The 87656-nt window shown below is 59.5% G+C and carries 82 protein-coding genes and 1 pseudogene (1 of these 83 cut by a window edge); 48 read left to right on the top strand and 35 right to left on the bottom strand.

Annotation, left to right across the window (positions count from 1 at the left end; translation table 11 throughout):
* Positions 1-153 precede the first annotated feature (153 nt).
* On the top strand, positions 154-843 hold the full coding sequence (locus FUU19_RS01280; protein ID WP_033636503.1) for a FadR/GntR family transcriptional regulator: 690 nt from the start codon (positions 154-156) through the stop codon (positions 841-843).
* A gap of 67 nt (positions 844-910) precedes the next feature.
* Complete coding sequence (mdtD, locus tag FUU19_RS01275) at positions 911-2326, top strand: multidrug transporter subunit MdtD (protein ID WP_025160302.1); 1416 nt, start codon at positions 911-913, stop codon at positions 2324-2326.
* On the opposite strand, the gene rbsR is transcribed toward mdtD, so the two are convergent.
* From rbsR to kup, 7 genes are all read right to left on the bottom strand, one after another.
* Positions 2323-3324 (bottom strand): ribose operon transcriptional repressor RbsR, encoded by a 1002-nt coding sequence (rbsR, locus tag FUU19_RS01270; protein ID WP_230489530.1) that lies wholly within the window; start codon positions 3322-3324, stop codon positions 2323-2325. The genes mdtD and rbsR overlap by 4 nt on opposite strands.
* A 4-nt stretch (positions 3325-3328) precedes the next feature.
* Positions 3329-4255, bottom strand: coding sequence for a ribokinase (gene rbsK / locus FUU19_RS01265; protein ID WP_230489529.1), 927 nt, complete (start codon positions 4253-4255; stop codon positions 3329-3331).
* 61 nt (positions 4256-4316) lie between these two features.
* Positions 4317-5204, bottom strand: coding sequence for a ribose ABC transporter substrate-binding protein RbsB (rbsB, locus tag FUU19_RS01260; protein ID WP_025160300.1), 888 nt, complete (start codon positions 5202-5204; stop codon positions 4317-4319).
* A gap of 23 nt (positions 5205-5227) precedes the next feature.
* A complete protein-coding gene (rbsC, locus tag FUU19_RS01255) occupies positions 5228-6196 on the bottom strand; it encodes a ribose ABC transporter permease (protein WP_019455467.1) in 969 nt (322 codons plus the stop codon).
* A 6-nt stretch (positions 6197-6202) separates the two neighbouring features.
* Positions 6203-7708 carry a ribose ABC transporter ATP-binding protein RbsA gene (gene rbsA, locus FUU19_RS01250; protein WP_197834005.1) on the bottom strand — a complete coding sequence of 502 codons (1506 nt, stop codon included), beginning with the start codon at positions 7706-7708 and terminating at the stop codon, positions 6203-6205.
* A gap of 7 nt (positions 7709-7715) precedes the next feature.
* Entirely contained in the window at positions 7716-8135 is a 420-nt protein-coding gene (gene rbsD / locus FUU19_RS01245) for a D-ribose pyranase (protein WP_230489528.1), read from the bottom strand.
* 171 nt (positions 8136-8306) lie between these two features.
* Positions 8307-10175 carry a low affinity potassium transporter Kup gene (gene kup / locus FUU19_RS01240; RefSeq protein WP_049207096.1) on the bottom strand — a complete coding sequence of 623 codons (1869 nt, stop codon included), beginning with the start codon at positions 10173-10175 and terminating at the stop codon, positions 8307-8309.
* A 283-nt stretch (positions 10176-10458) separates the two neighbouring features.
* On the opposite strand from kup, the gene ravA reads away from it, so the two are divergent.
* The gene (gene ravA, locus FUU19_RS01235; protein ID WP_230507057.1) at positions 10459-11970 is read left to right on the top strand and encodes an ATPase RavA; all 1512 of its coding nucleotides are present in this window, start codon (positions 10459-10461) and stop codon (positions 11968-11970) included.
* 2 nt (positions 11971-11972) lie between these two features.
* Entirely contained in the window at positions 11973-13436 is a 1464-nt protein-coding gene (viaA, locus tag FUU19_RS01230; protein ID WP_230489527.1) for an ATPase RavA stimulator ViaA, read from the top strand.
* Between the two features lie 4 nt (positions 13437-13440).
* Here viaA and asnA read toward each other — a convergent pair whose 3' ends face one another.
* The gene (asnA, locus tag FUU19_RS01225; protein ID WP_025304735.1) at positions 13441-14433 is read right to left on the bottom strand and encodes an aspartate--ammonia ligase; all 993 of its coding nucleotides are present in this window, start codon (positions 14431-14433) and stop codon (positions 13441-13443) included.
* 155 nt (positions 14434-14588) lie between these two features.
* On the opposite strand from asnA, the gene asnC reads away from it, so the two are divergent.
* From asnC to FUU19_RS01110, 23 genes are all read left to right on the top strand, one after another.
* The gene (gene asnC / locus FUU19_RS01220; protein WP_004933786.1) at positions 14589-15050 is read left to right on the top strand and encodes a transcriptional regulator AsnC; all 462 of its coding nucleotides are present in this window, start codon (positions 14589-14591) and stop codon (positions 15048-15050) included.
* 100 nt (positions 15051-15150) lie between these two features.
* Entirely contained in the window at positions 15151-15591 is a 441-nt protein-coding gene (gene mioC / locus FUU19_RS01215; protein ID WP_025304736.1) for an FMN-binding protein MioC, read from the top strand.
* A 380-nt stretch (positions 15592-15971) separates the two neighbouring features.
* Positions 15972-17861: a tRNA uridine-5-carboxymethylaminomethyl(34) synthesis enzyme MnmG gene (gene mnmG / locus FUU19_RS01210; RefSeq protein WP_060434926.1), complete on the top strand. Its 1890-nt coding sequence runs from the start codon at positions 15972-15974 to the stop codon at positions 17859-17861.
* A gap of 138 nt (positions 17862-17999) precedes the next feature.
* Positions 18000-18620, top strand: coding sequence for a 16S rRNA (guanine(527)-N(7))-methyltransferase RsmG (rsmG, locus tag FUU19_RS01205; RefSeq protein WP_015379471.1), 621 nt, complete (start codon positions 18000-18002; stop codon positions 18618-18620).
* Between the two features lie 640 nt (positions 18621-19260).
* Positions 19261-19644, top strand: a complete 384-nt coding sequence (gene atpI, locus FUU19_RS01200; RefSeq protein WP_025304739.1) for a F0F1 ATP synthase subunit I — start codon at positions 19261-19263, stop codon at positions 19642-19644.
* A 22-nt stretch (positions 19645-19666) separates the two neighbouring features.
* A complete protein-coding gene (atpB, locus tag FUU19_RS01195; RefSeq protein WP_025304740.1) occupies positions 19667-20443 on the top strand; it encodes a F0F1 ATP synthase subunit A in 777 nt (258 codons plus the stop codon).
* Positions 20444-20492: 49 nt separating this feature from the next.
* The gene (atpE, locus tag FUU19_RS01190; RefSeq protein WP_004093904.1) at positions 20493-20732 is read left to right on the top strand and encodes a F0F1 ATP synthase subunit C; all 240 of its coding nucleotides are present in this window, start codon (positions 20493-20495) and stop codon (positions 20730-20732) included.
* A 57-nt stretch (positions 20733-20789) separates the two neighbouring features.
* The gene (gene atpF, locus FUU19_RS01185) at positions 20790-21260 is read left to right on the top strand and encodes a F0F1 ATP synthase subunit B (RefSeq protein ID WP_004933804.1); all 471 of its coding nucleotides are present in this window, start codon (positions 20790-20792) and stop codon (positions 21258-21260) included.
* Positions 21261-21274: 14 nt separating this feature from the next.
* Positions 21275-21808: a F0F1 ATP synthase subunit delta gene (gene atpH / locus FUU19_RS01180; protein ID WP_073532584.1), complete on the top strand. Its 534-nt coding sequence runs from the start codon at positions 21275-21277 to the stop codon at positions 21806-21808.
* A 12-nt stretch (positions 21809-21820) separates the two neighbouring features.
* Positions 21821-23362 (top strand): F0F1 ATP synthase subunit alpha, encoded by a 1542-nt coding sequence (atpA, locus tag FUU19_RS01175; protein WP_099816900.1) that lies wholly within the window; start codon positions 21821-21823, stop codon positions 23360-23362.
* A 59-nt stretch (positions 23363-23421) separates the two neighbouring features.
* Positions 23422-24285, top strand: a complete 864-nt coding sequence (gene atpG, locus FUU19_RS01170; RefSeq protein ID WP_004933811.1) for a F0F1 ATP synthase subunit gamma — start codon at positions 23422-23424, stop codon at positions 24283-24285.
* Positions 24286-24317: 32 nt separating this feature from the next.
* Positions 24318-25700 (top strand): F0F1 ATP synthase subunit beta, encoded by a 1383-nt coding sequence (gene atpD / locus FUU19_RS01165; RefSeq protein ID WP_004933813.1) that lies wholly within the window; start codon positions 24318-24320, stop codon positions 25698-25700.
* Between the two features lie 20 nt (positions 25701-25720).
* Entirely contained in the window at positions 25721-26140 is a 420-nt protein-coding gene (locus FUU19_RS01160; protein ID WP_004933814.1) for a F0F1 ATP synthase subunit epsilon, read from the top strand.
* Positions 26141-26430: 290 nt separating this feature from the next.
* On the top strand, positions 26431-27804 hold the full coding sequence (glmU, locus tag FUU19_RS01155) for a bifunctional UDP-N-acetylglucosamine diphosphorylase/glucosamine-1-phosphate N-acetyltransferase GlmU (RefSeq protein WP_141971862.1): 1374 nt from the start codon (positions 26431-26433) through the stop codon (positions 27802-27804).
* A 151-nt stretch (positions 27805-27955) separates the two neighbouring features.
* Positions 27956-29785 (top strand): glutamine--fructose-6-phosphate transaminase (isomerizing), encoded by a 1830-nt coding sequence (glmS, locus tag FUU19_RS01150; RefSeq protein WP_060424377.1) that lies wholly within the window; start codon positions 27956-27958, stop codon positions 29783-29785.
* 336 nt (positions 29786-30121) lie between these two features.
* Positions 30122-31162 carry a phosphate ABC transporter substrate-binding protein PstS gene (gene pstS / locus FUU19_RS01145; RefSeq protein WP_038876034.1) on the top strand — a complete coding sequence of 347 codons (1041 nt, stop codon included), beginning with the start codon at positions 30122-30124 and terminating at the stop codon, positions 31160-31162.
* 90 nt (positions 31163-31252) lie between these two features.
* Complete coding sequence (gene pstC / locus FUU19_RS01140; protein ID WP_141971860.1) at positions 31253-32209, top strand: phosphate ABC transporter permease PstC; 957 nt, start codon at positions 31253-31255, stop codon at positions 32207-32209.
* 1 nt (position 32210) lies between these two features.
* Complete coding sequence (gene pstA / locus FUU19_RS01135) at positions 32211-33101, top strand: phosphate ABC transporter permease PstA (protein ID WP_230507056.1); 891 nt, start codon at positions 32211-32213, stop codon at positions 33099-33101.
* Positions 33102-33155: 54 nt separating this feature from the next.
* Entirely contained in the window at positions 33156-33926 is a 771-nt protein-coding gene (gene pstB, locus FUU19_RS01130; protein WP_016929614.1) for a phosphate ABC transporter ATP-binding protein PstB, read from the top strand.
* An 11-nt stretch (positions 33927-33937) separates the two neighbouring features.
* Positions 33938-34672 (top strand): phosphate signaling complex protein PhoU, encoded by a 735-nt coding sequence (gene phoU / locus FUU19_RS01125; protein WP_060441267.1) that lies wholly within the window; start codon positions 33938-33940, stop codon positions 34670-34672.
* Positions 34673-34840: 168 nt separating this feature from the next.
* Positions 34841-35680 (top strand): ABC transporter substrate-binding protein, encoded by an 840-nt coding sequence (locus FUU19_RS01120; protein ID WP_063989180.1) that lies wholly within the window; start codon positions 34841-34843, stop codon positions 35678-35680.
* Positions 35681-35761: 81 nt separating this feature from the next.
* Positions 35762-36475, top strand: a complete 714-nt coding sequence (locus FUU19_RS01115) for an amino acid ABC transporter permease (protein ID WP_025304748.1) — start codon at positions 35762-35764, stop codon at positions 36473-36475.
* Position 36476: 1 nt separating this feature from the next.
* Complete coding sequence (locus FUU19_RS01110; protein ID WP_004933841.1) at positions 36477-37217, top strand: amino acid ABC transporter permease; 741 nt, start codon at positions 36477-36479, stop codon at positions 37215-37217.
* Here the strand turns inward: FUU19_RS01110 and yieH are convergent.
* Positions 37214-37882: a 6-phosphogluconate phosphatase gene (gene yieH, locus FUU19_RS01105; protein WP_141971856.1), complete on the bottom strand. Its 669-nt coding sequence runs from the start codon at positions 37880-37882 to the stop codon at positions 37214-37216. The two genes, FUU19_RS01110 and yieH, sit on opposite strands and share 4 nt — an antisense overlap.
* A 46-nt stretch (positions 37883-37928) precedes the next feature.
* On the bottom strand, positions 37929-38333 hold the full coding sequence (locus tag FUU19_RS01100; protein WP_197834001.1) for an NUDIX hydrolase: 405 nt from the start codon (positions 38331-38333) through the stop codon (positions 37929-37931).
* Positions 38334-38566: 233 nt separating this feature from the next.
* Here FUU19_RS01100 and FUU19_RS01095 point away from each other — a divergent pair, with 233 nt between their 5' ends.
* Positions 38567-39904 carry an NCS2 family permease gene (locus FUU19_RS01095; RefSeq protein WP_197834000.1) on the top strand — a complete coding sequence of 446 codons (1338 nt, stop codon included), beginning with the start codon at positions 38567-38569 and terminating at the stop codon, positions 39902-39904.
* A 35-nt stretch (positions 39905-39939) separates the two neighbouring features.
* On the opposite strand, the gene FUU19_RS01090 is transcribed toward FUU19_RS01095, so the two are convergent.
* The 9 genes and pseudogenes from FUU19_RS01090 to rpmH all read right to left on the bottom strand — a co-directional run bounded on the left by FUU19_RS01090 (position 39940) and on the right by rpmH (position 47881).
* Complete coding sequence (locus FUU19_RS01090; protein WP_038876022.1) at positions 39940-40992, bottom strand: alpha/beta hydrolase; 1053 nt, start codon at positions 40990-40992, stop codon at positions 39940-39942.
* Positions 40993-41069: 77 nt separating this feature from the next.
* A pseudogene (locus FUU19_RS01085) lies at positions 41070-41634 on the bottom strand (NADPH-dependent FMN reductase).
* Positions 41635-41795: 161 nt separating this feature from the next.
* A complete protein-coding gene (locus FUU19_RS01080; protein ID WP_197833999.1) occupies positions 41796-42521 on the bottom strand; it encodes a 4'-phosphopantetheinyl transferase family protein in 726 nt (241 codons plus the stop codon).
* Positions 42522-42616: 95 nt separating this feature from the next.
* On the bottom strand, positions 42617-43930 hold the full coding sequence (locus FUU19_RS01075; protein ID WP_230489526.1) for a lysine N(6)-hydroxylase/L-ornithine N(5)-oxygenase family protein: 1314 nt from the start codon (positions 43928-43930) through the stop codon (positions 42617-42619).
* Positions 43931-44041: 111 nt separating this feature from the next.
* Positions 44042-45406: a tRNA uridine-5-carboxymethylaminomethyl(34) synthesis GTPase MnmE gene (mnmE, locus tag FUU19_RS01070; protein ID WP_230489525.1), complete on the bottom strand. Its 1365-nt coding sequence runs from the start codon at positions 45404-45406 to the stop codon at positions 44042-44044.
* Between the two features lie 96 nt (positions 45407-45502).
* Positions 45503-47140: a membrane protein insertase YidC gene (yidC, locus tag FUU19_RS01065; protein ID WP_141971844.1), complete on the bottom strand. Its 1638-nt coding sequence runs from the start codon at positions 47138-47140 to the stop codon at positions 45503-45505.
* Between the two features lie 2 nt (positions 47141-47142).
* Positions 47143-47400, bottom strand: a complete 258-nt coding sequence (yidD, locus tag FUU19_RS01060; RefSeq protein WP_004933881.1) for a membrane protein insertion efficiency factor YidD — start codon at positions 47398-47400, stop codon at positions 47143-47145.
* Positions 47364-47723, bottom strand: coding sequence for a ribonuclease P protein component (rnpA, locus tag FUU19_RS01055; RefSeq protein WP_004933883.1), 360 nt, complete (start codon positions 47721-47723; stop codon positions 47364-47366). Before rnpA ends, yidD begins: the two co-directional genes overlap by 37 nt.
* 17 nt (positions 47724-47740) lie before the next feature.
* Complete coding sequence (gene rpmH, locus FUU19_RS01050) at positions 47741-47881, bottom strand: 50S ribosomal protein L34 (protein WP_000831330.1); 141 nt, start codon at positions 47879-47881, stop codon at positions 47741-47743.
* 682 nt (positions 47882-48563) lie between these two features.
* On the opposite strand from rpmH, the gene dnaA reads away from it, so the two are divergent.
* The 5 genes from dnaA (at position 48564) to yidA (ending at position 55683) form a co-directional block, all read left to right on the top strand.
* A complete protein-coding gene (gene dnaA / locus FUU19_RS01045) occupies positions 48564-49958 on the top strand; it encodes a chromosomal replication initiator protein DnaA (RefSeq protein ID WP_004933889.1) in 1395 nt (464 codons plus the stop codon).
* Positions 49959-49962: 4 nt separating this feature from the next.
* Positions 49963-51063: a DNA polymerase III subunit beta gene (dnaN, locus tag FUU19_RS01040; protein ID WP_064290625.1), complete on the top strand. Its 1101-nt coding sequence runs from the start codon at positions 49963-49965 to the stop codon at positions 51061-51063.
* A 161-nt stretch (positions 51064-51224) separates the two neighbouring features.
* Positions 51225-52310 carry a DNA replication/repair protein RecF gene (gene recF, locus FUU19_RS01035; protein WP_004933895.1) on the top strand — a complete coding sequence of 362 codons (1086 nt, stop codon included), beginning with the start codon at positions 51225-51227 and terminating at the stop codon, positions 52308-52310.
* Between the two features lie 18 nt (positions 52311-52328).
* Positions 52329-54743 carry a DNA topoisomerase (ATP-hydrolyzing) subunit B gene (gyrB, locus tag FUU19_RS01030; RefSeq protein WP_202670202.1) on the top strand — a complete coding sequence of 805 codons (2415 nt, stop codon included), beginning with the start codon at positions 52329-52331 and terminating at the stop codon, positions 54741-54743.
* Positions 54744-54867: 124 nt separating this feature from the next.
* Positions 54868-55683 carry a sugar-phosphatase gene (yidA, locus tag FUU19_RS01025; protein ID WP_151265356.1) on the top strand — a complete coding sequence of 272 codons (816 nt, stop codon included), beginning with the start codon at positions 54868-54870 and terminating at the stop codon, positions 55681-55683.
* A gap of 25 nt (positions 55684-55708) precedes the next feature.
* On the opposite strand, the gene FUU19_RS01020 is transcribed toward yidA, so the two are convergent.
* Both FUU19_RS01020 and FUU19_RS01015 read right to left on the bottom strand, forming a co-directional pair.
* Positions 55709-56650, bottom strand: coding sequence for an ornithine cyclodeaminase family protein (locus FUU19_RS01020; protein WP_197833991.1), 942 nt, complete (start codon positions 56648-56650; stop codon positions 55709-55711).
* Positions 56637-57605, bottom strand: coding sequence for a threonine/serine dehydratase (locus FUU19_RS01015; RefSeq protein ID WP_230489524.1), 969 nt, complete (start codon positions 57603-57605; stop codon positions 56637-56639). Before FUU19_RS01015 ends, FUU19_RS01020 begins: the two co-directional genes overlap by 14 nt.
* A 36-nt stretch (positions 57606-57641) precedes the next feature.
* On the opposite strand from FUU19_RS01015, the gene FUU19_RS01010 reads away from it, so the two are divergent.
* Positions 57642-57917, top strand: a complete 276-nt coding sequence (locus FUU19_RS01010) for a hypothetical protein (protein ID WP_141971836.1) — start codon at positions 57642-57644, stop codon at positions 57915-57917.
* A 176-nt stretch (positions 57918-58093) separates the two neighbouring features.
* A complete protein-coding gene (locus tag FUU19_RS01005) occupies positions 58094-59374 on the top strand; it encodes a YidR family protein (RefSeq protein WP_141971834.1) in 1281 nt (426 codons plus the stop codon).
* A gap of 29 nt (positions 59375-59403) precedes the next feature.
* Here FUU19_RS01005 and FUU19_RS01000 read toward each other — a convergent pair whose 3' ends face one another.
* The gene (locus tag FUU19_RS01000) at positions 59404-59751 is read right to left on the bottom strand and encodes a YceK/YidQ family lipoprotein (RefSeq protein WP_197811665.1); all 348 of its coding nucleotides are present in this window, start codon (positions 59749-59751) and stop codon (positions 59404-59406) included.
* Between the two features lie 309 nt (positions 59752-60060).
* On the opposite strand from FUU19_RS01000, the gene ibpA reads away from it, so the two are divergent.
* The 3 genes from ibpA (at position 60061) to FUU19_RS00985 (ending at position 62829) form a co-directional block, all read left to right on the top strand.
* Positions 60061-60474: a small heat shock chaperone IbpA gene (ibpA, locus tag FUU19_RS00995; protein ID WP_004933919.1), complete on the top strand. Its 414-nt coding sequence runs from the start codon at positions 60061-60063 to the stop codon at positions 60472-60474.
* A 100-nt stretch (positions 60475-60574) separates the two neighbouring features.
* Entirely contained in the window at positions 60575-61003 is a 429-nt protein-coding gene (gene ibpB, locus FUU19_RS00990; protein WP_004933922.1) for a small heat shock chaperone IbpB, read from the top strand.
* Positions 61004-61170: 167 nt separating this feature from the next.
* Positions 61171-62829: a putative transporter gene (locus tag FUU19_RS00985; RefSeq protein ID WP_049295020.1), complete on the top strand. Its 1659-nt coding sequence runs from the start codon at positions 61171-61173 to the stop codon at positions 62827-62829.
* Positions 62830-62839: 10 nt separating this feature from the next.
* Here FUU19_RS00985 and FUU19_RS00980 read toward each other — a convergent pair whose 3' ends face one another.
* From FUU19_RS00980 to FUU19_RS00965, 4 genes are all read right to left on the bottom strand, one after another.
* Complete coding sequence (locus FUU19_RS00980; protein WP_033636540.1) at positions 62840-63220, bottom strand: type II toxin-antitoxin system VapC family toxin; 381 nt, start codon at positions 63218-63220, stop codon at positions 62840-62842.
* A complete protein-coding gene (locus tag FUU19_RS00975) occupies positions 63220-63441 on the bottom strand; it encodes a ribbon-helix-helix domain-containing protein (RefSeq protein ID WP_230489523.1) in 222 nt (73 codons plus the stop codon). Before FUU19_RS00975 ends, FUU19_RS00980 begins: the two co-directional genes overlap by 1 nt.
* A gap of 76 nt (positions 63442-63517) precedes the next feature.
* Entirely contained in the window at positions 63518-64768 is a 1251-nt protein-coding gene (locus FUU19_RS00970) for a valine--pyruvate transaminase (protein WP_004933935.1), read from the bottom strand.
* A gap of 135 nt (positions 64769-64903) precedes the next feature.
* Entirely contained in the window at positions 64904-66967 is a 2064-nt protein-coding gene (locus FUU19_RS00965) for an alpha-amylase (protein ID WP_230489522.1), read from the bottom strand.
* Positions 66968-67162: 195 nt separating this feature from the next.
* Between FUU19_RS00965 and FUU19_RS00960 the strand changes: the two genes are divergently transcribed.
* A complete protein-coding gene (locus tag FUU19_RS00960; protein ID WP_162837931.1) occupies positions 67163-67315 on the top strand; it encodes a hypothetical protein in 153 nt (50 codons plus the stop codon).
* A gap of 1 nt (position 67316) precedes the next feature.
* Here FUU19_RS00960 and ghrB read toward each other — a convergent pair whose 3' ends face one another.
* From ghrB to FUU19_RS00920, 8 genes are all read right to left on the bottom strand, one after another.
* Positions 67317-68294, bottom strand: coding sequence for a glyoxylate/hydroxypyruvate reductase GhrB (gene ghrB / locus FUU19_RS00955; protein ID WP_141971828.1), 978 nt, complete (start codon positions 68292-68294; stop codon positions 67317-67319).
* A 73-nt stretch (positions 68295-68367) separates the two neighbouring features.
* Positions 68368-69636 (bottom strand): MFS transporter, encoded by a 1269-nt coding sequence (locus FUU19_RS00950; protein WP_004933942.1) that lies wholly within the window; start codon positions 69634-69636, stop codon positions 68368-68370.
* Positions 69637-69775: 139 nt separating this feature from the next.
* Positions 69776-70741, bottom strand: coding sequence for a sugar kinase (locus tag FUU19_RS00945; RefSeq protein ID WP_230489537.1), 966 nt, complete (start codon positions 70739-70741; stop codon positions 69776-69778).
* A 7-nt stretch (positions 70742-70748) separates the two neighbouring features.
* Entirely contained in the window at positions 70749-71501 is a 753-nt protein-coding gene (locus tag FUU19_RS00940) for a sugar phosphate isomerase/epimerase family protein (protein ID WP_230489521.1), read from the bottom strand.
* 166 nt (positions 71502-71667) lie between these two features.
* Positions 71668-72702 carry a LacI family DNA-binding transcriptional regulator gene (locus FUU19_RS00935; RefSeq protein ID WP_016929584.1) on the bottom strand — a complete coding sequence of 345 codons (1035 nt, stop codon included), beginning with the start codon at positions 72700-72702 and terminating at the stop codon, positions 71668-71670.
* A 124-nt stretch (positions 72703-72826) separates the two neighbouring features.
* Positions 72827-73489: an OmpA family lipoprotein gene (locus FUU19_RS00930; RefSeq protein ID WP_141971823.1), complete on the bottom strand. Its 663-nt coding sequence runs from the start codon at positions 73487-73489 to the stop codon at positions 72827-72829.
* 248 nt (positions 73490-73737) lie between these two features.
* Complete coding sequence (locus FUU19_RS00925; RefSeq protein ID WP_141973061.1) at positions 73738-74190, bottom strand: N-acetyltransferase; 453 nt, start codon at positions 74188-74190, stop codon at positions 73738-73740.
* Complete coding sequence (locus FUU19_RS00920) at positions 74187-74753, bottom strand: DNA-3-methyladenine glycosylase I (RefSeq protein ID WP_230489520.1); 567 nt, start codon at positions 74751-74753, stop codon at positions 74187-74189. The genes FUU19_RS00925 and FUU19_RS00920 overlap by 4 nt, the downstream gene beginning before the upstream one ends.
* Positions 74754-74949: 196 nt before the next feature.
* On the opposite strand from FUU19_RS00920, the gene FUU19_RS00915 reads away from it, so the two are divergent.
* The 8 genes from FUU19_RS00915 to FUU19_RS00880 all read left to right on the top strand — a co-directional run bounded on the left by FUU19_RS00915 (position 74950) and on the right by FUU19_RS00880 (position 86044).
* Positions 74950-76938, top strand: coding sequence for an autotransporter outer membrane beta-barrel domain-containing protein (locus FUU19_RS00915; RefSeq protein ID WP_230489519.1), 1989 nt, complete (start codon positions 74950-74952; stop codon positions 76936-76938).
* A 332-nt stretch (positions 76939-77270) separates the two neighbouring features.
* Positions 77271-77450: a hypothetical protein gene (locus FUU19_RS00910; protein ID WP_230489518.1), complete on the top strand. Its 180-nt coding sequence runs from the start codon at positions 77271-77273 to the stop codon at positions 77448-77450.
* Positions 77451-77684: 234 nt separating this feature from the next.
* Positions 77685-78602, top strand: coding sequence for a glycine--tRNA ligase subunit alpha (glyQ, locus tag FUU19_RS00905; protein WP_043140757.1), 918 nt, complete (start codon positions 77685-77687; stop codon positions 78600-78602).
* Positions 78603-78611: 9 nt separating this feature from the next.
* On the top strand, positions 78612-80681 hold the full coding sequence (gene glyS / locus FUU19_RS00900; RefSeq protein WP_230489517.1) for a glycine--tRNA ligase subunit beta: 2070 nt from the start codon (positions 78612-78614) through the stop codon (positions 80679-80681).
* A gap of 333 nt (positions 80682-81014) precedes the next feature.
* A complete protein-coding gene (locus FUU19_RS00895; protein ID WP_025304780.1) occupies positions 81015-81734 on the top strand; it encodes a DUF3053 domain-containing protein in 720 nt (239 codons plus the stop codon).
* Between the two features lie 540 nt (positions 81735-82274).
* Positions 82275-84194, top strand: a complete 1920-nt coding sequence (locus FUU19_RS00890; protein ID WP_202670210.1) for a PTS mannitol transporter subunit IICBA — start codon at positions 82275-82277, stop codon at positions 84192-84194.
* Between the two features lie 58 nt (positions 84195-84252).
* The gene (locus FUU19_RS00885; RefSeq protein ID WP_230489516.1) at positions 84253-85398 is read left to right on the top strand and encodes a mannitol-1-phosphate 5-dehydrogenase; all 1146 of its coding nucleotides are present in this window, start codon (positions 84253-84255) and stop codon (positions 85396-85398) included.
* Positions 85399-85492: 94 nt separating this feature from the next.
* Positions 85493-86044, top strand: a complete 552-nt coding sequence (locus tag FUU19_RS00880) for an MltR family transcriptional regulator (RefSeq protein WP_016929575.1) — start codon at positions 85493-85495, stop codon at positions 86042-86044.
* On the opposite strand, the gene FUU19_RS00875 is transcribed toward FUU19_RS00880, so the two are convergent.
* Positions 86041-86649, bottom strand: coding sequence for a LysE family translocator (locus FUU19_RS00875; RefSeq protein WP_038875972.1), 609 nt, complete (start codon positions 86647-86649; stop codon positions 86041-86043). The two genes, FUU19_RS00880 and FUU19_RS00875, sit on opposite strands and share 4 nt — an antisense overlap.
* Before the next feature lie 142 nt (positions 86650-86791).
* On the opposite strand from FUU19_RS00875, the gene FUU19_RS00870 reads away from it, so the two are divergent.
* A protein-coding gene (locus FUU19_RS00870; RefSeq protein ID WP_049204677.1) for an aminotransferase-like domain-containing protein crosses the window boundary here: on the top strand, positions 86792-87656 show its 5' portion. Its footprint extends 602 nt past the window's final position; only the first 865 of its 1467 coding nucleotides appear in the window; it begins with the start codon at positions 86792-86794; its stop codon lies beyond the right edge, outside the window.

The following is an 87656-nucleotide window of genomic DNA, read 5'->3' as shown; positions in this document are numbered from 1 at the left end:
CCCCTAAATGCAAAAAACTTTTCAAGCGCGTTTTTTTTCAACAAAAGGGCGAAAAAGCGACGAATTTATGTCACTTTTTCCAGCAAACAGCCATAAAAGCTGGCGATCGCTGGAGTAAAATAGAAGTAACGATGTCAGTAAGGATCCGCAGCCATGCCGCTAAATGCACAACAACAGGCCGCCCAACGCAATCTTTCTTATCTGCTTGCAGAGAAACTCGGCCAACAAATTCTGGCGGGCGATTATCAGGCCGGTAGCATCCTGCCCGGTGAAATGGAACTGGGCGAGCAATTCGGCGTCAGCCGCACCGCAGTACGCGAAGCGGTAAAGATGTTAGCCGCCAAAGGCATGTTGCTACCGCGCCCGCGCATCGGCACCCGCGTGATGCCGCAGAGCCAATGGAATTTCCTCGATCAGGATTTACTGACCTGGTGGATGACGCGGGAAAACTTCGATCAGGTGATGCAACACTTCCTTATCTTGCGCACCTCGCTGGAGCCACAGGCCTGTGCGTTGGCAGCAAACCACGCCAGCCCACAGCAAACCAAGCTGCTGGCGGAGCTGATGGCGGAAATGCGCGCGCTGCATACCCAGTTTGACCGCGAGCGCTGGATCCAGGTCGATACCCAATTCCACCAGCTCATCTATGAGGCCAGCGGCAACCCGTTCCTGACCTCGTTCGCCAACCTGTTCAGTTCGGTGTACCAAAGCTACTTCCGCGCCATCACCGGTAATGAAGTGATCAAGCTGCGCCATCATCAGGCTATCGTCGATGCGATACTCGCCGGGGACAGCGCCGGCGCGCTCGTCGCCTGCCAGGTGCTGCTGAAAGAGAAAGACTAGACACGCTCCCCGCTTATATATAGAAGAAAGAGACGAGGGACAGACGACCATTTAACCAGGACCGACCATGACCCAATCCGCGCGCAGTATGGCAGGACTACCGTGGATCGCCGCAATGGCGTTCTTTATGCAGGCGCTGGACGCCACTATCCTCAACACCGCGCTGCCGGCGATCGCCCAAAGCCTGGGGCGTTCGCCATTGGCGATGCAATCGGCCGTCATCAGCTATACGCTGACGGTGGCGATGCTGATCCCGGTCAGCGGCTGGCTGGCGGACCGCTTCGGCACCCGGCGCGTGTTCATCTTCGCCGTCACGCTATTCACCCTCGGCTCACTGCTGTGCGCCCTCTCCCCCACGCTGAGCGCGCTGGTCGCCTCTCGCGTGCTGCAGGGCATCGGCGGCGCGATGATGATGCCGGTCGCGCGGTTGGCGCTACTGCGCGCCTACCCGCGCAGCGAACTGCTGCCGGTGCTGAACTTCGTCACCATGCCCGGTCTGGTCGGGCCGATTCTGGGGCCGCTGCTGGGCGGGTGGCTGGTCACCTACGCCACCTGGCACTGGATTTTCCTGATCAATATCCCTATCGGCCTGCTCGGCATCTTCTATGCGCGCAAATACATGCCGGACTTCACTACGCCCAAACGCCGCTTCGATTTTCTTGGCTTCATGCTGTTCGGCCTGAGCCTGGTGCTGATCTCCACCGGGCTGGAGCTGTTTGGCGAGCGGGTACTGGCAAGCTACGTTTCGCTGGGCATTCTGCTCAGCGGCTTTGTGATGCTGTTCGGCTACATCGCGCACGCCCGCCGTCACCCTCAGCCGCTGATCGGTCTCGACCTGTTCAAAACCCGTACCTTCTCGGTCGGTATCGCCGGCAACGTCGCCTCGAGGCTAGGCACCGGCTGCGTGCCGTTTTTAATGCCGCTCATGCTGCAGGTGGGATTCGGCTATACGGCGATCGTCGCCGGTTGCATGATGGCGCCAACCGCCATCGGCTCGCTGATGGCGAAATCCACCGTCACTCAGGTGCTGCGCTGGTTCGGCTACCGTAAAACGCTGGTCGGCATCACCGTTATCATCGGGGTGCTGATCGCCCAGTTCGCCCTGCAAAGCCCGGGCATGCCGCTGTGGCTGATGATCCTGCCGCTGTTCGTGCTGGGCATGGCGATGTCCACTCAGTTCACCGCCATGAACACCATCAGCCTGGCGGATTTGAACGACGCCAACGCCAGCGCCGGCAACAGCGTCCTGGCGGTCACCCAGCAGCTGTCCATCAGCTTCGGCGTGGCAATCAGCGCAGCGGTGCTGCGTTTTTACGAATCCCTGTCGTTAGGCACCATGATCGACCACTTCCATTACACCTTTATCACCATGGGGATCGTCACCGTGGCGTCGGCGCTGGTATTTATGTTGCTGAGAAGGAAAGATGGCCGCAATTTGATCAGCGGCCAGGAAAGCAAGAAAGAAGCGAAGGCGGCGAGTTAACGGTGGCCCACCGAGGCGCGTTCCACCAGCTCGGGCGTCAGCACCAGCACCTGGGGCGCGCGCTCCGGGTTCTGCAGGCGGTTGATCAGCGCATCGATCGCCAGTTCGCCCAGCGAATCCTTCGGCTGATGAATGGTGCTCAGCGGCGGCGCCAGATAACGCGCCAACTCAATGTCATCGTAGCCCATCACCGCCATATCCTGCGGTACGGAAAGCCCGGCCTGATACAGCGACTGATAAACGCCTACCGCCACCGCGTCGTTGCCGGCAAATACCGCATGCGGCGGCTCGTCCAGCGCCAGCAGTTGGCGCATGGCGTTCACCCCGCCCTCAAACTCAAAATCGCAATGCACTTCATACCCTGGCGAAACCGGCAATCCGGCGCGACGCATCGCGTTGCGATAGCCTTCCAGTCGGTGACGAGCGGTGGTTTTATCCTGCGGGCCAGCGATGCAGGCAATCTTGCGGTAGCCGCGGGCGATCAGATGATCGGTCGCCATCTCGCCGCCCAGCAGCGAGTTATCCTGAATAATGTCGTTGGCGCCCTCGAACGGCGCCCAGTCCATCATCACGATCGGCAATGACGGGTAGCGGCTCAGGGCATCTTGCGATGGCCGGTGGTTTTCGGTGCACATCAACAGCAAACCGTCGACGCGCTTTTGCAGCAGCGTCTCCATGCTGCGGTTCATGCGCGCGGCGTCTTCTTCGGTGTTGCACAGGATCAGGCTGTAGCCGCGTTCATAGCAGCTGCGCTCTACGCCGCGCACTACTTCGGCATAAAACGGGTTGTTGCTGGCGGTCACCAGCATGCCGATAGTGCGCGTCTGATTGAGCTTCAGGCTGCGCGCCAGCGCAGAAGGCGCATAGTTCAGCTGTTCCACGGCCGCCATGACCTTGTCGCGCACACTGTCGCTGACAAAGCGATTGTTGTTGACCACATGCGAAACGGTAGAGGTTGAAACGCCCGCCAGGCGGGCGACATCTTTCATGGTGGCCAAAGGATCACCCCTGCTGCTGCAAGAAGGCGTCGATCTCTTCACGCCACGGCACCGAAGGCTGCGCGCCGGGGCGGGTCACGGCGATCGCCGCCGCCGCATGGGCGAAACGCACCGCGTCGGCCATAACCTTGCCTTCCAACAGGGCGGTCACCAGCGCGCCGTTAAAGGTATCGCCGGCGGCGATGGTATCCACCGCTTGCACCTTGAAACCAGGCACCAGTTTGCCGTTGCCGTTTTCGCTCAGCCACACGCCGCGGCTACCAAGGGTGATGATCACCGTCGCGATGCCCTTGTCGTGCAGCGCCTGCGACGCACGCGCCGCATCGGCGTCGTTGTCCACGGCGATGCCGGTCAGGCGCTGGGCTTCGGTTTCATTCGGGGTGATCATATCGATCATGCCCAGCAGCTCGTCAGGTAGCTCGCGCGCCGGAGCCGGGTTGAGGATCACCTGCGTGTGATGTTGCTTCGCCAGGCGGGCGGCGGCAATCACCGTCTCCAGCGGCGACTCCAGCTGCATCAGCAGGGCATCGGCGTCGATCACTTTTTGTTGGTAGCGCGTCAGGTAATCCGGCGTCACCGCGGCGTTGGCGCCGGCATCGATGCCGATCACGTTCTCGCCTTCGGCGTTGACGAAGATCAGCGCCACGCCGGTGGTGCTGTCGGCGATGGCTTCAATCGGCTGGGTATCAATGCGATCGCTCGCCAGCTGCCGGCGGACACGTTCGCCGATATCGTCGGCACCCACGCAGGCGATAAAGGCGATCTTCGCCCCGCTGCGCCCGGCCGCCACCGCCTGATTCGCGCCCTTGCCGCCAAACGCCACCTTATACTGTTTCCCGATCACCGTTTCGCCCGGGTGGGGGAACTGTTCAATATTGAGGATATGGTCGGCATTGATGCTGCCAAGAACCACCAGCTTACCTGTTTCCATCGCATTGATTCCTGAATTGCGCGCCATCGTAAACGCCCCGTTCCGATGGCGCTGGTATGACTTACTGAGTGACCAGTTTCAAATCGACCGGGATGGTCGCCGGCACTTTTTCGCCTTTCAGCACTTTATCGGCGGTTTCCACGCCGATCACGCCGATCTGATCGGGACGCTGCGCCACGGTCGCCGCCAGCTTGCCGCCTTCGACCGCTTTCACGCCGTCGGCGGTGCCGTCGAAGCCTACCACGATCACGTCGGTTTTACCGGCGGTTTGCAGCGCGCGCAGCGCACCCAGCGCCATTTCATCGTTCTGGGCGAACACCGCCTGCACATCCGGGTGCGCGGTCAGCAGGTTCTGCATTACGTTCAGGCCCTTGGTGCGATCGAAATCGGCCGGCTGGCTGGCCAACAGTTTGAATTTATTCTGATCCAGCGACTGCTTGAAGCCTTCACCGCGTTCACGCGCGGCAGAGGTGCCGGCGATGCCTTCCAGCTGAATCACCTTGGCATCGGCGCCCACTTTCTTGGCGATGAAATCACCGGCCATTTTGCCGCCCACGCGGTTGTCCGAAGCGATGTGGCTCACCACGTCACCCTTGCTCGCCACGCGGTCCAGCGTGATGACCGGGATCTTAGCCTGGTTGGCCATCTTGATGGCGTTACCCACCGCGTCGGAGTCGGTCGGGTTGATCAGCAGCAGCTTAGGCGCGCGCACCATCAGATCCTGCACGTTGGCCAGCTCTTTCGCCGGGTTGTTCTGGGAATCCAGCACCACCAGGTTGTAGCCCAGCTTGTTGGCCTCTTGCTGCGCGCCGTCCTTCATCGAGACGAAGAACGGGTTGTTGAGGGTGGACACCACCAGCGCGATGGTGTCTTTAGCCATGGCATTGGCGCTCAGGGTGGCGCTCAGCGCGATGGCGGAGGCTAAGGTTGCCAGTTTTTTCATTTTCATCATCGTGATTCCTGTAGGGGAGGTTACTTGTTGCTTTTGTTATCTACCAGAACCGCCAGCAGTATCACCACTGCCTTCACGATCATTTGGTAGTAGGAAGAAACACCCAGTAAATTCAGGCCGTTGTTCAGGAAGCCGAGGATCAGCGCCCCGATCAGCGTGCCGACGATGCGGCCCTTGCCGCCGGCCAGGCTGGTGCCGCCCAGCACCACGGCGGCGATGGCGTCCAGCTCATAGCCGGTGCCGGCGGTCGGCTGCGCCGACGACAGGCGCGCCACTTCGATCACCCCGGCCAGCGCCGCCAGCAGGCCGCACAGCGAGTAGACGATAATCTTCACTTTATCGACGCTGATGCCGGACAGGCGGGTCGCCGCTTCGTTGCCGCCCAGGGCATAAATATAGCGGCCCAGGCGCGTATGGTGCAGCATATACCAGGCGGCGATGAACACGATCGCCATGATCCAGATCGGCGTAGGCACGCCCAGCGGGCGGCCGATACCGAACCAGCCGAAGGTATCGGCCACGTCGGTGAAACCGGTGTTGACCGGGCTGCCGTTGGTGTACACCATGGTGACGCCGCGCAGCAGCAGCATCATCACCAGCGTGGCGATAAAGGCCTGCACTTTGCCTTTGGCGACGATCACCCCAGTGCAGGCGCCAACCGCAGCGCCCAGCGCCAATGCCGCCGCCACCGCCACCAGCGCGTTGACCTCAAAGCCGACGATCGACGCCGCCACCGCGCCGGTCAGCGCCAACAGCGATCCCACCGACAGATCGATGCCGGACGTGAGGATCACCAGCGTCATCCCCACCGCCATGATGGCGTTCACCGAGGTCTGCTGCAGAATATTGAACAGGTTGTTCAGGGTGAAGAAGTTCGGGCTCATGGAAGAGACCACGGCGATCAGCACCAGCAGCGCAATCAACGACTTCTGCTCTAACAGCCACTCTTTACTGAACCAGCGCTTGGCTGCGATAGTCTGGGAACTCATATCTGATTACTCCTGCTTTACGCCGTATTGCTTGCCGACGGCTGCCGCCATCAACGCTTCCTGGGTGGCCTGTTCAATCGGGAACTCGCCGCTGAGATGCCCTTCGTGCATCACCAGAATGCGATCGCTCATGCCCATCACCTCCGGCATTTCCGAAGACACCAGAATGATGCTCAGCCCTTCCTGCTTGAACTGGTTGATTAACTGATAAATCTCTTTTTTGGCGCCGACGTCGACACCGCGCGTCGGCTCATCGAGGATCAGCACTTTCGGCCGGGTCATCAGGCCACGGGCGATCGCCACTTTTTGCTGGTTGCCGCCGGAAAGCAGGCCGATCGGCTGCTCCATCGACGGCGTTTTGATATTGAACAGGCGGATGAAATCCCCCACCGCCTGCCGCTCGTCGGCCTGTTTCAGGCTGCCGTCGGCACGGCTAAAGTAGCGCAGCGCGGTCAGCGACATGTTTTCCTTCACCGACATGCCCAGCACCAGGCCGTCGCGCTTGCGATCTTCCGAGATATAGACGATGCCGTTCGCCAACCCGTCCTGCGGCGAATGGGTGACCACGTCGTGGCCGTCCAGGCTGACGGTGCCGGCCTTGCGCGGGGCGGCGCCGTACAGGATTTTCATCAATTCGGTGCGCCCGGCGCCCATCAGCCCGGCCACGCCGAGGATTTCCCCGCGATACAGCGTAAAGCTGACGTCTTCAACGCCGGGGCCGGAAAGGTGGCTGACGTCCAGCCGCTTTTCCCCGCGCGGCAAATCCAGGCGCGGGTATTGTTCTTCCAGCTTGCGGCCGACCATCATCTCAATCAGCGAATCTTCCTGCAGCTCGCTCACCGGCCGCTCGGCGATAAACTGCCCGTCGCGGAATACGGTCACGTCGTCGCAGATTTCAAAAATCTCTTTCAGGCGGTGCGAGATATACACGATGCCGCGCCCTTCGGCCTTCAGTTCATTGATCACCTTGAACAGCGAGGCGGTTTCAGTGTCGGTCAGCGCATCGGTCGGTTCGTCCATGATGATCACTTTCGATTCGAAGCTCAGCACCTTGGCGATCTCCACCATCTGCTGATCGCCAATCGACAGCTCACCCACCAGCCGGTGGCTGCTGTAACGCAGATTGAGACGCGCCAACAAGCGATCGGCCTCGGCGTACATGCGCTTCCAGTCAATGCGGCCGAAACGGTTGACGAACTCGCGGCCGAGGAAGATGTTTTCCGCAATCGTCAGCTGCGGGATCAGGTTCAGCTCCTGATGGATAATGCCGATGCCCGCTTCCTGCGAATCCTTAGGCCCGTTGAATACCACCTCTTTACCGAGAAAATACTGACTGCCGGCGTCTTTCTGGTAGATGCCGGTCAGCACTTTCATCATGGTGGACTTCCCGGCGCCGTTTTCCCCCACCAGCGCCATCACCTTGCCGGGATAGACGCTGAGGGCGGCGCCGGAAAGCGCCTTCACGCCGGGAAAGGCTTTATCAATCCCTTTCAGTTGCAGTAAAGGTTGCATACGCGCCTCAGAAAGTTACGCCGGCGCACAGGATCACGTTCGCGTAAGGCGAACACTCCCCGCTGCGGATCACCGCCCGGCTGTGCTCGGTTTGCGCTTTAAACGCCTGATGGCTGATATAGCGCACGCTGATGGTGTTACCCTGGCGTTGGCCCAGTGCGGTCAGTTCCGCCAACAGAACCTCGTGGAGCGACGGATTCTGTTTCACGATCTCTTCCGCCAGGAGGGCGCTTTCTACCTGCATCTCTTGCGTGACCGCCGCGAACACCTGCATGAAGGTCGGCACGCCCTGCGTCAGCGCCAGATCGATGCGCTGCGTTTCTGCCGGTATCGGCAGGCCCGCGTCACACAAGGTGAGCTGGTCGGTATGCCCCAGCCGGGCAACCACGGCAGACACGTCGGAATTCAGTAATACGCCTTTTTTCATCTTCTCACTCCGCTAGCGAAACGTTTCGCTCTCTGAGGGAGTTTAAAAAAACGGCAGGGGAAGGCAACCGGGACAATGCAGAAGTGTGATCGCTATCGAAACGTTTCGTTAACGCCCGGACAATGCACAAACAAAAGGGGCTCAGCCATGCTGAGCCCCTTATTCGGCGGGTTAGATCTCGACCTGCGTGCCGAGTTCGATGACCCGGTTCGGCGGGATCTCAAACTGATCCGGCGCGCGCAGCGCGTTGCGGCTAAGGGCGACGAACAGCTTGCCGCGCAGGTAGAGATACCACGGCCGCTTGGTGAGGATCAGCGACTCATGCGACATGAAGAATGACGTCTCCGACATGCGGCACGGCAACCCTTCCAGCCCGCAGCGGTGGAACACCTCCTCGACGTTCGGCGTTTCCCGCCAGCCGTAACTGGCCACCACCCGCCAGAAGGTCGGCGACAGCTGTTCGATGGTCACCCGGCGCACGTTGTGCACGTAAGGCGCATCCTCGGTGCGCAGCGTCAGCAGCACCACGCGTTCATGCAGCACCTTGTTGTGCTTCAGGTTGTGCAGCAGCGCAAAAGGAATGACGTTGGTGGCGCGCGACAGGAACACCGCGGTACCCGGCACCCGCACCGGCGGCGATTTCTCCAGCGAGGCGATCATCGCCTCCAGCGAGTTGCCGTGTTCATGCAGGCGGCGCAGCAAGCGGAAGCGCTCGCTCTTCCAGGTGGTCATAATGACGAACATCACCAGCGCCAAGGTCAGTGGCAACCAGCCGCCGGAGAACAGCTTCAGGGCGTTGGCGGAGAACATCGGCACGTCGATGATCAGCAAGATGGTCACAATGCCGATCGCCAGGAAGCGATTCCAGTGCCAGTTGTTGATCGCCACCGAGGTGACCAGAATGCTGGTCAGCACCATGGTACCGGTGACGGCGATGCCGTACGCCGCCGCCAGGTTGCTGGAGTGTTCGAACCCGATGATCACCAGCACCACCGAGATATACAGCGTCCAGTTGATCACCGGAATATAGATCTGGCCGGATTCCATTTCCGAGGTGTGAATGATGCGCATCGGCGACAGGTAACCCAGACGCACCGCCTGGCGGGTCAGCGAGAAGACGCCGGAAATCACCGCCTGCGAGGCGATAACCGTCGCCAGGGTCGCCAGAATCAGCAGCGGGATCAGCGCCCAGTCGGGCGCCAACAGGAAGAACGGGTTTTTGATCGCCTCAGGGTTTTTCAGCAGCAGCGCGCCCTGGCCGAAGTAGTTGAGCACCAGCGAAGGCAGCACCACGGTGAACCAGGCCAGGCGAATCGGGAACTTGCCGAAGTGCCCCATATCGGCATACAGCGCCTCGACGCCGGTGATGGACAGCACCACCGCCCCCAGCGCGAAGAACGACACCTTCTTATATTCCATGAAGAAGTTGAGCGCCCATTTGGGGTTCAGCGCCTGCAGCACTTCCGGGTTCGAAATGATGCTGCGCGCGCCCAGCACCGCCAATACGATGAACCACAGCAGCATCACCGGGGCGAACAGCTTGCCGACGCTGCCGGTACCGTGTTTTTGGATAACGAACAGCAGCGTCAGCACCAGAATGGAGAGCGGCACGATATAGGCATCGAGCGCAGGCGCGGCAATTTCCAACCCCTCGATCGCCGACATCACCGAGATCGCCGGGGTGATCACCACCTCGCCATAGAAGAAGCTGCCGCCGATCAGGCCCAGTATCACCAGCACCGCGGTGGTGCGCGCCGAGGTGTTGCGCCCGGCCAACGACATCAGCGTCAGAATGCCGCCTTCGCCGGCGTTGTCCGCGCGCATCACGTAGGTGAGATATTTGAGGGAAACGATCACGATCAGCATCCAGAAAATCAGCGACAAGAAGCCGAAAACCACGTCTGGACGAACATCGAAGCCGTAATGGCCGGAAAAACACTCTCTCAGCGTATAGAGAGGGCTGGTGCCGATATCACCGTAGACCACGCCGATGGCCGCCAGGGTTACCGCCGATAAGGACTGCTTATGCTCTGCGCTCATAATTCGTTTCTTTATCAGAACATCCGTTAGCGATGCATCCGCATCAGGCAAAATACGGGCTCAAAGATCCGTCACGCCCACCAGAAAGCCGCACAGTATGCACCATTTATACGGCTTGCCTACCCTTATATCAGAGCCGAAAAATAAACAAAATGTGAACCGGATATCCGGCACAACTGAGAAAAATATTACTAATCAATAAGCTATACCACTAAAAATAATGGTGGTTTATCATCGGATTATCGACCAAGATTGGCTAACTCTCGGACAATGCGACAATTATATGACGCCATCATCCCTTCTGGCAGAACGAATTTCCCGCCTCAGCAGCGCGCTGGAGAGCGGTCTTTATGAACGGCAAGAAGCGATCCGCCTGTGCCTGCTGGCGGCGCTGAGCGGCGAAAGCGTATTCCTGCTCGGCCCGCCCGGCATTGCCAAGAGCCTGATCGCGCGCCGGCTGAAGTTTGCCTTCCGCAACGCCCGCTCCTTTGAATACCTGATGACGCGCTTTTCTACGCCGGAAGAGGTCTTCGGCCCGCTCTCGATTCAGGCGCTGAAAGACGAAGGGCGCTATCAGCGTCTGACCGCCGGCTACCTGCCGGAAGCGGAGATCGTGTTTCTGGACGAAATCTGGAAGGCCGGCCCAGCGATCCTCAACACCCTGCTGACGGCGATCAACGAACGGCGCTTTCGCAACGGCAACAGCGAAGAACCGATCCCGCTGCGCCTGCTGGTCACCGCCTCCAACGAACTGCCCGAAGCGGACAACAGCCTCGAAGCCCTGTATGACCGCATGCTGATCCGCCTGTGGCTGGACAAGGTGCAGGATAAGCAGAATTTCCGCTCGCTGCTGGTCAACCGCCAGAATGAGAGCCAAAACCCGGTGCCGGCGGCGCTGAGCGTCAGCGACGAAGAGTTTCTGCAGTGGCAGCCGCAGATCGACAAGGTAGCGCTGCCGGAAGCCTGCTTTGAGCTGATTTTCTTCCAGCTGCGCCAGCGGCTGGACGCGCTGGAACAGGCGCCGTACGTCTCTGACCGACGCTGGAAAAAGGCCCTGCGCCTGCTGCAGGCCTGCGCCTTCTTCAGCGGGCGCGACGCCATCGCCCCGCTCGACCTGATGCTATTGAAAGACTGCCTGTGGCACGATCTCACCTCGCTGAAGCTGCTGCAACAGCAGATCGATCAGCTGCTGACCGAATCGGCCTATCAGCAGCAGTCGATGCTGATCCAGTTGCAACAGATCCATACCCGCTGGCTGCAGGACCAGCAGCAGCAAAGCGATCGGCAAGCCATCAGCCTGGTGAAAAAAGGCGGCATGTTCAGCCGCAAACCGCAATATGCGCCGGCCACGCCGTTCGCCGGCGGCACTCTCACTCTGCTGCTGCAAAAACCACTGCAGCTGCATGACATTCAGGTCAACCATCTGAGCATCGAGAGCAGCGTGCTGGATAACTGGCTGCAAAAAGGCGGCGACGTGCGCGCCAAGCTGAACGGCATTGGCTTCGCGCAGCCGATCGATTTGGACGTCGATGACCAACTGCACCTGACGGTGCTGGACGTCAGCCGCCAGCCTTCGCTGCTGGCGCTGCCGGGCAAACAGGCCACCGCCACGCCGCAGGCGCTGCTGGATGAAATGGACGCGTTGGCCCAGCGCCTGGCGGAGCAGCGCCGCGCCTTCAGCCAACATCAGCCCTGTCTGTTCACGCCTGCCGCCGGCCTGGCCAAGATCGAAGCCAGTCTGCTGCAGGTGGCGGAACAGGTTAAACAGCAACAGCAGCAAATGCGCGGCCAGTAACCATGCTCAGTCTGGAGACGCTCGATCTGCTGCTGGCGATCACCGAAGGCGAGATGATCGAGGAGATGATCGTCGGCATGCTGGCGGCGCCGCAGCTGTCGGTGTTCTTTAAAAAGTTTCCGGCCCTTCGCCGGGCGCTGGATCGCGATCTGCCACGCTGGAAACTGCAGCTCAAGGAGCGTCTGCAGGAGGCTATGGTGCCGCCGGCGCTGGCGCAGGAGTTTTACCGCTACCAGCAGTGCCAGCTGGAGAACAACACCCAGTTCTATCACAACCTCAATGACACGATGGAGCTTCTGCGTCAGCTGGTCTCGCCGTTTTATGAACAGGCACGCGCGCTGGTGGACGCCGCCGATCTGCCCAACCACCCGCTGGACGACAGCTTCCAAACCCTATTCCTGCAGCGCTGGCGCATCAGCCTGACGCTGCAGGCCACCATGCTGCACCACCAGCTGCTGGAACAAGAGCGCGAGCAGCTGATGGCGGAACTGCAGGAGCGTCTGGCGCTGAGCGGCGCGCTGGAGCCGCTGCTGTCGGAAAACGACACCGCCGCCGGCAGGCTGTGGGACATGAGCAAAGGCCAGCTGCAGCGCGGCGATTACCAACGGCTGGTGGAGTACGGCAACTTTTTGCAGCAGCAGCCGGAGCTGAAAAAGCTGGCACAGCAGCTGGGCCGCAGCTACCAGGCCAAGGCGGTGCAGCAACAAGACGCGCAGCCGGAACCGTTCAGGGTCATGGTGCAGGTGCCGGCCACGCTGCCGGAAGAAGTAAATGGCATTCATCAGAACGACGACATCCTGCGCCTGCTGCCGCCGGAGCTGGCGACGCTGGGGATTGAAGAGCTGGAGTTCGAGTTTTATCGCCGCCTGCTGGAAAAGCGACTGCTGAGCTACCGCCTGCAGGGCGACGTCTGGCAGGAACAGGTTCTGATCCGTCAGGTCACCCACCAGCAGCAGGATCAGCAACCACGCGGGCCGTTTATCGTCTGCGTGGACACCTCAGGATCGATGGGCGGCTTCAACGAACAGTGCGCCAAGGCGTTCTGCCTGGCGCTGCTGCGCATTGCGCTGGCGGACAACCGCCGCTGCTACATCATGCTGTTCGCCAACCAGATCGTGCATTACGAGCTCACCGCCGCCAGCGGCATCGAGCAGGCGGTGCGCTTTCTCGGCCAGCAATTTCGCGGCGGCACCGATCTGGCGGCCTGCCTGAACGCCACCGTCACCAAAATGGCGGAGAGTGGCTGGTTCGACGCCGATGCGGTGATCATTTCCGATTTTATCGCCCAGCGGTTGCCGGAGGAGGTAATAAAGAAGGTGAAACAACAGCAGCAAAGCCACCAGCAGCGTTTCCATGCGGTGGCGATGTCCGCCTACGGCAAACCCGGCATCATGCGCATCTTCGATCATATCTGGCGCTTTGATACCGGGCTGAAAAGCCGTTTAATGCGCCGCTGGCGGCGCTAGGCGGTTAGAGCAGGCCTTCGACCGCCCCACGCACTTCCGGCGACCACACGCCGCACTGCACCTGGCCGATATGCGACAGTTGCAGCAACAGCATCACCAAACGCGACTGGCCGATGCCGCCGCCGATGGTCTGCGGCATATCACCGCGCAACAGCGACTGGTGCCATTCCAGCTTCATGCGTTCTTCATCGCCGGTCAGCGCCAGCTGATGTTTCAGCGCGGCGGCGTCGACGCGGATGCCCATAGAAGACAGCTCGAAAGCGTCCTGCAGCACCGGGTTCCACACCACGATATCGCCGTTCAGGCCCGCCAGGCCATCCGTCGCCGGGGTGGTCCAGTCATCATAATCCGGCGCCCGCACATCGTGCGATTTGCCGTGCGACAGCTTGCCGCCGATGCCGATCAAGAATACCGCGCCCAGCTCTTTGGCAATCGCCCGCTCGCGCCCTTTGGCATCCAGATCCGGGTAGCGCTGCAGCAGGGTTTCGCTGTGCACAAAGTGAATCTGTTCCGGCAGGAACGGAGTCAGGCCATGCTCGCGGCTGACTTCCGCCTCCGTCGCCTTGATGGCGGCGTAAATGCTGCGCACGGTGCTTTTCAGGTAGTCCAGGCTGCGCTCACCGTCGCCCATCACCCGCTCCCAGTCCCACTGATCGACGTACACCGAGTGGATAGGCGTCAGGCGATCTTCATCCGGGCGCAGCGCCTTCATATGGGTGTACAGGCCTTCGCCGGCGCCGAAATCGTAGCTGCCCAGGGTTTTGCGTTTCCATTTCGCCAGCGAATGCACCACTTCGAAGGTGGCGTCAGGCAGGGTTTTGACCTTAACCTGCACCGCTTTCTCACTGCCGGAGAGGTTATCCTGCGTGCCGTCGCCCAAACGGCTGAGGATCGGGGCCTGCACTTCGATCAGGCCGAGCTGTTGCTCCAGCTGGCGGGAGAAGAAGGATTTGACCTGGCTGATTTGTTGTTGTTTTTGGATAAACTGTTTTTTCATTGCCGTATCTCTTGTAAACCTGTCTCTGTTGACATCGATTAAGCAACAAAATGACACGCCAATTCAATATCCATTAATCAATATTGCCTTTTCACTTTTAATCGTTCATTTTTACCCGGACAGAATTCAACAATCGTTAATTAATGGGGGATTAAATGGCGGAAATTTATCAGATCGATAATCTCGATCGCGGCATCCTCAACGCCCTGATGGACAATGCGCGCACACCGTACGCCGAACTGGCGAAAAACTTCGCCGTCAGCCCCGGCACCATCCATGTGCGGGTAGAGAAGATGAAACAGGCCGGGATCATCACCGGCGCGCGCATCGACGTCAGCCCTAAACAGCTGGGTTACGACGTGTGCTGCTTTATCGGCATCATATTAAAGAGCGCCAAGGACTATCCTTCGGCCCTGAAGAAGCTGGAAAGCCTGGAAGAAGTGGTAGAAGCCTATTACACCACCGGCCACTACAGCGTCTTTATTAAGGTAATGTGCCGCTCGATCGACGCGCTGCAACAGGTACTTATCAACAAGATCCAGACCATCGACGAGATCCAGTCTACCGAAACGCTGATCTCGCTGCAGAACCCCATTATGCGCACCATCGTGCCGTAACCCGCCAAATTGCATACCCACATTATCCACAGGTAGATCCCAGCCGATTCACAGCGTACAATGCAGCCACTTTGAGTGAGAAGGTTGGGATCGTTGGTTCATGGCAGACATTACTCTGATCAGTGGCAGTACGCTTGGCAGCGCCGAATACGTGGCTGAACATTTGGCTGAAAAGCTGGAAGACGCGGGTTTCTCTACCGAGATGCTGCACGGCCCTGAACTGGATGAGCTGCCGCTGACCGGCCGCTGGCTGGTGGTCTCTTCCACGCACGGCGCCGGCGAGCTGCCGGATAACCTGCAGCCGCTGTTGGAACAGATCGCCGAACAACAGCCGGATCTTTCCGAGGTGCAGTTCGGCGCCGTCGGTTTGGGCAGTTCGGAATACGACACCTTCTGCGGCGCGATCAAACAGATCGACGATCTGTTGATCGCCAGAGGCGCTAAAAGGATCGGCGATCGTCTCGAGATCGACGTGACCGAGCATGAAATTCCCGAGGATCCGGCCGAGGAATGGGTAAAAACCTGGATTAATTTACTCTAATTCGTCTAAAGATCGCGCGAACCATTGTGGATAACTATGCTTAAAAGCAGGGTAAAAGCCGTAGTTATCCCAATAACAACCGTTGTTCGCTTTTTGTCCTGTGCATAACAAGCCTTTTAGATCCCAGCTTATCTGCGTCGGGATCACCGATCATTCACAGCAAACGATCCTCCTTAATCTGCTGATCTTCATCGTGAATAGTCACTTATCCACAGAGGATCGCGATCCTAATAAGAGATCTAATAAAGAGATCTTTAAATAAAAAAGATCTTCTTTTAATTACCGACGATCCTGACCACTTGGTCGATCGTCTAAACTTGAGTAGAATCCCCCACCCCAGGGCAAATACGATCGTTCGCAATACGGCGAGGTGCAGTTCCATGTTTTATCCAGATCAATTTGACGTCATCATCATCGGTGGTGGCCATGCAGGTACCGAGGCCGCCATGGCCGCGGCGCGCATGGGACGTCAGACTTTATTATTGACACACAATATCGATACGCTGGGACAGATGTCCTGTAATCCGGCGATTGGCGGTATTGGTAAAGGGCATCTGGTTAAGGAAATTGATGCACTCGGCGGCCTGATGGCGACAGCGATCGACCATGCCGGTATCCAGTTTAGGATACTAAACGCCAGCAAAGGCCCTGCCGTTCGCGCCACTCGCGCCCAGGCGGATCGCGTACTGTATCGCCAGGCGATCCGTACCGCGTTGGAGAACCAGCCCAACCTGATGATCTTCCAACAACCCGTTGAGGATCTGATCGTCGAAAACGATCGCGTCGTGGGCGCTGTCACTCAAATGGGTCTGAAATTCCGCGCCAAGGCGGTAGTATTGACCGTAGGCACCTTCCTGGACGGCAAGATCCATATCGGTCTGGAAAATTACAGCGGTGGCCGCGCCGGGGATCCTCCTTCGATCTCGCTGTCACAGCGTTTGCGTGAACTGCCGCTGCGCGTTAACCGCTTGAAAACCGGTACGCCGCCGCGCATCGACGCCCGCACTATCGATTTCAGCGTACTGGCCCCGCAACATGGCGATACGCCGGTACCGGTATTCTCGTTCCTGGGCGATGCCAGCCAGCATCCGGAACAAATGGCGTGCTACATCACCCACACCAATGAAAAAACCCATGACGTGATCCGCAATAACCTCGATCGCAGCCCAATGTATGCCGGGATCATCGAAGGGATCGGCCCACGTTATTGCCCGTCGATCGAAGACAAGGTCATGCGCTTTGCCGATCGCAACGCGCACCAGATCTTCCTCGAGCCGGAAGGCCTGACCAGCAACGAGATTTACCCTAACGGGATTTCCACCAGCCTGCCGTTCGACGTGCAAATGCAGATCGTCCGTTCGATGGAAGGGATGCAGAACGCGCGTATTATTCGCCCTGGTTATGCCATCGAGTACGATTTCTTCGATCCACGCGATCTGAAGCCTACTTTGGAAAGCAAATTCATTCAGGGGCTGTTCTTCGCCGGTCAGATCAACGGCACCACCGGGTATGAAGAAGCCGCTGCGCAGGGCCTGTTGGCCGGTTTGAACGCCGGGCGCTTCGCCGACGAACAAGAAGGCTGGGCGCCACGTCGCGATCAGGCTTACCTGGGCGTGCTGGTAGACGATCTCAGCACCCTCGGCACAAAAGAGCCGTACCGCATGTTTACCTCACGCGCCGAGTATCGTCTGATGCTGCGCGAAGACAACGCCGATCTCCGCCTGACGGAAAAAGGCCGCGAGCTGGGTCTGGTGGACGACGTGCGTTGGGCACGTTACAGCGAGAAGCTGGAGCGAATCGAACGCGAACGCCAGCGCCTGCGCGACATCTGGATGCACCCGCACGCCGAGAACGTCGAACAGGTCAATGCGCTGCTGAAAGCGCCGCTGTCGCGTGAAGCGAACGGCGAAGAACTGCTGCGCCGCCCGGAGATGGATTACGCGCAGTTGACCGGCACCGACGCCTTCGCGCCACCGCTGGACGACGTGCAAGCCGCTGAACAGGTCGAGATCCAGGTCAAATACGAAGGCTACATCGCTCGTCAGCAGGAAGAGATCGAAAAACAGCAGCGCAACGAGAATACCTTGCTGCCGTTGGATCTCGACTACCGTCAGGTTTCGGGACTGTCGAACGAGGTGATCGCCAAGTTGAACGATCACAAACCGAACTCCATCGGCCAGGCTTCGCGCATCTCCGGCATTACGCCGGCGGCGATCTCGATTTTGCTGATCTGGCTGAAAAAGCAGGGACTGCTGCGCCGCAGCGCATAAATCTCGCATTCAGGCGGCCGTTTGTTCATCCCGTAGCCAAACGGCCGCTGACATCACTTGCGCCCTGAATTATCATAGTCGCCTCATTGCGCCAGCTAACCATCCGCTGGTCGTTCAGCGCCTGCCAGAGGATCCGTTGTGCAAAAAAAATTAGACTCGCTGCTTGCGGCGGCAGGCATTGAGCTGCCCGATCAGCAAAAACAACAGCTGCTGGGTTATGTTGGCATGCTGGATAAGTGGAACAAGGCTTATAACCTCACGTCGGTGCGCGACCCGCAGCAAATGCTGGTGCGCCACATCCTCGACAGCATCGTGGTCAATCCGCATCTGCAGGGCTCGCGTTTCATCGATGTCGGCACCGGCCCCGGCTTGCCGGGCATTCCGCTGGCGATCGTGCGCCCGGACGCGCATTTCACGCTGCTCGACAGCCTGGGCAAGCGCGTGCGCTTCCTGCGCCAGGTGCAGCATGAGCTGGGCCTGAACAATATCGAGCCGGTGCAGAGCCGCGTCGAAGCGTTTCCGGCCGAGCCACCGTTCGATGGTGTGATCAGCCGCGCGTTCGCTTCGCTGCAGGATATGCTGTCCTGGTGTCATCATCTGCCGGCGAAAGGGCAGGGGCGTTTTTACGCGTTGAAAGGCGTGCGCCCGGATGAAGAGCTGACGCAGCTGCCGGCTGGCGTAAGCCTGGAGTCCATCGTGCGGTTGCAGGTGCCTGAACTGGAAGGCGAACGCCATCTGGTGATTCTTAAGGCAAACTGAGTTTGCTTTTGATCAAACAAGCGTGAATTAAAAGGCAGTACTCAGCAGAAAGGTAAGCAGGCTAATTAGTTGGTCGCTTTTTTTAGTTAATTTACTTTCTATTAACACAAAAAACGCGGCTAATTAGCGACAATAGAGTAATTGCATTTAGAAATAGTCACGTTAGCAATCATGTGCGAAAGATTGGCGTTTGCTGCTAATGTTAATTGGCTGTTGGAATATTGCCCCGCTGCTTGTCAATAAAAGGTTTTCATCGGGTATACGGATTGTTTTTGAACAGTTAACTGATAATGTTTTGATTTATATAATCTTTTGATCGCTCAAATTGCTAAAGACGGTTTGGTTGACCATCGGCTATAAATCAGGAAGGGACATTACTGTGATCGGCCTCGCGTTTCTAAACGCAACGCTGGAATAATCAGACAATTAAATGCGCCCTATTATTCCGACCGTTTTCTTGTGAAAATAGGCTGGAATAGGGAAATTTAAATAATTGTTCACCTTTTCGCTACTTATCGATTGAATTCGTTGGTATGCCCCGTATAATTTGCTCGTTTTTTGCTGCTTGACTCAGGACAGCAAAAACAGTTGTATACGTCACTCAGCATACCCCCTCTGGGGTACGGAGAGAACAAACGTCATGTCTGTGTCCCTTTACAGCGGGAAAGTCGCACGCAAACTGCTGTTTTTGCAGTTAATGACTTTTGTTCTGATCAGCGTTGCTTTCTGGCTGAAAAGCCCGGAATGGAGCGCTTCGGCGCTGGCAGGCGGTCTCGCCGCCTGGTTGCCGAGTGCAATGTTTATGCTGTTTGCCTTGCGCCATCAGGCGCAAACGCCGGCGCCCGGTAGGGTTGCCTGGTCGTTCGCCATCGGCGAGGGGCTAAAGGTCGTGATCACCATCGTTTTGCTGATCGTGGCGCTGGGGGTGTTCAAGGCGGAGTTTATACCGCTTGGCCTGACCTATTTAGCGGTGTTAGTGGTGCAGATAGTGGCACCGGCCGTGATTAACAGTTACCGAAATTAACTAAATAAAGGGTAGAGGCATCATGTCTGCAGAGGGATACAACAGTCCACAGGAGTATATCGGTCACCACCTGACGCAGCTTCAGGTCGGGACTGGGTTTTGGTCGATTAACCTCGACTCGATGTTTTTCTCCGTCGTCCTCGGGGTTCTGTTCCTAGTTATTTTCCGCAAAGTGGCTAAAAACGCCACCAGCGGCGTGCCGGGTAAACTGCAAACCGCCGTGGAGCTGGTAGTCGGTTTCGTCGACAGCAGCGTGCGCGATATGTACCACGGCAAGAGCAAGGTGATTGCGCCGTTGGCGCTGACCGTGTTCGTCTGGGTGTTCCTGATGAACCTGATGGATCTGATTCCGGTAGACTTCCTGCCGTTCATCGGGGCGCATCTCGGTCTGCCTGCGCTGCGCGTGGTGCCTACCGCCGATGTGAACGTCACGCTGTCTATGGCGCTGGGCGTGTTTATCCTGATTCTGTTCTATAGCATCAAAATGAAAGGCGTTGGCGGGTTCGTTAAAGAGTTGACCATGCAGCCGTTCAACCACCCTGTATTCATTCCTATCAACCTGATTCTTGAAGGTGTCAGCCTGCTGTCCAAACCTGTTTCACTGGGTCTGCGACTGTTCGGCAACATGTATGCGGGTGAGTTGATCTTCATCCTGATTGCCGGCCTGTTGCCGTGGTGGTCACAGTGGGTCCTGAGCTTGCCTTGGGCTATCTTCCACATCCTGATCATTACGCTTCAAGCCTTTATTTTCATGGTTCTGACGATCGTCTATCTGTCGATGGCGTCTGAAGAGCACTGATTTTCTTAAAACACTTGCACTTTTAAACTGAAACAAACTGGAGACTGTCATGGAAAACCTGAGTATGGATCTGCTGTACATGGCTGCCGCTGTGATGATGGGTTTAGCGGCAATCGGTGCTGCGATCGGTATCGGCATCCTGGGTGGTAAATTCTTGGAAGGCGCGGCTCGTCAGCCTGACCTGATTCCTCTGCTGCGTACACAGTTCTTTATCGTTATGGGTCTGGTCGACGCCATCCCGATGATCGCTGTAGGTCTGGGTCTGTACGTGATGTTCGCCGTCGCGTAAGTAGAGCAACCCTCTACGACGTAACCAAACTATTAACTTTTAAAGAGGCATTGTGCTGTGAATCTTAACGCAACAATCCTCGGCCAGGCCATCGCGTTCGTTCTGTTTGTCTGGTTCTGCATGAAGTACGTATGGCCGCCGATCATGGCTGCCATCGAGAAACGTCAGAAAGAAATCGCTGACGGCCTCGCTTCTGCAGAGCGTGCCAAAAAAGATCTGGACTTAGCGCAAGCCAATGCGACCGACCAGCTGAAAACTGCTAAGGCAGAAGCTCAGGTGATCATCGAGCAAGCGAACAAACGCAAAGCTCAGATCATGGATGAAGCGAAAGCCGAAGCCGAGCAGGAACGTAACAAAATCGTGGCGCAGGCTCAGGCTGAGATCGAAGCCGAACGTAAGCGCGCTCGTGAAGAGTTGCGTAAGCAAGTCGCGATGCTGGCAATTGCCGGCGCCGAGAAGATCATCGAACGTTCCGTGGATGAAGCTGCTAACAGCGACATCGTTGATAAACTGGTCGCTGAACTGTAAGGAGGGAGGGGCTGATGTCTGAATTTGTAACTGTAGCTCGCCCCTACGCCAAAGCAGCTTTTGACTTTGCCGTTGAGCACCAAAGCGTAGAGCGCTGGCAGGACATGCTGGCGTTTACGGCTGAAGTCACTCGCAATGAACAGATTTCTGAACTGCTGTCTGGCGCGGTTGCGCCAGAAACGCTGTCCAAGACGTTCATCGCGGTTTGTGGCGATCGGCTCGACGAACATGGCCAGAACTTTATCCGTGTAATGGCCGAAAATGGACGTTTACTGGTTCTTCCTGCCGTGCTGCAGCAGTTCATAGAACTGCGCGCCTCGCTGGAATCCACCGTCGAAGTCGAAGTGCTCTCTGCGAGCGCGCTGAGCGACGAACAGCAGGCGAAAATCGCCGCTGCGATGGAAAAACGTCTGTCACGCAAAGTTAAGCTGAATTGCAAAATTGACAAGTCTGTACTGGCCGGCATCGTTGTTCGCGCCGGCGATATGGTGATTGATGGCAGCGTTCGCGGTCGTCTTGAACGCCTGACAGACGTCTTGCAGTCTTAAGGGGACTGGAGCATGCAACTGAATTCCACCGAAATCAGCGAACTGATCAAGCAGCGCATTGCTCAGTTCAATGTAGTGAGCGAAGCTCACAATGAAGGTACTATCGTTTCCGTCAGCGACGGGATCATCCGCGTACACGGCCTGGCCGAAGTTATGCAGGGCGAAATGATCGCGCTGCCTGGCAACCGTTACGCAATCGCATTGAACCTGGAGCGCGACTCCGTCGGTGCCGTGGTCATGGGTCCGTATTCGGATCTGGCCGAAGGCATGAAGGTTAAATGCACCGGCCGTATCCTGGAAGTTCCAGTCGGTCGTGGTCTGCTGGGCCGCGTAGTTAACACCCTGGGCGCACCAATCGACGGCAAAGGCCCGATTGAAAACGACGGCTTCTCTCCGGTAGAAGCTATCGCGCCAGGCGTTATCGAGCGTCAGTCCGTTGATCAGCCGGTTCAGACTGGCTACAAATCCGTTGATGCCATGATTCCAATCGGCCGTGGCCAGCGTGAGCTGGTGATCGGTGACCGTCAGACCGGTAAAACCGCGCTGGCGATCGATGCGATCATCAACCAACGCGACTCCGGCATCAAATGCGTTTACGTGGCTATCGGCCAGAAAGCGTCCACCATCGCTAACGTGGTGCGCAAACTGGAAGAGCACGGCGCACTGGCCAACACCATCGTGGTGGTGGCGACCGCTTCCGAATCCGCTGCACTGCAATACCTGGCGCCATACGCCGGTTGCGCAATGGGCGAATACTTCCGTGACCGCGGTGAAGATGCGCTGATCGTGTACGATGACCTGTCCAAACAGGCCGTTGCTTACCGCCAGATTTCCCTGCTGCTTCGTCGTCCGCCAGGTCGTGAAGCTTACCCAGGCGACGTATTCTACCTGCACTCCCGCTTGCTGGAGCGTGCAGCGCGCGTTAACGCCGAATACGTTGAAGCCTTCACCAAAGGTGAAGTTAAAGGCCAAACCGGTTCATTGACCGCTCTGCCGATCATTGAAACCCAGGCGGGTGACGTTTCCGCGTTCGTTCCGACCAACGTAATCTCGATTACCGATGGTCAGATCTTCCTGGAATCCAACCTGTTCAACTCCGGTATTCGTCCGGCAGTTAACCCGGGTATCTCCGTATCCCGTGTTGGTGGCGCCGCGCAGACCAAGATCATGAAGAAACTGTCCGGTGGTATCCGTACCGCGCTGGCGCAGTATCGTGAACTGGCTGCGTTCTCCCAGTTCGCCTCCGATCTGGACGACGCGACCCGCAAACAGCTGAGCCACGGTCAGAAAGTGACCGAGCTGCTGAAACAGAAACAGTATGCGCCGATGTCAGTCGCACAACAGTCTCTGGTGCTGTTTGCCGCAGAACGCGGTTACCTGAACGACGTCGAAGTCGCCAAAGTGGTGAGCTTCGAAGCCGCGCTGGTCGCCTATGCGGACCGCGAGCACGCCGAACTGCTGAACCACATCAACCAAACTGGCAACTTCAATGATGAGATCGAGGGCAAGTTGAAAGACATCCTCGAGACCTTCAAGAAAACCCAGTCCTGGTAACGCCGAACGGTCCTGCTGTTGAAAGACAGCAGGCCGTCTGGCACTGAGGAGAAGCAGAGATGGCCGGCGCAAAAGAGATACGTAGTAAGATCGCTAGCGTGCAAAACACGCAAAAGATCACTAAAGCGATGGAAATGGTCGCCGCCTCCAAAATGCGTAAATCGCAGGATCGCATGGCGGCCAGCCGTCCTTATGCAGAGACCATGCGCAAAGTGATTGGTCACCTTGCGTTAGGGAATCTGGAGTACAAGCACCCGTACCTGGATGAGCGTGACGTTAAGCGCGTCGGGTATCTGGTGGTGTCTACTGACCGTGGTCTCTGCGGCGGCTTGAACATCAACCTGTTCAAAAAGCTGCTGGCGGAGATGAAAGCCTGGTCCGAAAAAGGCGTCGAAACCGATTTGGCGCTGATTGGCTCTAAAGCGGCCTCTTTCTTTGGTTCCGTGGGCGGCAACGTGGTTGCCCAGGTGACCGGCATGGGGGACAAACCTTCCCTGTCGGATCTGATCGGGCCGGTGAAAGTGATGCTGCAGGCCTACGACGAAGGTCGTTTGGACAAGCTGTACATTGTCAGCAACAAATTTGTTAATACGATGTCCCAAGAGCCGCAGGTGCTTCAGCTGCTGCCGTTACCGCCAGCCGATGACGAAGAGCTGAAGAAAACGCCTTGGGATTACCTGTATGAACCCGATCCAAAAGTGCTGCTTGATACCTTGCTGCGCCGCTATGTGGAGTCGCAGGTTTATCAGGGCGTCGTGGAAAACCTGGCCAGCGAGCAGGCCGCACGAATGGTCGCGATGAAAGCCGCAACCGATAACGGCGGTAGCCTGATCAAAGAGCTGCAGTTGGTATACAACAAGGCGCGTCAGGCCAGCATCACTCAGGAACTCACCGAGATCGTTTCGGGAGCCTCCGCGGTTTAAGCTAGGTTTACGAATTACGTAGAGGATTCAAGATGGCTACTGGAAAGATTATCCAGGTAATCGGCGCCGTGGTGGACGTCGAGTTCCCTCAGGATGCCGTACCAAAAGTGTACGATGCCCTTGAGGTAGAAAACGGCACCGAAAAACTGGTGTTGGAAGTTCAGCAACAGCTGGGCGGTGGCGTGGTTCGCTGTATCGCAATGGGGACCTCCGACGGTCTGCGTCGCGGTCTGAAAGTGAACAACCTGGACCACCCGATTGAAGTGCCGGTGGGTAAAGCTACCCTGGGCCGTATCATGAACGTATTGGGTCAACCGATCGACATGAAAGGCGACATCGGCGAAGAAGAGCGTTGGGCGATTCACCGCGCGGCGCCAAGCTACGAAGAGCTGTCCAGCTCCCAGGAACTGCTGGAAACCGGTATCAAGGTAATGGACCTGATTTGTCCGTTCGCCAAGGGCGGTAAAGTCGGTCTGTTCGGCGGTGCGGGCGTAGGTAAAACCGTAAACATGATGGAGCTGATCCGTAACATCGCGATCGAGCACTCCGGTTATTCCGTGTTTGCGGGCGTGGGCGAGCGTACTCGTGAGGGTAACGACTTCTACCACGAAATGACCGACTCCAACGTTTTGGACAAAGTATCCCTGGTTTACGGCCAGATGAACGAGCCACCAGGTAACCGTCTGCGCGTTGCGCTGACCGGTCTGACCATGGCGGAGAAATTCCGTGACGAAGGCCGTGACGTTCTGCTGTTCGTTGACAACATCTACCGTTACACCCTGGCCGGTACCGAAGTGTCCGCACTTCTGGGCCGTATGCCATCCGCGGTAGGTTATCAGCCAACGCTGGCGGAAGAGATGGGCGTTCTGCAAGAACGTATCACCTCGACCAAGACCGGTTCCATCACTTCCGTACAGGCCGTTTACGTTCCTGCGGATGACTTGACTGACCCGTCACCAGCCACCACCTTTGCGCACTTGGACGCAACCGTGGTACTGAGCCGTAACATCGCTTCTCTGGGTATCTACCCGGCCGTTGACCCGCTGGATTCCACCAGCCGTCAGCTGGATCCGCTGGTTGTTGGCCAGGAGCACTACGACGTAGCGCGTGGCGTGCAGTCCATTCTGCAACGCTACCAGGAACTGAAAGATATCATCGCGATCCTGGGTATGGACGAGCTGTCTGAAGAAGACAAGCTGGTCGTATCCCGTGCGCGTAAGATCCAACGCTTCCTGTCTCAGCCGTTCTTCGTGGCAGAAGTCTTCACCGGTTCTCCGGGCAAGTTCGTATCGCTGAAAGACACCATCCGTGGTTTCAAAGGCATTATGGACGGCGACTATGACCACCTGCCGGAGCAGGCGTTCTACATGGTTGGCACCATTGAAGAAGCAGTGGAAAAAGCCAAGAAACTGTAACGCCTTGAGAGGAGGGTGATATGGCTATGACTTACCATCTGGATGTAGTCAGCGCGGAAAAACAGATGTTTTCCGGCCTGGTGCAGAAGATCCAGGTGACAGGCAGCGAAGGTGAACTGGGGATCTTCCCTGGCCATGCGCCGCTGCTGACTGCCATCAAGCCTGGCATGGTGCGTATTGTTAAGCAGCACGGTGAAGAAGAGTTCATCTACCTGTCCGGCGGCATCCTTGAGGTGCAGCCGAGCGTGGTTACCGTGCTGGCGGACACTGCTATCCGTGGTACTGACCTCGACGAAGCGAGAGCGTTGGAAGCTAAGCGTAAAGCTGAAGAACATATTCGCAGCTCTCATGGCGATGTCGACTATGCTCAGGCATCCGCTGAACTGGCGAAAGCGATCGCAAAACTGCGCGTTATCGAGCTCACCAGAAAAGCGATGTAATGTTTGGGTGCTTTGCACCCAACTTTAAGAAAGCGGCCTATAGGGTCGCTTTTTTTTTACTTTAAAATAAGCATTTCAGCCCGGCGGGCGGTGTGGTGTATAACCCCTGATATCGGGAAAGAAACGTCGCCGATCGCCGACAGTTTTTTCGCTCCGACGGCGAATTGGCCGCGATAGCGGCAGGCCAAGGCCCACGCGGCCTGCGCCGGGTTCGTGCAGAGAAATATGTAGTAATATCGTCGCTAAACGGTTTTACTTTCGTCTATCAAAATGGAGTTATCAGGTTGCTTATGTCGAACAGCGCAATGAGCGTGGTTATCCTCGCCGCGGGCAAGGGAACACGCATGTATTCCGATCTTCCCAAGGTCTTACATCCGTTGGCCGGCAAGCCGATGGTGCAACACGTCATTGATGCCGCGATGAAACTGGGCGCACAACATGTCCACCTGGTATACGGCCACGGCGGCGAACTGCTGAAAAGCACGTTGACCGAAGGCGCGCTGAACTGGGTGCTGCAGGCCGAGCAATTGGGTACCGGTCATGCAATGCAGCAGGCGGCGCCGCACTTTGCCGACGATGAAGACGTGCTGATGCTGTACGGCGACGTGCCGTTGATCTCCGTGGATACGCTGCAACGCCTGCTGGCGGCCAAGCCGCAGGGCGGCATCGGTCTGCTGACGGTCAAGCTGGACGATCCGAGCGGTTACGGCCGCATCGTGCGCGAGCAGGGCAGCGTGGTGGGCATCGTCGAACACAAGGACGCCAGCGAGGCACAGCGCCAAATCAACGAGATCAATACCGGCATCCTGGTGGCGAACGGGCGCGATCTGAAGCGCTGGCTGGGGATGTTGAATAACGATAACGCACAGGGCGAGTTTTACATCACCGATATCATTGCGTTGGCCCATGCCGACGGCAAGAAAATCGAGGCTGTACATCCGTCGCGCCTGAGCGAAGTGGAAGGCGTGAACAACCGCCTGCAGCTGGCGACCCTGGAGCGCGTATTCCAGTCGGAACAGTCTGAAAAGCTGCTGTTGGCCGGCGTGATGCTGCTGGATCCGGCGCGTTTCGATCTGCGCGGGGAACTTGTTCACGGCCGAGACATCACTATTGATGCGAATGTGATTATCGAAGGTCACGTCAAGCTGGGCGACCGGGTGAAAATCGGCGCTGGCTGCGTGCTGAAAAACTGCGTAATCGGTGATGATTGTGAGATCAGCCCTTACAGCGTGCTGGAAGACAGCGTGCTGGAAGCCGACTGCACCGTGGGGCCGTTCGCCCGCCTGCGCCCAGGCGCGGAGCTGGCGGCAGGGGCTCACGTCGGCAACTTCGTGGAAATGAAAAAGGCGCGTCTGGGCAAAGGCTCCAAGGCCGGTCACCTCAGCTACCTGGGCGATGCCGAAATCGGCGATGACGTGAATATCGGCGCCGGCACCATCACCTGCAACTACGATGGCGCCAACAAGCACAAGACGGTGATCGGCGACGGCGTATTCGTCGGTTCCGATACTCAGCTGGTGGCGCCGGTGTCGGTCGGCAAAGGCTCCACCATCGCCGCCGGCACCACGGTGACGCGCGATATCGCCGAGAACGAACTGGTGCTGAGCCGCGTCAAACAGGTGCACATTCAGGGCTGGCAACGTCCGGTGAAGAAGAAGTCATAGTGTGTTTTGCGTTGGGCTCCGTTCACGAGCCCAATACAAAACATAATAACCCCCACCATCTACAGGCTCGGGGACGCACGGTAAAAACCGGCAAAAATCAGGTCAAGGCATCGAAAACGCCCATGAAGGGCGTTCATTAGGAATACAACTGATGTGTGGAATTGTAGGCGCAGTAGCGCAACGTGATATCGCAGAAATCCTGTTGGAAGGTTTACGCCGTCTCGAGTACCGCGGTTATGACTCCGCCGGTCTGGCAGTGGTCGACGCGCAGGGCAACGTCAGTCGTCTGCGTCGCGTAGGCAAGGTGCAAAAACTGGCCGAAGCGGCGGAGCAGACCGATCTGCACGGCGGTACCGGCATCGCTCACACCCGTTGGGCAACGCACGGTGAACCGACCGAGGCGAACGCGCACCCGCATGTTTCCGACTACATTACCGTGGTGCATAACGGCATCATCGAAAACCACGAACCGCTGCGCGAACTGCTGATCGAACGCGGTTATCGCTTCAGCTCCGAAACCGACACCGAAGTGATCGCGCACCTGGTGCACTGGGAACAGTTGCAGGGCGGTACGCTGCTGGAAGTGGTTCAGCGTGTGATCCCACAGCTGCGCGGCGCTTACGGCACCGTGGTAATGGACAGCCGCGATCCGAGCGTATTGGTCGCTGCGCGCTCCGGCAGCCCGCTGGTTATCGGCCGCGGCGTAGGGGAAAACTTCATCGCTTCCGATCAGCTGGCGCTGCTGCCGGTCACCCGCCGCTTCATCTTCCTGGAAGAAGGCGACGTGGTGGAAGTGACTCGCCGCACCGTCAACATCTTCGACAAGCAGGGCAACGCCATCGAGCGCCCTGAGATCGAATCCCAGGTGCAGTATGACGCCGGCGACAAGGGCGCTTACCGTCACTACATGCAAAAAGAGATCTACGAACAGCCGCTGGCGCTGAAAAATACCCTGGAAGGGCGTTTCAGCCATGGCCAAATCAACCTGAGCGAGCTGGGCCCGCGCGCCGATGAGCTGTTGGCCAAGGTGCAGCACGTGCAGATTATCGCCTGTGGCACTTCTTATCACTCCGGTATGGTGGCGCGTTATTGGTTCGAAGCGCTGGCCGGCGTGCCGTGCGACGTCGAGATCGCGTCCGAGTTCCGTTACCGCAAATCGGCGGTGCGTCCGGGCAGCCTGATCATCACCCTGTCGCAGTCCGGCGAAACCGCCGACACGTTAGCGGCGCTGCGCCTGTCCAAAGAGCTGGGTTATCTCGGTTCGCTGGCCGTTTGTAACGTGGCGGGTTCTTCGCTGGTGCGCGAATCCGATCTGGCGTTGATGACCAAGGCCGGCACGGAAATTGGCGTGGCCTCGACCAAGGCCTTTACCACGCAGCTCACCGTGCTGTTGATGCTGGTGGCGCGCCTGGGCCGCCTGAAAGGCATGGCGGAAAGCGTGGAGCAAGAGATCGTGCACGGCCTGCAGGCGCTGCCGGCGCGTATCGAGCAGATGCTGTCGATGGATAAAGAGATCGAAGCGCTGGCGGAAGGTTTCTCCGATAAACACCATGCGCTGTTCCTCGGCCGCGGCGATCAGTATCCGATCGCCATGGAAGGGGCGCTGAAGCTGAAAGAGATCTCCTATATTCACGCTGAAGCTTATGCGGCGGGGGAGCTGAAACACGGCCCGCTGGCGCTGATCGACGCCGACATGCCGGTGATCGTCGTGGCGCCGAACAACGAACTGCTGGAAAAGCTGAAGTCCAACATTGAAGAAGTGCGCGCGCGCGGCGGCCAGCTGTACGTGTTCGCCGATCAGGATGCCGGCTTCGTCAGCAGCGAAGGCATGACCATCATTCCTCTGCCGCACGTCGAGGAAATCGTCGCGCCGATCTTCTACACCGTGCCGTTGCAGCTGCTGTCTTACCATGTGGCGCTGATCAAAGGCACCGACGTTGACCAGCCGCGCAACCTGGCGAAGTCTGTCACCGTAGAGTAATCTGCCGCAGGTAAACTGCAAAAGCCGGCCTTAGCGCCGGCTTTTTTCATGAGCAACGCGAAAGATGACAGCGGCGCCGATTCAGGGATAAACGTTGTCATATTCAAGCGGATAGGGCGTGGCCAAACGGTTTTTTTATTGCTTGGCAATTGCGCTGTTTTCAATATAACAAATTGATTTTAATATAAATCAATACCCCTAAAATGCACTGTAATATAACTGTCATATTGCGTACATTTTTCTGTCACCAAACTGTCCTATTTTCCCTCCTGCAGCAATACTTACTCTGATTAAAACGACTCGAAGTCGATTTTAAATATCCCATTAGGAGGGATTATGAAACTGATGCGTACCACCGTCGCCAGTATTGTGGCAGCGACCTTCTCCCTGACCGCCGTGTCCGCGTTCGCTGCTGCCAGCCTGACCGGTGCAGGTGCGACATTCCCCGCTCCGGTTTACGCCAAGTGGGCAGATTCTTATCAGAAAGAAACCGGCAACAAAGTTAACTATCAGGGCATCGGCTCCTCTGGCGGCGTGAAGCAAATCGTGGCCAACACCGTTGACTTTGGCGCCTCCGACGCCCCGCTGTCTGACGACAAGCTGGCGGCCGACGGCCTGTTCCAGTTCCCGACCGTGATCGGCGGCGTGGTGCTGGCCGTGAATATCCCGGGCATCAAATCCGGCGAACTGACTCTGGACGGTAAAACCCTGGGCGATATCTACCTGGGCAACGTCAAAAAATGGAACGATCCGGCTATCACCAAGCTGAACCCAGGCGTGAAACTGCCTGACCAGAACATCGCCGTGGTACGCCGCGCCGACGGTTCCGGCACCTCGTTCGTGTTCACCAGCTACCTGTCCAAGGCCAACGCGCAGTGGAAAGAAAAAATTGGCGCCGGTTCTACCGTTAACTGGCCGACCGGTCTGGGCGGCAAAGGCAACGACGGCATCGCCGCCTTCGTTCAGCGTCTGCCTGGCTCTATCGGCTACGTAGAATACGCTTACGCCAAACAGAACAACCTGGCTTACACCAAGCTGGTTTCTGCCGACGGCAAACCGGTCAGCCCGACCGAAGAGAGCTTCAGCAACGCGGCCAAAGGCGTGGATTGGAGCAAGACCTTCGCTCAGGATTTGACAGACCAGAAAGGCGACAACGTGTGGCCAATCACCTCCACCACCTTCATCCTGGTGCACAAAGAGCAGAAAAACCCTGCTCAGGGCGCCGAAGTGCTGAAGTTCTTCGACTGGGCCTACAAAACCGGCGGCAAACAGGCTAACGAGCTGGATTACGCCACCCTGCCGAAAGAAGTGGTTGAGCAGGTGCGCGCGGCCTGGAAAACCAACGTAAAAGACAGTTCAGGTAAAGCGCTGTACTAACAACGCAGGGGCGCGGGTTCGCCGCGCCCCACAAGTTCTTCAGGCTCCGATCTCGGTTGGGGCTGCCAGGGTTCAAACAGAGAGTAATCTATGGCTGAGTACAAGCCGACCATCAAAGCACCGAGCAAAAACGGTGACATCATTTTCAGCGCGCTGGTGAGACTGGCGGCGCTGATTACCCTATTGTTGCTGGGCGGCATCATCGTTTCGCTGATCTTCGCCTCCTGGCCAAGCATGCAGAAATTCGGCTTCGCTTTCCTGTGGACCAAAGAGTGGGACGCGCCGGCGGAGCAGTTCGGCGCGCTGGTGCCGATCTACGGTACCGTGGTCACCTCGCTTATCGCGCTGATCATCGCCGTGCCGGTGAGTTTCGGCATCGCGCTGTTCCTGACCGAACTGGCGCCGAACTGGTTGAAGCGGCCGCTGGGCATCGCCATTGAGCTGCTGGCGGCCATCCCGAGCATCGTCTACGGCATGTGGGGCCTGTTCGTGTTTGCCCCGCTGTTCGCCGAATACTTCCAGACGCCGGTGGGCGACGTGCTGTCGGGCATTCCGATCGTCGGCGAGCTGTTCTCCGGCCCGGCCTTCGGCATCGGCATCCTGGCCGCCGGGGTGATCCTGGCGATCATGATCATTCCTTACATCGCCGCGGTGATGCGCGACGTGTTCGAACAGACCCCGGTAATGATGAAAGAGTCGGCCTACGGCATCGGCTGCACCACCTGGGAAGTCATCTGGCGCATCGTGCTGCCGTTCACCAAAAACGGCGTCATCGGCGGCGTGATGTTGGGCCTGGGTCGCGCGCTGGGGGAAACCATGGCGGTGACCTTTATCATCGGTAACACCTACCAGCTCGACAGCGCTTCGCTGTACATGCCGGGCAACAGCATCACCTCGGCGCTGGCCAACGAATTCGCCGAAGCCGAGTCCGGCGTGCACACCGCCGCGTTGATGGAGCTGGGCCTGATTCTGTTTGTTATCACCTTTATCGTGCTGGCGCTGTCGAAACTGATGATCATGCGTCTGGCCAAGAATGAGGGGCGTTAACATGGCGACGATGGATATGCAAAACGCAGTCGTTCTGGCGGAAAGCCGCCGCAAAATGCAGGCCTGGCGCCGGCAGAAAAATCGCCTCGCGCTGTTCCTGTCGATGGCGACCATGGCGTTCGGGCTGTTCTGGTTGATCTGGATCCTGATCGCTACCGTCACCAAAGGCTTCGACGGCATGGCGATGGCGTTGTTCACCGAGATGACCCCGCCGCCGAATACCGCGGGCGGCGGCCTGGCCAACGCCATCGCCGGCAGCGGCCTGTTGATCCTGTGGGCGACCCTCTTCGGTACGCCGCTGGGCATCATGGCCGGCATCTACCTGGCGGAATACGGCCGTAAATCCTGGCTGGCGGAAGTGATCCGCTTCATCAACGACATTCTGCTGTCCGCACCGTCGATCGTGGTGGGCCTGTTCGTTTACACCATCGTGGTGGCGAAGATGGAACACTTCTCCGGCTGGGCCGGCATCGTGGCGCTGGCGCTGCTGCAGGTGCCGATCGTCATTCGCACCACCGAGAACATGCTGAAACTGGTGCCGGATACGCTGCGCGAGGCCGCTTATGCCCTGGGCACGCCGAAATGGCGCATGATTTCCGCCATCACGCTGAAGGCGTCGGTGTCCGGCATCATCACCGGCGTGCTGCTGGCGATTGCGCGCATCGCGGGGGAAACCGCACCATTGCTGTTCACCTCGCTGTCGAACCAGTTCTGGAGCACCGACCTGATGCAGCCGATCGCCAACCTGCCGGTGACCATCTTCAAATTCGCCATGAGCCCGTTCGCCGAATGGCAACAGCTGGCCTGGGCCGGGGTGCTGTTGATCACCCTGTGCGTACTGTTACTGAATATCCTGGCGCGCGTGGTTTTCGCCAAGAAAAAGCATTCATAAAATTTTGAGCGCCGCTTTGGCGGCGCTGATGAAAAGAGAGAAGTCTTGATGAGTATGGTTACTGACGCTTCCAGCAGCAAAATTCAGGTACGCGATCTGAACTTCTACTATGGCAAATTCCATGCGCTGAAGAACATCACGCTGGATATCGCCAAGAACAAGGTCACCGCGTTTATCGGCCCGTCCGGCTGCGGCAAATCTACCCTGCTGCGCACCTTCAACAAGATGTACCAGCTGTACCCGGAACAGCGCGCGGAAGGCGGCATCCTGCTGGACGGCCAGAACATCCTGACCGACAACTCGGATATCGCACTGCTGCGCGCCAAGGTCGGCATGGTGTTCCAGAAGCCGACGCCGTTCCCGATGTCGATTTACGACAACATCGCCTTCGGCGTTCGCCTGTTTGAAAAGCTGTCGCGCGCCGATATGGACGAGCGCGTGCAGTGGGCGCTGACCAAGGCGGCGCTGTGGAACGAAACCAAGGACAAGCTGCACCAGAGCGGCTACAGCCTCTCCGGTGGCCAGCAGCAGCGTCTGTGCATCGCCCGCGGCATCGCCATTCGTCCGGAAGTGCTGTTGCTGGATGAGCCTTGCTCGGCGCTGGATCCGATCTCCACCGGCAAGATTGAAGAGCTGATCAGCGAGCTGAAGGCCGACTACACCGTGGTGATCGTGACGCACAACATGCAGCAGGCGGCGCGCTGCTCCGACTCTACCGCATTTATGTATCTGGGCGAGCTGATCGAGTTCAGTGATACTGATAACCTGTTCACTGCGCCGCAGAAAAAGCAGACTGAAGACTACATCACTGGCCGTTATGGTTGATAGGAAGCATCATGGATAACCTGAATTTAAACAAACACATTTCCGGCCAGTTCAACGCAGAGCTTGAGCATATCCGCACCCAGGTGCTGACCATGGGCGGGCTGGTGGAGCAGCAGCTGACCGACGCCATCACCGCGATGCACAATCAGGATGGCGAGCTGGCCAAGCGCGTGATCGAAGGCGACGCCAAGGTCAACATGATGGAAGTGGCGATCGACGAAGCCTGCGTGCGCATCATCGCCAAGCGCCAGCCGACCGCCAGCGATCTGCGCCTGGTGATGGCGATCATCAAAACCATTTCCGAGCTGGAGCGCATCGGCGACGTGGCGGATAAAATCTGCCGCACCGCGCTGGAGAAATTCTCGCACCAGCACCAGCCGCTGCTGGTCAGCCTGGAATCGCTGGGGCGCCACACCGTGCAGATGCTGCACGACGTGCTGGACGCCTTCGCGCGCATGGATCTGGACGAAGCGATCCGTATCTACCGTGAAGATAAAAAGGTCGACCAGGAGTATGAAGGCATCGTGCGTCAGCTGATGACCTATATGATGGAAGACTCGCGCACCATTCCGAGCGTGCTGACCGCGTTGTTCTGCGCCCGTTCTATCGAGCGTATCGGCGACCGCTGTCAGAACATCTGCGAATTTATCTTCTATTTCGTCAAAGGACAGGATTTCCGTCATCTGGGCGGCGACGCCCTGGAAAAGCTGCTCTCTCCGGACGGTAAAGACGAAAAAGCCGACTAACCCTTTCCGGGTAATATCCTTCAAAGGCGCGGTTTCCCGCGCCTTTATTCCATCTTAAGTGCGTAAAGATAAAAAGGTTATAAATATAGCTTTTTATATTATTTCCTGACCTATGTGGCGCTTGCTAGCTTATCCGCCAGCAGGACATCAACCACTTAGGAGCTTTCTATGAAACATCGCGCTTTGGCCTTAACGTTGTTAGCCAGTCTGACCGGCCTCGCCGCCGGCGCCGCGCACGCGGACAAACTTGATGATATCAAGCAAGCCGGCGTGGTGCGTATCGCGGTGTTCGACAGCAACCCGCCGTTCGGCTACATCGATCCGCAGAGCAAGAAGCTGGTGGGCTACGATGTGGACGTCGCCGACGCGATCGGCAAAGCGCTGGGGGTGAAAGTGGAGCTGCGCGCCACCAACCCGGCCAACCGCATTCCGCTGCTGGTGTCGAAGAAGGTTGATCTGATTGCCGCCAACTTCACCATTACCGACGAGCGCGCCAAAGAAGTGAACTTCAGCGTGCCGTACTTCGCCACCGGCCAGAAATTTATCGCCCGCAAAGGCGTGCTGAAAACGCCGGAAGACATCAAGAAACTGCGCATCGGCGCGGACAAGGGCACGGTGCAGGAAATCACCCTGCGCGAGCGTTTCCCGACGGCGAAAGTGATCTCCTACGATGACACCCCGCTGGCATTCGTGGCGCTGCGTAACGGCAACGTGCAGGCTATCACTCAGGACGACGCCAAGCTGGTCGGCCTGCTCGGTAATCTGCCGGCGGCGCAGAAGGCGGAGTTTGAAATTTCGCCGTTCAGCCTGACCAAAGAATATCAGGGCGTCGGCATTCCCAAGGGCGAAGATCGCCTGACCGCCGCGGTGAACGAGACGCTGATCACGCTGGAAAAAGACGGCGAAGCGGTTAAGATTTACGATCGCTGGTTCGGGCCGGAAACCCAATCCGCCCAACCGCGCGGCGATTTCAAAATCGCGCCTTTGGATCAGCAACCGAAAGCCTGATTTAACCGCTCGCGGTGAGATCGGTACGGAGGGGCGCAGCTTGCTGCGCCCCTGATGCATTCTGCAAGACAAGGATTGAACATGAACCTGGACTGGCTGCTGGCGCCGCAATACCTGAGCTGGCTGTGGCACGGCTTTCTGCTGACGCTGTGGCTTTCCGCCTGCGCGGGCCTGGCGGCCACGCTGCTGGGCTTTGTGCTGGCGGCGATGCGCGACAGCAGCCTGCGGCCGTTGCGTTGGCTGGCGATGGGGTACAGCTCGCTGTTTCGCAATACGCCGCTGCTGGTGCAGCTGTTCTTCTGGTACTTCGCCGCCGGGCAGATCCTGCCGTCCGCCGCCATGCAGTGGCTGAACAGCTCACATCAGGTCGGCCCGCTTGAGTGGCCGTCGTTCGAGTTTCTCGCCGGTTTCTTCGGCCTGACGCTCTACTCCACCGCCTTTATCGCCGAAGAGATCCGCTCTGGCATTCGCGGCGTCGCCGGCGGGCAGAAATATGCCGCCCAGGCGCTGGGGCTCACCGGTTGGCAGGCGATGCGCTACGTGGTGCTGCCGCAGGCGCTGAAAATCGCGCTGCCGCCGTTGCTGGGCCAATACATGAACGTGATCAAGAACTCGTCGCTGACCATGGCGATCGGCGTGGCCGAACTCTCTTACGCCTCGCGTCAGGTCGAAACCGAAACCCTGCGCACTTTCCAGGCGTTCGGCGTGGCGACGGTACTGTATATCGCCATCATCGCGCTGCTGGAAGGCTGGGGCATGTGGCGCCAACAGCGTAAACCGCTGGGAGGGCATTGAGATGGATTTCAGCGTGATTCACGACAACCTGGGCTACCTGCTGTGGGGCACCTGGCCGGACGGGCCGCTGGGCGGCGCCGCGCTGACGTTGGCGATCAGCCTGATGGCCGGCGTGGCTTCGGCGGTGCTCGGCACCTTACTCGGCGTGGCGCTGGCGATGTCGCGCGGCGTCGCCGCCGGATTGCTGGCGGCGGTGCTGGGCTTTTTCCGCGCCATTCCGGTCATCATGCTGATCTTCTGGACCTATTTCCTTCTGCCGATGGTGTTTGGCGTCGAGATCCCGGAAATCACTACCGTGGTGTGCGCGCTGGCGCTGATCGCCTCGGCCTATTTGGCCCATGCAGTGAAGGCCGGCATTGCCGCGATCGGCCCCGGCCAGTGGCAGGCTGGGCTTTCTCTGGGGCTGACGCGCTGGCAGACGCTGCGCATGATCGTGCTGCCGCAGGCGCTGCGCATGATGGTGCCGTCGTTCATCAACCAGTGGATCTCCCTGATCAAGGACACCTCGCTGGCTTATATCGTCGGCGTTGGCGAACTGACCTTCCTGGCGACCCAGGTCAACAACCGCAGCATGGTCTATCCAATGGAAGTGTTCCTGTTCGTGGCGCTGGTCTACTTCGTGTTCTGCCTGGCGCTCGATCTGCTGGCCAACGCGGTCAACCGCCGCTTCGGCGCGCAAACCCGCGCGCTGAAACGGTCCTGGCGCTGGTGGCGCAACAAGCCGCCGTTGCCGGCCAGTTAATCGGCCGTGAGCCGCCAGCCGCGTTCGCGCCACAGCGCGGGCAGCTGCGCCAGGTCGTCAAACGTCGTCACCAGCGGGTGGTCGATCGGCGGGTTATGCGGGTCGGCGCAGAAGTAAAAGACCGGGATGCCGGCATCGATGCCGGCCTGCGCGCCGGCGGGTGAATCGTCCACCAGGATGCAGCGCGCCACCGGTACCTGCATCTGTTCGGCGGCGTGAAAAACGATCGCCGGATCTGGCTTCCAGCGCTGAATGTCATAGCCGCTGAACAACCGGTCATCAAAATAAGGCAGCATGCCGGTCAGGCCGAGCGAGTGCTGCATCTTGCTGACCGGTCCGTTGGAGACGGTGCAGACAGGCACCGTCACCTGCGCCAGCAGCTCGCGGGCGCCGGCAATCTGTTGCAGTTCGCTGTCGAACAACCGCGCCACTTCCTGCCGATACAGCGGCTCCAGTGTCTCTTTGGCCAGGTCAGTGCCCTGCTCGGCGTTGACCCGATCGATGATCTCGTACAGCTTCACCCCTTTGTATTTCTTGAATACCTCTTCCAGCGACAGATGAATGCCGTAGTGGGCGAACATGTGCACATAGGCTTTGCTGCACAGCACTTCGCTGTCTACCAGCGTGCCATCGCAGTCGAACAAAATGCAGTCAATCTGATTCATGCGGGACAGGTTCCTTCGGGTTAACGCCGCTGAGGCCGCTCAGCGATCACTTGATCAGGTTACGCGCCTTGAGATCGTGCAAAATCAGCGCGGCGACGTGTGAGCAATGCGGCAGATCGCGGCTGTCGCACCACTTCAGCTCGGCGATTTCGGCGGCCGGCTGCAGCTGCCCGGTATAGTCGGCTTGGTAGCAGCGAATGCGCACCTGGGTGCCGTCCTGCTTGCCGTCCGCCGGGCCGGTGAACTCGCCGTAAAATGCGATGGATTTCGGCAGCAGCGCAACGGTCAGCTCTTCGTCGATTTCGCGGCACAGCGCCTGTTCGTCGGTTTCGCCCGCTTCGCGCTTTCCGCCCGGCATATAAAACAGCGTCTTATTGTGTGAGCGCACCAGCGCCACTTTGTCATCTTTCAGCGCGATCAACGCGAGCTTATCGATAAAGGTCGAAGACATGCGGATTCCTGTTTTTAACGGATAGGGACAGAAGGGCGATAGGCCATTTTATCGGCCGTGCCGGCAAACGGCAACGCAGCGGGCGGCAACGGGGGATGAATGTCTGTAAATACAAGCCGTTGACGCGTTTAGCCGTAAAGACGGCGAAAAAAACCTGTGACCGACGTCAAAAGCCCCACTTTTTGTTATAGGATAGCCGGCGACTGTCCATTCCCATTTTCGGAATTCTGATAATGACCAAACCAGTATCTGGCCTTGACGCTGAGCAAGGCTTGCTTGGGCGCGTGTTTAAACTCAAGCAACATGGCACGACGGCGCGTACGGAAACGATTGCCGGTATCACCACCTTCCTCACCATGGTGTATATCGTGTTCGTTAACCCGCAAATTTTGGGCGCGGCGGGCATGGATACCCAGGCGGTATTTGTCACCACCTGTTTGATCGCCGCCTTCGGCAGCATCTTTATGGGCCTGCTGGCGAACCTGCCGGTGGCGCTGGCGCCGGCGATGGGCCTGAACGCCTTCTTCGCCTTCGTGGTGGTCGGCGCGATGGGCATCTCCTGGCAGGTGGGCATGGGCGCCATCTTCTGGGGAGCGGTCGGCCTGCTGCTGCTGACCATTTTCCGTATTCGCTATTGGATGATCGCCAACATTCCGGTCAGCCTGCGGGTCGGCATCACCAGCGGCATCGGCCTGTTCATCGGCATGATGGGGCTGAAAAACGCCGGCATCGTGGTGGCCAACCCGGACACGCTGGTGACCATCGGCAGCCTGACCTCGCACAACGTGCTGCTTGGGGCGCTCGGCTTCTTCATCATCGCCGTGCTCTCTTCGCGCAACTTCCACGCGGCGGTGCTGGTATCTATCGTGGTCACCACCCTGATCGGCTGGATGCTGGACGATGTGAAATACGGCGGCCTGTTCTCCCTGCCGCCGAGTATCACCTCGGTGGTGGGCCAGGTCGACGTGGCCGGCGCGCTGAACATCGGGCTGGCCGGGGTTATCTTCTCGTTTATGCTGGTGAACCTGTTCGACTCTTCCGGCACCCTGATCGGCGTCACCGATAAAGCCGGCCTGACCGACAGCCAGGGCAAGTTCCCGCGTATGAAGCAGGCGTTGTACGTTGACAGCATCAGCTCGGTGGCCGGTTCGCTGGCGGGTACCTCTTCCGTGACCGCTTACATCGAAAGCTCGTCCGGCGTCGCCGTCGGCGGCCGCACCGGTTTGACGGCGGTGGTCACCGGCCTGCTGTTCCTGCTGGTGATCTTCCTGTCGCCGTTGGCGGGTATGGTGCCGGCTTACGCCGCCGCCGGCGCGCTGATCTATGTCGGTGTGCTGATGACCTCCAGCCTGGCGCGGGTGAAGTGGGACGATCTGACCGAAGCGGTACCGGCGTTTGTTACTGCTGTGATGATGCCGTTTAGCTTCTCGATCACCGAAGGTATCGCGCTCGGCTTTATCTCCTACTGCGTGATGAAGCTCGGCACCGGCCGCTGGCGTGAAATCAGCCCGTGCGTGGTGGTGGTGGCGCTGCTGTTCGTGCTGAAAATCGTCTTTGTCGACGGCCATTGACAGCCAAAGGGCCGACGCTTGTCGGCCCTGAAACCCTAGACGCCCGGCGTCGCATCCGGCGCCCGATCCAACACCCACTGTAACGGCCGCCTGAAGCGCGCCTGCCAACTGCCGGCGGCATCCTCGCCCTGGGCGAAGTGCAGCGTCTGCACCTGATTATCCTCCCCGAACAGATTGGCGAAGTGCAATGCCAGCGCCTGCTCGCTGAAGTTCTGCCGATCGTAATACGCCATCACGATTTTCTTTTGTGCCGCCAGCGACTGCTGGGCCGGCTTGATCTCGCCGTTGGGGGCGATCAGGAGCGCGCCGGCGTAAAACTGCGGGTACTTCGCGATCAGGTTGGCGGCGTGCAGTGCGCCCTGGCCGCGGGCGCTGAGGTAAATCCGCTGGGTATTCAGCTTTAGCTGCGGAGCCAGCTGTTGCAGCGTACGCTGAATGGCGGTGTGGGTGCTCTCGTCGCTGTAATTCGACCAGCGGAAGCTGTTTTCCGACAGCATCTGCGTGCCGTTGATCTCGATGTACGCCACGCCCATTTCGCCGAACAGCAGCCGTTCTTCGGGGCTGATGGCGGCGGCTTTGCCGTAGGTATGCAGGAAGATCACCGTTGGCCAGCCTTCGGGCGGCGCTTCGCCGTCCGGCATCGCGTAGCTGGCCTTGCCTTCATAGTGGCGGGCGTGCTGCAGATAGCGCGCTTTGGTGGCGGCCAGGATCGATTGGTAGGTGGCGGAGTGCTGGATGCTGTTGAAGGCGTCGTCCTCCAGCAGGTTGTAGTAGTACCACAGGCCGCGGTCGGCGCTCAGCTGCAGGTAGCGCTCCGCCAGTTCGGTTTGGCCTTTCTCTGCCGACGATACCGCCAGCTGGTAGGGCGCCCAGACGTTGCGGCCGTCTTCGCGCATCAGCGTCAGGTACAGCGACATGGCGCCCAGCTTTTTGTCTTCCTGGTTTTGCGCGGATCGCGATAGCTGCGCGTTGAGCGCGCTGTGTGCCGGCAGCTCCAGCGGCTCTTCACCGGCGGGATAACGCATGTCTGCGGCGAAAGCGGGACTGGTGATGGAAACAAAAAATAACGCTAAAATGAAAAAATACATGATGCTATGGCTTTAATTTTCAATGAATTGACGGACTTCATGTCCTGTTGCGGCGCCCGGTGGGCGCCGCGAGACGGTCACTCCACGCGGCGAATAAAATCGCTGAACGCGGACAGCTGGCCGGTCAGGAAATCCAGCGTTCCCTGATCGCTCAGTTCACCGGCCTGTTCATCGACCTTGCTCTGGATCACGCCGCCCATAAACTCAGGCTTGTTCATTACCATCGCATCGAGGAACACAAGGATCTGGCGCAGATGGTATTGGCAGCGCGCGCCGCCGATCGGCCCCATCGAGCTGGTTTGAATGGCGACCGGTTTGCCGGCCAGCGGCTGATTCGGCAAGCGAGACAGCCAGTCGATGGCGTTCTTCAACCCGCCGGGCACGGAATAGTTATATTCAGGGGTGACGATGATCACGCCGTCGGCCTGGCGGATCTGTTCGGCGATCGCCTCGACAGCGGCAGGGAAGCCTTCACCCTGTTGCATGTCGGCGTCGTACAGCGGGATATCGCGGATGGAAGAGTGCTTCAATGGTGACGCCCTGTGGAGCCAGGCCAGGCAGGGCGCGGGCCACCATGGCGTTGTAGGAGCCTTTACGCAGGCTGCCGAGCAGAGTGACGATTTTCAAGGCTTGGTCTGACATGGTGATTCTCCCTTTCGAATGAGCAGATTCAGCGTACAACATGGGCGAATAGTAGGCTAAAGCGCGGGTCGAGAATAGGCGATTGCTCAACATTTAGCTGTCTTTACAATTTAATCCAGCAACTCGTGCGGTAAAGACAGCGTTATCCGCTATGCGCTGCGTTAACCGGGCGTCTTCAGGCCCGTCAGTTTAATGAAGCGTGAGGACGCCGCCGCGCTGCGCGGCGAGATTTCCCCGTCTTTGTGCAGGCCGCGGCGCTCTTCGTAGTGCCAGCACAGCAGGCGATCCAGGCCGGGGCTGCCGGCGCAGGCCCAGCTCAGGTATTCGTCGGCGTCGCTCATCACCTGAACGTCCGGCGTGGCGCTGGAGCGCAGGTGGCCGGAGAAGGGATGCAGACGCAGCGTAGCCTGGCCGCTGTTGCCGAGGCCGGAAATTTTCAGCACGCTTTGCCGGATGCTCCACAGCTGAGTCTCTGCCTCCAGCCGATCGTCCTGCGCGCCGATCCAGGCATTCTCCGCCGGCGTCTGATGTGCGTGTTGCAGCGCGCTTTGTCGGGTACCGCGCGCCCGCATCACTTCGATATCCAGTCCGACTTTGCCTTCATCGCTGAGCAGCACGCCCACGGTGTTGCTGGCGTAAGCGAGGCTAAAGTCGGGCAGCTGATGATCGGCGAAACAGGGGCGGCCGGTCGGCGTAGTGGCGATGGGGGGCAGCGTCGGCAGGCCGTAAAGATAGAACATCATTTCGGCGAGCAGAATGCGCCCTTGCAGAAAGCGCGTGCGGCGTTTAACGGAAAAGGTGCGGGTGGTGGCTATCACTTCGTCGGAGAGTCTTTGGGTATCCAGAACAGCGGAGGCCGGGGTCCATCGGGCAAAATGACACGCCATTGTTCACTCCATGACAGAGGGTCGCTAAGAACGCAGGGGTGTTAGATTAAGACTAAGTTGAGGATTTATCATCAAAAAACACTATGCGGATTATCCTATTTATTAACGATGGAAGAGGTATCGTCCGACGCGGCATCGCTCCACCATTGGATCATTGATGCGTTCGGTGCCAAATCAAAGTATGGCTTGCCCAGCAAGTGATTGAGGATGCGCGCTGAACGCCAGGCCATCAGGCTCAGTCCGCCTTCTGCGCTGCCGTGGCTGTGTATCCCGGCATTTACCGCATAAATTCGATTTTGCTCCGGCCCGAGCCATTCAAGATTAAAATTCGGCAGCAGCGGTAGATGCTGCTTCGAATCGAGCGGGATGCGTGGCACCAAGGGTTTCAGGTACGCGGGCAGAGAGGCGCGATAGCCGGTGGCGAGAATGACGATATCGGCCCTGAAATTTTCCCGGCGATTTTCCAGACCGTGAAGCGTGCGCAGATGAAAAGCCTCATCCATTGATTCGACGGTCAGTAGAGTACGATGGGGCAGTAAACGCACATTGCGTGTCTGGCGCATCACGTCAAAACGCATATAAAGCTCACGGTACAAGGTTCGCAGCGTATGATTGCTGATGCCGTCTGCCAGCAATTTCTGTGTTTTGATTTCACGTGCGCGGATCTCGGCCGGCAGCGTATAGAAATAGTCGACGTATTCAGGAGTGAAATATTCGTTGGTGAAGGGGGACTCGTCCAGCGGCTGAAAATTGGGACGACGCGAGAGCCAATCCAGCTGTGCCGGCTCGCCCCAGTGTCCCTGCAACGCGTTCAAAAAAACATCGGCGCCGCTTTGGCCGCCGCCCACCACCATAACCCGCTTGCCGCTGAAGTCTGGATTGCGCAGGGCTATTTCGGCGGCATGCATGCAGTTTTCACCCAGCGCCGGATAAAATGCTTCCGGCAACCAAGGGTCATGTCCGGTACCCAGACAGATATTTTTCGCCCACAGGGTCTGGTTGTGGGTACATACCTTGAACAAACCTTTTTCATCGTCGAAATCAATACGCTCTACGGACTGTGAAAACTGTAGTCCGTCTAACCTTTCGCAGGCCCAACGCAGGTAGTCGGAAAATTCTTCCCGGCTGATAATTTGCTGCTCGGTGATTAAAAAACGATAAATTTTTTTCTGCTCGACCAAGTAATTAATAAATGAAAATTGGCTGCGTGGGCTGACGGCGGTAACCAGATCCTGAAGTACATAAGTTTGCATATAAGCTGAGGGCAACAGCATACCGGGATGCCAACGGAAGCTGGCGTTACGATCGAGAAAGGTATAATTGACGGCGCCGCTTTCGGCGGCCAGAGCGGCCAGACTGAGATTGAAAGGCCCCAATCCCACGCCGATCAAGTCTAAAGGTTCGTTCATGTAAGCTTATCTCTCACGCAGCAAAATTGATGAGATAAGCTTAGGTGAGTTTTGATGCCGCCGGGAGAAGTAACATGCGGGCGCCGAGTAGGATACGGCGCTCGCAGTCGATTATTTCCCGATACAGAAGCTGGAGAAGATGCGGCCCAGCAGGTCGTCGGAGGTGAATTCGCCGGTGATTTCACTCAAGGCCAGCTGCGCCTGGCGCAGCTCCTCGGCCAACAGCTCGCCCGCGTAAGCGCTCACTAACTGTTCTTTGCCCTGCACCAGGTGCTGTGCCGCCAGTTCCAGCGCCTGCAGGTGGCGACGGCGCGCCAGGAAGCCGCCTTCCATGTTGCTGGTGAAGCCCATGCTCTGTTTAAGATGATCGCGCAGCACATCGACGCCTTCGCCGGTGCGGGCCGACAGGCGAATAAGTGAGTGGTTGTTCACTTCTGTCAGACCCAGCGTTTCACCGGTGATGTCGGCCTTGTTGCGCACCACGGTGATCGGCAGCGTGCCCGGCAGGCGCGCCATAAATTCCGGCCAGATCTCCGCCGGCTCGGTGGCGGCGGTGGTGGTGCCGTCAACCATAAACAGCACTCGGTCGGCCTGTTCGATCTCATTCCATGCACGTTCGATGCCGATACGCTCAACTTCGTCGCTGGCGTCGCGCAGGCCGGCGGTATCGATGATGTGCAGCGGCATGCCGTCGATATGGATATGTTCGCGCAAGACGTCGCGGGTGGTGCCGGCGATATCGGTGACGATCGCCGCCTCGCGCCCGGCCAACGCATTGAGCAGGCTCGATTTGCCGGCGTTGGGGCGCCCGGCTATCACTACCTTCATCCCTTCGCGCAGCAGGCTGCCCTGGCGCGCTTCACCGCGCACGTTGTCCAGATCCGCCATTACGTCGTTGAGCTGCGCCTCGATTTTACCGTCGGACAGGAAATCAATTTCCTCATCCGGGAAGTCGATCGCCGCTTCCACGTAGATTCGCAGGTGAGTGAGCGCTTCCACGAGCTGGTGGATGCGGGTGGAGAACGCACCCTGCAGCGAGTTCATCGCCGAACGCGCCGCCTGCTCGGAGCTGGCGTCGATCAGATCGGCAATCGCTTCGGCCTGCGCCAAATCGAGTTTGTCGTTGAGGAACGCGCGTTCGGAGAACTCGCCGGGCCGTGCGATGCGCACGTCAGGGAGCGACAGCACGCGCTTGAGCAACAGATCGAGGATCACCGGCCCGCCGTGGCCCTGCAGTTCCAGCACGTCTTCGCCGGTAAAGGAGTTCGGCCCCGGGAACCACAGCGCGATGCCCTGATCGAGCGTGGCGCCCGTGGCGTCGCGGAACGGCAGATAGTCAGCGTAGCGCGGCTTCGGCAGCTTGCCGAGCAACGCCTGGGCGACGTCTTTGGCCTGGCTTCCGGAAACGCGCAGAATGCCGACGCCGCCGCGTCCCGGCGGGGTGGCTTGGGCTACGATGGTATCGGTGGTGCTCATAACGGTTCTCTCTGACGATTAAGATGCAAAAAGGCGGTCTAATGACCGCCTTTGGGGTGACTGCAAGGGTCGGCGCGCCGAACCCCTACAATACGCTTAGCTTTTTTTCTTGTCGCGGCTGTGCAGACCGCGTTTTTCCAGACCACGGTAAATCAGCTGCTGCTGCAGGATGGTCACCAGGTTACTGACGATGTAGTACAGCACCAGACCGGACGGGAACCACAGGAAGAACACTGTGAAGATCACCGGCATGAAGGTCATGATTTTCTGCTGCATCGGGTCAGTCACGGTGGTCGGCGACATCTTCTGAATGAAGAACATCGTCACGCCCATCAGGATTGGCAGGATGTAGTACGGGTCTTGCGCCGACAGGTCATGGATCCACAGGGCGAACGGCGCGTGGCGCAGCTCAACCGAGCCCATCAGCATGTAGTACAGCGCCAGGAAGATCGGCATCTGAATGATCAGCGGCAGGCAGCCGCCGAGCGGGTTCACTTTCTCCGACTTGTACAGCGCCATCATCTCTTGGCTCATGCGCTGCTTGTCATCGCCGATGCGCTCGCGCATCGCCTGCAGCTTCGGCTGCAGCATGCGCATTTTCGCCATCGAGGTGTACTGCGCCTTGGTCAGCGGGTACATGATGCCGCGCACGATGAAGGTGATGATGATGATGGAGAAGCCCCAGTTACCGATAAAGCCGTGGATGAACTTCAGCAGTTTGAACAGCGGCTGGGAGATGAACCACAGCCAACCGTAATCCACGGTCAGGTCCAGGTGCGGCGCCAGCTGGGCCATCTGGTCCTGCAGCTCCGGGCCGACCCACAGGGTCGCGTTCAGCTGCTGCTGAGCGCCCGGCTGCACCACGACCGGCGTAGATTTGAAGCCGATGGTGGACAGGTTGTCGCCCGGTTTGGCGGTGTAGAAGGTGTTGTCACCCTTGGTCGCCGGTACCCACGCGGTGGCGAAGTACTGTTGCAGCATGGCGACCCAGCCGTCTTTGGTGGTGACGCTCAGGTTTTCGTCTTTGTCGAACGCGTATTTCTGGTACTTGTCCTCGCTGGACGAGTACGCCGCGCCGCGGAAGGTATGCAGCGCGAAGTTGCTGCTGCCGGTGTCGCGGTGCTTAGGCAATTCGGTAGTCTGCTTCAGCTGGCCGAACAGGGTCAGCTCCAGCGGCGCCGCGCCTTTGTTGTCGATGCTGTAATCCACGCCGACCGCATAGTGATTGCGTTTGAGCACGAAGGTCTTGGTGTAGACCGCGCCGTCTTTATCGGTGTAGGTCAGCGGGATGCGCAGCTCGTCCTGGCCTTCCGGCAGGGTGTAGCTGTCCTGCGCCGCTTGATACAGCGGGCGCTCGCCGTTGGCCGGGTTGTCCGGGCCGTTTTTACCGGTCAGGCCGCTTTGCGCCTGATAGACGAATGACGGAGTGGTTTCCAGCAGTTGGAACGGAGTCGATGAACCCAGAGTATCCGGGTAGGCCAACAGTTTAGCCTGCTCGATATCGCCACCACGGGTGTTGATGGTCAGTGACAGCACGTCGGTGTTCACGGTAATCAGCTTACCCTGACCACTGGCTGGCACGGCCTGGCTGGCGGCATCACCGGCTACTGCGTTCGAAGTCTGTTGCGTGGTCTGTGCGGCCGGCTGCGGAGCGTTGTCCGTTTGCCATGCCTGCCAGATCATGAAAGACACGAACAGCAGAGCGATGAGGAGAAGATTGCGTTGCGAATCCATCGTTAGTGTTCTCTGTTATCGTCGGTTTTTGGCGGCACCGGATCATCGCCACCTGGGTTCAAAGGGTGGCATTTTAATACGCGTTTCAATGCTAACCAACTGCCTTTTATCATGCCAAACCTGCTTAATGCCTCAATTGCGTAATGAGAGCATGTCGGCTGGAAGCGACAACGAGGCCCTAGCAGCGGACTGATGACGAGCTGATAGGCCCGCACCAGCCCGATCAGGATGCGGGAGCCTGGCGACAGTGGCGACGCCATAATTTATCCAAAGCTTCCGTCAGCGCGCGGTTATCCAAATCCGCTATCCCCTTTTTGGCCACCACGACAAAATCCATCGCCGGTAATTCGTGCTGACGCAGGCGGAAACTTTCGCGGGTTAGGCGTTTGATCCGATTACGCTCGTGCGCGCGTTTGACGTGTTTTTTGGCGACGGTAAGACCGATGCGGGGATGCCCCAGCTGGTTCAGGCGGCCGAGGATGGTGATTTGCGGCGTGCCAGCCCGTTGTGGCTGCTGGAAGACGAAAGTGAAATGAGTGGGAGTTAACAAACGTAACTCCCTGGGAAAAGCGAGCTTAACCACTCAGCGGGTTAGCTTTATTACTTAGAAACAGTCAGACGAGCACGGCCTTTCGCACGACGGCGGGCCAGAACTTGACGACCATTTTTGGTGGCCATACGAGCACGGAAACCGTGGCTACGGTTGCGCTTCAATACGGACGGTTGGAAAGTGCGTTTCATAGCGATTTCTACCTAAACTTAAAATAATTACTGATCAGTAAACGCGTTTGGCTACTCGGCGTGAAGATGACCGACGCCTCAATCGCAATACATAAAGAAGCGGGATTGTAATAATTGTACAGTCCTGAGTCAATTCGCATCGCGCCAGCCTACCTGGTTGTCTGCCAATAACGGAACAAAATCCGGTCTTGGCCCGTGGTCACCGCAGAATCCTGTCTGGCTAATGACGCACCATAAGGAACCAGGTATCACACGTAGGGCGAAGATTATACGGACTCGGGGTGAAATCGCAAGGATCCCCGTGAGATCCTTTGCGCGCGATCTCAGGATCCGGCGTGGATAACAGGGTATAACCGGTTGACAATGTAAAAAACGCGGCGCAGCGGCCGGGATCTGCGCGGCCATTCGGCGCCGGCGGTGAAAAGATCGCCGCCGGCCGCGGCCTGTGGATAAAATGGATCTAATCTGTGAGGAAGGGGAGGATCTCTTGCGCGGATTGCGCTATGATCCGTCATTCCGATCGCGATCCCTCATACCGGGATCGTGAGGGACACAAACCGTGAAAGGCGGTTCGCATCCCCCACAGGCAAACAGCCGATGCCGGGTATGTGTCAAAAATCATGAGTTATAAAAAAGTTGCCCGTTTCTTTTCTTTATTGATCTTGTTCGAGTGGAGTCCGCCGTGTCACTTTCGCTTTGGCAGCAGTGTCTTGCCCGATTGCAGGATGAGTTACCTGCCACAGAATTTAGTATGTGGATTCGCCCATTGCAGGCGGAACTGAGTGACAACACCCTGGCGCTGTACGCGCCTAACCGTTTTGTGCTGGATTGGGTTCGCGATAAGTACTTAAACAACATCAATGGTCTGCTGAATGATTTCTGCGGCACGGATGCGCCTTTGCTGCGTTTTGAAGTCGGCAGCAAGCCGATCACGCAGGTGATCAGCCAGACCGTGACCGCCAGCGTCAGCAGCGCCCCCGCAGCTCCGGCGGCGCGCACGGCCGCGCCTTCGCGCCCGAGCTGGGACAACGCGGCGGCGCAACCCGAGCTCTCTTACCGCTCCAACGTCAACCCCAAGCACACCTTCGACAACTTCGTCGAGGGTAAGTCCAACCAGCTGGCGCGCGCGGCGGCTCGCCAGGTGGCGGACAATCCGGGCGGCGCCTACAACCCTTTGTTCCTGTATGGCGGCACCGGCCTGGGTAAAACTCACCTGCTGCACGCGGTCGGCAACGGCATCATGGCGCGCAAGGCCAACGCCAAAGTGGTCTACATGCACTCGGAACGCTTTGTGCAGGACATGGTCAAAGCGTTGCAGAACAATGCCATCGAAGAGTTTAAGCGCTACTACCGTTCGGTCGACGCCTTGCTGATCGATGACATTCAATTCTTCGCCAACAAGGAGCGTTCGCAGGAAGAGTTCTTCCATACCTTTAACGCCCTGTTGGAAGGCAATCAGCAGATCATCCTGACCTCGGATCGCTACCCTAAAGAGATCAACGGGGTGGAAGATCGTCTGAAGTCTCGCTTCGGCTGGGGGCTGACGGTGGCGATCGAGCCGCCGGAGCTGGAAACCCGCGTGGCGATCCTGATGAAAAAGGCCGACGAGAACGACATTCGCCTGCCGGGCGAAGTGGCGTTCTTCATCGCCAAGCGCCTGCGTTCCAACGTGCGTGAGCTCGAAGGGGCGCTGAACCGCGTGATCGCCAACGCCAACTTTACCGGCCGGGCCATCACCATCGATTTCGTGCGCGAAGCGCTGCGCGATCTGCTGGCGCTGCAGGAAAAGCTGGTCACCATCGACAATATTCAAAAGACGGTGGCGGAGTATTACAAGATTAAAGTCGCGGATTTGCTGTCCAAGCGGCGTTCGCGATCCGTTGCCCGCCCGCGCCAGATGGCGATGGCGCTGGCGAAGGAACTCACCAACCACAGCCTGCCGGAAATCGGCGATGCGTTTGGTGGCCGCGACCATACCACGGTGTTGCACGCCTGCCGGAAGATCGAGCAGCTGCGTGAGGAAAGTCACGACATCAAAGAAGATTTCTCCAATTTAATCAGAACATTATCTTCATAGCGCTATGAAATTTATCGTTGAACGTGAGCATCTGCTAAAACCGCTGCAACAGGTGAGCAGCCCGCTGGGCGGCCGCCCGACCTTGCCGATCCTGGGCAACCTGCTGCTGCAGGTGACGGAAGGCTCCCTGCTGCTGACCGGCACCGATCTGGAGATGGAGATGGTGGCGCGCGTCGCCCTGTCCCAACCGCACGAGGCGGGCGCGACCACCGTGCCCGCGCGTAAATTCTTTGATATCTGCCGTGGCCTGCCGGAAGGGGCGGAGATCGCCGTCACGCTGGAGAGCGAGCGCATGCTGGTGCGGTCCGGCCGCAGCCGCTTCTCGCTGTCCACGCTGCCGGCGGCGGACTTCCCGAACCTGGACGACTGGCAGAGCGAGGTGGAGTTCACCTTGCCGCAGGCGACGCTGAAGCGCCTGATCGAAGCCACCCAGTTCTCGATGGCCCATCAGGACGTGCGTTACTACCTGAACGGCATGCTGTTTGAAACCGAAGGCGAAGAGCTGCGCACCGTCGCGACCGACGGCCACCGCCTGGCGGTGTGTTCGATGCCGATCGGCCAACAGCTGCCGTCCCATTCGGTGATCGTGCCGCGTAAAGGGGTGATGGAGCTGGTGCGTCTGCTGGACGGCGGCGATTCGCTGCTGCAGCTGCAGATCGGCAGCAACAACATTCGCGCCCACGTCGGCGATTTCATCTTCACCTCCAAGCTGGTTGACGGCCGTTTCCCGGACTATCGCCGCGTCTTGCCGAAGAACCCGGATAAAACGCTGGAAGCCGGCTGCGATCTGCTCAAGCAGGCGTTTGCGCGCGCGGCCATTCTCTCGAACGAGAAATTCCGCGGCGTGCGGCTGTACGTCAGCCAGAACCAGCTGAAGATCACCGCCAACAACCCGGAGCAGGAAGAGGCGGAAGAGATCCTCGACGTCAGCTACGACGGCGCGGAGATGGAGATCGGCTTCAACGTCAGCTACGTGCTGGACGTACTGAACGCGCTCAAGTGTGAAGACGTGCGCCTGCTGTTGACCGACTCGGTCTCCAGCGTGCAGATCGAAGACGGCGCCAGCCAGGCGGCGGCCTACGTTGTCATGCCAATGCGGTTGTGATCGATATCCGGGCTATCTTGCTTGCCATTTTACGCTTGGGCAGTGCTCGCAATCCTCACGTACTCTGTGTACGCTCCGGTTGCTGTGGGCTGTCCGCACGTAAACTGCCTGCACCGATAACGCCCTTACAGTGAGCGTAGTTTCCCGGTGATAGAATTGGCATGGCATTAACGCGTTTATTGATTAAAGATTTCCGCAATATCGAGGCGGCGGATTTGGCGCTGGCGCCGGGATTCAACTTCTTGGTTGGTGCCAACGGCAGCGGCAAGACCAGCGTGCTGGAAGCGGTGTATACACTCGGCCACGGCCGCGCCTTTCGCAGCCTGCAGGCCGGTCGGGTGATTCGCCACGACCAGCCGGAGTTCGTGCTGCATGGCCGCATCGAAGGTGCGGAGCGCGAGCTGTCGGTAGGATTGAGCAAGAGCCGTCAGGGTGACAGCAAAGTACGCATCGATGGCAGCGACGGCCACAAGGTGGCCGAGCTGGCGCAGCTGCTGCCCATGCAGCTGATCACCCCCGAAGGTTTTACCCTGCTGAACGGCGGGCCGAAATTCCGGCGCGCTTTCCTGGACTGGGGCTGTTTTCATAACGAACCCGGTTTTTTCACCGCCTGGAGCAACCTGAAACGGTTACTGAAGCAGCGCAATGCCGCGCTGCGCCAGGTGAGTCGCTATGCGCAGATCCGCGCCTGGGATCAGGAACTGATCCCGCTCGCGGAGCGCATCAGCGAATGGCGGGCGGAATACAGCGACGCGATCGCCGCGGATATCACCGCGACCTGCGCGCAGTTTCTGCCTGAATTCGCCCTGAGCTTCTCCTTCCAGCGCGGCTGGGACAAAGAGAGCGACTACGGCGAGCTGCTGGAGCGCCAGTTTGAGCGCGACAGGGCGTTAACCTATACCGCGGTGGGGCCGCACAAAGCGGACTTTCGCATTCGTGCCGACGGCACGCCGGTAGAGGATTTGTTATCGCGCGGTCAGCTTAAGCTGCTGATGTGCGCGTTGCGCTTGGCGCAGGGTGAGTTTCTCACCCGGCAGAGCGGGCGGCGTTGCCTGTATCTGATTGATGATTTTGCCTCCGAGCTGGACACCGGCCGTCGCCGGTTGCTGGCCGATCGCCTGAAAGCCACCCAGGCCCAGGTTTTTGTCAGCGCAGTCAGCGCTGAACAAGTGACCGACATGGCCGGTGAAAAGGGCAAGATGTTCCGCGTGGAACAGGGTAAAATAGAGGTTCAACCACAGGACTAAAATGAGCGAGAAACGTTGATGTCGAATTCTTATGACTCCTCAAGTATCAAGGTATTAAAAGGGCTGGATGCGGTGCGCAAGCGCCCGGGCATGTATATCGGCGATACCGATGACGGCACCGGTCTGCACCACATGGTATTCGAGGTTGTGGACAACGCTATCGACGAAGCGCTCGCGGGCCACTGTAGTGACATTCAGGTCACCATCCATGCCGACAACTCGGTATCGGTACAGGATGACGGCCGCGGCATTCCGACCGGCATTCACCCTGAAGAAGGGGTTTCAGCCGCAGAGGTCATCATGACCGTGCTGCACGCCGGCGGTAAATTCGACGACAACTCCTATAAAGTTTCCGGCGGCCTGCACGGCGTGGGCGTCTCGGTGGTTAACGCCCTGTCGGAGAAACTGGAGCTGGTGATCCGCCGCGAAGGCAAAGTACACGAACAAACTTACAGCCACGGTGAGCCGCAGGCGCCGCTGAACGTGGTGGGCGAGACCGAGCAGACCGGCACCATGGTGCGTTTCTGGCCGAGCCACCAGACCTTCACCAATGTAACCGAATTCGAATACGACATTCTGGCCAAGCGTCTGCGCGAGCTGTCCTTCCTCAACTCCGGCGTGTCTATCCGCCTGAAGGACAAGCGTACCGACCGTGAAGACCACTTCCATTACGAAGGCGGTATCAAGGCGTTTGTCGAGTACCTGAACAAGAACAAAACCCCGATCCACCCGAACGTGTTCTACTTCTCGACCGTGAAAGACGATATCGGCGTGGAAGTGGCGCTGCAGTGGAACGACGGTTTCCAGGAAAACATCTACTGCTTCACCAACAACATTCCGCAGCGCGACGGCGGCACGCACCTGGTCGGTTTCCGTACCGCGATGACCCGTACGCTGAACAGCTACATGGAGAAGGAAGGCTACAGCAAGAAGGCCAAGGTCAGCGCCACCGGCGATGACGCGCGTGAAGGCCTGATTGCCGTAGTGTCGGTGAAGGTGCCGGATCCGAAGTTCTCTTCTCAAACCAAAGACAAGCTGGTCTCTTCCGAGGTGAAAACTGCGGTTGAAACGCTGATGAACGAGAAGCTGGTGGATTACCTGATGGAGAATCCAAGCGACGCGAAAATTGTGGTCGGCAAAATCATCGACGCGGCGCGCGCGCGCGAAGCGGCGCGTAAAGCACGTGAGATGACCCGTCGCAAAGGCGCACTGGATCTGGCCGGCCTGCCGGGCAAGCTGGCGGACTGCCAGGAACGCGACCCGGCGCTGTCCGAACTGTACCTGGTGGAAGGGGACTCCGCGGGCGGCTCTGCCAAGCAGGGGCGCAACCGCAAGAATCAGGCTATCTTGCCGCTGAAGGGGAAAATCCTCAACGTCGAGAAAGCGCGTTTCGACAAAATGCTCTCATCGCAGGAAGTGGCGACGCTGATCACCGCGCTGGGTTGCGGCATTGGCCGCGACGAGTACAATCCGGACAAGCTGCGTTATCACAGCATCATCATCATGACCGATGCCGACGTCGACGGTTCGCACATCCGTACGCTGCTGTTGACCTTCTTCTATCGCCAGATGCCGGAAATCATCGAGCGTGGCCACGTGTTCATCGCACAGCCGCCGCTGTACAAGGTGAAGAAAGGTAAGCAAGAGCAGTACATCAAAGATGACGAGGCGATGGATCAGTACCAGATCGCCATCGCGATGGACGGCGCTACGCTGCACACCAATGCCAGCGCACCGGCGCTTGGCGGCGAGCAGCTGGAAAAACTGGTGGCCGAGCACTATAGCGTGCAGAAGCTGATCGGCCGTATGGAGCGCCGCTACCCGCGTGCGCTGCTGAACAGCCTGATCTATCAGCCGACGCTGAACGAAGGCGATCTCAGCGATGAAGCCAAGGTGAAAACCTGGATTGCTTCGCTGGTGCAGGCGCTGAACGACAAAGAGCAGCACGGCAGCAGCTATGACTTCGTTCTCTTCGAGAATCGCGAGCGCCAGATGTTCGAGCCGGCGCTGCGCATCCGCACCCACGGCGTGGATACCGACTATAAGCTGGACTTCGACTTCATCCACGGCGGCGAATACCGCAAGATCTGCCAGCTGGGCGAGAAGCTGCGCGGGCTGGTCGAAGAGGGCGCGTTCATCGAGCGCGGCGAACGCCGTCAGCCGGTAGACAGCTTCGAGCAAGCGTTGGAGTGGCTGGTGAAAGAGTCGCGCCGCGGCCTGTCGGTGCAGCGTTATAAAGGTCTGGGCGAGATGAACCCGGAGCAGCTGTGGGAAACCACCATGGATCCTGAAAGCCGCCGCATGCTGCGGGTGACCGTCAAGGATGCCATCGCTGCCGATCAGCTGTTCACCACGCTGATGGGCGATGCGGTTGAACCGCGCCGCGCCTTTATCGAAGAAAACGCCTTGAAAGCGGCGAACATCGATATCTGATGCGTTAATGGCTGTGAAAATCCGCGCCGGGCGACCCGCGCGGATTTTTTTACGCCTTTTTTGGCGCTGACAGCCGAGGCTGAAACGCGTTAGCATGGGAAAAAACCACTGGGAGAAGCGTTGAATGGCTATTGAACTGATTGCGATCGACATGGATGGCACGTTGCTGGATCCGCAGCACCAAATCACGCCGGCGGTAAAGCAGGCTATCGCGGCGGCGCGGCGCAAAGGGGTGCACGTGGTACTGGCCACCGGGCGGCCTTATGTCGGCGTGCAGGATTATCTGCGCCAGTTGGACATTCAGGGCCCCGGCGATTTTTGTATAACCTATAACGGCGCGCTGGTGCTGCGGGCGGTCGACGGCGCCTGCATTTTGCAAGAAACGCTGGGCTTCGAGGATTATCTGCACTTCGAGCAGATGGCGCGCGAGTTCGGCGTTCACTACCAGGCGTTTGATTTCGATACCCTGTATACCCCGAACAAGGACATCGGCAAATACACCATACACGAGGCGGCAATGACCGGTATTCCGTTGAAATACCGCAGCGTGGAAGAGATGGATCGCCAGATGCGTTTCCCGAAAGTGATGATGATCGACGAGCCGGAGCTGCTGGACCGCGCCATCGCGCGCATCCCGGCGGAAACGCGCGAGCGTTACACCATCCTGAAAAGTGCGCCTTATTTCCTCGAGATCTTGCACAAGAACGTCGATAAAGGCGCCGGGGTGAGAATGCTGGCCGAGCATTTGGGCGTGGCGCGGGAAAACATCATGACGCTGGGGGATCAGGCCAATGATACGGCGATGATCGAATATGCCGGCGTCGGCGTAGCGATGGGCAACGCCATTCCCGAACTGAAAGCGGTGGCGCAGTTTGTCACCAGCGCCAATACCGAAGACGGCGTGGCACGCGCTATCGAGAAGTTCGTGCTCAACGCCTGATCAAGCGGGGCGCTGTGGCGCCCCTTTATACTTTCGCCAACACCCCTTTGGCGATCTGCAGATCCTGAATTGCCAAGCCGGTGAGATCGGCGATGGTGATCTGCTGCGGCTCGCTTCGCACCCGCTTTCCCTGCGCTAAAACGGCGCCCATTTCGACGATTGACGTTGAGGTCAGCCTGTTTTGCCGATAAGCCGTCGCGATCTCGCCATAGTCCGCGCACTGCGCCAGGGCATCGACCAGCAGCGCGTCCGCGCGCGCCACCAGATCGGTCGCCAGCTCCTGCTTGCCGGGCGCGTCGGCGCCCACGGCGGTGATGTGTGTGCCGGGCCGAATATCCGCCGCCTGCAAGATCGGTTCGCGGCTGGGCGTGGTGGTGACGATCAGCTGACAGTGCGCCGCCAGCTCCGCCGCGTCCTGCGTGACCCGCACCCGAAAACCTTCGGCCTCGGCCTCGCGCCGATACGCCGCCAGCGCCTGTTCGTCTCGCCCCCACACCCACACGTCTCGGCAATCGGTCACCGGTTTCAGACATTGCAGCTGCAGCCGTGCCTGCAGGCCGGTGCCGACAATACCGATCGCCTGAATATGCGGCGGCGCGCACAGCTCGGCGGCGATGCGTCCGGCCAGGGCGGTGCGCAGCGCGGTCAGCCAACCCTCATCCTGCAGCAGCGCCTGCGGTTCGCCGGTCTGGGCGGAGAATGCCATCACCAACCCCTGATTACTGGCCAGGCTGCGCTCGGCGTTGCGATAGAAACCGGCGGAGACCTTGACCACGAACAGTTCGTCGCCTTCCAGCCAGGCGGATTTGATGCAGCAATCGCCAGCGGCCTGTTCGAACAGGAAATGCTGTACCGGGGGCTGCTGCACCCGCCGTTGCGAATAGGCGATAAAACCCTGCTTCAGCAGCGGCGTGATGCTCTCGGCGTCGAACGCGGCGAGGATTTGCTGCCGATTAAGGATGCGCATCGGCGATGGCCTTGAGGTATTTCTCCAGCACGATATTTTTGCCGCACAGCACCACCGCCACTTTTTTCCCCTGATATTCCGGCGCCAGTTTGATCGCCGCCGCCAGCGCCACGCCGGCTGCGCCTTCGATAATCCACCGATCGCTGGCGGCGATCCGGCGCATCGCGTGCTTGATCTCCGCTTCGCTGACCAGCACTTTGCGGTCGATCAGCTGTTGGCACAGTGGGAAGGTTACGGCACCCGGTTCGACGCCGCCGGCGGTGCCGTCGGACAGGGTTTCGTGCTCTTCCACCGGGAAGATATGGCCTGCTTCAAGCGCGCTGTACATGCTGGTGGCGTTTTCAGGCCAGCAGGCGATAAGCTGCGTGTTCGGCGACATTTGCCGCAGAACGGTGCCGATACCTGCGATATAGCCACCGCCGCCCACCGCCACGAACACGGCGTCCAGACCGGTGAGCTGTTCAACCAGCTCCATGCCGCAGGTGCCCTGGCCGGCGATCACCTGCTCGTCGTTATACGGCGAGATATAGGTTTTTCCCTGTTCGCGTGCGGCCTGTTCCCCCGCCAGTTCGGCGTTCAGCGCATCGCCCGGCACCAATTCCACGGTGCCGCCCAGCGCGCGGATGGTGTCTAGCTTGATGCTCGCGGCCGTCTCTGGCGCATAAACCGTGACGCCAACGCCCATCAGCTGCCCCGCCAGGGCGACCGCCTGGCCGTGGTTGCCGGTTGAGGCGGCGATCACGCCGCGCCGGCGTTGTTCGCTATCCAGCAACCGTAGCTTGTTGCTGGCGCCGCGAAATTTAAAGGAGCCGGTGTGTTGCAGATGGTCGCATTTCAGATACAGCTCACAGCCGAGCTGCTGTGAAAGCAGCACGCTGCGCTCCAGGGGCGTGACCCGTACCTGAGGGCGCAGTTGCTGATGGGCAGAAACAATGGCATCGAAGAGGGCGTTCATACCGGCTCCAGAATGTTTTGGACTTAAAAATCCAGTTTGTACTTTTTTGTATTGATTGTAAACCCCGTCGCCCGACCGGCGGGCAAGCCGGCCAGCCAGCGGCAACGGCCGGGGAAGAGCATCGCGTTGGCGGTGAAAATAATCATTAACCTGCCGTTTAGCGACACGGTTTTTTATTTATTTGCGTTAAGGAAGGCGCTGCCGCTGAATTATTTTGATCAAGGAAATGAGAATGAAACAATAGCGCTCGCGGCATCCGCCTATACGGCATGGGCGCCGTTGAGTTTCGCCGCCAGGAATGCGAGCACCTAATCGGCCGCTTATTTCCTGCCGACGCCGTCTATCGGCTTAAATGATAAGACGCTGAAAAATCATTGCGGCATTTCGAACCGAAAAATCCTCCCGCCTTACCCGCGTAGGCCATGTGAAACGCTGCCGCCGATCCGGTAAGATGACGACTCAGTGCCGGCATGCGCAGGAGAACCGCCATGAGCCATCGGGAAAAACAACTGACTTTCGACCCTCGTGGGCATCAGTTAACCAATATCAACGTCTGGACGCCGGACAGCCAATGGCTGGCTTATGACGTGCGCCCGCGCGGCGCCTCTTTCACTGGTCTGAGCATCGAGCGGGTCAACGTCGCCAGCGGCGCGGTGGAGGTGGTTTATCGCGCCCAGCACGGCGCGCACGTCGGCGTGGTTACGGTCAGCCCCGATGCACCGGCGCGCTACGTCTTCATCCACGGCCCGGAGCACCCGGACAGCGCCTGGCAGTATGATTTTCACCACCGCCGCGGGGTGATCGTCAGCGAACCGGATCGCGAGTTGGCCATCACCCTCGACGCGCTGGATATCACCGCGCCCTACACGCCCGGCGCGCTGCGCGGCGGCAGCCATGTGCACGTTTTCAGTCCGGACGGCAGCCGCCTCAGCTTTACCTACAACGATCACGTGATGCATGAACGCGATCCGGCGCGCGATCTGCGCAACGTCGGGGTGGCCGTGCCGCTGCACGGTGTCAATCCGCCGAAACAACATCCGCGCGAGTATGACGGCAGCCATTATTGTGTGCTGGTCAGCGAGACCGTGCCACAGCCGCAGCCGGGCAGCGATCAGATCAATCGCGCCTATGAAGAAGGCTGGATCGGCCGCGAAGGTTACCGCAAGGCCGACGGCCGCCGGCAGCGCTGGGCGCTGGCATTTATCGGCGATACGCTGTCCGCCGCCGGTGAGAAGCTGCCGGAGGTGTTTATCGTCGATCTGCCGGAGAACGACGCCGACTATGCCAGGGCGGGTGCTCTGCCGCTGCAGGGGACGGAAAGCGAGCTGCCGGCGCCGCCGCAGGGCGTCAGGCAGCGGCGAGTAACCTTTACCGGGGATCGTCGTTTTCCGGGCGTCGCCGGTGCGCCGCGCCACTGGCTGCGCAGCTCGCCGGACGGTAGCCAAATCGCATTTTTGATGAAGGATGACGGCGGCGTGGTACAGCTGTGGACGGTGTCGCCGAACGGCGGCGAACCGCGCCAGGTGAGCCGCAGCGAGCATGACATCCAGTCGGCGTTCAGCTGGCACCCGCAGGGCGGGACGATAGCCTTGGTGTGTGACAACAGCGTAATGCTGTGCGAGGTCGCCGGCGGTCGCCTGCAGCGTTTAACGCAGCGCAGCGTGCAGCCACCGTCGGGGGATGCCGTGGTGTTTTCGCCGGATGGCAGGAAAGTGGCGTTTATGCGCGAGATAGCGGGATTCAACCAGATCTTTGTGGTTGAGGTGTAGGCGGGCCTGGCGGCCCGCTGCGTGCGTGATTAGTGCGTGGCAGTGCTTTCGTTGCCTTCACCGGGATTGCCGGTTGCCGCCAGATTCTGCTGCTCGCTGCGCAGGATGCGCGCTTTTGGTGAATCTGCGGTGGCGTCATTGCCGGAACGCAGGTAGTCGTAAGGCAGCAGTACAGTATCCATCACCGCGGAGAACGGCAAGTCCAGCGCCACCAGCGGCATCATCGCCCAGCTGGTGTTGTCGTCCTTCAGCATGTCCACGCTGGCGCGGGTGCCGGGATAGTAACCCTGATTCGGGCCGGTATGGCTCATCACGCTGGAGCAACCGCTGGTCGCCAACAACATGCAGCCCGTCGCTATCGCTTTCATCGTCGTCATTCATCCATCCTGCAGGGTTGCTGTTCCCCTAAATTAAGCTGATTTATAACATCCTGTTGTTGCTTTAAAAGAAGCAAAACCCCGCTCTGTGGCGGCTCTCTCACTTTAGTGTAAGTGGTAAAAAAACTTTCACCTAACCGAAATGCGCTTTTTTTGATCCTCGCCTGTTGAATTGATGAAAGCAACCCCCATTTTATCATCAGAGCCGGATTGAGAATTTGCCGTAAGGGAATTCTGGCTTAATTAGCCTGTCCAGAGTGGAAGGCGTATTTATTTCAACCTCGCTGAAGTGCCTTAGGAGGCTGTTTTATGCGTAATTTTGATCTTTCCCCGCTATACCGTTCCGCCATTGGTTTCGATCGCCTGTTCAACGCGCTGGAGGCCGGCCAGAGTCAGGGTAACGGCGGCTATCCCCCTTATAATGTCGAGCTGGTGGACGAAAATCATTATCGCATCGCCATTGCGGTAGCCGGGTTTGCCGAGCAGGAGCTGGAGATCACCACGCAAGATAATCTGCTGATTGTTCGCGGTGCGCACAATAACGAACCGGCAGAAAAAACCTACTTATATCAGGGCATCGCCGAGCGTAATTTCGAGCGTAAATTCCAGCTGGCCGAACATATCCAAATTAAAGGTGCCAAACTGGAGAATGGCCTGTTGTATATCGACATGCAACGCATCGTGCCGGAAACATTAAAACCGCGCCGCATCGAAATTAAATAAATTTCTGTTTTTCCGGCAGGTACGCTGCCGGTAAATAATACCTAGCCTGCCGTCAGGGGGCTGAATAAACACATCTCGCTTAATGAAAGGAGTTGTTCCTATGCGTAATTACGATTTATCCCCGCTTCTGCGTCAATGGATTGGTTTTGATAAATTGGCCAGTTCAATGGGCGGCCAGGAACCTCAGGGGTTCCCGCCGTATAACATCGAGAAAAGTGATGACAATCATTACCGCATTTCTCTGGCGCTGGCCGGTTTCCGGCAGAGCGAACTGAATATCGAAGTGGAAGGGCCGCGGCTGACCGTCAGCGGTAAACCCACGCCGCCGGAAAAACAGGTCGAATACCTGCACCAGGGCCTGGTGTGCAAAGAGTTTCAGTTGACCTTCACCCTGGCGGAGCATCTGCAGGTGTCCGAGGCCAAATTTGAAAACGGCCTGTTGCACATCGATCTGGTGCGTCAGGTGCCGGAAGCCTTGCAGCCTCAGCGCATCGCCATCGGTGCGACGCCGGAGCTGGAAGCGAAATAACCGACTGAAAAACGGTCATCATCATTCGGGGGAGATCCAGACGGGTCTCCCCCGTTGCGTTATGTGGCGCACGCCACAGTCCCCCCGACGGTCCGATGTCATAATCCTTGTTAACTGTGTGTCTTTGTCCGCAAATTCCCGATTCAACTTTGGCAAGGAAGTGACCTATGAGCGATATCGCCCTGACCGTCAGCATGTTGGCGCTGGCGGCCGTCATTGGGCTGTGGATGGGGAACTGGAAGCTGTACGGCGTCGGGCTGGGCATCGGCGGCGTGCTGTTCGGCGGTATCCTGGTCGGGCACTTTGCCCAGAGCGGGCAAATCAGCCTGAACGGGGACATGCTGCACTTTATCCAGGAGTTTGGCCTGATCCTGTTCGTCTACACCATCGGCATCCAGGTCGGCCCCGGTTTCTTCTCTTCGCTGCGCGTCTCCGGTCTGCGCCTCAATGCCTTCGCGGTGCTGCTGGTGCTGACCGGCGGTGTCGTGGCGGCGGCGGTGCACAAGCTGTTCGACGTGCCGCTGCCGATCATCCTCGGCGTGTTCTCCGGCGCGGTCACCAACACCCCGGCGTTGGGCGCCGGTCAGCAAATCCTGACCGATCTCGGTTCCGATCCGGCGTTGGTGGACGGCATGGGGATGGGTTATGCCATGGCCTATCCGTTCGGCATTTGCGGCATCCTGCTGGTGATGTGGCTGATTCGGCTGTTTTTCCGCATCAACATCGATCGCGAGGCGCAGGCGTTTGAAAACGGCCTGGGCAATCAGCGCGAGCTGCTGCACGCCATGAACGTGGCGGTGCGTAACCCCAACCTGCAGGGCATGGCGATCAAAAGCGTACCGCTGCTCAACGGTGAAGCGATCGTCTGTTCGCGCCTCAAACGCGGGGAGCTGCTGATGGTGCCGGCGCCCCACGAACGGCTGGAGCTTGGCGACTACCTGCACCTGGTGGGCAAACGGGAAGATCTGGAAAATGCCCGGCTGGTGATCGGCGAAGAGGTGGACGCCTCGCTGTCGACGCGCGGCACCGCGCTGCAGGTGGTGAGGGCGGTGGTGACCAACGAGCAGGTGCTGGGCAAGAAAATCCGCGAGCTGAATTTGAAGCAGAAGTATGACGTGGTGATTTCACGCCTCAACCGCGCCGGCGTGGAGCTGGTGGCCGGCAGCAACGTGACGCTGCAGTTCGGCGACATTCTCAACCTGGTCGGCCGGCCGGAGGCCATCGACGCGGTGACGGCAATCGTCGGCAACGCCCAACAAAAACTGCAGCAGGTGCAGATGCTGCCGGTCTTTATCGGCATCGGCCTCGGGGTGCTGCTCGGCTCCATTCCGCTGTTCGTGCCCGGCTTCCCGGCGGCATTGCGGCTGGGGCTGGCCGGCGGGCCGCTGGTGGCGGCGCTGATCCTGGGGCGCATCGGCAGCATCGGCAAGCTGTATTGGTTTATGCCGCCGAGCGCCAACCTGGCGCTGCGCGAGCTGGGCATCGTGCTGTTTCTGGCGGTGGTCGGATTGAAGTCGGGCGGCAACTTTATCGATACGTTGCTGCACGGCGAAGGGCTGACGTGGATTGGTTATGGCGCATTGATCACCGCTATTCCGCTGCTGAGCGTCGGTATTCTGGCACGCACGGTGGGCAAGATGAACTACCTGACGCTGTCCGGTATGCTGGCGGGATCGATGACCGATCCGCCGGCGCTGGCCTTCGCCAACGGTCTGCATCCCACCAGCGGCGCCGCCGCGCTGTCTTACGCCACCGTGTATCCGTTGGCGATGTTCCTGCGCATCATGTCGCCGCAGCTGCTGGCGGTGCTGTTCTGGACGCTGTAGCGCTGTCCGACTACAGCCGGTAAGGCATTAACACGCCGTTGTCAGTGCCAAAATCTTTGGGGTTGCGGGAGATGAGCGTCCGGAACCCCACCTGCGCGGTGGCCCAGATAATGGCGTCCGGCAGCTTCACATGCTGTGAGTGGCGCAGTTCTACGGCGCGTTCGGCAACTTCATCGGTAATAGGCAGCAGCAGGAATTGCCCTAAAAACTGGCGCGTTTTCAGCTCCAGCGCCGGCCCCTGTTTTTTGGCACCCACCATCACTTCCATCCAGGTGATGGCGCTAATAGCCGGGTTGATGTGGTATTCGGTCAGAACGTCTTTGGCTTGAGGAATGCCGTTGAGATAATCGATCAGGATATTGGTGTCGAATAACGCCCGTTGAGCCACCATCATTCCCACTCCTCGCGCTGACGATTTTCGTAGTCTACGCCATCGCCCATCGCCTCGGACCAGAGCCCGAAAGCATTGCTGGGATCTTCAACGTGGTTCTCCGTCAGATAACGGGAGACGGCCTGACGGATGATTTCGGCCCGGGGAACGTGGCGGATATTTTTCAGATTGTCGAGCTGCCGCAGGTCTTCTTCAGGTAAATCGATCACGATGCGAGTCATCGCTAGCCCTCCAAAAAAAAAGATATACGATATATGCATCGTATATCTTTATCGGTCGATTTTCAATCAGCTGGCGTTAGCCTTCCTGATGCGCGCGCTCGATCTCTTCCGCCAGGATCGCCACGCCGCGCTCGATTTTCTCCGGATCGGGCACGTAGTTCATGCGCATGCACTGGTGGGTGTGCGGCCAGTCGTGCTCCAGCCCCGGGAAGAAGTAGTGGCCCGGCACCATCAGCACGCCGCGCTTTTTCAGGCGCTGATACAGCACTTCGGTGGTGATCGGCAGATCCTTGAACCACAGCCAGAGGAAGATAGCCCCTTCCGGTTTGTGGATCAGGCAGCGCTCCGGCGACAGGTAGCGGCGAATAATCTCGATGGTGTGCTCAACGCGCTGTTTGTAGAACGGGCGAATGACCTCGTTCGACAGGCGCAGCAGATCGCCGCGCGCGATCATTTCCGTCGCCATCGCCGGCCCCATGCTGCCTGGCGACAGGCTGATGATGCCGTTCATGTTGGTTAGCGCGGTGATCACCTTCTCGTCGGCGATCACGATGCCGCAGCGCGAGCCCGGCAGGCCGAGCTTGGACAGGCTCATGCACAGGATGGTGTTCGGGTTCCACAGCGGCGTGGCGTCGCTGAAGATGATGCCGGGGAACGGCACGCCGTAGGCGTTGTCGATCACCAGCGGAATATCGCGCTGCTGCGCCAGCAGGTCGAGCTTCATCAGCTCTTCGTCGGTGATCACGTTGCCGGTCGGGTTGGTCGGCCGTGAAACGCAGATCATGCCGATGTCGTCGCCGATGGTGAGGTGTTCGAAATCAACGTGATATTTGAACTGGCCGTCCGGCAGCAGCTCGATATTCGGTTTGGCGGAGACGAACAGCCCTTCGTCCAGCCCGGCGTCGGCATAGCCGATATATTCCGGCGCCAGCGGGAACAGCACGCGGCGGCGCGAACCGTCGGCGTAGCGGCCGGCGAACAGGTTGAACAAGTAGAAAAACGCGCTTTGGCTGCCGTTAGTCAGTGCAATATTCTGTGGCGAAATCTCCCAGCCGAGCTCGTCGCGCAGCAGATTGGCCAGCGCTTTCAGCAGCGCGTCCTTGCCTTGCGGGCCGTCGTAGTTGCACAGCGCCTCGGTCAGTTTGCCCTGATCGAGCATCTCCTGGCACAGCTGTTTGAAGTAGGCTTCCATCTCTGGGATCTGCGCCGGATTGCCGCCGCCGAGCATGATGGCACCGGGGGTGCGCAGGCCTTCGTTCAGGTCGTCCATCAAACGGGTAATGCCCGCATAACGGGTAAATTTTTCGCCGAAAAGTGAGAAAGTCATAGGTGCAGCAGTACTGTTTCTTAGCAGGTAATCACCCACCATACCGCCAGACAAATCCTGCTGCAATGCGGCCGACAAATCGGCCAATGGGCACAAACTTCGCTCATTGGACGATTAGCAGCATATTACGCTGGATTATTGTGACCGTTCGCCGGCCCACACCACCATCACCTTATCGTCGCCGAGCCGGCGGCTGAAGGCGTAATAGGCGGCGTGCGCCTGCGGGGTTTGCACGCCGCCGCCGATCGCCGGGTGGCGAGCGCGGAACTGCCCCAACCGTTGCCAGTGGGCCAGCAGCGGGGCTTTTTCCCCCTGTAGCTCACGCCAGTTCATGTCGGAGCGGGTACCCTGCAGCGGATCGGAACCGGTTGGGCCGAGCGGGCGGCCGCTTTCATCGCCGTAGTAAATCTGCACCGCGCCCGGCGCCAGCAACAGCAGGTTCGCAGCCCGCTGTTGGCGAGGCAGCGAGCCTTTGGCGTCGCTGGCGAAGAACAGCCGGGTGTCGTGCGAAGAGAGGTAGCTCAGCACGTTGAAATCCTGCAGCCGCTCGGCCATCTGCCGGTAGGTGGCATCGATGTCGGCGAAGCAGCCCAATGCCTGCGACGCTTGGTCCTGGAAATCGAAGTTGATCATCGCGTCGAAGCCGTTTTGGTAATAGTCGCTTTTCATCACCCCGTGGCCCCAGGCCTCGCCAGTCATCCAAAACGGCGCATCATCCAACGCCTGCTGCGGATGCTCCGCTTTCCACGCCGCCAATGCCGCCGTGGCGCGCTGTTTCAACAGCGCCAGCGTTGGTTTTTCCACGTGCTTGGCGGTATCGACGCGAAAACCGTCGATGCCGTAATCGCGCACCCACTGGCTGAGCCAGACGGTCAGGTAATCGCGAGTGGTGGCGCCGGGCATGTCGCGCGCGGCGGTGTCGGGTTTGTGGCGATAGAACAGCGGCAGGCCGCTGGCGCCGGGCGCTTCGGTTTTGATGTCCGGCAGGAAGGCCAGCGACATCGTCAGGTCGTCATAGCCCGGTGAGTCATAGTCGCCGATGTCGGTGCGGATCCAGTTTTTCCCCCACCATGGGCGCCAGCCCGCCTTGTCGCTGAAGTTGATGTAGTCGTTGAAGCTGTGCCAGTTTTGCCCTGGCCCGGGGCGCCAGTCGTTCCAGTTTTTCCCCAGGGTTTTCTCCACCTCCGCGCCCTGCAGGTACAGCGAGCCGAAGTGGAACGTCTGCATATCCGCCAGTGTGGCGTAGCCGACGTGGTTCACCACCACGTCGAACAGAATGCGAATGCCGCGCCGATGCGCCTGCTCGACCAGCGTGCGCAGCTCTTGTTCGGTGCCCATGTTGGCGTCGAGGCGAGTCCAGTCCAGCGCGTAATAGCCGTGATAGGCGTAATGCGGGAAATCGCCTTTGGTGCCGCCGCCGACCCAGCCGTGGATCTGCTCCAGCGGCGAGCTGATCCACAAGGCGTTGACGCCGAGCTGCTGCAGATAGTCCAGCTTCTGCGTCAGACCGGCCAGATCGCCGCCGTGAAAGGTGCCTATTTCCTGCAGGCCGTCGCTGCGGCGCCCGTAGCTGTGGTCATTGGCCGGGTTGCCGTTCTCAAAGCGATCGGTCAGCACGAAGTAGACCGTGGCGTTATGCCAGCTGAACGCCGCCGGTTTCGCCGTGGCGGCGGATTCCAGCAGCAACAGGCCGCCGCTGGCGGCGGCGGGCTGCAGCGTGATTTTTCCCTGGCTCACCTGCGCCGTTTGGCCGGAATAGAAATCGCGCAGCGTTTCGCCTTCGGCGAAGGTGGGGGCGACGTCGACTGTGACCGGCTTGCCGTCCCAGCGCAGGCAGCTGCGAACGGCAACGGCGGCGCTTTCCGGCGCGCTGCTCAGGCTGAGCTGCAGCGTCGGCGTGCCGCTGCGCGTGTCGATGCGCACCTGATAGTCGCCGGCGCGGAACTGCCGCCAGCTGACCGGCGGGTGGGCGCCGCAGGGTTGCAGCGACAGCGTCTGGTTAAGCTTCACCGCCTCGGCTGGCTGCCAGCAGTGGTTATCCTGATACAGCCGCAGCGGCAGCTGGCCTTTGGGCAGCGCGGCCTGGCTGGTGAACAGCCCGGCGGCCGTTTCGTCGAAGGCCGGGAAGCCCGGCAGCGTCCAGCCGGCCAGCGCCGAAGGCGACAGCAGCATCAACAAGGGCAGGGGTAACAGTTTCATGGCTCTCCTTACGCGCGGCAGGAAGCGTTTTTTCGCAGGGTAGCGCCCAGTGTGGCAAACGGTGGAAAAATGGCCTCCTCCCTGCGGGGGTTTTTCGAGGAGGAGAGGAAGGGTGGAGCGTTTTCGGATTGATTCGGCTTGGCTTTGCGCGCGCGCTGCGGCAGATTAAACGATGAACATCAAAGGAGGTTAGCGATGACGGACAAAAACTGGCGAGAAGAGATCGTTCAGGCAATTCAGGATGCCGAATTGCAGCACTTCGCCGAAGAACATCAGCTGCAGGCGCTGTTCGCGCCGCAGCAGGAAGAGCAACACGGCCGGTTATCCTCAGACCACCGGCCGCGCTGAGTTATTTCCGCAACAGCTGCGGATTGACGCAGTTTTCTTTCACCGTGCCGGTCAACGCGGCGATCAAATTATCCACCGCGCAGGCGGCCATGCCGTAGCGCGTTTCATGGGTGGCGGAGCCGATGTGCGGCAACGCCACCACGTTCGGCATGCTGAGCAGCGGCGAGTTGGCCGGCAGCGGCTCTTTCTCGAACACATCCAATCCGGCGGCGTGGATCTCGCCGTTTTGCAGCGCTTCGATCAGCGCCTGCTCATCCACCACCGGCCCGCGGCCGGCGTTGATCAGAATGCCGCTTTTCTTCATTTTCGCCAGCTGTTCGCGGCCGATCATGTGGAAGGTTTGTTCGGTCAGCGGCAGCGTGATGCAAACGAAATCCGACTCGGCCAGCAGGGTGTCCAGATCGCAGCGGCGCGCGTTGAAGCGCTGTTCCGCCTCTTCATGCGTGCGGCGGGCGTTGTACAGCACCGGCATGCCGAAGCCGAAATGCGCGCGCTGCGCCAGCGCCAGGCCGATGCGGCCCATGCCGAGGATACCGATGGTTTTATGGTGCACGTCGACGCCGAACCAGTCCGGCCCGATGCTGCCGCGCCATTCGCCGGCCTTCACCCGCTCCGCCACTTCCACCACCCGGCGCGCGGTCGCCAGCACCAGGCTCATGATGGTGTCGGCGACGGTTTCGGTCAGCACCGTCGGGGTGTGCATCAGCAGCACGTTATGGGCGTTGAGCGCCTCGACGTCGAAGTTGTCGTAGCCGACGGAAACGGTCGAGGCCGCGCGCAGTTTGGGCGCCTGCTGCAGGAAGGCTTCGTCAATTTTACCGCCGGAACCGATGATCCCTTCGGCCTGCTGCAGCGCCTGGCGCAGTTCGTCGCGGTTCTCCGGCTGCAGGCCGTTGAAGGCGTGCACGGTGAAGTGCTGTTCCAGACGTTCACGCAGATCGGCGGGCAGGCTTTTGTACAATACGATAGAAGGCTTCATCACGAACTCCAGCTGGGCCAAAGGGGGCATGGCGCCCCCCCGGTTGGGTTAACAGATAAAAAGTATAACCGGATCAAGCCAATTGCGGCTGGATCTCGTTGCGGGCGGGTTTGACGATCAGCGTCAGCACCACCGCCACCACCAGTGCGATGGCCATGAACATGTAAGAGGCCGCCGGGCTGCCGGTGGCGCCATTCAGATAGCCGACGAACCACGAACCGAAGAACGACCCCAGCGCGCCCATGCTGTTGATCAGCGCCATGGCGCCCCCGGCGACGTTTTTCGGCAGCATTTCCGGAATGATGGCGAAGAACGGCCCGTAGGGGGCGTACATTGCGGCGCCGGCGACCACCAGCAGGCCGTAGGAGATCCAGAAGTGGTTGGTGCCGACGGCGTAAGAGCCGAAGAACGCCAGCGCGCCGATCAGCAGCAGCGGCCAGACGAACAGCTTACGGTTTTGCATTTTGTCCGACGCCCAGGAGACCACGATCATGGCGATGGTCGCCGCCAGGTAAGGCACCGCCGACAGCCAGCCGGCTTCCACCATGCCCATCTGCATGCCGCTGCGCAGGATGGAAGGCAGCCACAGCACGAAACCGTACACGCCGATGCTCCAGGCGAAGTACTGCACGCACAGCAGGATCACGTTGCGAGAGCGGAAGGCTTCGCCGTAGTTGCGCACGGCCTTGATACCTTTCTGCTCTTCGTCCAGCTGCTGCTGCAGCGCCTGTTTCTCATCGGCGCTCAGCCAGCCGGCCTGCGCCGGTTTGTCTTTCGCCAGCACCCACCAGCAGAACGCCCAGATAACCGCCGGAATGCCCTCGATGATGAACATTTCACGCCAGCCGAAGGCGTGGATCAGGTAGCCGGACACCACCGACATCCACAGCACCGTCACCGGGTTGCCGAGGATCAGGAAGGTATTGGCGCGTGACCGCTCCGATTTGGTGAACCAGTTGCTGATGTAGATCAGCATCGCCGGCATCACCGCCGCTTCCACCACACCCAGGATAAAGCGGATGGCGGCCAACATCGGGATATTGCTGACCACGCCGGTCAGCGAGGCGCAGCCGCCCCATAGGATCAGGCACCAGAAGATCAGTTTTTTGACGCTGCGGCGTTCGGCGTAGATGGCGCCGGGAATTTGGAAGAAGAAATAACCGAGGAAAAACAGCGCGCCCAGCAGCGAGGCCATGCCTTTGGTGATGCCGAGATCTTCATTGATGCCGGCGGCAGAGGCGAAGCTGAAGTTGGCGCGATCGAGATAGGCCAGGCTGTAGGTGATAAACACGATGGGCATGATGTACCACCAGCGTTTGGCCGCGACAGTCGCTTTGTTCATGTTCAGTATCCTTCAGTGGTGTTGCATCCCCTTCGCCCGGCACGTTGGGTGTGAAAGAGGAAGGGGCAGATGCTCTCCCGACGCGTCCCGGTTGTAGGGCCAGAGGCTGACGTCATGCGGAGAAGTCGTTTTTTTATTGTTATTCGGCCAATGCCGCACGGGTCGGCAGGCCTTCGCTGTCGCCGATGGCCTGGATCGCCAGCGAGCCGATTTTATTGCCGCGCTGCACCGCCTGTATCAGCGTTTTACCTTCCAACAGGGCACTGAGGGTGCCAACGGCAAAGCCATCACCGGCACCGACGGTATCCACCACGTTGTCGACCCTGACCGCCGCCACCGCCGCCTTGTCGCCGGCGGCGGTTTTAAACCAGGCACCGTCCGGGCCGGTTTTGATGATCACCGCCTGCACGCCGCGCTCCAGATAGAAATCGGCGATGCCTTCCGGCGTCGACTGGCCGGTGAGGATTTGCCCCTCTTTCAGCCCCGGTAGCACCCAGTCGGCGGCGAACGCCAGCTGGTTCAGCTGTTCGATCATCACCTCGCGGCTGGGCCACAGCACCGGGCGCAGATTGGGGTCGAACGAAATGGTTTTGCCCATGGCGCGCATCTCGCGCGCCGCATGGTGGCACAGCGCCAGCGATTCGCTGGACAGCGCTGCCGCCACGCCGCTCAGGTGCAGGTGCCGTGCGGAACCGAAATACTCAGGGTTGAAATCGGCGACCGACAGGTGGCTGGCCGCCGAGCCTTTGCGAAAGTATTCCACGCTGGGATCGGTACCATCGGTGGTTTTCGATTTCACCTGAAAGCCGGTCGGATAGTGGCCGTCGACCGTCACCTGGCGGTAATTGATGCCTTCTTTTTTCAGCTGCTGCAGGGTGAAGCGGCCGAACGAATCGTTGCCGACGCGGCTGACCCAGCCGACGTTCATGCCCAGACGCGCCAGGCCGATCGCCACGTTCAGTTCGGCGCCGGCGATGCGTTTGGTGAAGGTTTCGACCTCCGCCAAATCGCCGGTTTGCGCCGCCACGAACATCGCCATGGCTTCACCCAGCGTGACCACATCCAGGGGCGCCTGCTGCGCCGTCGTTGCCGTTAACGTTGTCATCATGGGGTTACTCCGCACGCAAAATATTGACGTAATGGCGGGTGACGGCTTCCAGATCATCGCCCTGCAACGGGAATTCGATACCGCGCGGCGCATCGTGCGGCAGGCGGGCCAGCAGATCGCGCCAGCTGCCGTCGGTATCGTCCAGCGCGACGGCGCGCCAGCCGCGCGGGCCTTGGGTGGCGGCTTTGACGTGCACGTAACCGACGTGGCGGGCCAGGCGTTCGGCGGCGGCGAAGGCGTCTTGCCCCACCCACAGCCAGTTGGCCATATCGAAGGTCATGCTGACCGGCAGGTGGCTATCTTCCGCGGCGTGGAAAAAGGCGTTCAGCATCGACAAAATGCCACAGTCCGGCGTCTGATCGTTTTCGACCACCAGCTTGACCGGGTGCTGCTCCAGCGCCACTTTCAGCTCGGTAAAATCGAAGCCAGGGCGGAAATGGCCGAGGGACAGCTTCAACCGGCGCGCGTTCAGCGCCTGCGCTTCCGCCAGCAGCGCCGGCAGGTTAGGGTTCAGCGTATGTTGCGGGGTGAACAGTGCCTCAGGGGCGGAATAGACTGCGAACAGCTGCTGGCGATCGATCTCTTGCGCCAGCGCCGGCAGGCTGTCCAGTTCGCCGGCGGCGAACAGTTCGCGGCGGATCTCCACCCCGTCGGCGCCCGCGCCGGCGATGATGGGCAACAGCGCGCGCTGGCCGCCGTGTTGTTTGACGGTCTCGGTGCCGTAGGCGCCGGTGACCACGATGATTTCTGGTTTCATTTTGACTCCTGAGGCGGCATTGTCGCCGCCGCTGCTGTTACAGGTACGTTAAATGGAACCGGTTCCAGTAGAAAGCGACAGAGTGTAAAAATATGATCGCAATCACGAAGCTGAGCAAAAAACAGCCGATGAGGGCGGGGCGGTCAACGGCCCCGGAAAAGGCGGGTTAGCGGGTGGTGGAGCCGCGGACGATCAGCTCGCCGGAGAACATCTGCTCACCGCTGGGGGCGGCCAGGCCCTGAATGCGCTGCACCAGCCGCTCCAGCGCCGCGTGCCCCATTTGGTAGGTAGGCTGTTTCAGCGTGGTGATGCCGACGCCCGCCAGCTCCGCCCACTCCAGCTCGTCAAAGCCCAGCAGGCCGATGTCGTTGCCCCACTGGATGCCGAGCCGACGCATGGCGCGCGCTACCTGCAGCGTCAGGGCGCCGTTGGCGGAGATCACCGCTTTGCGCATGCCGCGATGGCGGCCGCTGAAATCGCTCAGCACCTGCTCCAGCTTCTGCCGATCGTTGAGCGGCGTTTCGGCCTGCTCCGCCAACAGCGCGGGGTGCTGCGCCATGGTATGTCTGAAAGCGTGCAGGCGTTCGAGACGGGTATTGACCGTACCGAGCGGCTCGCTGAGGAACAGGATCGCTTCGAAACCTTGTTGCAGCAGGTGTTCGGTGGCGACGGTGGCGGCTTCGCGGTTGTTCAGGCCCACCACGTCGCAGGCGAAGTCGGGGATTTTTCGGTCGATAAGCACCATCGGCAGCATAGACTGTTGCAGCGTGGATAACGCTTCCTCGCGCATGCCGACCGCGTTGACCACGATGCCTTCCACCCGGTAACTGCTGAGCAACTGCAGGTAGTGCTGCTCCTGATTGACTTCGTTGTTGGTATTACACACCAGCAGGGTAAAGCCGTGTTGGCGGCAGGCGGCCTCGATGCCGCGCATCACGTCCACCGAATAGGGGTTGGTGATATCGGCGAGGATCAGGCCGATCAGGCGGGTCTGGCCGCCCTTCAGGCTGCGCGCCATCTGGCTTGGCCGGTAGTCGAGCTGCTGGATAGCCTGTTCGATGCGCTGTTTGAGATCGTCGGAAAGCAGGTGCTGTTCACCATTCAGATAGCGCGACACGCTGGTCTTGCCGGTTTTGGCGATGCTGGCCACATCGCTGATGGTGGCGCGTCCTGAGGCGCGCGTTGCCTTGCCTGTGCTCACAGCCGATCCCTCCTGCGGTTAATTGCCAAGGAGACTACCATACCCGATGTGCGAGCGGGAATGTTGAAGGATAAGGAGAAAGTCGGGAGGAAGCGGCGGGGCACCGGTGGCGCCCCGCACGGAATTACTGCAGCGGGCTGAGGGTGATCTCCACGCGGCGGTTCTGCGCCTTGCCGTCCGCGGTGCTGTTGGAGGCGATCGGGTTGTCCGGACCGGCACCGGTGGCGCGGATACGGTTCGCCGCCACGCCTTGGGTGATCAGCGCGCTGGCTACGCCGTCGGCGCGCTGCTGCGACAGGTTCATGTTGAGCGAACGGGAGCCGGTGCTGTCGGTGTAGCCGACCACGTTGACCGCGGTTTTCGGATACTCTTTCAGCACCATGGCGACGCCGGTCAGGGTGTTGGCGCCCGCCGGTTTCAGCGTGGCGCTGCTGCTGTCGAAGGTCACGTTGTTCGGCATGTTCAGCACGATGTTGTCGCCCTGGCGGGTGACGCTGACGCCGGTGCCTTTCATCTTGTCGCGCAGTTTGGCTTCCTGCACGTCCATGTAATAACCTGCGCCGCCGCCCAGTGCCGCACCGGCCGCCGCGCCGATCAGCGCGCCCTTGCCGCGATCTTTCTTGGAAGAGGACAGCACGCCGACGCCGGCGCCCAGTGCGGCCCCGAGGCCTGCGCCGATGCCGGATTTGCCGACTTCGGATTCGCCGGTGTATGGGTTAGTGGTACAGGCCGACAGCGTGAGCGCTACGCTCACGGCACCGGCAATAATTGCAATGCGTTTTTTCATGTTCTTGTCCTTAATGGCATCAACATCTGTACGTGCCTGCCCAAAACGGGGGCGCAAAAAATAGGCGACGCAGGTGGGGCCCGCATCACCGCGCTACTATGACGCGTTGACTCGCCGGCAGTTCCGGAGAAAAACGTGACAAATGATGAGCGCGGGGAAGTGCTGGGGGGAGTTATGCGACAAAACGCCGGGTGACGCCATGCAGCGGATTCCTAATTGCGCGCCGCGAGGGTGCGAATGCCCCTTTTTTAACCGTAACCGTTTGAATTTTCGATTGCCGGCCAGTTCATGATCAGCGTATAGGCCTGGGTTTCATCATTGAACAGGCGCTGCGTTATCTGAAAGCCGTGCTTGTGGTAGAACGCGCAGGCGCGCAGGTTCTGTTGGTACACCTCCAGGCTGAGCCGGCGGTAGCGCTGCTGCACGTGCGTCATCAGCGCCTGGGCGACGCCGCGGCCGTGAAATGCCCGATCGACAAACAGCGCGCCGATGAACTGCTCGTCCAGCACGCTGATAAAGCCGACGATCTCGTCGTTATGCCAGCAGGCCCAGCTTTGCGCGCGCGGCAGGTAGTTCTCCCGCACCAGCGCGGCGCTCTCACGCCAGTATTTTTCCGCCACGAACGGATGGGCAGCGATGGTGCTGGGCAGCCACAGCGCCATCAGCCGTTCGATATCCTCCGGGCCACAGGGGTGGATCACCGTGGCTTTGGGTAGCACATGCACCCCGTGAGATGATCGTTCACCAGCCCGCTGGCCTGCATGAAGGCGTAACAGATAGTGGAGCCGATAAACTTGAAGCCGCGCTTTTTCAGCGCTTTGGACATGGCGTCGGACTGCTCGGTTTTGGCTGGCACCTGGCTCAGCGCCTGCCAGCGGTTGAGCTGTGGCCGGCCGCCGACGAAGTCCCAAATGAAGGTAACGAAATTCTCGCCGGCCGCCTCCATCGCCAGGTAGGCTTTGGCGTTGGTGATGATGGCTTCTATTTTGCCGCGGTGGCGGATGATGCCGCTGTCCTGCAGCAGGTTTTCCACGTCCTGCTCGGTCATGGCGGCGACCCGCTGCGGATCGAAATCGTGGAAAGCGCGACGGTAGTTCTCGCGCTTTTTCAGAACGGTGATCCAGGAAAGGCCGGCCTGTTGCCCCTCCAGGCACAGCATTTCAAACAGCTCGCGCGCGTCGGTGGTGGGCGCGCCCCATTCCTTGTCGTGATACTCGAGATACAACGGATCGGCCGTCACCCAACCGCAACGTTCGTCTGCCATCCTGACTGTCCTTATGCTGTGTTTATGAACAGTAATCATCGCTCGAAGCGCCGAACTTGGCAAGCCTCTGATTGTTTTGTCATCAGCCCGCTTGACGTGACGAAAAAGCCGACAATAGTTACTACATGGCCGGTGGAAAACCGGTCAACGATAAAAACGACATTGCCTTCATTTGCAGGCTCTCAGGAGTCGATTCATGCCTCTAAAAATAACGTGCATGCCCCGCCCGGCGGCGCTTGCAGTGGCGCTACTTTGCAGTGTGACCCTACCGGCTCAGGCGTACGATCAACTGTACGTCTTTGGCGACAGCCTGAGCGATACCGGCAACAACGGCCGGTTCACCTATGACGGCAACCAGCACTTGCTGTACGACGAAGCGTTGGCGCAACGCATCGGGGCGGCGCTGGTGGCTTCGGACAACGGCGGTGAAAACTACGCCGCCGGCGGTGCCGTGGCGGTGCCGGGCCTGAACCCGGTCGACAACACCCAGGATCAGGTGCAGCGCTACCTGAACCGGGTCAACGGCCAGGCCGACGGCGACGGGTTGTATATTCATTGGATCGGCGGCAACGATCTGGCGGCGGCGGCGCTAAATGCCGCTACCGCGCCCGGCGTGGCCTATAACAGCGCCGCGGCCGCCGCCGCGCAGGTGCATTCGCTGCTGAACGCCGGCGCCGGCACGGTGATCGTGCCAACGGTGCCGAACATCGGCTCCACGCCGCAGCTGATGGAATTGATCATTCAACAGGCGCTGTCGCCGGTGCAGGGGGCGGCGATCCAGGCGGCCTATGCCACGCTCAATTCGGTGGCGACGCCGGACAACGCGTCACGCACGCAGGCGATCCACGCGGCGTTGGCCGCCGCGGCGAAGCAGGGCAGCGCCATTCCGCAGGTGCAGCAGGCGATCGCCGCGCAGCTTATCGCGGCGTATGACAGCCTGAGCGCGCAGGCCGCCCAGCTGACCGATTTCTATAATCAAAGTGAAGACCGTCTGCTGGCGCAGGGCGGCGGCAATATCGTGCGGGTGGACGTCAACAAGCTGTTCGCCGAAGCGATCGCCAATCCGGCACAGTTCGGCTTCGCCAACACCGCCGGGATGGCCTGCCCGCCGGGCGTTTCCTCGGCGGTTTGCCGTTCCGATATGCCCGGCTTCGATGCCAGCCAATCCTATCTGTTCTCCGATCACTTCCACCCCAGCCCGCAGGCGCACCTGCTGATTGCGGATTATATCCAGGCGGTGTTGGATGGCCCTGCGCAGGTGGTGGCGCTGAATCAGGCGACGGCGGCGATGGCGCGCGACAGCCGCGCTACGCTCGACAGCCGCTTCCAGCAGCTGCGCAACGGCGACAACCCGCAGGGATCGCTGGGCGTGTTCGGCGGTTACGCCGGCCAGCACTACGACTATGCTGATAATCGGGTGGCGGGGGACGGCAACGCCACCACCCACAACCTGACCGTCGGGGTGGACTATCAGCTGACCGACAGCTGGTTGATCGGTGCGTTGATCGCCGGTTCCAACGACGATCAGCATCCTTCCAGCCGCTTTGATTACAAGGCGCGTGGGCTGCTGCTGTCGGCCTTCAGTTCGCTGGCGCTGTTCGAGCACGGTTGGGTCAACGCCGATCTGCACTATGCGACGATGGATTATGACGACATCCGCCGCAGCATGCGGCTGGGGCCGCTGACGCGTACCGAAACCGGTTCGACCACCGGCAAGCAGTGGGGCGCGCGCGTGACCGCCGGCTATGACTTCCCGATCGCCTCTTACCTGACCACCGGGCCGGTCGCGCAGTTCGCCTGGGATTACAGCCGCGTTTCCGGCTACGGTGAAGACGGCGATGACAGCACCGCCATGCGCTTCAACGATCAAACCTATCACTCGCAGATCGGCGCGCTGGGTTGGCGGCTGGATACGCAATTCGGCGTGTTTAACCCTTATGCGGAAGTGAGTTATCAGCATCAGTTCGGCGACGACGTCTACCGCGCCGGCGGTGGCCTGAAATCGACGCAAACCTCGTTCACCCGCGACAGTGCGGGCCAGGACAAAAACTGGGTGGATGTCACGCTGGGGGCCAACATGCCGTTGACGGACAGGGTATCGGCCTTCGCCACCGTTTCGCAAACCGGCGGGCTGAGCAGCGGCGAGCAGTTTATGTATAACGTCGGCGTCAGTGCGCGTTTTTGAATTGGCCATCGGCGCACTCAACGGCGCAGGATAAGCCATAAGGTCTGATAAGGGATTTAAGCGGAGGGCGGCCTGGGGGTGAATTATACGGGCCGCAATGACGTTGGCGGAAATACAAAAAAAAACTGATCCTATGAAAGGATCAGGTAGCCACTTGGCCAACACCAGGGAAAATTTTATTTATTATTGTATAACCAAAGATTAACTGTCAATTTGTTTCTGTAGCCCGTTTGCGCCGTATTTCATCCCTGACCTTCCCTCCATGCCCGGCGCCCCGGTCCGCCGCACGTTATCGCCTTATTTTTTGACGTTCATAAGAAATAATCTGGCACTTGATCACATTATCTCTCGGTAAGGGGAGTTTTTTAGTTGATAAAATTAACAAAAATAACATTGCCGCAACTTTATCTCGTGGCAAATATAAAGATACACGCGCGGAAATCAGCCTGAATTTGACCGGCGAGGGGAGAAATAGCGGTCAGTTAATTGCTTATTTAAACGGCGGTGAGTGATTTTTTTGTTAAGTAAGTCTAATGGGTGTGGCGGCGTCACGCTGTTTAGCCAGGCTCGTGGATGGTGAGGGGCCGGCCGGAGCGCCGTTTCTTCACGCCGCGGCCGACGTGTGAAAATCCAGCGCCTCTCGCCCCGATTCGCACTTGTTGCCGGATTCTGGCTGTATATCTTACGGTCAAAGGGTATACTGGCGCATTCCATCTAAATCCACTTGTATCGCGTGCGAATTCAACATGCAAAAGTTTGATACCAAGACCTTCCAGGGCCTGATCCTGACACTGCAGGATTATTGGGCGCGCCAGGGCTGCACCATCGTTCAACCATTGGACATGGAAGTCGGCGCGGGAACCTCACACCCGATGACGTGCCTGCGCGCACTGGGGCCGGAGCCGATGGCGACCGCCTATGTGCAGCCATCCCGTCGCCCGACCGACGGCCGCTACGGCGAAAACCCGAACCGTCTGCAGCACTACTACCAGTTCCAGGTGGTGATTAAGCCATCGCCGGACAACATTCAGGAACTCTACCTGGGCTCGCTGAAAGAGCTGGGTCTGGATCCGACCATCCACGACATTCGCTTCGTGGAAGACAACTGGGAAAACCCGACGCTCGGCGCCTGGGGCCTGGGTTGGGAAGTGTGGCTGAACGGCATGGAAGTGACGCAGTTCACCTACTTCCAGCAGGTCGGCGGCCTGGAGTGCAAGCCGGTAACCGGCGAGATCACCTACGGTCTGGAGCGTCTGGCGATGTACATCCAGGGCGTGGACAGCGTGTACGATCTGGTGTGGAGCAACGGCCCGCTGGGCGTTACCACCTACGGCGACGTGTTCCACCAGAACGAAGTGGAGCAGTCCACCTACAACTTCGAATACGCCGACGTCGACTTCCTGTTCTCCTGCTTCGAGCAGTACGAGAAAGAAGCCCAATCGCTGCTGGCGCTGGAAAAACCGCTGCCGCTGCCGGCCTACGAACGTATCCTGAAGGCGGGCCATACCTTCAACCTGCTGGACGCGCGCAAGGCGATTTCGGTGACCGAGCGTCAACGCTACATTCTGCGCATCCGCACGCTGACCAAAGCCGTTGCCGAAGCCTACTACGCTTCCCGCGAAGCGCTGGGCTTCCCGATGTGCAACAAGAAGAACGAGAACTAAGAGGCAGCCATGAATCAACAGACTTTCCTGGTGGAAATCGGCACGGAAGAGCTGCCGCCGAAGGCGCTTCGTTCCCTGGCGGAATCTTTCGCCGCCAACTTCACCGCCGAGCTGGACAACGCCGGCCTGGAACACGGTGACGTGAGCTGGTTCGCCGCACCGCGCCGCCTGGCGCTGAAAGTGGCCAACCTGAGCGCGGCACAGGCCGATCGCGAAATTGAAAAACGCGGCCCGGCGATCGCCCAGGCGTTCGACGCCGAAGGTAAACCGAGCAAAGCGGCCGAAGGCTGGGCGCGCGGCTGCGGTATCACCGTCGATCAGGCTGAACGCCTGGTGACCGACAAGGGCGAGTGGTTGATGTACCGCGCCCACGTCAAAGGCCAGTCGGCGCAACAACTGCTGGCCGGCATGGTCAGCACCGCGCTCGGCAAGCTGCCGATCCCGAAACTGATGCGTTGGGGCGACTCCGACGTGCAGTTCGTGCGTCCGGTACATACCGTCACGATGCTGCTGGGCGCCGATCTGATCCCAGGCACCGTGCTGGGCATCGACTCTGCGCGCACCGTGCGCGGCCACCGCTTCATGGGCGAAGCCGAGTTCACCCTCGACAATGCCGACCAATACCCGCAGATCCTGCTGGAGCGCGGCAAAGTGGTTGCCGACTACGAAGCGCGTAAAGCCCTCATCAAACGCGATGCCGAACTGGCGGCGCAGAAGATTGGCGGCAAGGCCGAACTGAGTGAAAGCCTGCTGGAAGAAGTGGCTTCGCTGGTGGAATGGCCGGTGGTGCTGACCGCCAAATTCGAAGAGAAATTCCTGGCGGTGCCGGCGGAAGCGCTGGTGTACACCATGAAGGGCGACCAGAAGTATTTCCCGGTGTACGACGCCGCGGGCAAACTGCTGCCGAACTTTATCTTCGTGGCCAACATCGAGTCGAAAGACCCGCAGCAGATCATCTCCGGTAACGAGAAGGTGGTGCGTCCGCGTCTGGCCGACGCCGAGTTCTTCTTCAACACCGACCGCAAGAAGCGTCTGGAAGACAACCTGCCGCGCCTGGAAACCGTGTTGTTCCAACAGCAGCTGGGCACCCTGCGCGACAAGACCGACCGCATTCAGGCGCTGGCGGGCTGGGTTGCCGGCCAGATCGGCGCCGACGTCAACCACGCTACTCGTGCGGGCCTGCTGTCGAAGTGCGACCTGATGACCAACATGGTGTTCGAATTCACCGACACCCAGGGCGTGATGGGCATGCACTATGCGCGCCACGACGGTGAGGCGGAAGACGTCGCCGTTGCGCTGAACGAGCAGTATCAGCCGCGCTACGCCGGCGATGCGCTGCCGCAGTCGCTGGTGGCCTGTTCCCTGGCGATCGCCGACAAGATGGACACCCTGGCCGGCATCTTCGGCATCGGTCAGCATCCGAAGGGCGATAAAGACCCGTTTGCGCTGCGCCGAGCCGCGCTGGGCGTGCTGCGCATCATCGTCGAGAAAAACCTGCCGCTGGATCTGCAGACCCTGACCGAAGAGGCCGTGCGCCTGTACGGCAGCAAGCTGACCAACGCCAAGGTGGTCGACGAGGTGGTGGAATTCATGCTGGGCCGCTTCCGCGCCTGGTATCAGGAAGAAGGCCACGCGGTCGATACCATTCAGGCGGTGCTGGCGCGCCGTCCGACCAAGCCGGCCGACTTCGACGCGCGCGTCAAGGCGGTATCCCACTTCCGTACGCTGGAAGCGGCGGCGGCGCTGGCTGCGGCCAACAAACGCGTCTCCAACATTCTGGCCAAGTCTACCGAAACGCTGAACGACAGCGTGCGCGCCTCGGTGCTGAAGGACGCGGCGGAGATCCAGCTGGCGACTCACCTGGTGGTGCTGCGCGACAAACTGCAGCCGTACTTCGCGGCGGGCAACTACCAGGAAGCGCTGGTGGAACTGGCCGCGCTGCGTGAGCCGGTGGATGCGTTCTTCGACAACGTGATGGTAATGGCGGACGATGCGGAAGTGCGCGTAAACCGCCTGACGCTGCTGAGCAAGCTGCGCGAACTGTTCCTGCAGGTGGCGGATATCTCCGTGCTGCAGTAAGCGATTCTCTGCTGTGAAAAGGCGCCTGCGGGCGCCTTTTTTTATTTCCGTTTCCTGGGTGCGAAGGCAAGGTCGCCTGGCGACTTGGGGGGCGACTTGGGGGGCGACTTGGGGGGGCGACTTGGGGAAATTGAAGCGTCCGGTCGCCGACGGCAATGAACCTCAGTGCGTTTTGCGCACGATTTTCAACCGCATCCGGCCGGGGCAATGCTCATCGCAAACGGAATCGCGTATCGGAACGCCGCCAGTTGATCTATTCTTATAGGCGCACGGAGTGCGCAAAAAGGGGCGGAGTCCAATGAAAAAGCAGGTTTATAACAGGAGTTATGTCACATGGCGGTAGGGATCCAGAGCAGAGGTTTCGCGCGTTGGTTGGCACCGGTATTGGCATTGTTGGTGGTCATGCAATTGACCGCCTGCGGCGATAAAGAGCCGGAACAGCGCAAAGCATTTATCGATTACTTACAGAATACCGTGATGCGCAGCGGGGCGAATATCCCCACGTTGAGCGAAGATCAGAAGCAGAAGTTCGGCAACTATGCCGGCGATTACGCGATTTTGGTCGGTTTTTCGCAGCAGTTGTCCAAATCGGTCGGCGCCAGCCTGACCCCGGCGCTGGATCAGATTAACCAGATCCGCACCGCGCAGGACTACCTGAACAAACGCGACGCGCTGCAGCAATCGGTCGGGGCGTTGAACCTGCTGGGCCAGCAGATCCAGTCTGCCAAATCGCAGGCGGATACTGCCCACGCGGCGCTGAAACAGCCTGACGATCTGAAGGCGGTGTACAACCAGGCCTATGACAAAATCGTCACCGCACCGGCCAACGCCTTGATGCCGGCGATCCCGACCACCGCCAGCTTTGTGCAGGATCTGGTGCAGGTCGGCGATTTCCTACAGAGCCAGGGTAATCAGGTCAGCTTCAACAACAACGGTGTGCAGTTCCGCACCGCGCAGCAGGTGGCGCAGTACAACACCATGATGTCGAATCTGGTGGCCAAACAGCAGAACCTGATGAATGCGCAGAAGACCATTCAAAGCGTGACGCAATAACGCGTCCACGCGCGAAACAGGCCGGCAATGCCGGCCTGTTTTATTTCCCCTCAGCGTTTCCAATAGCTTGCTGGTTTATTGCGCAGGCTTCTGTACTACACTTCAATTAATCCATTCATTCGGCAATGTAGTTTTCTTTCATTCATCACTTCGCTAGTTCCCGGCGGGATGAGTGCTCTCAGGGAAGATCAAACAGAGCGTCGCGATAGGGCGCTGCAGCTAAAAATAAATTGTGATGTTTATCACAATTTAAAAACAAACCATCAGGTTTAAAGTGTGACGAATATCACTTTATTGTGTGTTTTGAGGCGGTTTTTTTCTCACTGTGCTTTTTTTACACGCCATAAATGTGATCTTCGTCACTATAAAGGGTGGCTTGTTGGGGTGTTATGTGTGATTTGTATCACAAAAAATCCGTGAAGTTCGCGTGACAAAAACAGCGTGATAGAGTCCGTTTCGCATACAGCGGCAACACGGCTGGATCGTCACAACAATAATCACGCGCTCTATTGTCAGCGCGTAACAATAGGGGTGTGTTTTATGTTTTCACCAGACATCAAGGTTAAAGTGCAAAACTTTGGCCGCTTCCTGAGCAACATGGTGATGCCCAACATCGGCGCCTTTATCGCCTGGGGGATTATCACCGCACTATTCATTCCAACCGGCTGGCTGCCGAATGAAACCTTAGCCAAGCTGGTCGGCCCGATGATCACCTACCTGCTGCCGCTGCTGATCGGTTATACCGGCGGGCGGCTGGTGGGCGGCGATCGCGGCGGCGTCGTGGGCGCCATTACCACCATGGGCGTCATCGTCGGCGCCGACATGCCGATGTTCCTCGGCGCGATGATCGCCGGCCCGCTGGGCGGCTGGGCTATCAAGCATTTCGACCGCTGGGTGGACGGCAAGATCAAAAGCGGTTTTGAAATGCTGGTGAACAACTTCTCCGCCGGCATTATCGGCATGCTGCTGGCTATCCTGGCCTTCCTGGGCATCGGGCCGCTGGTGGAGGTGCTCTCCAAGCTGCTGGCGGCGGGCGTGCACGTCATGGTGACGAACAACCTGCTGCCATTGGCGTCCATCTTCGTTGAACCGGCGAAAATCCTGTTCCTGAACAACGCCATCAACCACGGCATCTTCTCGCCGCTGGGTATCCAGCAGGCCACGGAAGCCGGTAAGTCGGTATTCTTCCTGATTGAAGCCAACCCAGGTCCGGGCATGGGCGTGCTGATGGCCTACATGTTCTTCGGCCGCGGCAGCGCCAAGCAATCCGCCGGCGGTGCGGCGATCATTCACTTCCTGGGCGGCATCCACGAAATCTATTTCCCTTACGTGCTGATGAATCCACGCCTGCTGCTTGCGGTGATCTTGGGCGGCATGACCGGCGTCTTCACCCTGACGATGCTGAACGGCGGCCTGGTTTCTCCGGCTTCCCCGGGCTCGATCCTGGCGGTGCTGGCGATGACGCCGAAAGGCGCCTACTTCGCCAACATTGCGGCGGTGTGCGCAGCCTTTGCCGTCTCCTTCGTGGTGTCCGCTTTCCTGCTGAAAACCTCCAAGGTGAAAGAGGATGACGATCTGGAAGCCGCAACCCGTCGCATGCAAGAGATGAAATCGCAGTCCAAAGGCGGCGCCGCGGCGTCGGCATCGGTCGACGGCGATCTGAGCACCGTGCGCAAAATCATCGTCGCCTGCGATGCGGGCATGGGTTCCAGCGCGATGGGCGCCGGGGTGCTGCGCAAGAAAGTGGCCGACGCCGGGCTGAAGAACATCTCGGTGACCAACAGCGCCATCAACAGCCTGCCGGACGATGTGGATCTGGTGATCACGCACCGCGATCTGACCGAACGCGCGATGCGCCACGCGCCGCAGGCCCAGCACATCTCGCTGACCAACTTCCTCGACAGCAAGCTGTACAGCGATCTGGTCGACCGTTTGGTGGCGGTCAACAAAACCACCGACAACCAGCAGAAGGTGCTGGGCGCGCTGGACGACAGCTTCGAAGCCGGGGAACCGAACCTGTTCAAGCTGAGCGAGAGCAACGTGTTCCTCAACCTGCAGGCCAGCGACAAAGAGCAGGCGATCCGCTTCGCCGGCGAGCAGCTGGTGAAAGGCGGCTATGTCGAGGCGGAATACGTGCCGGCGATGCTGGAGCGCGAAAAGCTCACTTCCACCTACCTGGGCGAGTCGATCGCCGTGCCGCACGGCACCATCGAGGCCAAAGACCGGGTGCTGCGCACCGGCGTGGTGTTCTGCCAGTACCCGCAGGGCGTGCGCTTCGGCGATGAAGAGGATGAAGTGGCGCGCCTGGTGATCGGCATCGCCGCGCGCAACAACGAGCATATTCAGGTGATCACCAGCCTGACCAACGCGCTGGATGACGAGAGCGTGATCGAGCGGCTGGCGAATACCACCAGCGTGCAGGAAGTGCTGGACCTGCTCGGCGGCAAAAAAGCCGGATAACAGAATCATTTTAAAGGGTGCAGCTTGCTGCACCCTTCGACATTAAGAAGGTAGGGTTATGAAAGCATTACATTTTGGCGCAGGGAACATCGGCCGCGGTTTTATCGGCAAGCTGCTGGCGGACGCCGGGGTTGAACTGACCTTCGCCGACGTCAATCAAACGGTGCTGGATCTGCTGAACAGCCGTAAAAGCTACGCGGTGCACGTGGTGGGTGAGCAAGAACGCGTGGAGAGCGTCAACAACGTCAGCGCCGTCAACAGCGGCAGTGAGGCTGCGGTGGCGCTGATCGCCGAAGCGGATCTGGTGACCACCGCCGTTGGCCCGCAAATTCTCGCCAAAATCGCCGGCACGATCGCCAAAGGGCTGGTGCTGCGCCATCAGCAGGGCAATGTGCAACCGCTGAACATCATCGCCTGCGAGAACATGGTGCGCGGCACCAGCCAGCTGAAGCAGCATGTGTTCGCCGCGCTGCCGCAGGACGAACAGGCATGGGTTGAGCAGCACGTCGGCTTCGTCGATTCGGCGGTCGACCGCATCGTGCCGCCGGCGGACAGCAACGACCCGTTGGAAGTGACGGTGGAAACCTTCAGCGAATGGATCGTCGATCAGACCCAGTTCAAAGGCCAGCCTCCGGCGATCGCCGGTATGGAGCTGACCGACAACCTGATGGCGTTCGTCGAACGCAAGCTGTTCACCCTCAACACCGGTCACGCCATCACCGCCTACCTCGGCCAACAGGCCGGGCTGCAAACCATTCGCGACGCCATTCTCGACCCGGCGATCCGCCGCGTGGTGAAAGGGGCGATGGAAGAGAGCGGCGCGGTGCTGATCAAGCGCTACGGCTTCGACGCCGACAAGCACGCCGCCTACATCAACAAAATCCTCGGCCGCTTCGAAAACCCGTATCTGCACGACGACGTCGAGCGCGTGGGCCGCCAGCCGCTGCGCAAACTGAGCGCCGGCGATCGCCTGATCAAACCGCTGCTGGGTACGCTGGAATACGGCCTGCCGCACGCCAACCTGATCCAGGGCATCGCCGCCGCCATGAGCTACCGCAGCGAACAGGATCCGCAGGCGCTGGAGCTGGCGGAACTGCTGAACACGCTCGGGCCGAAAGCCGCGCTGGCGCAAATTTCCGGCCTGCCGGCGGAAAGCGAGGTTGTAGAAGAGGCCGTTGCTGTGTATAACGCCATGCACAAGTAGAATCGTGATGATGAACACCCGAGCGCAGCTTGCTGCGCTCCTGCAACCCGAGTTCGGCATCGACGGCCCTCCCCACGCCTTTCGAAAAGCGACGATGGAAGAAGCACAGGCATTTGAAAACCAGGTTCTGGAAAAGCTGAACGCGGGCAAAACGGTGCGCAGCTTCCTGATCGCAGCGGTAGAGCTGCTGGCGGAAGCGCTCAACGTGCTGGTGGTGCAGGTATTCCGCAAGGACGATTACGCGGTGAAATATGCCGTCGAACCGCTATTGTCCGGCAGCGGCCCGCTCGGGGAGCTGTCGGTGCGCCTGAAGCTGATGTACGGGCTGGGGGTGATCTCCCGCCACGAATATGAAGACGCCGAACTGCTGATGGCGATGCGCGAAGAGCTGAACCACGACGGCTCGGAATACCGTTTCGTCGACGACGAAATCCTCGGGCCGTTCGGCGAGCTGCACTGCGTGGCCGCGCTGCCGCCGGTGCCGACTTTCCTGCAGCCGGGCGAAGCGGATGAAGCGCTGATCGCCATGCAGCGCCAGCGCTATCAGCAGATGGTGCGCTCCACCATGGTACTGTCCATTACCGATCTGATCGCCGGCATCGGCGCCAAACAACCTTCCCGGCTCTCTCCTCTCGGCCGCGGCTAAGCAAAGGCCGCGCGCCACTCGTCGAACAACAACCACAGCGCGGTGGCGGCCATTAGGCCGGACATCACGCCGTTGAAGGCGCGCAGTTTCCAGGTGACCCGCAGCGCGTTGCGCAACCGGTCGCCCAGCACCGCCCACAGCAGCACGCAGGGCAGGTTCAGCAGCGCGAAACCGGCGATGACCGACAGCGTATGGACGAAGGTGGCGCCTTCGCGTGGGGTGAACAGGATCGCCACGTTGATCACCATCAGCCAGGCCTTGGGGTTGACCGCCTGAAACAGTGCGCCGTTGAGCAGGCTCATCGGCTGCGCCTGCTCTTTGGCGTCCGGCGAGGCCGCCTGAAACAGCTTCCATGACAGCCACAGCAGATAGGCACAGCCGATCACCGCCAGCGGGAGGCGGATGACGCCGGCCCAGCTCAGCGCCAGCGCCAGCAGCGGGATAATGATCGCCAGCTGCACCGCACAGCCGACGCAGATGCCAAGCAGCATCGGCAGGGTGCGGCGCAGGCCAAAGTTGACGCCCGACGAGGCCAGCAGCAGATTATTGGGGCCGGGGGTGATCGACATGACGGTGACGTAGCTGACAAAGGCGGAGTCCAGCATGGCAGGTTCCTTGAAAATGACGGTGATAACGAGAGGATCAGCATAATCGCTGCAATGGGATGGTGACAGAACCACAAATCGGATATTGTCATGGTTACAGTTGTGCAAAATGTAAACTGTACCCATTGCCTGGAGAGAAACTGTGACCCTGCTCGATGAAACCCCGGATACCCGCTACCTGCAGCTGGCGGACACATTGGCCGAGGCCATTCGCCGCGGCACGCTGCTGCCCGGTGACCGCTTGCCTTCGGTGCGGCGCTGTGCGCAAACGCATCGCGTCAGCATCAATACCGTGGTGTCGGCTTACCGCACGCTGGAGGATCGCGGGCTGATCGAAGCGCGACCGCAGTCGGGGTTTTATGTCCGCAGCACGCTGCCGGCGCTGAAGATGGCCTCGGCGCCCAGCGGGCGCATCGAACCGCCGGCGGACGACGTGCTGGCGCTGATCGATACGGTATTCGCCGCCCAGCAGAATCCGGCCTTCACTAACATTGCGCTGGCTTGCCCGCAGACCAGCGACTTCTATCCCGGCGGCAAGCTGGGGCGTATGTTGTCTTCTCAGCTGCGCCGCCAGCCGGATCTGATCGGGCAGTATCCGTTGCCGCCCGGCAGCCTGCGGCTGCGCCAGCAGATCGCCCGCCGCTCGATGACGCTGGGCATGCTGCTGGAGCCGGGCGACGTGGTGCTGACCCATGGCTGCATGGAGGCGCTGCAGCTGGCGCTGCGCGTCACCACCAAACCGGGTGACTGCGTCGGGCTGGAGTCGCCAACCTATTTCTATCTGCTGCCGCTGCTGGCCAGCCTGGGGCTGAAAGCGCTGGAAATCCCCACCGATCCGCAGCTGGGGCTGTCGCTGGACGCACTGGAACTGCTATTGAACGAGAAGCGGCTGAACGCGGTGATCGCCATGCCGACGGTGCAAAACCCGCTGGGCTGCACCATGCCGCTGGCGGCGAAAAAGCGGCTGGCGCGGCTGATGAACGATCATCAGGTGCCGTTGATTGAAG

This window comes from Serratia montpellierensis (assembly GCF_020858655.1).
GTDB classification, from domain to species: domain Bacteria; phylum Pseudomonadota; class Gammaproteobacteria; order Enterobacterales; family Enterobacteriaceae; genus Serratia; species Serratia montpellierensis.
Note: the sequence above shows the minus strand (reverse complement) of the source record. Positions and strands in the feature narration are given on the sequence as shown.

Bases quoted from the DNA above. Each gene is read 5' to 3' on its own strand.
- FUU19_RS01280 (WP_033636503.1), top strand. From the start codon at position 154: ATGCCGCTAAATGCACAACAACAGGCCGCCCAACGCAATCTTTCTTAT.
- mdtD (WP_025160302.1), top strand. From the start codon at position 911: ATGACCCAATCCGCGCGCAGTATGGCAGGACTACCGTGGATCGCCGCA.
- rbsK (WP_230489529.1), bottom strand. From the start codon at position 4,255: ATGGAAACAGGTAAGCTGGTGGTTCTTGGCAGCATCAATGCCGACCAT.
- rbsB (WP_025160300.1), bottom strand. From the start codon at position 5,204: ATGAAAATGAAAAAACTGGCAACCTTAGCCTCCGCCATCGCGCTGAGC.
- rbsC (WP_019455467.1), bottom strand. From the start codon at position 6,196: ATGAGTTCCCAGACTATCGCAGCCAAGCGCTGGTTCAGTAAAGAGTGG.
- rbsA (WP_197834005.1), bottom strand. From the start codon at position 7,708: ATGCAACCTTTACTGCAACTGAAAGGGATTGATAAAGCCTTTCCCGGC.
- rbsD (WP_230489528.1), bottom strand. From the start codon at position 8,135: ATGAAAAAAGGCGTATTACTGAATTCCGACGTGTCTGCCGTGGTTGCC.
- kup (WP_049207096.1), bottom strand. From the start codon at position 10,175: ATGAGCGCAGAGCATAAGCAGTCCTTATCGGCGGTAACCCTGGCGGCC.
- ravA (WP_230507057.1), top strand. From the start codon at position 10,459: ATGACGCCATCATCCCTTCTGGCAGAACGAATTTCCCGCCTCAGCAGC.
- viaA (WP_230489527.1), top strand. From the start codon at position 11,973: ATGCTCAGTCTGGAGACGCTCGATCTGCTGCTGGCGATCACCGAAGGC.
- asnA (WP_025304735.1), bottom strand. From the start codon at position 14,433: ATGAAAAAACAGTTTATCCAAAAACAACAACAAATCAGCCAGGTCAAA.
- asnC (WP_004933786.1), top strand. From the start codon at position 14,589: ATGGCGGAAATTTATCAGATCGATAATCTCGATCGCGGCATCCTCAAC.
- mioC (WP_025304736.1), top strand. From the start codon at position 15,151: ATGGCAGACATTACTCTGATCAGTGGCAGTACGCTTGGCAGCGCCGAA.
- mnmG (WP_060434926.1), top strand. From the start codon at position 15,972: ATGTTTTATCCAGATCAATTTGACGTCATCATCATCGGTGGTGGCCAT.
- atpI (WP_025304739.1), top strand. From the start codon at position 19,261: ATGTCTGTGTCCCTTTACAGCGGGAAAGTCGCACGCAAACTGCTGTTT.
- atpB (WP_025304740.1), top strand. From the start codon at position 19,667: ATGTCTGCAGAGGGATACAACAGTCCACAGGAGTATATCGGTCACCAC.
- atpE (WP_004093904.1), top strand. From the start codon at position 20,493: ATGGAAAACCTGAGTATGGATCTGCTGTACATGGCTGCCGCTGTGATG.
- atpH (WP_073532584.1), top strand. From the start codon at position 21,275: ATGTCTGAATTTGTAACTGTAGCTCGCCCCTACGCCAAAGCAGCTTTT.
- atpA (WP_099816900.1), top strand. From the start codon at position 21,821: ATGCAACTGAATTCCACCGAAATCAGCGAACTGATCAAGCAGCGCATT.
- atpG (WP_004933811.1), top strand. From the start codon at position 23,422: ATGGCCGGCGCAAAAGAGATACGTAGTAAGATCGCTAGCGTGCAAAAC.
- atpD (WP_004933813.1), top strand. From the start codon at position 24,318: ATGGCTACTGGAAAGATTATCCAGGTAATCGGCGCCGTGGTGGACGTC.
- FUU19_RS01160 (WP_004933814.1), top strand. From the start codon at position 25,721: ATGGCTATGACTTACCATCTGGATGTAGTCAGCGCGGAAAAACAGATG.
- glmU (WP_141971862.1), top strand. From the start codon at position 26,431: ATGTCGAACAGCGCAATGAGCGTGGTTATCCTCGCCGCGGGCAAGGGA.
- glmS (WP_060424377.1), top strand. From the start codon at position 27,956: ATGTGTGGAATTGTAGGCGCAGTAGCGCAACGTGATATCGCAGAAATC.
- pstS (WP_038876034.1), top strand. From the start codon at position 30,122: ATGAAACTGATGCGTACCACCGTCGCCAGTATTGTGGCAGCGACCTTC.
- pstC (WP_141971860.1), top strand. From the start codon at position 31,253: ATGGCTGAGTACAAGCCGACCATCAAAGCACCGAGCAAAAACGGTGAC.
- pstA (WP_230507056.1), top strand. From the start codon at position 32,211: ATGGCGACGATGGATATGCAAAACGCAGTCGTTCTGGCGGAAAGCCGC.
- pstB (WP_016929614.1), top strand. From the start codon at position 33,156: ATGGTTACTGACGCTTCCAGCAGCAAAATTCAGGTACGCGATCTGAAC.
- phoU (WP_060441267.1), top strand. From the start codon at position 33,938: ATGGATAACCTGAATTTAAACAAACACATTTCCGGCCAGTTCAACGCA.
- FUU19_RS01120 (WP_063989180.1), top strand. From the start codon at position 34,841: ATGAAACATCGCGCTTTGGCCTTAACGTTGTTAGCCAGTCTGACCGGC.
- FUU19_RS01115 (WP_025304748.1), top strand. From the start codon at position 35,762: ATGAACCTGGACTGGCTGCTGGCGCCGCAATACCTGAGCTGGCTGTGG.
- FUU19_RS01110 (WP_004933841.1), top strand. From the start codon at position 36,477: ATGGATTTCAGCGTGATTCACGACAACCTGGGCTACCTGCTGTGGGGC.
- yieH (WP_141971856.1), bottom strand. From the start codon at position 37,882: ATGAATCAGATTGACTGCATTTTGTTCGACTGCGATGGCACGCTGGTA.
- FUU19_RS01100 (WP_197834001.1), bottom strand. From the start codon at position 38,333: ATGTCTTCGACCTTTATCGATAAGCTCGCGTTGATCGCGCTGAAAGAT.
- FUU19_RS01095 (WP_197834000.1), top strand. From the start codon at position 38,567: ATGACCAAACCAGTATCTGGCCTTGACGCTGAGCAAGGCTTGCTTGGG.
- FUU19_RS01090 (WP_038876022.1), bottom strand. From the start codon at position 40,992: ATGTATTTTTTCATTTTAGCGTTATTTTTTGTTTCCATCACCAGTCCC.
- FUU19_RS01080 (WP_197833999.1), bottom strand. From the start codon at position 42,521: ATGGCGTGTCATTTTGCCCGATGGACCCCGGCCTCCGCTGTTCTGGAT.
- FUU19_RS01075 (WP_230489526.1), bottom strand. From the start codon at position 43,930: ATGAACGAACCTTTAGACTTGATCGGCGTGGGATTGGGGCCTTTCAAT.
- mnmE (WP_230489525.1), bottom strand. From the start codon at position 45,406: ATGAGCACCACCGATACCATCGTAGCCCAAGCCACCCCGCCGGGACGC.
- yidC (WP_141971844.1), bottom strand. From the start codon at position 47,140: ATGGATTCGCAACGCAATCTTCTCCTCATCGCTCTGCTGTTCGTGTCT.
- yidD (WP_004933881.1), bottom strand. From the start codon at position 47,400: ATGGCGTCGCCACTGTCGCCAGGCTCCCGCATCCTGATCGGGCTGGTG.
- rpmH (WP_000831330.1), bottom strand. From the start codon at position 47,881: ATGAAACGCACTTTCCAACCGTCCGTATTGAAGCGCAACCGTAGCCAC.
- dnaN (WP_064290625.1), top strand. From the start codon at position 49,963: ATGAAATTTATCGTTGAACGTGAGCATCTGCTAAAACCGCTGCAACAG.
- recF (WP_004933895.1), top strand. From the start codon at position 51,225: ATGGCATTAACGCGTTTATTGATTAAAGATTTCCGCAATATCGAGGCG.
- gyrB (WP_202670202.1), top strand. From the start codon at position 52,329: ATGTCGAATTCTTATGACTCCTCAAGTATCAAGGTATTAAAAGGGCTG.
- yidA (WP_151265356.1), top strand. From the start codon at position 54,868: ATGGCTATTGAACTGATTGCGATCGACATGGATGGCACGTTGCTGGAT.
- FUU19_RS01020 (WP_197833991.1), bottom strand. From the start codon at position 56,650: ATGCGCATCCTTAATCGGCAGCAAATCCTCGCCGCGTTCGACGCCGAG.
- FUU19_RS01015 (WP_230489524.1), bottom strand. From the start codon at position 57,605: ATGAACGCCCTCTTCGATGCCATTGTTTCTGCCCATCAGCAACTGCGC.
- FUU19_RS01005 (WP_141971834.1), top strand. From the start codon at position 58,094: ATGAGCCATCGGGAAAAACAACTGACTTTCGACCCTCGTGGGCATCAG.
- FUU19_RS01000 (WP_197811665.1), bottom strand. From the start codon at position 59,751: ATGACGACGATGAAAGCGATAGCGACGGGCTGCATGTTGTTGGCGACC.
- ibpA (WP_004933919.1), top strand. From the start codon at position 60,061: ATGCGTAATTTTGATCTTTCCCCGCTATACCGTTCCGCCATTGGTTTC.
- ibpB (WP_004933922.1), top strand. From the start codon at position 60,575: ATGCGTAATTACGATTTATCCCCGCTTCTGCGTCAATGGATTGGTTTT.
- FUU19_RS00985 (WP_049295020.1), top strand. From the start codon at position 61,171: ATGAGCGATATCGCCCTGACCGTCAGCATGTTGGCGCTGGCGGCCGTC.
- FUU19_RS00980 (WP_033636540.1), bottom strand. From the start codon at position 63,220: ATGGTGGCTCAACGGGCGTTATTCGACACCAATATCCTGATCGATTAT.
- FUU19_RS00975 (WP_230489523.1), bottom strand. From the start codon at position 63,441: ATGACTCGCATCGTGATCGATTTACCTGAAGAAGACCTGCGGCAGCTC.
- FUU19_RS00970 (WP_004933935.1), bottom strand. From the start codon at position 64,768: ATGACTTTCTCACTTTTCGGCGAAAAATTTACCCGTTATGCGGGCATT.
- FUU19_RS00965 (WP_230489522.1), bottom strand. From the start codon at position 66,967: ATGAAACTGTTACCCCTGCCCTTGTTGATGCTGCTGTCGCCTTCGGCG.
- FUU19_RS00960 (WP_162837931.1), top strand. From the start codon at position 67,163: ATGACGGACAAAAACTGGCGAGAAGAGATCGTTCAGGCAATTCAGGAT.
- ghrB (WP_141971828.1), bottom strand. From the start codon at position 68,294: ATGAAGCCTTCTATCGTATTGTACAAAAGCCTGCCCGCCGATCTGCGT.
- FUU19_RS00950 (WP_004933942.1), bottom strand. From the start codon at position 69,636: ATGAACAAAGCGACTGTCGCGGCCAAACGCTGGTGGTACATCATGCCC.
- FUU19_RS00945 (WP_230489537.1), bottom strand. From the start codon at position 70,741: ATGACAACGTTAACGGCAACGACGGCGCAGCAGGCGCCCCTGGATGTG.
- FUU19_RS00940 (WP_230489521.1), bottom strand. From the start codon at position 71,501: ATGAAACCAGAAATCATCGTGGTCACCGGCGCCTACGGCACCGAGACC.
- FUU19_RS00930 (WP_141971823.1), bottom strand. From the start codon at position 73,489: ATGAAAAAACGCATTGCAATTATTGCCGGTGCCGTGAGCGTAGCGCTC.
- FUU19_RS00920 (WP_230489520.1), bottom strand. From the start codon at position 74,753: ATGGCAGACGAACGTTGCGGTTGGGTGACGGCCGATCCGTTGTATCTC.
- FUU19_RS00915 (WP_230489519.1), top strand. From the start codon at position 74,950: ATGCCTCTAAAAATAACGTGCATGCCCCGCCCGGCGGCGCTTGCAGTG.
- glyQ (WP_043140757.1), top strand. From the start codon at position 77,685: ATGCAAAAGTTTGATACCAAGACCTTCCAGGGCCTGATCCTGACACTG.
- glyS (WP_230489517.1), top strand. From the start codon at position 78,612: ATGAATCAACAGACTTTCCTGGTGGAAATCGGCACGGAAGAGCTGCCG.
- FUU19_RS00895 (WP_025304780.1), top strand. From the start codon at position 81,015: ATGGCGGTAGGGATCCAGAGCAGAGGTTTCGCGCGTTGGTTGGCACCG.
- FUU19_RS00890 (WP_202670210.1), top strand. From the start codon at position 82,275: ATGTTTTCACCAGACATCAAGGTTAAAGTGCAAAACTTTGGCCGCTTC.
- FUU19_RS00885 (WP_230489516.1), top strand. From the start codon at position 84,253: ATGAAAGCATTACATTTTGGCGCAGGGAACATCGGCCGCGGTTTTATC.
- FUU19_RS00880 (WP_016929575.1), top strand. From the start codon at position 85,493: ATGGAAGAAGCACAGGCATTTGAAAACCAGGTTCTGGAAAAGCTGAAC.
- FUU19_RS00875 (WP_038875972.1), bottom strand. From the start codon at position 86,649: ATGCTGGACTCCGCCTTTGTCAGCTACGTCACCGTCATGTCGATCACC.